At 52.8% G+C, this 99,946-nt stretch carries 80 protein-coding genes and 2 pseudogenes; 61 read left to right on the top strand and 21 right to left on the bottom strand.

The features are described from left to right. The 4 genes from recQ to BLW59_RS09130 form a co-directional block, all read right to left on the bottom strand. On the bottom strand, nt 1-1,745 hold a 1,745-nt coding region (gene recQ, locus BLW59_RS09145; RefSeq protein ID WP_074697542.1), incomplete at its 3' end, for a DNA helicase RecQ. Nucleotides 1,746-1,936: 191 nt separating this feature from the next. After that, nucleotides 1,937-2,509, bottom strand: coding sequence for a beta-class carbonic anhydrase (locus BLW59_RS09140; RefSeq protein WP_029542791.1), 573 nt, complete (start codon nt 2,507-2,509; stop codon nt 1,937-1,939). 169 nt (nt 2,510-2,678) lie between these two features. After that, nucleotides 2,679-3,227 (bottom strand): hypothetical protein, encoded by a 549-nt coding sequence (locus BLW59_RS09135; RefSeq protein ID WP_029542792.1) that lies wholly within the window; start codon nt 3,225-3,227, stop codon nt 2,679-2,681. A gap of 93 nt (nt 3,228-3,320) precedes the next feature. Beyond that, the gene (locus tag BLW59_RS09130) at nt 3,321-4,358 is read right to left on the bottom strand and encodes an AraC family transcriptional regulator (protein WP_074697541.1); all 1,038 of its coding nucleotides are present in this window, start codon (nt 4,356-4,358) and stop codon (nt 3,321-3,323) included. Between the two features lie 163 nt (nt 4,359-4,521). On the opposite strand from BLW59_RS09130, the gene BLW59_RS09125 reads away from it, so the two are divergent. The 7 genes from BLW59_RS09125 to BLW59_RS09095 all read left to right on the top strand — a co-directional run bounded on the left by BLW59_RS09125 (nt 4,522) and on the right by BLW59_RS09095 (nt 13,393). Further along, on the top strand, nt 4,522-5,916 hold the full coding sequence (locus BLW59_RS09125; protein WP_074697540.1) for an MFS transporter: 1,395 nt from the start codon (nt 4,522-4,524) through the stop codon (nt 5,914-5,916). A gap of 3 nt (nt 5,917-5,919) precedes the next feature. Further along, nucleotides 5,920-7,446 carry a family 78 glycoside hydrolase catalytic domain gene (locus BLW59_RS09120; protein ID WP_074697539.1) on the top strand — a complete coding sequence of 509 codons (1,527 nt, stop codon included), beginning with the start codon at nt 5,920-5,922 and terminating at the stop codon, nt 7,444-7,446. Nucleotides 7,447-7,666: 220 nt separating this feature from the next. Then, nucleotides 7,667-9,088, top strand: a complete 1,422-nt coding sequence (gene rhaB, locus BLW59_RS09115; protein ID WP_074697538.1) for a rhamnulokinase — start codon at nt 7,667-7,669, stop codon at nt 9,086-9,088. Nucleotides 9,089-9,528: 440 nt separating this feature from the next. After that, nucleotides 9,529-10,788 carry an L-rhamnose isomerase gene (locus tag BLW59_RS09110; protein ID WP_074697550.1) on the top strand — a complete coding sequence of 420 codons (1,260 nt, stop codon included), beginning with the start codon at nt 9,529-9,531 and terminating at the stop codon, nt 10,786-10,788. A 19-nt stretch (nt 10,789-10,807) separates the two neighbouring features. Further along, a complete protein-coding gene (gene rhaD, locus BLW59_RS09105; RefSeq protein WP_074697537.1) occupies nt 10,808-11,626 on the top strand; it encodes a rhamnulose-1-phosphate aldolase in 819 nt (272 codons plus the stop codon). Nucleotides 11,627-11,720: 94 nt separating this feature from the next. Beyond that, on the top strand, nt 11,721-13,070 hold the full coding sequence (locus BLW59_RS09100; RefSeq protein ID WP_139283619.1) for an MFS transporter: 1,350 nt from the start codon (nt 11,721-11,723) through the stop codon (nt 13,068-13,070). A 5-nt stretch (nt 13,071-13,075) separates the two neighbouring features. Next, nucleotides 13,076-13,393 (top strand): L-rhamnose mutarotase, encoded by a 318-nt coding sequence (locus BLW59_RS09095; RefSeq protein ID WP_074697536.1) that lies wholly within the window; start codon nt 13,076-13,078, stop codon nt 13,391-13,393. A 300-nt stretch (nt 13,394-13,693) separates the two neighbouring features. On the opposite strand, the gene BLW59_RS09090 is transcribed toward BLW59_RS09095, so the two are convergent. Then, nucleotides 13,694-14,449 (bottom strand): DeoR/GlpR family DNA-binding transcription regulator, encoded by a 756-nt coding sequence (locus BLW59_RS09090; protein ID WP_074697535.1) that lies wholly within the window; start codon nt 14,447-14,449, stop codon nt 13,694-13,696. A 113-nt stretch (nt 14,450-14,562) separates the two neighbouring features. Beyond that, a complete protein-coding gene (locus tag BLW59_RS09085) occupies nt 14,563-15,138 on the bottom strand; it encodes a uracil-DNA glycosylase family protein (RefSeq protein WP_139283618.1) in 576 nt (191 codons plus the stop codon). Nucleotides 15,139-15,273: 135 nt separating this feature from the next. Between BLW59_RS09085 and BLW59_RS09080 the strand changes: the two genes are divergently transcribed. The 4 genes from BLW59_RS09080 to BLW59_RS09065 all read left to right on the top strand — a co-directional run bounded on the left by BLW59_RS09080 (nt 15,274) and on the right by BLW59_RS09065 (nt 20,799). Further along, on the top strand, nt 15,274-16,197 hold the full coding sequence (locus tag BLW59_RS09080) for an AAA family ATPase (RefSeq protein WP_217634613.1): 924 nt from the start codon (nt 15,274-15,276) through the stop codon (nt 16,195-16,197). Further along, nucleotides 16,191-17,858, top strand: a complete 1,668-nt coding sequence (locus BLW59_RS09075; protein WP_139283617.1) for a hypothetical protein — start codon at nt 16,191-16,193, stop codon at nt 17,856-17,858. The genes BLW59_RS09080 and BLW59_RS09075 overlap by 7 nt, the downstream gene beginning before the upstream one ends. Nucleotides 17,859-17,929: 71 nt before the next feature. Beyond that, nucleotides 17,930-18,871 (top strand): ketopantoate reductase family protein, encoded by a 942-nt coding sequence (locus tag BLW59_RS09070; protein WP_029542798.1) that lies wholly within the window; start codon nt 17,930-17,932, stop codon nt 18,869-18,871. 20 nt (nt 18,872-18,891) lie between these two features. Beyond that, a complete protein-coding gene (locus BLW59_RS09065; RefSeq protein WP_175463399.1) occupies nt 18,892-20,799 on the top strand; it encodes an LTA synthase family protein in 1,908 nt (635 codons plus the stop codon). Here BLW59_RS09065 and BLW59_RS09060 read toward each other — a convergent pair. The 3 genes from BLW59_RS09060 to BLW59_RS09050 all read right to left on the bottom strand — a co-directional run bounded on the left by BLW59_RS09060 (nt 20,748) and on the right by BLW59_RS09050 (nt 25,116). Beyond that, nucleotides 20,748-21,968, bottom strand: a complete 1,221-nt coding sequence (locus BLW59_RS09060) for a hypothetical protein (protein ID WP_074697531.1) — start codon at nt 21,966-21,968, stop codon at nt 20,748-20,750. The two genes, BLW59_RS09065 and BLW59_RS09060, sit on opposite strands and share 52 nt — an antisense overlap. 375 nt (nt 21,969-22,343) lie before the next feature. Then, nucleotides 22,344-23,717 carry a PTS transporter subunit EIIC gene (locus BLW59_RS09055; protein ID WP_074697530.1) on the bottom strand — a complete coding sequence of 458 codons (1,374 nt, stop codon included), beginning with the start codon at nt 23,715-23,717 and terminating at the stop codon, nt 22,344-22,346. A 211-nt stretch (nt 23,718-23,928) separates the two neighbouring features. Then, a complete protein-coding gene (locus BLW59_RS09050) occupies nt 23,929-25,116 on the bottom strand; it encodes an anaerobic nitric oxide reductase flavorubredoxin (RefSeq protein WP_074697529.1) in 1,188 nt (395 codons plus the stop codon). 279 nt (nt 25,117-25,395) lie between these two features. Here BLW59_RS09050 and BLW59_RS09045 point away from each other — a divergent pair, with 279 nt between their 5' ends. The 4 genes from BLW59_RS09045 (at nt 25,396) to BLW59_RS09030 (ending at nt 31,590) form a co-directional block, all read left to right on the top strand. Then, complete coding sequence (locus BLW59_RS09045; RefSeq protein ID WP_074697528.1) at nt 25,396-26,502, top strand: glutamate synthase; 1,107 nt, start codon at nt 25,396-25,398, stop codon at nt 26,500-26,502. Continuing rightward, nucleotides 26,490-28,121, top strand: a complete 1,632-nt coding sequence (locus BLW59_RS09040; RefSeq protein ID WP_074697527.1) for a glutamate synthase-related protein — start codon at nt 26,490-26,492, stop codon at nt 28,119-28,121. Before BLW59_RS09045 ends, BLW59_RS09040 begins: the two co-directional genes overlap by 13 nt. Before the next feature lie 465 nt (nt 28,122-28,586). Further along, the gene (locus BLW59_RS09035; protein WP_029542812.1) at nt 28,587-30,929 is read left to right on the top strand and encodes an FAD-dependent oxidoreductase; all 2,343 of its coding nucleotides are present in this window, start codon (nt 28,587-28,589) and stop codon (nt 30,927-30,929) included. A gap of 130 nt (nt 30,930-31,059) precedes the next feature. Then, a complete protein-coding gene (locus BLW59_RS09030) occupies nt 31,060-31,590 on the top strand; it encodes a hypothetical protein (protein ID WP_074697526.1) in 531 nt (176 codons plus the stop codon). Between the two features lie 186 nt (nt 31,591-31,776). Here BLW59_RS09030 and BLW59_RS09025 read toward each other — a convergent pair whose 3' ends face one another. Next, complete coding sequence (locus tag BLW59_RS09025; RefSeq protein WP_074697525.1) at nt 31,777-32,733, bottom strand: L-lactate dehydrogenase; 957 nt, start codon at nt 32,731-32,733, stop codon at nt 31,777-31,779. 340 nt (nt 32,734-33,073) lie between these two features. On the opposite strand from BLW59_RS09025, the gene BLW59_RS09020 reads away from it, so the two are divergent. From BLW59_RS09020 to BLW59_RS08985, 8 genes are all read left to right on the top strand, one after another. Next, entirely contained in the window at nt 33,074-34,096 is a 1,023-nt protein-coding gene (locus BLW59_RS09020; protein ID WP_074697524.1) for a rod shape-determining protein, read from the top strand. 292 nt (nt 34,097-34,388) lie between these two features. After that, entirely contained in the window at nt 34,389-35,207 is an 819-nt protein-coding gene (locus BLW59_RS09015) for a flagellar hook-basal body protein (protein ID WP_074697523.1), read from the top strand. A gap of 76 nt (nt 35,208-35,283) precedes the next feature. Then, complete coding sequence (gene flgG / locus BLW59_RS09010; protein WP_074697522.1) at nt 35,284-36,078, top strand: flagellar basal-body rod protein FlgG; 795 nt, start codon at nt 35,284-35,286, stop codon at nt 36,076-36,078. Nucleotides 36,079-36,104: 26 nt separating this feature from the next. After that, nucleotides 36,105-36,857: a flagellar basal body P-ring formation chaperone FlgA gene (gene flgA, locus BLW59_RS09005; protein ID WP_139283616.1), complete on the top strand. Its 753-nt coding sequence runs from the start codon at nt 36,105-36,107 to the stop codon at nt 36,855-36,857. A 16-nt stretch (nt 36,858-36,873) separates the two neighbouring features. Then, nucleotides 36,874-37,488, top strand: a complete 615-nt coding sequence (locus tag BLW59_RS09000; RefSeq protein ID WP_081348467.1) for a flagellar basal body L-ring protein FlgH — start codon at nt 36,874-36,876, stop codon at nt 37,486-37,488. 13 nt (nt 37,489-37,501) lie between these two features. Next, entirely contained in the window at nt 37,502-38,608 is a 1,107-nt protein-coding gene (locus tag BLW59_RS08995; RefSeq protein ID WP_074697521.1) for a flagellar basal body P-ring protein FlgI, read from the top strand. A gap of 24 nt (nt 38,609-38,632) precedes the next feature. Further along, entirely contained in the window at nt 38,633-39,094 is a 462-nt protein-coding gene (locus BLW59_RS08990) for a rod-binding protein (RefSeq protein ID WP_081348466.1), read from the top strand. 79 nt (nt 39,095-39,173) lie between these two features. Then, nucleotides 39,174-40,643: a phosphodiester glycosidase family protein gene (locus BLW59_RS08985; protein WP_074697520.1), complete on the top strand. Its 1,470-nt coding sequence runs from the start codon at nt 39,174-39,176 to the stop codon at nt 40,641-40,643. A gap of 127 nt (nt 40,644-40,770) precedes the next feature. Here BLW59_RS08985 and BLW59_RS08980 read toward each other — a convergent pair whose 3' ends face one another. Next, the gene (locus tag BLW59_RS08980) at nt 40,771-42,177 is read right to left on the bottom strand and encodes a sugar porter family MFS transporter (RefSeq protein WP_074697519.1); all 1,407 of its coding nucleotides are present in this window, start codon (nt 42,175-42,177) and stop codon (nt 40,771-40,773) included. Between the two features lie 495 nt (nt 42,178-42,672). Here BLW59_RS08980 and BLW59_RS08975 point away from each other — a divergent pair, with 495 nt between their 5' ends. The 11 genes from BLW59_RS08975 to BLW59_RS08930 all read left to right on the top strand — a co-directional run bounded on the left by BLW59_RS08975 (nt 42,673) and on the right by BLW59_RS08930 (nt 50,625). Next, a complete protein-coding gene (locus tag BLW59_RS08975) occupies nt 42,673-43,533 on the top strand; it encodes an AraC family transcriptional regulator (protein ID WP_074697518.1) in 861 nt (286 codons plus the stop codon). A gap of 229 nt (nt 43,534-43,762) precedes the next feature. Continuing rightward, on the top strand, nt 43,763-44,599 hold the full coding sequence (locus BLW59_RS08970) for a sugar phosphate isomerase/epimerase family protein (protein WP_074697517.1): 837 nt from the start codon (nt 43,763-43,765) through the stop codon (nt 44,597-44,599). A gap of 141 nt (nt 44,600-44,740) precedes the next feature. Beyond that, nucleotides 44,741-45,754: a Gfo/Idh/MocA family protein gene (locus tag BLW59_RS08965; protein ID WP_074697516.1), complete on the top strand. Its 1,014-nt coding sequence runs from the start codon at nt 44,741-44,743 to the stop codon at nt 45,752-45,754. 135 nt (nt 45,755-45,889) lie between these two features. Continuing rightward, nucleotides 45,890-46,810: a sugar phosphate isomerase/epimerase family protein gene (locus tag BLW59_RS08960; protein WP_074697515.1), complete on the top strand. Its 921-nt coding sequence runs from the start codon at nt 45,890-45,892 to the stop codon at nt 46,808-46,810. A 23-nt stretch (nt 46,811-46,833) separates the two neighbouring features. Then, a complete protein-coding gene (locus BLW59_RS08955) occupies nt 46,834-47,151 on the top strand; it encodes a PTS lactose/cellobiose transporter subunit IIA (RefSeq protein ID WP_074697514.1) in 318 nt (105 codons plus the stop codon). 124 nt (nt 47,152-47,275) lie between these two features. After that, on the top strand, nt 47,276-48,163 hold the full coding sequence (locus BLW59_RS08950; protein WP_074697513.1) for a DMT family transporter: 888 nt from the start codon (nt 47,276-47,278) through the stop codon (nt 48,161-48,163). Between the two features lie 122 nt (nt 48,164-48,285). Next, nucleotides 48,286-48,600, top strand: a complete 315-nt coding sequence (locus tag BLW59_RS08945) for a hypothetical protein (RefSeq protein WP_074697512.1) — start codon at nt 48,286-48,288, stop codon at nt 48,598-48,600. An 89-nt stretch (nt 48,601-48,689) separates the two neighbouring features. Beyond that, nucleotides 48,690-49,343 (top strand): DUF4417 domain-containing protein, encoded by a 654-nt coding sequence (locus BLW59_RS08940; RefSeq protein WP_074697511.1) that lies wholly within the window; start codon nt 48,690-48,692, stop codon nt 49,341-49,343. Further along, nucleotides 49,344-49,715, top strand: coding sequence for a hypothetical protein (locus BLW59_RS17365; RefSeq protein ID WP_139283615.1), 372 nt, complete (start codon nt 49,344-49,346; stop codon nt 49,713-49,715). Between the two features lie 6 nt (nt 49,716-49,721). Beyond that, nucleotides 49,722-50,312: a hypothetical protein gene (locus BLW59_RS08935; protein WP_074697510.1), complete on the top strand. Its 591-nt coding sequence runs from the start codon at nt 49,722-49,724 to the stop codon at nt 50,310-50,312. Nucleotides 50,313-50,349: 37 nt separating this feature from the next. Then, complete coding sequence (locus tag BLW59_RS08930) at nt 50,350-50,625, top strand: hypothetical protein (protein WP_074697509.1); 276 nt, start codon at nt 50,350-50,352, stop codon at nt 50,623-50,625. Nucleotides 50,626-50,736: 111 nt separating this feature from the next. Here BLW59_RS08930 and tnpA (BLW59_RS17360) read toward each other — a convergent pair whose 3' ends face one another. Further along, nucleotides 50,737-50,955: an IS66 family insertion sequence element accessory protein TnpA gene (gene tnpA / locus BLW59_RS17360; RefSeq protein WP_139283613.1), complete on the bottom strand. Its 219-nt coding sequence runs from the start codon at nt 50,953-50,955 to the stop codon at nt 50,737-50,739. A 259-nt stretch (nt 50,956-51,214) separates the two neighbouring features. On the opposite strand from tnpA (BLW59_RS17360), the gene BLW59_RS08925 reads away from it, so the two are divergent. Next, entirely contained in the window at nt 51,215-51,910 is a 696-nt protein-coding gene (locus BLW59_RS08925) for a 4Fe-4S double cluster binding domain-containing protein (protein WP_074697508.1), read from the top strand. 138 nt (nt 51,911-52,048) lie between these two features. On the opposite strand, the gene BLW59_RS08920 is transcribed toward BLW59_RS08925, so the two are convergent. Next, nucleotides 52,049-53,383: an ATP-binding protein gene (locus BLW59_RS08920; protein WP_074697507.1), complete on the bottom strand. Its 1,335-nt coding sequence runs from the start codon at nt 53,381-53,383 to the stop codon at nt 52,049-52,051. Between the two features lie 274 nt (nt 53,384-53,657). On the opposite strand from BLW59_RS08920, the gene BLW59_RS08915 reads away from it, so the two are divergent. Further along, the gene (locus tag BLW59_RS08915) at nt 53,658-54,218 is read left to right on the top strand and encodes a DUF234 domain-containing protein (RefSeq protein ID WP_413778185.1); all 561 of its coding nucleotides are present in this window, start codon (nt 53,658-53,660) and stop codon (nt 54,216-54,218) included. A 132-nt stretch (nt 54,219-54,350) separates the two neighbouring features. Here the strand turns inward: BLW59_RS08915 and BLW59_RS08910 are convergent, their stop codons facing one another. Continuing rightward, a complete protein-coding gene (locus tag BLW59_RS08910; RefSeq protein WP_074697505.1) occupies nt 54,351-55,112 on the bottom strand; it encodes a DeoR/GlpR family DNA-binding transcription regulator in 762 nt (253 codons plus the stop codon). Nucleotides 55,113-55,410: 298 nt separating this feature from the next. Between BLW59_RS08910 and BLW59_RS08905 the strand changes: the two genes are divergently transcribed. The 8 genes from BLW59_RS08905 (at nt 55,411) to BLW59_RS08870 (ending at nt 64,633) form a co-directional block, all read left to right on the top strand. Then, the gene (locus tag BLW59_RS08905; protein WP_074697504.1) at nt 55,411-56,562 is read left to right on the top strand and encodes an iron-containing alcohol dehydrogenase; all 1,152 of its coding nucleotides are present in this window, start codon (nt 55,411-55,413) and stop codon (nt 56,560-56,562) included. 21 nt (nt 56,563-56,583) lie between these two features. Then, nucleotides 56,584-57,438 (top strand): class II fructose-bisphosphate aldolase, encoded by an 855-nt coding sequence (locus tag BLW59_RS08900; RefSeq protein WP_074697503.1) that lies wholly within the window; start codon nt 56,584-56,586, stop codon nt 57,436-57,438. Between the two features lie 78 nt (nt 57,439-57,516). Continuing rightward, complete coding sequence (gene iolC / locus BLW59_RS08895; RefSeq protein ID WP_074697502.1) at nt 57,517-58,551, top strand: 5-dehydro-2-deoxygluconokinase; 1,035 nt, start codon at nt 57,517-57,519, stop codon at nt 58,549-58,551. Beyond that, nucleotides 58,548-59,339 (top strand): 5-deoxy-glucuronate isomerase, encoded by a 792-nt coding sequence (locus tag BLW59_RS08890; RefSeq protein ID WP_074697501.1) that lies wholly within the window; start codon nt 58,548-58,550, stop codon nt 59,337-59,339. Before iolC ends, BLW59_RS08890 begins: the two co-directional genes overlap by 4 nt. A 25-nt stretch (nt 59,340-59,364) precedes the next feature. Then, nucleotides 59,365-61,317, top strand: a complete 1,953-nt coding sequence (gene iolD / locus BLW59_RS08885; protein WP_074697500.1) for a 3D-(3,5/4)-trihydroxycyclohexane-1,2-dione acylhydrolase (decyclizing) — start codon at nt 59,365-59,367, stop codon at nt 61,315-61,317. A gap of 42 nt (nt 61,318-61,359) precedes the next feature. Beyond that, nucleotides 61,360-62,247: a myo-inosose-2 dehydratase gene (gene iolE, locus BLW59_RS08880; protein WP_074697499.1), complete on the top strand. Its 888-nt coding sequence runs from the start codon at nt 61,360-61,362 to the stop codon at nt 62,245-62,247. Between the two features lie 378 nt (nt 62,248-62,625). Continuing rightward, the gene (locus tag BLW59_RS08875; RefSeq protein ID WP_074697498.1) at nt 62,626-64,005 is read left to right on the top strand and encodes an MFS transporter; all 1,380 of its coding nucleotides are present in this window, start codon (nt 62,626-62,628) and stop codon (nt 64,003-64,005) included. Nucleotides 64,006-64,036: 31 nt separating this feature from the next. Then, nucleotides 64,037-64,633 carry a cytidylate kinase-like family protein gene (locus tag BLW59_RS08870; RefSeq protein ID WP_175463400.1) on the top strand — a complete coding sequence of 199 codons (597 nt, stop codon included), beginning with the start codon at nt 64,037-64,039 and terminating at the stop codon, nt 64,631-64,633. 65 nt (nt 64,634-64,698) lie between these two features. Here BLW59_RS08870 and BLW59_RS08865 read toward each other — a convergent pair whose 3' ends face one another. Continuing rightward, on the bottom strand, nt 64,699-65,544 hold the full coding sequence (locus BLW59_RS08865; RefSeq protein WP_074697496.1) for a helix-turn-helix domain-containing protein: 846 nt from the start codon (nt 65,542-65,544) through the stop codon (nt 64,699-64,701). A 240-nt stretch (nt 65,545-65,784) separates the two neighbouring features. Here BLW59_RS08865 and BLW59_RS08860 point away from each other — a divergent pair, with 240 nt between their 5' ends. Next, nucleotides 65,785-66,729, top strand: a complete 945-nt coding sequence (locus tag BLW59_RS08860) for a sugar phosphate isomerase/epimerase family protein (protein WP_318258454.1) — start codon at nt 65,785-65,787, stop codon at nt 66,727-66,729. A gap of 86 nt (nt 66,730-66,815) precedes the next feature. Here BLW59_RS08860 and BLW59_RS08850 read toward each other — a convergent pair whose 3' ends face one another. Together BLW59_RS08850 and iolG are read right to left on the bottom strand one after the other, a co-directional pair. Then, nucleotides 66,816-67,883 carry a tartrate dehydrogenase gene (locus tag BLW59_RS08850; RefSeq protein ID WP_074697545.1) on the bottom strand — a complete coding sequence of 356 codons (1,068 nt, stop codon included), beginning with the start codon at nt 67,881-67,883 and terminating at the stop codon, nt 66,816-66,818. Between the two features lie 333 nt (nt 67,884-68,216). Further along, nucleotides 68,217-69,242, bottom strand: coding sequence for an inositol 2-dehydrogenase (gene iolG, locus BLW59_RS08845; RefSeq protein ID WP_074697495.1), 1,026 nt, complete (start codon nt 69,240-69,242; stop codon nt 68,217-68,219). 296 nt (nt 69,243-69,538) lie between these two features. On the opposite strand from iolG, the gene rbr reads away from it, so the two are divergent. The 6 genes and pseudogenes from rbr to BLW59_RS18325 form a co-directional block, all read left to right on the top strand. After that, on the top strand, nt 69,539-70,075 hold the full coding sequence (gene rbr, locus BLW59_RS08840; RefSeq protein WP_029542833.1) for a rubrerythrin: 537 nt from the start codon (nt 69,539-69,541) through the stop codon (nt 70,073-70,075). 137 nt (nt 70,076-70,212) lie between these two features. After that, nucleotides 70,213-71,325: an SLC13 family permease gene (locus BLW59_RS08835; RefSeq protein WP_074697494.1), complete on the top strand. Its 1,113-nt coding sequence runs from the start codon at nt 70,213-70,215 to the stop codon at nt 71,323-71,325. A 159-nt stretch (nt 71,326-71,484) separates the two neighbouring features. After that, the gene (locus tag BLW59_RS08830) at nt 71,485-73,161 is read left to right on the top strand and encodes an AAA family ATPase (protein WP_081348464.1); all 1,677 of its coding nucleotides are present in this window, start codon (nt 71,485-71,487) and stop codon (nt 73,159-73,161) included. Nucleotides 73,162-73,402: 241 nt separating this feature from the next. After that, nucleotides 73,403-73,696: a hypothetical protein gene (locus BLW59_RS08825; protein ID WP_074697493.1), complete on the top strand. Its 294-nt coding sequence runs from the start codon at nt 73,403-73,405 to the stop codon at nt 73,694-73,696. A gap of 93 nt (nt 73,697-73,789) precedes the next feature. Beyond that, nucleotides 73,790-74,146: pseudogene (locus BLW59_RS18330) on the top strand (flagellin); the annotation flags it as partial. Between the two features lie 1,602 nt (nt 74,147-75,748). Then, nucleotides 75,749-75,994, top strand: a pseudogene (locus tag BLW59_RS18325) (flagellin); the annotation flags it as partial. 174 nt (nt 75,995-76,168) lie between these two features. On the opposite strand, the gene BLW59_RS08815 reads toward BLW59_RS18325, so the two are convergent. Together BLW59_RS08815 and BLW59_RS08810 are read right to left on the bottom strand one after the other, a co-directional pair. Then, complete coding sequence (locus BLW59_RS08815; RefSeq protein ID WP_074697491.1) at nt 76,169-78,817, bottom strand: EAL domain-containing protein; 2,649 nt, start codon at nt 78,815-78,817, stop codon at nt 76,169-76,171. Nucleotides 78,818-78,821: 4 nt separating this feature from the next. Further along, nucleotides 78,822-79,871, bottom strand: a complete 1,050-nt coding sequence (locus BLW59_RS08810; RefSeq protein ID WP_074697490.1) for an extracellular solute-binding protein — start codon at nt 79,869-79,871, stop codon at nt 78,822-78,824. A gap of 387 nt (nt 79,872-80,258) precedes the next feature. Between BLW59_RS08810 and tnpA (BLW59_RS08805) the strand changes: the two genes are divergently transcribed. Next, a complete protein-coding gene (tnpA, locus tag BLW59_RS08805) occupies nt 80,259-80,654 on the top strand; it encodes an IS200/IS605 family transposase (RefSeq protein WP_074697489.1) in 396 nt (131 codons plus the stop codon). 2 nt (nt 80,655-80,656) lie between these two features. Continuing rightward, nucleotides 80,657-81,769 carry an IS200/IS605 family element RNA-guided endonuclease TnpB gene (gene tnpB / locus BLW59_RS08800; RefSeq protein WP_080706011.1) on the top strand — a complete coding sequence of 371 codons (1,113 nt, stop codon included), beginning with the start codon at nt 80,657-80,659 and terminating at the stop codon, nt 81,767-81,769. Between the two features lie 182 nt (nt 81,770-81,951). Here the strand turns inward: tnpB and BLW59_RS08795 are convergent, their stop codons facing one another. Next, the gene (locus BLW59_RS08795; protein ID WP_074697488.1) at nt 81,952-82,896 is read right to left on the bottom strand and encodes an AEC family transporter; all 945 of its coding nucleotides are present in this window, start codon (nt 82,894-82,896) and stop codon (nt 81,952-81,954) included. Between the two features lie 312 nt (nt 82,897-83,208). Here BLW59_RS08795 and BLW59_RS08790 point away from each other — a divergent pair, with 312 nt between their 5' ends. From BLW59_RS08790 to BLW59_RS08750, 8 genes are all read left to right on the top strand, one after another. Then, complete coding sequence (locus BLW59_RS08790) at nt 83,209-85,998, top strand: DUF4357 domain-containing protein (protein WP_074697487.1); 2,790 nt, start codon at nt 83,209-83,211, stop codon at nt 85,996-85,998. 211 nt (nt 85,999-86,209) lie between these two features. Next, entirely contained in the window at nt 86,210-88,540 is a 2,331-nt protein-coding gene (locus BLW59_RS08785; protein ID WP_074697486.1) for a phosphoadenosine phosphosulfate reductase family protein, read from the top strand. A gap of 16 nt (nt 88,541-88,556) precedes the next feature. Continuing rightward, nucleotides 88,557-92,768, top strand: coding sequence for a hypothetical protein (locus BLW59_RS08780; RefSeq protein ID WP_074697485.1), 4,212 nt, complete (start codon nt 88,557-88,559; stop codon nt 92,766-92,768). 1 nt (nt 92,769) lies between these two features. Beyond that, on the top strand, nt 92,770-95,091 hold the full coding sequence (gene pglZ, locus BLW59_RS08775) for a BREX-4 system phosphatase PglZ (protein ID WP_074697484.1): 2,322 nt from the start codon (nt 92,770-92,772) through the stop codon (nt 95,089-95,091). A 19-nt stretch (nt 95,092-95,110) separates the two neighbouring features. Then, complete coding sequence (gene brxL, locus BLW59_RS08770) at nt 95,111-96,577, top strand: BREX system Lon protease-like protein BrxL (RefSeq protein WP_074697543.1); 1,467 nt, start codon at nt 95,111-95,113, stop codon at nt 96,575-96,577. Next, the gene (locus BLW59_RS08765) at nt 96,574-96,777 is read left to right on the top strand and encodes a hypothetical protein (RefSeq protein WP_074697483.1); all 204 of its coding nucleotides are present in this window, start codon (nt 96,574-96,576) and stop codon (nt 96,775-96,777) included. Before brxL ends, BLW59_RS08765 begins: the two co-directional genes overlap by 4 nt. 12 nt (nt 96,778-96,789) lie before the next feature. Then, nucleotides 96,790-97,923, top strand: a complete 1,134-nt coding sequence (locus BLW59_RS08760; RefSeq protein WP_074697482.1) for a cysteine desulfurase family protein — start codon at nt 96,790-96,792, stop codon at nt 97,921-97,923. Between the two features lie 747 nt (nt 97,924-98,670). Beyond that, nucleotides 98,671-99,474: a Cof-type HAD-IIB family hydrolase gene (locus tag BLW59_RS08750; protein WP_074697480.1), complete on the top strand. Its 804-nt coding sequence runs from the start codon at nt 98,671-98,673 to the stop codon at nt 99,472-99,474. A gap of 247 nt (nt 99,475-99,721) precedes the next feature. On the opposite strand, the gene BLW59_RS08745 is transcribed toward BLW59_RS08750, so the two are convergent. Next, nucleotides 99,722-99,946: transposase (locus tag BLW59_RS08745; protein ID WP_139283611.1), on the bottom strand; the 225-nt coding region annotated here is incomplete at its 5' end.

The raw sequence follows: 99,946 nt of genomic DNA, 5'->3' as shown, positions 1-99,946 counted from the left end.
CCGTACCTTTCCAGCTTCATCTCGCCGATGCCCTTGACCTCCAGCATTTCGTCAAGTGTCTTGGGCTGCACTGCGCACATATCTTTGAGGGTGGCATCGGAAAAGACCACGTAGGGAGGAACGTGCTCCCGGGTGGCGATTTCTTTGCGCAGGCGGCGCAGCTTGTCGAAGAGGCCGGAGTCGGCGGGAGTTTTTTCAGGCTCTGGCTTGGGCACGGCCTGAAAGACTTTTTCCTGTCCCTTGAGCACGGGATAGGCGGCGGGCTTCAGGGTCAGCACAGGGAATTTGCTCTCGGTGATGGCCAGATAGTCGGTGGCTACGAATCTTTGGATGAGCAGCTTGATATCTGCCAGCTTCCGTTCTTTCATCAGGCCGAAGGTGGAGAGCTGGTCAAAGCGCAGCTCGTGAACTTTCTTGTCCTGGGAACCTTTCAGTACCTGGGCCACCAGATTGAGGCCGAAGCGCTCCTTCATGCGGTAGACGCAGGAGAAGACTTTCTGGGCGTCGAGGGTCACATCGATTTTCTCCAGCCCTGCCTTGCAATTCCCGCAGTTGTCGCAGGTCACCTCGCCGCTTCTGTCCCCGAAGTAGCTGATGATGAAATGGCGCAGGCATTCGGGGGTATGGCAGTAGTCCACCATCTTTTGCAGGCACCCCAGGTTGTGGGCTTTGCGCTCCTCGTTTTCCGTGGAGATGTCGATGAGGTATTTCTGGGTCATGACATCCTGGGGGGAATAGAGCAGGATGCAGCTGCCCGGCTCTCCGTCCCGGCCGGCGCGGCCTGCCTCCTGATAGTAGGCCTCGATGTTCTTGGGCATATTGTAGTGGATGACAAAGCGCACATTGGACTTGTCGATGCCCATGCCAAAGGCATTGGTAGCCACGATGACCTGTACGTTGTCATAGAGGAAATCCTCCTGGGCCTCTGTGCGCTCCTTGTCGGAAAGGCCCGCGTGGTAGCGTCCCACGGCGAATTTCTTCTTGGCCAGATGCTCATAGAGCTTGTCCACTTCTTTGCGGGTGGCGGCGTAGATGACACCTGCTTCATCGCTGTGGGCCTTGAGGTATTTTTCGATGAATTTCTTCTTGTCTTCCCCCCGGCGCACCTCGAAGTACAGGTTGGGGCGGTCAAAGCCTGTTACGTGCACCTGGGGTGAGCGCAGGTGCAGGAGGTTTACGATGTCTTCCTTGACCTCCGGCGTAGCCGTGGCAGTAAAGGCGCTTACCAGGGGACGGCGGGGGAGGCTGGCGATGAAGGGGGCAATCTGCCGGTAACTGGGACGGAAGTCGTGGCCCCACTGGGAAAGGCAGTGGGCCTCGTCCACCGCCACCATGGAGATTTCCTGCTGCTCGATGATATATTGGAAGTAATCAGTATCCAGCCGTTCCGGGGCAACATACACCAGCTTGTACTGCCCCGCCGCAATGGCCTGCAGCCGCTGGGAGGATTCCCTGGCGGTGAGCTGGCTGTTGATGAAAGTAGCAGGCACCCCTTGCTCCTGGAGGGCGTCCACCTGATCCTTCATCAGGGAAATCAGGGGGGAGATGACCAAAGTCACCCCGGGGAAAACCAGAGCCGGCACCTGAAAGCAGATGGACTTGCCAGCTCCCGTGGGCATGATGGCCAGGGTATCTGCTCCCGACAGCAGGCTCTCCACCACCGGCCGCTGGGCCGGCCGGAAGTCCGGGTAGCCATAGTACTTGCGCAGCAGGGACTGGGCTTCGGCTATATATGGATTGTCCATGAAAACACCTATTTCTGTAAATTTGATTCGTAAATTATCAGTATTACCATTTTACCATAGATTGGAGGTGGTGGGGCTGATGACTGCAATGTGGTTAGATTCTGAACAAGTGGCCAAAGAATAGGGCCCTGAGCATGGGGGATGCTCAGGGCCTTGTTTTATCAGTTGCTGCCAGATGATGCTGCCAGGATTCAGGCTGTAGTGCCGTAACCGTTCATTACAACATCAACCTTGCCGGTGCGGGGGTGGAAGATTAGCCCGTGGATTGCCACGTCTGCAGGTATCAGGGGATTGAGGCGGATGAGCTCCACTGTGTCGATGACGTTCTGTTCCGGGTGGTGGAACTCGTCGGCCCATTCTGTAAGCTCCTTTTTTATCATGTGGATGGCTTCTTTGGATATGCCCCTCTCCAGCATGGTTTTGATAAGCCCCTCGGAGGTGGTGTTGGCCATGCCGCATTCGTGATGGCCGATGACGAAGATTTCCTTCACTCCCAGTTCGTAGATGCAGACCAGCAGGCTCCTGATGGTGCCGTCAAAGACGCCGGTGATGCCGTTGCCTGCGGTCTTGATGACCTTGGCTTCGCCCCGGCCGATGCCCAGGGCTGGTTCCAAAAAATTAACCAGCCTGGTGTCCATACAGGTGATGAGTGCCACCTGCTTCTGGGGCAGCTTGCTCTTCTTCAAATCCTCCAGCGTGTAGTCTGCCGGGGGATGGGCACAGAATTCGGCATTGGCATCAAGCATATCCTGAAGTTTGGACACAATGCATTCCTCCTTATTCGCTCCCATGTTTGGGCAATTTTGATATCGTGTTTTGGGTGGCATAACGCTGATTATATGTTGAACCTATTCTGCATGAATGCAGAGGTTTCCTTTCATTAAGTGAAAAGTTGTGAAAAAACATAGCCTCCCCGGATAGGGGAGGCTGCTATCAGTGGCCCAGGGTCATCTCAACTTTCTGAACTGCCGCTGCCCTTTCCCGCATGGCGGCGGAGGTGAGGCGTTGCCAGATGTGGTGGACTTTTTCTGTGTATTCTTTTGGAGAAATGTGGTTTTCTTTCTGTTTTTCTATGTAAGTCTTGATGGTGCTGCGGAACTGCTCATTCAGCTGCACCTGCCTGAGGGACAGCAGCACTTGCAGGTTGCTGTCCACCAGATAGAGATGCAGGGTCTTGTCCTGCAGGATCTCTTCTGTGGGCCATTCCTCCGGCTTCAACAGCGGGAGCCCCAAGGGGGCGTCTCCCCAGCCTTCCTTGAAGATGCCGTCTATCTGGTACAGGAAGAACAGCACACCGTCCTCTTCATAAAGGGCCAGCTCCATCTTCCCTGTGCGGAAAGCCTCCCAGGCAATGACGTCCGTGCGGGAGAGCTTCAGGATAAACATGAGCCCGTTCACATCGGCCTGGAAAAGCCCCCCGTCCCCCTGCTCTCTGATGGGCAGGGGAAATTTTTGTCCCACTTCAAAGTTGGTATAGTCCATAGCGTTTTGCTCCTTTGCTTCCTTATGTATATATCTGTATATATCATACCATGTTCTGCATGATTTGCCATGGGGAGAAAGGAAAGGTGGGGCCTATTGAGCTTTTCTGTAGCTGCTGGGGGAAAGGCCGTATCTTTTCTTGAACATGCGCATGAAGTTTTCAGGATTTTCGTAGCCCACGGCTTCGCTGATTTGTCGGACGCTCATGCGGGTGTCCTTGAGCAGGCGGGCGGCTCGCTCGAAGCGTATCCGCAGCACCAGGTCTTTGAAGTTCGAGCCTGTCCATTTCTTGATGAGGCGGCAGGTGTAGGGCAGGGAGTAGCCCAGATGGGTTGCCACCTTTTCCAGAGTCACGTCCGTGAGATTGTTCATGATATAGTGCAGGAATTCTGCCGCTTCCTCACTGCCCTCCAGGGTGGCGGGGCTTTTGGCGTCATGGGCAAAGTCCCTCATCAGGCGGGTCAGCAGGATGGTCACCAGGCCGCTTATTATGCGGTCGCTGTAGCGGTCATTGCGTTCCTGCTCGGCGTACATTTCCAGCACAGCGCGGGGAAAGCCGCTTTCTCCTGTGCGGAAGAGCAGGTAGCCGGGGTGCTCCTTCTGATAGAGGCTGCCCCGCAGGAAGTCTGCCACCGCGCCATCGTCGCGCAGAAGGGGGAAGAAGCTGTCAGCGATGGTCTTGCGCCGCAGCAGGAGGTTCAGCACCAGACTGTCCTCGTCCATGACGGAGAGGCTGTGCACTAGGGCGGGGGAGACCAGGCAGAAGTCGCCAGCCTGAAGAGGCATGGTCTCCTGCCCTATCAGCTGTTGGGCCCGCCCCTCCACCACACAGATGATTTCAAAGAAGACGTGGTTGTGCCAGAAGGGAGGCGTGAAGCGGTTGTGCTTGGAGAGGAAGACGGCACGGCTTTCGGATTCGGCAAAGTATTCCGCGTCCACCAGCACCGTGCGGGCGGATTCGGGCAGGAGTTCCTGCAGTATCAGTTTCCTTTTGGCCAGTTCCGCAGGGTTCTGGGTTGTGAGGAAGTTCTCCAGCTGCCCGGAATGTTTGGCTTCCTGATACGATTTATAGAAGCATTCGTCCTCGTTCATCGCCATCAGCTGGCTGCGTACAATTTTGATGTTTTCCATCGCGTGTAGTCACCTCCCAGTGTTTATCCTTATTTTATCAGCATTGTCAAAAAAAGTCAGCGGTATTGATGAAGTTTAACCATTCTCGTATGTTCAGAAAACAGTTAATATAATCTATAGTTAAAGAAAAGTTAAGACTTCTGAAATTCTGGGAGGTAATATGATGGACGGTCTCAAGAAATCTGCCGCTTATCTCTGGCGGCAGCGCATTGGCTACGGCAGCGCCGATTTTGCATGCAATCTTATCTGGCAGATGATTTCCCTGTATCTCTTGTTCTTCTATACGGATATCATGCAGCTGAGCGCGACGGCCATTTCCCTGATGTTCGTGGTGACCCGTGTCATTGACGGGGTGACAGACCTGTTGGTGGGTTACGCTATAGACCACACCCACACCCGCTGGGGGCAGTCCCGGCCCTATTTTCTCTTCGGGGCCATTCCCTTTGCCCTCTTTGCCGTGCTGGCCTTCACTGTGCCGGAGATTTCCGAGGAAGGCAGACTCATCTACGCCTTTGTTACCTATGTTGGCCTGTCCTTTATGTATACTATCGTCAATATCCCCCTGGCTTCGGTGCTGCCCAGCCTCACCGGCGATGCCCATGAGCGTACCAACCTTTCTACCAGTCGCAAGTTCTTCGGCTTTCTGGGAGCCAGCATTGTCAGCGCCTGCTCTTTGTGGCTTGTGGCTTACTTCGGCCAGGGTAATGAGGCCGCAGGCTACCACGATGTGATGCTGCTCTTCGGCGTCATTGGCTGCCTGATTTTCTTCTTCACCTTCGCTTCTATCCGCGAGGATGTGCCTGTGGCGGCACCTCAGAAGGTTTCCCTGAAGGAAACCCTGCGCTCTTTGGGACAGAATCGTCCCTGGAAGATTTTCGCCGTGAACATTCTCTTCATGTGGACTGGTTTCTTTATCCAGGCCAGCGCCTTGATTTATTACTTCAAATACTATGTGGGCAGCACGGCTATGGCCGGAGTGGTGGCCAGCATCATGTCTATCGTGCCTATGCTGGTGAATTTCCTGGTGCCCTATCTTTCCAAGAAGCTGGGCAAGTGCCGTCTTTTCCTCGCTTCAGCTGCTGTGCAGTTGCTGGGGCTGGCTGTCCTCTGGGCAGGAGGCGTGCAGGAAACTGTCATCATAATCGGTGCCGTGATTATGGCGGCTGGCTATGGGGCCAAGGAAAGCATCTATTTCTCCATTCAGGCTGACCCTGTGGATTACGGTGAGTGGAAGACCGGCATCAACACCGCCGGCACACTGTCTTCGGTCAATGGCTTTTTGGGCAAATGTGCCCAGGCTGCCGCTGGCGGCCTGGCTGGTCTGCTTTTCGCCGTCAGTGGTTACGATGGCGGGGCCGCTATGCAGAGCAGTGCGGCTATCACGGCCATCGAGGCCATGTATGTCTACATTCCCGCTCTGCTGCTGGTAGCTTCCATGCTGACCATGCGGCTCTACAAGCTTGATGAGGACTACCCGCGCATCAAGGCGGAGCTGGACGAGAGAAGGGCGCAGGCTGCTGCCGAAGCCAAGCTGGACGTGGTTATGGAGAAGGGCTGAAATATGGCACAGACAAATTCCCTCAGGGACTTTCAGATGACAGTCCATTCTGAATTTATCAAGATTGCGGAGGAACTGAAGCCGGTTCTCTATAGCCGGGAACTTAGCCCGGAAGCTGCCCGTTTGAACGGGGAAAGCCTCGCAGATTTCCGAGGGCAGTCTTTGGGGCAGGGTGACGCTCTCCTGCTGGACTTTGGCTGCCATGTCACGGGCTATGTGTCCTTTGACTTCGCCAGCCAGGGCAGTCCTCCGGACGCGCCGGCCCTGTTGGAAATCAAGCTGGGGGAGAGCCAGGCTGAGCTCTTGCAGAGCGTAGACAGCTATCGTGGTAATCTCACCGCCAGCTGGCTGCAGGAGGAGCGCACGCATATTGATGATTTCCCCTCCCGCTTAGGCCTGCCCCGGCGCTATGCCTTCCGCTATGTGCAGATAAGGGTGCTGGCCATTTCGCCAAAATACCGGCTGACGGTGGAGGGCTCTTCCGTCCGGGCAGTCAGCGCGGCGGATTTTGCCACGGTTCTGCCTTTGCAGGTGCAGGATGAAGAGCTGAAACGCCTTGATGAAGCGGGGCTTCTGACCCTGCATGAGTGCATGCAGGAGGTTTTCGAGGACGGCCCCAAGCGGGATAGGCGCATGTGGCTGGGAGACCTCTACCTTCAGGCCAAGACAAACTACGCTGCCTTCCGCCAGACGGAGCTGGTGAAGCGCTGCCTGTACCTCTTCGCAGGCCTGCGGCAGAATGAGGGCCGCATTGGCGCCACCCTTTTTATAAAGCCAAAATTGCAGGTTGATGATATCTTCCTCTTTGACTATGCCCTGCATTTCGTCAACACCCTGCACGAATACTATGAAGAGACAGGTGATAGGGCGACCCTTGCAGAGCTCTATCCCGTAGCCCTGCGGCAGATAGAAATTGCTGTCCGGAGGATGGACGATGGGGGGCTGGTGCAGGACGAGGACAGCTGGTGGTGCTTCGTGGATTGGGGCGAGGGTCTGAACAAGCAGGCCAGTGCCCAGGGCATCTTTATCGTGGCCTTGAGGAAAATGCTGAATCTGGCGGAAGTTTTGGACGAAACTTCTGATGAAGGAAAACTCAAAGCACTGCTGGAGCAAGCTGCCAATGGTATGGCCAGACTATACGATAAGGAGCAGGGCCTCTTTGTAAGCGGCGCAGAAAGGCAGGTCTCCTGGCACTCCCAGATTTGGGCGGTCCTGGCAGGCCTCCTGCCGGAGGATCTGGCAAGAAAACTTCTGGAGCGTCTACCGGAGCTTCCCCATGCTCCCCAGACTCCCTTCATGCACCACTTCTATGTGGAGGCCCTGCTGAAGGCGGGGTTGCGGCAGGAGGCCCTTTCCCATCTGAAGCATTACTGGGGGGCCATGCTGGCAGATGGCAGTGATACCTATGGCGAGGTTTTCAATCCCCAAAATCCCCATTATTCCCCTTATGATGACAAGGCTATAGAAAGCCGCTGCCATGCCTGGAGTTGCACGCCTTCCTACTTTATCCGCCGTTACTTTGCGGATTGACCTGTTTTCCCTCTGCTCTTGTCAGGCAGGGGGATTTTTCTTTTGGGGCAGGGAAGAATGTGGTAGTTTCACAGATAAAACCACAAAAACATAAAAAATAAAAGAAAAAATAACAGTTTTGCTATTGCTTTTTCTGTTATTGTGTTGTATTATAATCCTGTAAGGCAAAACAAACCAAAACAAAACCAAACAAAGTAACAATTTTAAGGGAGTTGGTTCCATGGCTGAGAGGAAGTATTATCTGGCCATAGATATAGGAGCCTCCTCCGGGCGGCATATCCTGGGCTGGCTGGAGAATGGCAAGATACGCATCGAGGAACTTTACCGCTTTGAGAACAAGCTGGTGAAGCAGAACGGGCACCTTTGCTGGGATCTTGAGCACCTGTTCCACGAGGTGGTAGAGGGGCTCAAGAAGTGCAAAGAGCTGGAGAGGATTCCAGCCAGCATCGGCATAGATACCTGGGGCGTGGATTTCGTTCTGCTGGATAAAGCGGGGCAGGTGCTGGGGGACACGGTGGCTTACCGTGACAGCAGGACCCAGGGCATGGATGAGGTGCTGGGCAAGGTTCTTTCGGAAGAAGAACTCTACAGCCGCAACGGCATCCAGAAGCAGCTGTTCAATTCCATCTATCAACTGCTGGCCATCAGGCGGGAACACCCCGAGCATTTAAGTTCTGCAGAGAATTTTCTGATGATTCCAGAGTTCCTGAACTATCTGCTGACTGGGGTCATGAAGAACGAATACACCAACGCCACCACGGGGCAGCTGGTGAATGCGAAAACCCAGGACTGGGATTTCGAGCTGATGGAGAAATTGGGTATTCCCACGAAAATCTTCGGGCCGCTGCATATGCCCAAGACGGTGGTGGGCAATTTCAAGGAAGAAATCGTGAAGGAAGTAGGCTTCACGGCGGAGGTGGTGCTGCCTGCCACCCATGATACGGGGTCGGCGGTGATGGCGGTGCCCACTTCTTCGGAAAGCGCCATTTATCTTAGCTCAGGTACGTGGTCATTGATGGGCATCGAACGGATGATTCCCGACTGCACGGAAAAGGCCAGAGCCTATAACTTCACCAATGAGGGGGGCTATCATCACCGCTACCGCTTCCTGAAGAATATCATGGGCATGTGGATGATGCAGTCTTTGCGGAAGGAGTTCCGGCATAAGTACAGTTTCGAGGAGCTTTATCAGCTGGCCTATATAGCCAGGTATTTCACCTCGGTGGTGAATGTGAATGACCCCATGTTCCTGGCCCCGGACAGCATGGTGGAGGCTATTAAAGAATATTGCCGCCAGCATGGGCAGGAAGTGCCGGAGACAGAGGGAGAGCTACTCTACTGCGTGTATATGAGTTTGGCCAGGTGTTATGCTCAGACTGTGGCGGAGATTGAGGAGGTCACGGGGAAGAGGTATGACACCATCCACGTTGTGGGGGGAGGATGTCAGGATCGGTTCCTGAATGCGCTGTTGGTTACGGAGACTGGCAAACGGGTGTTTGCCGGGCCGGTTGAGGGGACGGCGCTGGGGAATTTGATGGCGCAGATGCTGAAGGATGAGGTGTTCGCTGATTTGAGCGAGGCACGCAAAGTTGTTGCGAGGTCTTTCGACGTTAGCGAAGTTGAGGGAAAGTTGGTTTTCTAAATTTACTGCCGTCTGTTCATTTTCTTTGGCGCAAAGAAAACGAACCAAAAGAAAACGCGGACTGAAATCACATCGTGTGATTTCCGCGTCCGCGGGGCCCATCCATGGGCCCTGGGGTTCGGGAGTTCGGCCTCGTTGCCTTGTGGCAACATCGGGGTGACGGAGTGAAGGTTGAGTAGCTTTGGGTTGGTACTGATTTTATTGGTAGCTAATGATAGGAGAGGTCTTACCTGCCCCGTGAAACGGGGAAGGGGGACCACCGAAGGTGGTGGAAGGGGCGAAGGCAACGTAGCGGCTTCGATTCCCCCTTCCACCGGCTTCGCCGGTCCCCCTCCAGGGAGCCCACCGGGCTCCCGCGCTTAAGCGCCCCCCGCAAGCGGTGGAGGTAAGGTTTGCTAGAAACGTAGCTCTCCTAAATGAAATATACGGAGGTTTTGAATATGTCTCGATTTGAAGAAGCTGTGAAGAAATATGCCGTGCTTGGCATCAGCGTGGAGAAGGCTCTTGAGAAGCTGAAGAACGTCAGCATTTCCCTGCATTGCTGGCAGGGGGATGATGTGCGGGGGTTCGATACTGATCCCAATAAGCCACTGACCGGGGGGATCCAGACTACCGGCAACTATCCAGGTCGTGCCCGGAATCCTGAGGAGTTGATGGCGGATATTGACAAGGTCATCTCCCTTGTGCCTGGCAAGCCTAAGATGAATCTTCATGCCAGCTATGCCATCTTTGAGAAGGGCGAGTGGGTGGACAGGGACAAGCTGGAGCCGAGGCATTTTGCCAAGTGGGTTCAGTTCTGCAAGGAGCGGGGGCTGGGATGCGATTTCAATCCTACTTTCTTCTCCCATCCCAAGTGCGATCCCCTGACTCTTTCTTCTCCTAACGAGGAAACCCGGAAGTTTTGGATTGACCATGGCAAGGCTTCTATTCGTATCAGTTCTTATCTGGCGGAGGAATTGGGGCAGCCTTGTGTCATGAATATCTGGACGGGGGACGGCTTCAAGGATATTCCCGGCGACCGTCTGGGGCCTCGCAAGCGTTATCGGGAGAGCATTGATGCCATTCTGGCTGAGCCTTTTGATTTCGCCCAGGTGAAGCCCTGTGTGGAGAGCAAGGTCTTTGGCATCGGGGTGGAATCCTACACCGCTGGCAGCGCTGAGTTCTCATTGGCTTATGCGGCTATGAACAAGGATAAGTGCATTCCCCTCATGGATAACGGCCACTATCATCCCACGGAAGTGGTCAGCGACAAGATTCCCGCCATGCTGGCCTTCTTTGATGAAATCGCCCTGCATGTGACCCGTCCGGTGCGCTGGGACAGCGACCATGTGGTGCTCTTTGATGATGAGACCAAAGAGATTGCCAAGGAAATCGTCCGTTGTGGCGGCCTTGAGGGCAGCGTGAAGATGGCCCTTGATTACTTTGACGCTTCCATCAACCGCATTTCCGCCTGGACGGTGGGCTACCGCAACTTCCAGAAGGCCCTGCTCTTTGCCCTGCTGCAGCCGGTGGAGGAACTGAAAGCCCTGCAGGACAAGGGGAATCTCACCAAGCTTATGGTGGTGCAGGAAGAATTGAAGACCATGCCCTTTGCAGATGTATGGGATGAGTTCTGCCGTGTGAATGGCGCACCCTTGGACGGTGAATGGTTCAGGGAAGTTGAGAAGTATGAAGAGGAAGTTCTTTTGAAGAGAAACTAAGGATAGAGGAGTCTTACCAATGGAAATCAAGAAGGCAAAATTCATGGAGGGCTTTATCCGTCTGACGGCGGATGCCTTCAAAAAAGGCTGGCATGAGCGCAACGGCGGCAATCTCACTTACCGGGTGAAGGCCGAGGAGGTGGAAGCTGTGAAGGACAGCCTCCACGAGGTGCAGGAATGGCTACCCATCGGCAATACGGTGCCGGGCCTGGCCGGGGAGTATTTCCTGGTGACGGGCAGCGGCAAGTATATGAGAAATGTGGAACTGGCCCCGGAGGAAAATGTTGCTCTCATTAAGATTGATGAAAAGGGCGAGAACTACGGCATTGTCTGGGGGCTGGTGAATGGGGGGCGTCCCACCAGTGAGCTGCCTACCCATCTTGCCAACCACGAACTGAAGAAGAAAATGACTGATGGGAAGAACCGTATCATCTACCATGCCCACCCCACCAACCTTATTGCCTTGACTTTCGTTCTGCCCCTGAATGACAAGGAATTCACCCGGGAACTTTGGGAAATGGCCACGGAAGACCCCGTGATTTTCCCCGAGGGGCTGGGAGTGGTGCCCTGGATGGTGCCCGGTGGCAAGGCTATTGCTGATGCCTCCACCAAGCTTATGGAGAAATATCGGGTGGTAGTTTGGGCACATCACGGGCTCTTTGTCTGCGGCGATGATTTCGATGAGGCCTTTGGGCTTATGGATACGGTGGAAAAGGCTGCGGAAATCTGTGTGAAGGTACGCTCCATGGGGGGCAAGAAGCAGACCATCACTAAGGAAAATTTCCTTGATTTGGCCAAGGATTTCAACATAAATCTCAATACTTCCCTGTTGGATTAAAGTGGTGGAGTTATGGCCTCAGGCCATAGCTTGCTGCTGAAATTATCTTAATATTTATTTCCTTAATATTTTTTAAGCGAAAGGAAGGGTATGTGTGTTTAACGTGGAGCTTGACTACAACATGTCTGCCTGGAAGAAAACCCTCATCGCCGGACTTATCAGTTATATCGATGCTGGTTCCATTGTGGCAGGAGCTTCGGGACTTTCCATGTGGGAGGAGTATCTGGGCATGAGTAGTGTGCAGATGGGGCTTTTGGCAGCCCTTTCCTCCAATACTGGTGGTGCTGCTCTTGGTGCCCTGATTGGCGGCAAGATTTGCGACAAGTATGGCCGTAAGTTCGTTTATAACTGGGCCCTGCTCATTTACATGATTGGTGTAGCTATCATCTGTCTGGCTACCAACTATCCCATGTTCCTGTTGGGGTATGTGATTGTGGGCCTCATGGTAGGTGCTGATGTGGTGGCCTCCTGGACTTTCATTGCAGAAGAGGCACCATCGCGGAATAGAGCGAAACACTGCGGCTCGGCCCAGATTGCGTGGATGCTTGGCCCTGTTGTAGTGTTTGCCGCATCTATCCCCATGAATGAGATGTTTGGGCTGCTTGGCAACCGCATCATCTTTGCCCACCTGATTGTGGTGGCTGCCTGGATTTGGTATCAGCGTCTCAAGATGCCTGAGTCCACTGAGTGGGCAGCAGCCAAGAAGCAGGAAGAAGAAATGGCTGCCAAGGGCATCCAGCAGAAGAAGGTTCGCTATGCTGACCTCCTTCGTGGCACCAGCCTTAAGACCGTAGCTATGTGCGTATGCGTCTATGCTTTCTGGAATCTGGCTGCCAGCACCAACGGTTTCTTTATGCCCTACGTCTACGAGCATGTAGGTAATCTCAGCAACTCCATGGCTTTGGGCATGACGGCCTTGAATTTCATCGTCTGCATTCTTACCACCCTGATTTTCATGTATACTGCTGACCGTTTCAACCGCCGGAAGGTTTACGCCGTATTCTCCGGCCTGGGTGTTATTAGCTGGTTTGTCTGGGGACTTCCTGCAGAAATGCTTCAGACCTGGATGCTCTTCTTCTTCACCATTGTTTGGGGCTTCTCCATGCAGCAGCAGTTCTATCAGCTCTGGAGTTCCGAGCTCTTCCCTGTGCGTTATCGTGCCACAGCTCAGGGCTTTACCTTCTTCGTCACCCGTTTTGCCGCAGCTATTTGGGGCTTTGCAGTACCCCTTATTATGGAGGCTCTTGGCTTCCAGGTGGCAGCCTTCCTGATGATTGGTTTCTGCGTCGTGAGTTGGCTGGCAGGCACCTTCTGGGGCGGCGATGACCGGGGCAAGACTCTGGATGAAATCACTCGTGACCGCTATGGTGACGAGATTGACGAAAATGGCTGGCTGGTGGCAGATGCAAGTCAGGCCCAGGCCGTGGCCCAGAAGCAGGGGTGAAGGATATGGAACGCTTTGCCTGGAAGGCAACCGTTAAGGAGGGCATGCTCTCCGAATATAAGAAACGCCACGACAACATTTGGCCGGAATTGAAGCAGGTGCTGAAGGAAGCTGGCATCAGCAACTACACCATCTGGAATACAGGACATGACCTCTTCGGCTACTTCGAGTGCGAAAAGGGCGTGAAATATGCTGAGGATTACCAGGCGGCCAGTGCCGTGGTGGACAAATGGAACGAATACATGAAGGATGTCATGGTGATGGAAATGGACCCGGAAACCGGTGCCCAGCCTAAGCTGCAGCAGGTATTCTTCCTTGAATAGTACTTGAACAACAAACTCCCGAGCCGTTGACAGGCCCGGGAGTTTGTTGTACCTTATTACAAGGTGCTGTGTAGCGGTTAATAAATGCCCTCAGAAATGGGGTGCAAGCCTATGAATGAGTTAGTCATAGTATTACTTCTCATTTTGCTCATTCTCATACAGGCAAAGAAATAAACCGCTCCCTAGTTTGGCGACTGAAGCGGTTTAATCCGAAGTATTAAGCTGTGAGGGCAACCGCTGGGCGGCACCTCTTTCGTATATTATAACGCTGATGATTTGTATTTGTCAAAGACAAAATATTTAGTAAACAAGCTTAACTTGCTGCTGGGCGAGATTATCTCCCCAATTATCTGCAGGTTCTTTGTCTGTCACGATGGTGTCGATATCCCTGAGCTCGCAGGTTTTGACGAAGGCTGTCTTGTCGAACTTGGAGCTGTCGGCCAGCAGCAGGGCTTTGCGGCTTTGCTGAAGCATGACCTGCTTTACAGCGGACTCTTCCTCGTTGGACTCTGTGACGCCGTGGGCTCTGTCCAGGCCCTTGCAGCTGATGAGAACCACGTCGGCGTAGTAGCCCATAAGGGCCTTGATGGCACCGGCGCCGGTGAGGGCCATGGAGTTTGACCTGAGAGTACCGCCTGTGGAGATGATGCGGAAGTTTGAGGCGGAGAAGTCGTAGGCCAGGCGTATGGAGTTGGTGATGATGGTGATGTTCTGCCGCCCCTTGAGACGGTGCAGCAGGCTCAGGCAGGTGGTGGAGGAGTCCACCATGATGGTGTCGCCGTCGTTGATGAGGCTCTGGGCCTTGTCTGCGATGTATTCTTTTCCTGCGCTGTTGATGGTGCTGCGCTTGAGGAAGGAAAGGTCCTCCCCTGTCTGCTCGGAGAGGATGGCCCCGCCGTAGCTGCGGCGCAGGATATTTTCTCCCTCCAACTTCTCCAGATCCCGGCGCACCGTTTCCTCTGTCACCTTGAATAGCTGGCTCAGCTCGGAGACATAGACCTTCTTGTCCTGCTTGATCTTATCCACAATACGCTGCCGTCTTTCGATTCCCAGCATAGTATCACTCCCTCTTTGTTTATACCTATATTTTATCAAAACAAAGAGGGGCGGGCAAGAAAACAAAAGAAAAACGACATAAAACGGCTTTTATGGCAATGCTAGTGGCTTCATTATTCTTCGCTGCACCGTCTTACGGCGCTGGCGATACCTTCCATGTAGAGGGGGATGTTGTCCCTCAGCTTGTCCAGGGTTCCCGGATGGGGAGCGGCTATGTACTTGAAGCCGTTGTGCTCGTAGATGTTGAAGTAGTAGCCGTAGGACTTGCGGTGGGAGAGCCCCAGCAGCGGCAGCACATTCATGTAGACCCCCTGTCCCAGCATCAGTACTCCTACAGGTTTGAAGGTTTCTATTTCTGCCAGCAGGTGCTGGAAGCAGTTTTCAAGCTCATAGCGGCTGGGTTTTCGGGGCCTGCCGCTGGAGAGGGGCGGGCACTTCAGAAGGTAGGCGCCGTAAAAGCTATAGCCAAAGCGGGCCAGGTCTTTCAGGGCTGGCTCCAGCATGGGGCCGGCGGGAAAGCAGCGGTCAAATTCCGGCGGGGCATTGCGCTCCTCCGGCGGCAGTAGCGGTGCGGTGTAGTCCACGCAGATGATGACTTTATCCCCTTCGGCGGCCTCATCTATCACCGGAAGCTGGTGCCTTCTTATTTCACAGTTATGGCATGCTCTTATCTTATCCCCTAAGGTCACGAAGAATCCCTCCCCTGATGTACTGACTTTAGTATAGCATTTTCAGCGCCACAAGGCTAATAAGAAGGAACTTTGGCAGAGGCAAAGAATTAAGAATATGGTAAAGACGGATTCACAGAAAGGCAGATGGGGTGCGTGACAGCAGAGGAAGCAAAGATCTTACTGACGGGGCAGGGGCTGAGGCCGGGACTTTTGCGTGAGGCGGAATCTTTCAGGGAGAAATACCCCTGGCAGGGCACGCGGAAGGTGGCTGTGCCCCGCTATCCTTATTTTGGCAAAGAGATTTTGGAGCAGGCTCTGGCAGCGCTGCTGGCTGGGGCGAACCTGCTGCTGGTGGGGCCAAAGGCGGCAGGGAAGAATATATTGGCAGAGAGTCTGGCCCTGCTTCTGGGGCGGCCTGCCTGGAATGTTTCCTTCCACATTGATGTTGACGCTTCCTATCTTATTGGCATGGATACCTTCAAGGGAGGAGAGGTGCAGTTCCGCCCCGGGCCGGTGCATGAGTGTGCTTCTTTAGGAGGCGTGTGCATCCTGGATGAAATCAATATGGCCCGCAATGAGGCACTGGCGGTGCTCCACTCTCTGCTGGACCATCGGCGGCTGCTGGAAGTGCCGGGGTATGAGCAGCTGCGCCTGCATCCGGCGGCCTGCTTCATTGCCACTATGAACTACGGGTACGCGGGGACGCGGGAACTCAATGAGGCGCTTTTGTCCCGCTTTGTGGTGCTACATTTGCCGGTGCCGGGGGAGGAAGAACTCATGGCGCTGCTTTCCTATGAGTTCCCTGACCTGCGTCAGGAGGCAGGGCATATGCTGGCGGCGCTTTTCATGGATATCCGCAAGAAGTACGAGGAAAAGGAAATCTCAGGCCGGGCGCTGGATTTGCGAGGGCTGCTGGAATCTGTGCGGCTTATCCGCTTGGGCTTAACCGTTAAGGAAGCGCTGGCCATGGGGCTGATGAATAAGTGCTTCGATGTGCAGGAGAGGACATTGGTGGAGGACCTTTTGGCTTTGCGGGTGCCAGAGGCTTGGGGGCAAAAGGAGTTTTTTCCATGCTAAGGCGTTCGATTCGTCATAAACGGGCCCTCAATATGGTCTGGTCGGCGGCGGGCAGTTATGGCTTTCGGCCGGAGTTCCTGGCCTTTCAGCAGAGCGGGGAGCCTGACCTTTATCTCAACTCTATTGTGGGCTTTGTGCACAGGCATTATGAGGTGGAAAGGCTCTCTGGTTATTTTCGTGAATTGAATCATTCCCTGCTGGGTGAACTTTTCACAGAGCTTTTCTGGCTGGGGCTGGAGGAGGCGGCCTTTCAAAGGGAACAGCCTCACCGCCCTGTGCTGAAAGATTTGCGCCGCCGTCATGCGGAGACTTTTCTGGCAGAGGACACTGACCTTGCCATGCAGCAGCTGATGATGCGGCAGGAGCTGGCCCATACCCTGAAGTGCATCCGCTGCCGGGAAATCCTGGGGGAGAAGGTGCGGATACTGAATCCCTGGGACAAGCGGCTTTACGAGGCCTTGCGGTTTACGGGAGAAATGGATACCGGGGCAGTCATCTCCGCCATGGAGGGCATCATTGAAAGGTTCTTCCGCTTCCATTGGGAAAGCCCGGGCAGGAGGGTGCTGCATTTCGGACTGAATCCCAGGCTGCGGGCCTTGCTGGGGAAAGTCCTGCCCCATGCCCACCAGTGGGGCCAGGGGAACGGTTCCTTCATGGAGCTGGCGGGAGCAGAAGCAGGACCAAGGAAAATCCCCCTGCCTGGGCTGCAGGGCCATAGGCTGGGGGATGAGGAACTGGCGGAGCGTTTTGGTGCGCCCCTCTGGGGCAGGGAGAGACAGAGGGAGCTGGAGGCTTTTTACTGCCGCGGCCCCCATGCCAGAGTCAGGCTTTGGCTCACGGCAGAGCGTGGGCAGCTGCGGCAGGAGAATCTGGACTTCTTGGCAAAGCAGCAGGCAAGATATCGCACGGAACTGAGGGACCTTGCTCATCGTCTGAAAAACAGCCTGCTGGTACACCGCCAGCCTATGGAGCTGCCGTCAAGAAGAGGCAGGCTTTCTCCGGGCCGTATCTGGCGGGGGCTTTACCTGCGGGATGAGCGGGTGTTCTCTGCCATGGAGCCTGCCCATTATGGAGAATTTTCCCTGCTACTCCTGCTGGATGCCTCAGCCTCCAGAGAAAGCCGTCAGGCCGTCATTGCCAGCCAGGCCTGCCTCATTGCCGAAGCCATGGGACAGGCGGGGATTCCCCTTGGGGCGGCTTCTTTTTTCAGCGAAGGAGGCTGCACGGTGCTCAGGCAGTTGAAGACTTTTACGGAGACTTCAGCGGAAGGGATATTTTCCTACGAGGCAAGGGGCTGGAACCGGGACGGGCTGGCCCTGAGGGCCGTACCGGAACTGTTTCACGGGGCCAGGGGGCGGAAAATCCTCCTGATTCTCACCGACGCCAATCCAAGCGACGAGGCAGGGCTTCCTGCCCATGGTCTTGGTCCTGCTCATATTTATGGCGGGCAGGAGGCCATGGAGGATACCGCGAATTCAGTCAAGGAACTGAGGAAGCAGGGCATCAAGGTGCTGGCCTTGGTCAACAGCGTCTTTGCAGAGGAAATTGCCGAGGACTTTGCCAGGAAGATTTATGGGGAGAACTATATAAGGCTGCAGGATTTGTCCCAACTGGCGCAGAAGGTCGGGGATCTGCTGGCGGCTGAGATTGAAGAATATTGACACGGCACATAAGTTTGGTATATTGATATGAGAGTTGTTCAGCGGTTCATAGTTTGTAAGGGGGAGCGAAAATGAGATATTTGATCATCGGCGCAGGCGGTACTGGCGGTGCTCTGGCAGGATTTTTGGCGCGGGCAGGGCAGGAGGTCGCTCTGATTGCCCGGGGCAGCCATTTGGCAGCTATACAGAAGGAGGGCCTCACTGTAGATTTGCCTGAGGAGAGCTTCACGGTGAAAGTCCCCGCCTATGATATGCCTGGCTACCTGCAGGCAGGCGCTGAGACCCCGGATATTGTCTTTGTCTGCCTCAAGGGCTATTCCATGTCAGAGGCTGCGCCCTTCCTGCAGCAGGCGGCAGGAAGCCATACCCTCATCATCCCCATCCTGAATATCTACGGCACCGGCGGCAGGCTGCAGGAGGAGCTGCCGGAGAAAATCGTCACTGACGGCTGCATCTACATCTTCAGCCAGAAGGGGGAGCCGGGCCATATCAAGATGGGGGGCAATCTCTTCCGGGTGGTCTACGGCCTGCGCCGGGGCACATCTGAGTCGGTTTCACAGCTGGCAGAACCTGTTCTGGACAAGCTCACTGCAGAGCTGACGGAGGCGGGGGCTAAGGCTGCCCACTCCCACCAGATAGAGGCTGACTGCTTCCGCAAATTCACCCTCATTTCCCCTATGGCTTCTTTGGGAGCCGCCTACGGCACAAGAGGCGCCGACCTGCATGAGGGCGGTGCCTATCGGGAGAAATTCATCGCCTTGGTGAAAGAGCTCATGGCCATTGCCAAGGCGCAGGATATCAAACTGCCTGAGGATATGCTGGAAATAAACCTGAAGCTGGTGGATGATATGGTTGACGAAGCCACTTCCTCCATGCAGAGGGACGTAGAAGCAGGCAGGCCATCGGAAGTGGAGGGGCTTGCCTATGAGGTGGTCAGAATGGCCGCCAGAGCCGGTGTGAAAGTGCCGGTTTATGAAGAGATTGAGAAAGTGCTCCGGGACAAGGGGCTTTGATTTTCCGAAGGATGTGTGGCATGAATTTTCACCGTATGCGCTATCTGGGGGCCTTGTTTGTCACTTTCGTGGTCAGCCAGTCTGTTTTGCGCCTGGTCTTGTTTTTGAGCAGTTTTGACAGTGTTTCCCTAAGGGTGGGGGAGGTGGCAAAGACCTTCGCCCTGGGGCTGGGCTATGATGCCTGCTCAGCGCTCTTTTTTGTGCTGCCGCCAGCACTATTGCTGCTCATCCTGCCCACTTCCTGGCTGAACAGGAAATGGGGGCGGGGGCTGGTGCTGGGGGCGGGATTCCTGATGAATTTCCTGCTGGCCTTTTCCTCTGCTTCCCTGTTTTTCTTTTGGCAGGAATTTCACACGAATTTCAACTTCATTGCGGTGGATTACCTCATCTACACCACGGAAATGCTGGGCAACATAGTTGAAGCCTATCCCGTGGGGGTGATTATCCCGGTTCTCCTGCTGGCAGCGGGAGGGCTGGCCTGGTGGCAGGCCAAATACCTGCAGCCGCCCTTTCGGCAGAAGGAGCCCCGGCGGCTGGCGCTGGAAGGGCTGCTCATCCTGCTCATTCTGACTCTGGTCACTACGAACACCAGGGATGACTGGCGGGAAAAGGTCAGCCCAAATCAGTACAATATCGAATTATCCGGCAATGGGCCTTATGGTTTTGTGCACGCCTTTTTTGCCAATGAGCTGGACTATCATCAGTTCTATCCCGAAGAAGACCGCAGCCTGACACTGTTTCGCCTGCGGCAGCTGCTGGCGGCCCCCAATGCCGCTTATGTAGAGGAGGATGGCATAAGGCGCCGGGTGGAAAATGACAACGGATTGAGTATGAAAAAGCCCCATATCGTCTTCATCACCGTGGAGAGCCTGAGCTCTGACTACTGCGGGGTCTTTGGCGGCGCAACGTCCTATACCCCTCATCTTGATGAGCTGGCGGGGGAGTCCTTTATCTTTACCCGCATGTATGCCACGGGAACCCGTACCGTGCGGGGGCTGGAGGCTCTCAGCCTTGCGGTGCCCCCCACGCCGGGACAATCCATCCTGCGGCGGCCGGGGACGGAAAACCTCTCCACCCTGGGAGAGGCCCTGCGCCAGAACGGCTATGCCAGGGACTTTGTCTACGGCGGCTATGGCTATTTTGACAATATGAATGGCTTTTTCTCCGGCAATGGCTACACCATCCGGGACAGGGTGGATATACCACAGGAAGAGGTCATACAGGAAACCGCCTGGGGCGTGGCAGATGAAGTGCTTTTCACTCAGGTGATGAAGGCGCTGGACGAGCACGAGGCCAAGGGGGAACGGGCGCTGGAAATGGTCATGACCACCACCAATCACAGCCCTTACACCTTCCCCGAGGGGCGTGTGGATGCCCCGCAGGGGGTGCGGGAATCTGCCGTCCTCTATACGGACTGGGCCATCTGGGATTTCCTCCAGCGGGCCAGGGAGATGACCTGGTTTGACCATACGGTTTTCGTGATCGTGGCCGACCATCAGTCTCGGGCCGCCGGCAAGGCAGAGCTTCCCATCAGCCGCTACCACATTCCCTGCCTTATCTACGCCCCCGGTCTGATAGAGCCGGGGCAGACAGACCGACTTATCAGCCAGATGGACCTGGCGCCTACCCTGCTGGGGATGCTGGGGCTTTCCTATGAAGCCTCCTTTATGGGCCGTGATATCTTCCACAGCCCGGAGTCAGGGGACAGGGCCTTCATCAGCACCTATCAGAGCATGGGCTATGTGAAGGGGGACAAGCTGATTATCCTGAAGCCGGGGAAGCATTCGGAAACTTACGGGATAGAGGATTTTGAGCAAAGCCGCTACCGCACCCTGCCCCGGGATGAGGCGCTGGAACAGGAAGCCATCACCTGGTATCAGGGTGCCAGCGATTTATTTGCAGGGGGCAAGCTGAAAGGCGGAAAGTGAAGGAAGCCGGAATCTGGAGCGAAGCAGGAGGTTTCTGCCGTGACCTGCCGTGTTATGGCTTCGTCATTGAAGGAAAATACCCGCAGCTCATGATGTGATGCCGTTCCGCTTTCCATCAGGGCATCTACATAGAGAAAGCTGCGCCCGTCCGACAGACTTGCCAGGACAGGGCGAATATCCTTGGCAGGTTCGTCCTGATAGTGCAGGGGACCAAAGTTCAGATAGGGGCCGGAATCCGTTTGGTAAATGCCGACGGCGGCCCCTTTTCCATTGGTCAGGATAGTGCGCACCGGCAGGCCGGGCATCAGCTCAATAGCGTAGGAGGCAGGACCGCGGCGGTATTTTTCCTTGAAAAGCTCCGGGTATTCATCAAAGAGGATGGTAGCGCAGTAAATGCCAGCCCGCACAGGCCCCAGGCCCGGCGGATTGAAGTAGAAAGTGGCGCCCCGGGGCTCCAGGGTCCAGGTGCCCACTCCCTCATTGCCTTCGGCTGTGTAGGTGCCGCCGTGATGGGAGGTTATGAGCTTGTCACCCTCCTGCAGGCAGTGGAAGACAGCAGCCTCCAGATTATCCCCGAAGGGGGCGGCTGTGTAGTCCCGGCGCAATTGTGTTGCGATGGCAGAAGCCAGCCCTTCAGCATCGGTGAACACATCAGGCAGGGTGATATATTTGCCGCTCTCCGTATCGATATTTCGCCCGTAGACACTGTGCAGATCTCCAGCCAGTGAGGGCCCGCCTTCATGGATGAGATTGCGCTCCAAGAAACTCACCGCCACTGTATCCGCCCGGCGGATAAAGAGCTCCCGCTCCCGGAAGAATACCCCATCTACCGGCACTCCGTCGGCCAGCCGCTGCTCATGTATCTGGGCAGCTTTTTTTATGTAGTTAGTCATGCCGTAGTGGTGAGAGAGGGTCTGTTCAGAACTATGAGCATCCAGGCGCCCATAGAGCTTGCTGTAAGTACGTATATAGCTTCGCAGATTGAGAGAGGCATGGCTCAGGCAAATATCCAGTCCCCCCGTATCAATCCGGGGACCAACGCGCTCCACATGGCGCTCAAGCACCAAAGGCAGCACGCTCTCATCCGCATAAGCATCCGCCGCCTCAGCGCAGGGCAGGAGCAAGAGGAAAAGGAGAGCGAAGGATAGAATTGTATTGACAGGAAACATATCGTCACCTCCGTAGATGAAGAATGGGCTTTGCCCATATATTCGTGTCATTGCAACTTGTTTCCTGCCAGCAGTTCTGCTCAGTTTGCCTTCACTAAAGTTTGGTTGAGTAAAAACGCAGTGAGATAATACAAATATCTTTTTATTATGACCCTGTTTACTAATAAATTATTTAGATCATGCAGATTTTATGTTTTACGTTTTGTTTGCATATTTTACGTTTTGGGGGCCAATTTTACGTTTTGGGATAGAAATTTGCTGTTTGTGACGATAATTTTACGTTTTTGCTTTACGTTTTGTGTTTACACTTTTGCATGATAGTTAGTAGTTGTGCAGAAATAGCAAAGGCGGCCCGCCGTGGCCGCCTTTTTGTGGTTACATGGATTTGGGGAGTTCCGTCTCCTCCGGGTCGTCGAACCCCAGCAGCCAGGTAGCTGCGAAGCCGGCGGCGTAGCTGGCCACCAGGCCTAAGAGGTACACGGGGATGTTGTTCACCGTGGGGGCCAGGGGCAGGCCGGAGATGCCTATGGCGCCTGCGCCAACTGCGGCTCCGGCTTCGATGGCGCCTCCTACGGTGGCTCCCAGGCAGGCACCTAGGAAGGGCTTGCCCAAGGGGAGGGTCACGCCGTAGATGAGGGGTTCGCCTACGCCCATCATGCCTACTGGCAGGGCTGAGAGAATGGTTTTCTTGAGGAATTTGTTCTTGGTCTTGAAATAGATGGCGATGGCTGCCCCTACCTGGCCAGCCCCGGCCATGGCCAGTACGGGCAGGAGGATGGTGACACCGTATTGTTCCAGCAGGGCCACATGGATGGGGGTGAAGACCTGATGGACACCCATCATCACCATGGGCAGCCAGATGCCGGCCAGGATGGCTCCTACGGGGGCGCCTCCGTCTGTGATGGAGGCGGTGGCGGCCTGGCCGATGGCGGAGGCGATGGCGCCGCCGATGGGCTGGAATACAAGCACGGCGGCCAGCCCCGAAAGCAGCAGGGTCAGGCAGGGGGTGACGAAGAGGTCAAGCATTTCCGGCACCAGCTTGTGAAGCCGCTTCTCAATGAATACTGCTAAAGCTGCTATCAGTATCACGGAAATAATGCCGCCCCTGCCCGGCAGCAGTTCGTTGCCGAAAAGCTCGATGCCCTTGAGCCCCGGGTGGCTGACAAAGGCGGCCAGGGCACCGCCCAAAATGGGGGTGCCGCCGAAGACTTTGGCGGCCTGCCAGCCTACGAAGAGGTTCATGCCCCAGAAGATGGCGCCGCCCAGGGTTGCCAGGGTCTGCCAGAGGGGGGAGGCGGTGAGGCTGGGGTCAATCTTGGCGGCGATGGCCAGGATGCCTGTCAGGAGGCCGCAGCCGATGAAGGCGGGGATCAGGGGCAGGAAGATGCTGGCGATTTTCTTGAAGAAAGCCTTGACTGGGGTGTTGTTCTTCTGGCGTATTTCTTCATGGAGGGCTTTGCCGTCCCCGATGGCGGGACGGGAGGGCTCTTGTTTGATTTGCTCCAGCAGGGCATTGGTTACGGCCAGTGCTTTGCCCGGGCCAAGGATGACCTGGAGTTCCTGCTCCATGAGATTGGTGCCCAGGACGCCAGGGACACGTTTCATGGCCTCTTGGTCGGCGGCCTTTGTGTCTTTCAGCAGAAAGCGCAGGCGGGTCATGCAGTTGTAGGCGGATTCCACATTGGCGGGGCCGCCGGCCAGGTCGTAGAGGATTTTTGCTAGTTCTGAGTTGGATAGGTTTTTGTTCATAGGTATAGGTGAGTCCTTTCTGTAGCAAGCGATGCTAAGGCGTTCTAAGGCGTTCGGGGCAGGGGCATGGCAACGCTTCACTTGGAATTTTTCCATAGAATCTAAGCTCCCGCTGCACCGCCTGCGGCGGTTTGCGCTCGCTAAGATTTATGGAAAAATTCCACACGTTCCGCTTTTGCCATGCCCCTGTCCCTCACTTACGTTAGTTTGGTTAGAGGCTCTTGGCAAATTCTCTGCCGTATGCCCTGCACTCCTCAAGTTTCGTTTCGTCCGGCTGCCATGGGCAGCGCAGGCCCTCATTGACTAAGGCGAACCCGCTCTTTTCAAGATATTCGCTCAGCTGTTTCACAGCTTCGCCGCTCCAGCCGTAGCTGCCGAAGGCGGCGGCTTTTTTCTGCTTGAATTTCAGGCCCTTGATCATTTCCAGGATACCGGCGATGGAGTAGAGATAGCCGTTGTTCACGGTGGATGAGCCTATGAGGATGGCTTTTGACTTGAAAACCTCCGTGCAGATTTCTGTCTTGTCGTCTACGGCGGCGTTGTAGAGCTTCACGGTTGTTTCCGGGGCGGCTTCTTTGATGCCTTCGGCGATGCACTCGGCCATGCGGCGGGTGGCGTTCCACATGCTGTCGTAGATGAGGGTCACCTGGTTCTCCTGATAGGCGGCTGCCCATTTGGCATAGGCTTCCACAATCTGTGCGGGATTGTCCTTCCAGATTACCCCGTGGCTGGGGCAGATGAGCTGCAGGGGCAGGTCCAGTTTCTGGATTTCTGCCAGCTTGCGGGCCACCATGGGGCTGAAGGGGTTGAGGATATTGGCGTAGTATTTTACAGCTTCTGCCCAAAGCTCTCCCTGGTCGGCCGCATCGTTATACAGGCTCTCAGTGGCATAGTGCTGGCCGAAGCCGTCGTTGCTGAAGAGGATGTTTTCACCGGTGAGATAGGTGAACATGGTGTCGGGCCAGTGGAGCATGGGTGCCTCTATAAAGATAAGCTCGGCAGCCCCCAGGCTCAGCCTGTCACCGGTCTTGACGTTGACGAAGTTCCAGTCTGCGTGGTAATGGCCCCGGATGATTTCCTCACCCTTCCTGGTGCAGTAGATGGGGGTATCGGGGATCTCCCGCATGAGAGCGGGCAGGGCGCCGCTGTGGTCTATCTCGTTATGGTTCATTATTATATAGTCGATAGAGGAAAGGTCAACCTCACGCTTGAGGTTTGCCACGAATTCCTCGTCAAAGGGTTTCCAGACGGTATCTATGAGGGCGGTCTTTTCGTCCCTTATTAAATAGGAATTGTAAGAGGAACCTTTGCGGGTGGTGAATTCGTGTCCGTGGAACTCTTCCAGTTCCCAGTCAATCTTGCCAACCCAGGTGACTTTATCGGTAATCTTGCGTGCCATATCTATTCCTCCTGACTGTAAATTATTGTGTTTATTTTTCTCAATTCGACATAAAAATAGAAATACCTTTAGACTGAAAAATCCAAACTATGCAAATATGAAATAATAATTATACAAGGTATTATGTATACTTATAGAAAAATGCTTCCCCCTAATTGACAAGAGTTTACATAGTTCCTATAATAATACTTACGTTGTAACGAAAAATCCGCGTGTAAAGGACTTAGATTCCTTTGGTACGGATTCTATGTAAATTTTGTATTGGAAAGGGAGTCCATTATGTGCAGAATAGGGTCAATCAAAAGCAAGGTACCCATCCAGCCTTCCAAGGCACTTCATCTGATGCTGCCTCAGCAGGAGGGGCATGACAATTCCGGCTTTGCCATGGTGATGCAGGATCTTTACGGAATCTTCTCCGGCTACAAAGACAAGCCTTTGCTTTCCCTGGCCTGCACCCAGAAGGGCGCTCAGCTGGTGGAGGACTACATGGATGCCCATAACTTTGTCCAGCTGGCAGAGTGGATTCCCATCCCTGACAAGCGTCCGGGCCTGGATATCAAGGCTATGCCTTATTACATCTTCCGCAACTACGATTACCCCGAGGATGCAGAGCGCATGAGCGACAGGGAGAAGGCAGACCTGCTGCTGGACACCCGCCTGGCTCTGAGGAAAATCCTTGAGGAGAACAATGCTGGTTTTGTCTATTCCTTCTGGCCGGATGTGCTGACCCTGAAGGAAATCGGCGACCCCAGGGATATCGCCACCTACTTCCACCTTTGGGAGGACAATGGCTGCCTGGCTGCCAAGAGCATCGTGGCCCAGTGCCGCCAGAATACCAACTACGACATCGTGCGCTATGCGGCTCACCCCTTCTTCCTGCAGGGCTACACCCTCTGCGCCAATGGCGAGAATACCTTCTATACCAAGAACAAGGAGTTCCAGGCCAGCCTGCACCGGGGCTACATTGGCTTCGAGTCCGATTCCCAGTGCTTCCTGAACACTCTCCACTATGTGCATCACGAGCTCCAGTGGCCTCTTGACTATTACAAGCATGTGATTACGCCGCTGCCCTTTGAGGAAATTCAGCAGCGTGAGGACAAAGAGGTATTGCTGGATATCCGCCAGTCCCTGGCCAATCTGGAAATCAACGGGCCCAATACGGTCATCGGCGTACTGCCGGACGGCCGCATGATGACCTGCTGTGATTCCAAGAAGCTGCGCCCGGTAGTGGTGGGGCGCACGGATACCATGGTGGCTATTTCCTCTGAGGTCTGCGGCATCAACGAGATCATGCCGGAGAGGGATGAGTCCCTGGACATCTATCCCCACGAGAGGGAAATCGTGCTCATTGACGACAATCTGGAGGTAACGAGATGCAGGCAGTAAGAACCCAGGACGTGAGCGTCAATGACCTCACTTGGAAGATAGAATACGACCCCAGCCGCTGCACCATGTGCGGCAGCTGCGTGGCAGGATGCTCCTTCAAGGCCATCAAGGTGGCGGTGGAGGGACACTCCCTGACGGTAAGCGAAGAGGGCCAGCCCACACCGAAGCACAAGTTCGAGGCCCGTCCCGTCATCAAGCAGGTGGCCAGCCTCACGGACTTCTGCCGTGGCTGCGGCATGTGCGAGAAAATCTGCCCCAACGGCGCCATCCGCCCGGTGCGGAATCCTGATACCCGCAAGACCCTGCTGTCCAAGGACAGCGGTCCTGTGAAGCGTGGCGGCCGTACGAACCTGAATGCCCAGCGCACTCTGGATTCCATCGTGGTAGGCCGTATCTCCCAGATGACTGACCCGTCTCTGGATGCTGCCCGCCATACTTTCGATATCCGCGCTCCCTTCGGCCGGGTGCTGTCCGCCAAGGACCTGCCCCTGAAGGTGGAGAACGGCAAGCTGGTGCCCTCCGGGCAGACCCCGCCGGTAAACTGGATTTATCCCTTGATTTTCTCGGATATGTCCATCGGCGCCCTGTCCACCCGCGCCTGGGAGGCTGTGGCTTTGGCCGTTGGCTATCTCAACGAGAAATGCGGCCTGCCGGTGCGCATGAGCTCCGGTGAGGGCGGCATGCCGGGGAACCTCCTGAAAAGCGATTACCTCAAATACTTCATTATACAGATTGCTTCCGGCCACTTCGGCTGGAACCGCATCATCAAGGCCATGCCCCACATGGTGACTGACCCTGCGGGCATCCTCATCAAAATTGGTCAGGGCGCCAAGCCCGGCGACGGCGGCCTCCTGCCCAGCGCCAAGGTGGCAGAGCATGTCCAGGCCATCCGCGGCGTGCCCAAGGCTACGCTGGCCTCCCCGCCGAACCATCAGGGCCTCTACTCCATCGAGGAATCCGTGCAGAAGATGCACCTTTCCATGAGCGCGGCCTTTGGTTTCCGGGTGCCGGTAGGCATCAAGTGCGCGGCTTCCGCCACTTCCGTGTCCGTTTACAACAACCTGCTTCGTGACCCCTACCGGGTCTGCGGCGGCTTCTTCCTGGACGGCATCCAGGGCGGTACTGGCGCAGCTAATGAGATTTCCCTGGACCACACGGGCCATCCTGTGGTGTCCAAGATCCGCGACTGCTATCTGGCAGCCGTGAAGCAGGGTCTCCAGGGGCAGATTCCCCTCTACGGCGGCGGCGGTATCGGCATGACCGGCGATGCGGCAGCAGATGCCTTCAAGATGATGTGCCTGGGCGCCAACGGCGTGTTCGTTGGTAAGGTCCTTATTCAGCTGCTGGGCTGCGTGGGCAACGAGCAGGGCCGCTGCAACTCCTGCAACACGGGCAAGTGCCCCACGGGTATCTGCACCCAGGATCCGCGCCTGGTGAAGCGGCTGGATGTGGACAAGGGAGCCCAGAAGATCGTGGATTATGTGCTGGCTTTCGATACGGAGCTGAAGAAGCTCATGGCGCCCATCGGCAACAGCTCCCTGCCTATCGGCCGCAGCGACGCGCTGGTGTCTACGGACAAGGCCGTGGCAGAGAAGCTGGGGCTGCAGTACGTTTGCTGAAGTTAGCATTATGAGGCGTGTGGGACGGGGGTATGACAACGCTTCACTTGGACTTTTACCATAGAATCTAAGCTCCCACTGCGCTTTGCTCTGCGAAGCAGAGCAAGGCTTGTGCTCACTAAGATTTATGGTAAAATTCCACACGTTCCGCTTATGCCACACCCCCGTCCCACACTCACGTTAGCATTGCTGATGGGGGAGCCGGGGGTTGGCAAAAGCGGAGCGTAAGGGTTGTTGGCGTCAAGAAAATATTTTTTGCATTCGTCCAACCCTGTGCACGCAGAATACGTTCCCCTAAAGGGACTAGCTTTGCGTCGCAACCGCAGGGCGTTGTTCTGCGGGCGCAGGATTAATTAAAGGCAAAAAATATTTTTAGCCAACTATCCGTGCGTAGCGTTGCCAGCCCCCTGCTCCCCGGAGGGCAACTTATCAAAGAGCCGTTCTTCGTATTTGGAGGTTAGCGAAATGTTTAAGATAGATACAATGCAGGGACATGAGCGCATGTCCACCCAGGACCTGCTGCTGAAGATAGAAGCGGCGGTCAGGGCTGGGGAAACTGATTTTGACATCAAGGCTTCCGGCCAGCATGATATCGGCGGCCCCCTCTGGCATCCCCAGGGGAAGAAGCTGAAATTCCATGTGACTAATGCCGGTCAGCGCGTGGGCTCCATGGCCCTGCCGGGGACGGAAATCCTGGTGGAAGAATCCGCCTCTGCTGATGTGGGCTGGCTGAACGCCGGCGGCATCATCACCGTCCGGGGCGATGCAGGCGATACGGCAGGCCATTGCTCCTCCGGCGGCAAGATCTTCATCGGCGGCCGGGGCGGCACCCGTACCGGTTCCCTGATGAAGCATGACCCGGTGTATGAGGAGCCTGAGCTTTGGATTTTGAAGAACGTGGGTTCCTTCTCCTTCGAGTTCATGGGCGGCGGCAAGGCTGTGGTCTGCGGCTATGACTGCGCTGACTTCCCCTCCGTGCTGGGAGAGCGTCCCTGCGTGGGCATGGTGGGCGGCACTGTCTATGTGCGCGGCCCGGTGCCGGCTCTGCCGAAAGACATGGTCTCCACGGAGCTTGCTCAGGAGGATATCGATTTCCTCTCCGGCGGCATGCAGGACTTCCTGTTGCGGGTAGGCCATGAGGACCTGCTGGCTGAGCTGTCCGAATGGAGCGAGTGGAAGAAACTCCGTCCCCTCACCTTTGAGGAAAAGACTACCAATGCTCCCAAGAAGCAGTCCATGCAGGACTTCCGCCTGCACGATTGGGTGAAGGGCGGCATCTTCGCCGATGTGTGCCACGATGATTTCGAGGTGCACAATACCCTGTCCACGGGCCTTTACCGCCTGCGGATTCCCTCCTGGGACAATGCGAAATTTGCAGCTCCCTGCGAATTCTCCTGCCCCACGGGCATTCCCACCCAGCAGCGCTACAATCTCATTCGTCAGGGTAAGCTGGACGAGGCTTTCCAGCTGGAACTGAAGTACACGCCGTTCCCGGGTTCTGTCTGCGGCTCTGTCTGCCCCAACCCTTGTATGGAAGGCTGTACCCGTGGTACCATTGATACGCCTATCCAGATTGGCGATTTGGGCTACAAGAGCGCTTTCCTGCCTGCTCCCAAGGCTGCAGAGGCCACGGGCAAGAAGGTGGCCGTGGTGGGCGGCGGCGTGGCCGGTCTCTCCGCTGCCTGGCAGCTGGCCTTGAAGGGTCACAGCGTCACGGTGTACGATGAAGCTGAGCGCATGGGCGGCAAGCTGGAGCAGGTCATCCCCCGTGGACGCCTGTCCCATGAGCTGCTGGAAGCAGAGCTGAAGCGCATCCAGTCCCTGGGCGTTGAGTTCGTCACTTCCTGCAAGGTTGATAAAGAGAAGTTCGCCCAGCTGCGCAATGAGAATGACGCAGTAGTGGTGGCTGCCGGCGGCACCAAGTCCCGCTTCTTCCCCTGGGAGGGCAAGGAGCTTCTGACCATGGGCCTTGAGTATTTGAAGGCCATCAACCGCGGCGAGAAGCCCCTCACGGGCAAGCGCGTGGTTGTCATCGGTGCCGGCAACTCCGGCATGGATACCTGCCGCGGCGCCTATGAGATGGGAGCCGAGTCCGTGGTGGCAGTGGATGTGCAGAAGCCCGCTGCCTTCAAGGAGGAAATCGACTACATCGAAGGTCTGGGCGGCAAGCTGGTCTGGCCCTTCTTCACTGAGAAAATCACCAAAGAGGGCGTTTATGGCAAGGGCGGCCAGTTCATTCCTGCTGACCAGGTCATCGTCTCCATCGGTGAGGAGCCGGAACTGGACTTCCTGCCTGAGAATGAGGGCATCGAGTTCTTCCGGGGCAGCTGGGTGGTGCCTAAGGCTGATATGAGCCTTGCCAAAGGAGTGTTTACGGCTGGTGATACCATCAAGCCGGGCCGCCTCACTGATGCCATCGGCAGCGGCAGGAAGGCCGCCTGGTATGTTGACCAGTATTTGGCTGGCAGCGAAACCGTGCCCTTCCCGGAGAAGGCCAAGATTCCCGCTGAGCGCCTTTCCAAGGCTTACTTCGACAAGTGCCATCACTGCGCTCTGGGCGATGCGGCCGAAGACCACGCCCGCTGCGTCAGCTGCGGCACCTGCCGTGACTGCAAGATGTGCCTGGAATCCTGCCCGGAGAAGGCCATCACCCGCGTGGAGAAAGAAGACGGCAGCTGGGAATACGTCTCCGATCCGGAGAAGTGCATCGGCTGCGGCGTCTGCGCCGGTGTCTGCCCCTGCGGCGTCTGGAGCATAGAGGACAATCCGGAGGAAATCAAGATGTACTCCACCGGGGCCGGGGCGTAAAACTGAAATATTGAAGATGAGGGAAACTGTGCCAGTCTGGTGCGGTTTCCTTTTCTGATGGAAGGATTATTGCTGCCTTATGTCGAAGTACCACCTTTGAAGAATTCCAAACAGGAAAGGGTGTGGCAGCATGGAAGGTAAACTGAAGAATTGTCCCTATTGCCATAAGGTCTTTGTGGACTATGGAGAGGGCTGCTGCCCCGCCTGCAGGGAAAAGCAGGATGCTGAGCGGCAGGTAGTGCGTGACTATCTCAAGGCCAATCCCGGGGCAGATATGATGACCCTGGCCAGGGAAACCGGCCTTTCCGGCAAAGTTCTCAAACGCATGAGCAAGGAAGGATTTTTGGGAGAACGCAGGGCAATCTTTGCTCATCCTTGTCGGGGCTGTGGAAAGACCATCGACGAGGGCCTTTACTGCAAGGCCTGCATTGCCACCTTTGCCAAAAAGCGGGCGGATCTGGCTTCCCGGCGTCTCACCGATAACCTGCGGGGGAGCAGGAAAGATGGCAATGGCAGGAGGGAGGCTGATGGCAAGTTCCTGGCCAAAACCTACAACAAATACAAGGACACCAGCGGCAAGCCCCTCCTCAAGAGTGACCGCCTGAAGCAGAAACGCCGCGAGAGTGGCGGAGGCTTCTACAGCAGAGGCGACATATTTTGAGATTTTAGTTGGCATAACAGATAAAGTCGTTCAGGACAGGAGCATGGCAACGCTTCATTTGAAATTTTTCCTGTGGAAAAATTTCACACGTTCCGCTTATGTCATGCCCCTGTCCTGAACTTGTCTAAATACAAAGAGGCCCCCGGCAATGTGCCGGGGGCCTTGAAGTTCGTATGGGGGTGATTCTTACTTGATGCCTGCACCATCGAGAGCGCCGCGGACGCTCTTGGCTGCTGCATGGAGCTTCTCCAGCTCTGCATCGGTGAGGTGTACCTCGAAGGAGCGCATGATACCAGTGGAGCAGATCATGCGGGGAATGGAGAGGGCCACATCGTGGAGGCCATACTCGCCTTCCATGACTGCGGAGCAGGGCAGGATGGTGTGCTCATCGTACAGCACAGCCTTGATGAAGCGGCAAGCTGCCATGGCGATACCAGTGTTGGTGAAGCCCTTCTTGTTGATGACGTCGTAAGCGACCTGCACCAGCTCGTTCTCCACAGCTGCCTTGTCCAGCTTGTCGGTGTGGTGGAAGTACTCATCCAGGTGCTCCAGCTCGAAGCCTGCACAGCCGGTGGTGGACCATGCTACGAAAGCGCTGTTGCCGTGCTCACCGAGAACATAGCCGTTGATGTTCTTCGGATCCACCTGGTACTTGTCAGCCAGGATGCGGCGGAAACGATAGGTCTCCAGCATGGTGCCGGTGCCCAGGATGAGGTTGCGGGGATAATCGAACTGAGTGGAAACAACATAAGTTGCCACATCAAGCGGGTTGGTGATCATGATGATCATGGCTTCCTTCGTGTACTTCACGATCTCGCCCATTACGGAGCTCATGATCTTGGCGTTGGTGCCAGCCAGCTTCAGGCGGTCCGGAGTCTCGCCCGGGCGGATGGAGGGACCAGCGGTGATGACGATGATGTTTGCATCACGGCAGTCCTCATAGGTGCCGAGGTGGAACTTGATGTTGGTGCTGTAGACGCAGGAAGTGGCATGGCTGGAGTCCTTAGCCTCGCCCCAAGCCTTGTCCTCGTTGAGGTCGATGAGAGCTACCTCAGTAGCCAGCTGGAAATCAGCGATCTTGTTGGCTACGGCGGAACCTACATTGCTGGCACCGATGACAACGATTTTTCTTCTGTTGTTCATTTTTCAAAAACCCCCTGTAACATAGAAGTGCAACCCGGAAGTCCCGAGCCGCACAGTAAAACCGACCAGGTTATTTTTGTGGTGGACCGGGCCGGTTTGTGAAAAATATCATTAGAATCTAGTTCAATCCTACCATCGTAAAGAATAGTTGTCAATGCGGTGAAAAATAGAAATTAAAGCGGTTTTTTTTAGACAATTTAGAGTAGTGCGTGTAAAGCTGTTTTTCCGTGAAGTTTTGCTGAAAAGTGTTGTATAGAAAGGTGTTTTAGGTTATTATATAGCATGGTTTAATACCTAGTGATAAATACGTAAGTTTCATATATAGTAAGGGGTAGTTTTTATGTTTGGCATGAATATGGATATCGGCATCGATCTGGGCACGGCAAACGTGCTGGTTTATGTGAAGGGCAAGGGCATCGTGCTCCGCGAGCCTTCTGTGGTGGCAGTGGACAGGGACAGCAACAAGGTGCTGGCCATCGGCGAGGAGGCACGCCGCATGATTGGGCGCACGCCGGGCAACATCGTGGCTATCCGCCCCTTGCGGGAAGGTGTCATCGCTGACTATGACATCACCGAGACCATGCTCAGGCACTTCATTGAGAAGGTTGTGGGCAGGAGCTTCGTCTTCCGTCCCCGCATCATGATCTGCATTCCCTCCGGCGTCACCATGGTGGAGCAGAGGGCCGTGCAGGAGGCAGCTGAGCAGGCAGGGGCCCGCCACACCCAGCTGATCGAGGAGCCTCTGGCAGCAGCTCTCGGTGCCGGTCTGGATATTTCCGAGCCTTACGGCTCCATGGTGGTGGATATCGGCGGCGGCACCACAGATATCGCTGTGATTTCCCTGGGGGGCATCGTCCAGAGTGCCAGCCTGCGCATTGCTGGTGACAGGTTCGACACTGACATCATCGCCTATGTGAAGAAAGAGTTCAACCTCATGATTGGCGAGCGCACTGCCGAGAACATCAAGATGGAGGTGGGAGCGGCTTTTGCCGATGCCCGCAATGAGGTCATGGACATCCGCGGCCGCGATCTGCTTTCCGGCCTGCCCAAGACCGTGCAGATCAATACGGCTCAGGCCCATGAGGCTGTCTGCCAGTCCGTTACCTCCATTGTGGACTGTGTGAAAAAGGTGCTGGAGGATACGCCGCCTGAACTGGCTGCAGATATCATGGACCGGGGCATCGTGCTCACCGGCGGCGGTGCCATGCTCTACGGTCTCGATGAGCTCATACGTCGCGAGACTCAGATTCCCGCGGCCCTGGCTACGGATGCTCTGAGCTGTGTGGCTCTGGGCTGCGGCAAGGCCCTTGATGCCTTCTCCCGCTTTGACGGCAAAGCCATGAATACCCGTTTTTCCAAATAAATAAGTTTAACCCTCTCGTAAGGAACTGTTCATAAATAAATTTTAGATTTGACTTGTCTAAATCTCCATAGGCATCGTTGTCGTCAGTCGACATAGCACCACTATGTCTCCTTCCTCCGCCTTGCCTATGAAGATTTATCCTGCGTCCTATCTTAAATTTTATTTATTGCCAGTTCCTAAGAGAGGGTTTTTTGTTTTGATGGCGAAGTATAGAATTAACTTGAGGTATCGCCTTCAATAATTAACATAATTTTAAAAAAAAGATGATAAATCCTGTATGGAGGTAAGGCTTATGTGGCGTGGACTTTATACGGCTGCCTCGGGCATGATCACCGAGATGAAGCGCACGGATACCCTGGCCAATAATCTGGCCAATGCCAATACTGCAGGCTACAAGCGTGACGAAGCAATCAACAGGGAATTTGAGCCCATGCTGATCCGTCGCATCAATGATGGTACAGACAGGGGAAATGTCACCACTTTCAAGCAGTTCCACGTGGGTGACAACCTGCCCCGAGTGGGCACCCTGGGGCTGGGCTCTTATATTGACGAGATTGCCACAGACCACAGCCAGGGGGGCTTCCAGACCACGGGCAATCCCCTTGATTTGGGCATTTCTGGGGATGGCTATTTTGCCATCGACACCCCTCAGGGAGTGCGCTATACCAGGAATGGCAGCTTCTTCCGCAGCAGCAGGGGCGAGGTGCAGACTATAAACGGCCAGCGGGTGCGTTCCGTGGGGGGCGGGCCTATCAATATCCCGGGCAATGCCATCATGCTGAATGTTACCCCGGAGGGGGAGATTTCCGGCATCATCGACGGGGAGCGGCAGGTTTTCGGCAGGTTTGCCCTGGTGAGCTTCGGCCCTGACCCCAGAGCCGTGCTGAAGCAGGGGGACAGCCTCTACTATCCCCAGGAAGGTGCCCAGCCCCAGCCTGCCACTGGCACTATCGAGCAAGGGGTGCTGGAGCAGTCCAATACCCAGGTGGTGTCGGAAATGGTATCCCTGATCAACAATTATCGGGTCTACGAGGCAGGGTCGAAGGCCGTGACTACCCAGGATAGTCTGCTGGACAAGGCAGTCAACGAAGTGGCGCAGGTGTCGGGATAATTTGACTTAAGGAAACACACCTTTCCTCCGATATATATATATAGAATGTACTACTATAGATGGGGGGCATTTAGTTATGATGAGATCGCTTTGGTCGGCTGCCTCCGGCATGATTGCCCAGCAGACCCAGATGGATGTTATATCCAACAATATAGCCAACGTCAATGATTACGGCGGCAAGAAAGTCCGGGCTGAGTTCCAGGACCTGCTCTACCAGACAGTGCGCGAGGCCGGTGCTACCTCTGGTGCTGACTCTCAGTACCCTACGGGCAAGCAGATTGGTCTGGGCACCCGGGTGGCTACCACCCAGAGAATCTTTGTCCAGGGGGCTCTGCAGACCACGGATGTGCCTACGGATGTGGGCATCCAGGGGGAGGGGTTCTTCCGCATCACCCTGCCGAATGGCACCACGGCTTATACCCGTGACGGCTCTTTCAAGATTGATTCCAATGGACGCATGGTGACTACGGATGGCTACTTGCTGGCCGATAATATCACCTTCCCCAATAATGCGCCTTCGGACAGTATCGTCATCGCAGGGGACGGCACAGTAAGCTGCACTCCGGCTGGTCAGACCCAGCCCCAGAATGTGGGGCAGATTACCCTGGCCCGGTTCATAAATCCTGCAGGCCTGACGGCAGTAGGCAAGAATCTCTTTGTTGAATCTGCAGCTTCCGGCAATGCCATCCAGAGCAATCCCCAGGCAGAAGGAGCAGGGACGCTTACCCAGGGTACTCTGGAAATGAGTAATGTGCAGATCGTGGAGGAAATGGTGCAGATGATCATTTCCCAGCGAGCATACGAATCCAATTCCAAGGCGGTCACCACCTCCGACTCCATGCTGGAGATCGCCAACGGGCTGAAGCGTTGATAAGGATAATTAGGAGGAGCGGCCTTTTGGCCCTCCTCTTAGGTGCATTTATGGCCCTGGGCTTTTGCCTTCCCGGGGCAGGCTGGTCGGAGCCTGCCGGGATGATGGCCCATGTCACAGCTGCGCCAATGACTTTTCCCCAGGTGATTCCCTCTGACCAGTTCGTGGCCCTGGCGGCTGAGAAGCTGGAGGAGAGGCTGGCATCCAGCGGTGAGACACGCCGCCATGAGCTGAAGCTTTTGACGGCGCCCCCTTCCATGAAGCTGCCGGAGGGAGAAGTCACCTGCGAGGTGCGGTTCCCTCAGGTGCTGAGCTATGGGGTGAGCATTCCCCTTCGGATGGAAGTGTACCTGGATGGGAAGCTTTACCGCACGGCAGTCTGCCATTACAAAGTCATGGTCTATGAAAAGGTGCTGCTGGTGACCCATGATATTGGGGTGAACCACCCATTTGTTCCTGCTGACCTGAGGCTGGAGGAGCGTGAAGTGGAGGCAGCTGCCATGGATTATTTTCACGACCCCAAGGAAGTCCTCGGCAAAGTGCCCTCAAGGCTGCTGAGAGCCGGGCAGGTACTGCGCACCAACATGGTGAAAATGCCTATGGTGATAGAGCCCTGGAGTCCCGTGGTCATTGTAGTGGAGACAAAGGGCATCCAGGCCAGGGCCGATGGTGTGGCCATGCAGGCAGGCCGGGTAGGTGACTATATCAAAGTGAAGGCCCGGTCGGGCAAGTATCTGCGGGCAAAGGTGATAGATGCCCAGACAGTGAAGGTAGAGTAGCAAAGGGGGAGGGCATATGATAAGCAAGTTCTTGCATAAATGCGGAGTCTGCGCCTTGGCGCTGGCCGTCTTCGGTGCGGGATTCCTTTCCCTGGAGGGAAGGGCCGGGGCACAGTCACTGTGGTCAGATGACGGGGCTTTCAACAGGGGGGTCTTTGCAGACCGCAAGGCTTACAGGGTTGGGGATATTGTGACCATCGTCATCACAGAGACTACAACCCTCAGTACTGCCAAAAATACCTCCAACTCCAAGAGTGGATCAACCTCTCTGGAGGCGGGCATCGGAATCTTTCGCTTTCTGAAGGCGGCTTCTGCCTCCGGTTCGGACGCTTTTTCGGCCAAGGGCAGCGCCACGGCTACCAATACGGCCTTGGGCAATGTGACGGTTACGGTGACAGAAGTCTTGCCGAATGGCAATATGGTGCTGGAAGGCACCCAGTCCATCTGGCAGAACAAGGACGAGCACAAGATAACTTTCCGTGGCATCTGCCGCCAGGATGATATCCTGGGCAACAATACCATTCCCTCCACCAAGGTGGCCGACGCTACGGTGCGCTTTGACGGCAAGGGCCCCCTGAACGCCAAGCAGCGCCAGGGGATCCTGACACAGATTTTCAATATCCTCTTCTGATGGAGGTCATTTCATGAAAAAAATCTTAGCTTTAGCTTTAGCTGCATTCATGCTGATTCTGTCCCTGCCACAGCAGGCGGGGGCGGAGTCTGCTCCCACCCGCATCAAGGATATCGCCAAGGTCCAGGGGGTCCGCTCCAACCAGCTTATCGGCTACGGCATAGTCGTAGGTCTGGCGGGCACCGGGGACAGCAAGGAAGATACCAAGCAGTCCATACGCAATATGCTGCTGACTTTTGGCATTACTGTACCGGAAAATGACCTGAAGCTGGACAACAGCGCAGCCGTCATGGTGACGGCCACCTTGCCGCCTTTCGTACGGGAGGGAGACACCATCGATGTGACCACCTCTTCCATCGGTGATGCAGACAGCCTCCAGGGGGGGACGCTCTTGCAGACACCCCTCAGGGCGGCCAACGGCGTGGTTTATGCTGTGGCTCAGGGACCTGTGTCCACTGGCGGCTTTGTGGCTGGCAATGGGGGCGGCAGTGCCCAGAAGAATTTCCCCACCGTGGGCTTGACACCCAATGGGGCCATCGTGGAAAAGACCATGGAGGAGGATTTGGGCAGAGGAGGCAAGATCTCCCTGTCCCTGTATAATCCTGACTTTACCACCGCTGCCCGCATGGCAGCTTCCATCAATGCCCAGTACGGGGGCATCGCCACTGCAGCGAACCCGGGGCGCATCGATATCAACATACCCGCCTATTTCCGTGGCAATGTGGTGGGCTTCGTGGCCACCATCGAGGAACTTCCCATCGTGCCGGACAACAGGGCACGGGTGGTGGTGAACGAGCGCACGGGCACCATCGTCATGGGCGGCGAGGTGGCGGTCAATGAGTGTGCCATCACCCAGGGCGGCATTTCCATCCGGGTTGCCAGGGACGAGCAGGCTGTCCAGCCGGATCCCCTGTCCTACGGCACTACCATCGTCACCAACAATACCACCACGGAAGCCGAGGAGGATGTGGCCAGCACCGTAGTGGTGCCCGCCACCGCCAGCATCAGCGATATCGTAGGTGCGCTGAATGCAGTAGGAGCCACGGCGAGGGACACCATTTCCATCTTGCAGGCAATGAAAGCCGCAGGGGCTATCCATGCGGATCTGGAGATAATCTGATCATTCCCCGAGGGAGGGATGCATATGGACATCAACTCAACCGGAATCCTGACGTCCGGGACAACGCTTAACCAATATCCTGCCACCGGCTCCCAACGCAACAGCAATTTTGACTCTGCCACCACAGCTGCTGAGAGCGCTGCCTTTGATGATATCCTGCGTGATCTGAAGAACAAGGCCAGGGTCACCGAAGGCCATGTGGTGAATGAGGCCGCTACCAGCAAGGAGGATCAGGAGCTGAAGTCGGCCTGCAAGGGCTTTGAGGCCATGTTCCTCAACATGATGTACAAGCAGATGAGGGCTACGGTGCCTGCGGATACTCTTTTTGGCGAATCCAATGCCAAGAAGATCTATCAGGAAATGCACGATGAGAAGCTGATGGACAGCATCGCCGATGGCGGCGGTGTAGGCCTGGCGGATATGCTTTACAAGCAGCTGTCAAGAAGTGCCAGAACCACCAGCAGCACGATTGACAAAGCTACCTGATTGTGACATTATAGGGTAGCATGGACAAGTAATGAACGCCCCTGCAAAGGGGCGTTTTTCTATTACGGGAGGTATGTAGATGATAGTAAGGGCACGACGTATTTCTGTGCTGTTGATAGTTTTGCTAATTGCGTTGGAGTCTTTGGCCTTGGCGGCTGGTGCCAATCTGGCCAGCATTCGCTTCCATAGCGGGCGTCAGCATGACCGGGTGGTTTTTGACCTGTCGCGGATTCCCAAATATGAGGCGCATTTAAGTGATAACGGCCGGGAACTGACCCTGGACCTTGCTGATGTGTCTGCCAGCGGCGTGAGCCGGGCGAACTTTCATGGGCAGCGCATCCAGTCTGTGAAGTATAGGCTGGAGAATGGCCATGTGCTGGTGACTTTCTCCTTGAAGGAGGGTATGACCTACAAGCTGGAAACTCTCTCCAGCCCCAGCCGCCTGCTGGTGGATGTGCTGCCGGGAAAGTCAAGTCCTGCGGCCAGTTCTGAGAAGGCCAAGACTAGCCCCATCAGGGTAAAGCCTGCCAATCCTTACGGCGTTCCGGGCCTGGAAAAGGACGAAGTTGCTCCCGGCCTTACCCGCATCAAGTACAGTTACAACGATGAGGACGGCAAGGTCACGGCTTATTTCGTGGAGGCTGATAACAACAGGTACAAGGTGAAGCCCGCCCTGGCACGGGGCAGGGTGCCGGGGCGGGAGACCGTCAGCGGCATCTCTGACCGCTATCAGGCACTGGCCGCAGTGAACGCCTCTTACTTTGCCCTGTCAGGTGATATTCTGGGGGTCACGAGGATTGACGGCCTGATGGCTGGCACCACCTACATCACCCGCAGCGCTTTCGGCCTGACCTCTCAGGGCAAGCCTGTCTTTGGCAAGATCGACTACAATGGCCAGGTGAAGCTGGGCAGCATTTCCCAGGGGGTTTCCGGGGTGGACTGCGAGCGTGGGGAAAACAACCTCATCATCTACAACCGGGCTTATGGCAGCCGCACCGGCACTAATGAGTATGGTGTAGAGTACGTGGTGCGCGGCGGCAAGGTCACCGCTATCAACGAAAAGGGCAACAGCGCCATTCCCGCTGATGGCTGTGTCATTTCCGTACACGGCACGGCAGCCAGCTACTTCGCCCCCGTGAAGGTAGGGGACCCCGCTGTGATTACGGAAAATCTTGGCACCCAGTGGAATAACTGCCCGGATATCCTGGGGGTGGGACCCCGCCTGCTGACTTCCGGCAAGGTCACCGTCACTGCCGCCGAGGAGGAGTTCCCTGGTGACATCCGCTACGGCAGGGCCCCCAGAAGTGCCGTGGGCGTCACCAAGGATGGCCATTTCCTGCTGGGCGTGGTGGACGGCCGTCAGGCCGTGAGCCATGGCCTGACCCTCACGGAGTGGGCCTATCTCATGAAAAAGATGGGCGCTGTGGACGCCATCAACTTCGACGGCGGCGGCTCCAGCGAATTGGTGGTAGGAGGAGAAATCCAGAACTCCCCATCCGATGGTCAGGAAAGGCCAGTGGGCACTGCGCTGATGGTGGTAAACAAGTAAGACATACATAAATGAATAAAGAAAAACTCGCTTCTGCCAGCTGTGGCTGGCAGAAGCGAGTTTTTGTGTTATCAAAAGATTTTTATCTGGCAGGGAGTCATCTGTACTCCAGATGAAGGCCGCTTGCTCATAAAGCGGCGGCGTGCACTTCCTCACCCTGGCTGCCATCTCTGAAATCTTTCTCTATCTGCTCCAAAGAACGGCCTTTGGTTTCGGGGACGTATCTGTAGGCAAAGAGCAATCCCAGAAGACCCAGGCCTGCGAAGATGAAGAAGGTGGAGGACAGGCCGAAGGAGGAGAGGAGCACCGGGAAGGAAAGGCCTACGCAGAAGTTGGTAAGCCAGAGGCAGAGCACCGTGACACCCATGCCCATGCCGCGCAGCTTGGCAGGGAAGAGCTCAGAGAGCAGAAGCCAGGTGACGGGGGACAGGAAGCCCTGCTGGAAGAAAAGGAAGGTGACGGTGAGGGAAAGGACGATGTAGGGCAGGACTTCTGCTCCGGCCAGCAGGCTGGAAAGGAGGCCGATGGCGCAGAGGCAGCACATGGTGCCAATCTGTCCAGTCATCATCAGGGGCCTGCGGCCGTGACGGCCCAGCATCCAGATGCCGAAGAAGGTGGCGGTGACGGAAATCACGCCGTTGGCTACATTGCCGATCAGGGCAGCCTGGGTGGAGAAGCCGGCTTCTGTGAGAATCTGGGTGCCGTAGTACATGATGGAATTGACGCCGGAAATCTGCTGGCAGATGGCAATGCCCATGGCGATGAAGACAATCTTGCGGATCCAGGGAGTGGTAAGGTCAGAGTAGGTGGCCTTTTCCAGGTTCTTTTCCGTGGCCAGGTTGTCCTGGATTTCATTGAACTCAGCCACAGCCTGTTTTTCGTTACGGATTTTCTTCAGCACATCCATAGCATCGCCAATGCGTCCCTGGAGCACCAGCCAGCGGGGGCTTTCAGGCATCACCAGCATGCCGAACCAGAGGACGATGGCGGGCAGGGAGGCGATAGCCAGCATATAGCGCCAGATGTGGGCGGTGGAGCCAAAGACCACGCCCATGATGGCGTTCAGCACAAAGGCGCAGAGCTGGCCGGTGACGATCATCAGCTCGTTTTGAGTCACCATGCGGCCCCTTCGGTCAGAGGGGGACATTTCTGCCAGATAGGCAGGCACCGTGACGGAGGCGCCGCCCACTGCCAGGCCTAGCACGAAACGGCAGCCTACCAGCACTTCTGCCGTGGGAGAGAGGGAGCAGCCGAGAGCCGCGCAGAAGAAGATAAGGGCAAGATACAAAAGCATCTGGCGGCGTCCGTGATTATCTGCGATGCGCCCGCCCACGAAGGAACCGATGGCGGCGCCGAAGAGAAGGCCGCTGGCTACCAGGCCCTCCATGAAGGGGGTGAGGTTCAGCTGATCCGGGCGGGACATGAAGGCCAGGGCGCCGTTCACTACGCCGGTGTCATAGCCGAAGAGCAGTCCGCCGAAGGTGGAGATGACAGTAACTCTCTTCAGGTACTTGTTTGGTGATTGTTCTGACATAGATATTTCCTCCTCGAAAGTATCTCTTTACATAACAACCACGCCGAAAATATTTCCTATCCCCGTGCCATGAGGCTCATAGACCAGTCTTTTCGGCACGGTATGATGAGGCGCCTCCTCTGGGAGGTCTTCCTCTTGCGGCTGAGCCGCTTTTTGCAGGGGTCCCGGGATAAACTTTGATTACATGATGATAATGTTTTGGAATTGTTCGAACAGCTGTTGATTACAATTTAACATTGATTGAAATTGTTGTCAAGAAGGTTGTGACTAATCAGAGTACGGCTTTATGTTTCGTTTATGGCGTTTTTTGCAGGATAGCGCAAGTGGCAGAGGGCAAGTGAAAGTGGGTGCGGGAACGGGGTGCAGGATAGTGCAATTGCCGCGCGTAAAAAATTTTTTACTTTTATTTTCAGCGCCTTTTCCTGAAAAACTTTCAGAAAAGAGGACACCTGTCGTGTTAAAATGAGGTAGGTAATTTAGAGGGAGGGGAAGAATATGTCCGTCATCTTCTATAACAAGAATGATACCACTCGTCCGCTGGAAGGGCTGGAGAAAATACAGCTTCTCTACGCTTGCCAGGCCTCTATGGAGCAGGGGGGGATGCCGTCGGCCTTTCATGTCCATGAGCATCATCTTGAGCTGCAGTATATAGAGGAGGGGGAAGCGGTTATCCGCATTGGCGAGCGCATCTATCAGGTGCAGGCGGGAGATGTAGTGGTCTATAATGCCGGCAGCCGTCATGACGAAAGCGCCGAGGGAGGCATGCGCTTCTATAATTGCGCCATCAAGGGGGTGGCTCTGCCGGGGAAGGCAGAGGGGGCTCTGCTGGCGCCGGAGGAATCGCCTATTCTTCATACAGGGGAACTGCGGCCTTTGGTGCAGGAACTCTTCAAGGAAATTCACAGGCATGTGGTGACAGGGCGCAGCCGCAGCGGCAGCATATGCCACTACCTTCTGGGGTCGCTCCTGACCTTGCTTATCTATGAAGTGCCCCACGAGGAGGAGAATTGCCGGGAGCGGATGGATGAGTATTTCCGCCAGAGCAAGCGCTATATGGAAGAGCATTTTGCCGAGGAGCTGTCCATTGAGGAGCTGAGCTCCCTGGCTCGCATGAGTCCTTCGGGGTTTGCCCATCAATTCAAGAAAAAGGTGGGCATCTCTCCTCTGCAATACCTGATCCGCTGCCGTATCGGCAGGGCACAGAATCTCCTTATCAGCACCGGCAAGTCCATCACGGATATCAGCATTGAGGTGGGCTATGACAACCTGAGCCACTTCAACAACCAGTTCAAAAGATTTGTGGGCCTTTCCCCTCAGCAGTATAGAAGGGAAAGAGTGGGCAATCTTATCAATTGAATTAATGAAACCTTCTCTGCCAAGGGAAGGTTTTTTTATTCGGAGTTTATGGACTTTATGCTCATTTGGCGATGTTTAGCAAAATTGGACAAATTCACTATTATTTTGGGCATATTAACTGTCTTATTTGAGCAGATTTCCTCAAGAATAGAAGCGCTTTAAGCGCTATACTTTAACCATACCAAGCAAACAACAAACCGCTGCGGCGGAAAAGAAAGGAAGCATCATTATGAAACTGTCCATCAATCAGGCTACGGCTCTGGAGTGCAAGGGCTTCAGCCTGGAAAGGGATCTGGAGCTTTGCGAGAAATACGGCTACGATTATATCGAGCCCCGCACCATGGATGGCATGGCGCAGTATTTGGAGAAGCACACTATCGAGGAACTGGCTGAGTATTTCAAGAGCCACAAGGTCAAGCCCCTGGCATTCAATACCCTCTGCTTTTTCAACAACCGCAGCAGCGATGAGTTCCAGGGCGTGCTGAAGGAACTGACGGAAATGTGCGAGTGGGGCAAGGCCATCGGCTGCAAGACCGTCATCACCGTCCCCACCGTGGACAAGAAGCTCCACAAGGACGAGATCCATAAGTCGGCTGTGGAGTGCCTGCGGGAAATGGGCAAGATTGCCGCAGGATACGGCATGAGGATTTCCGTGGAGTTCCTGGGGGCTCCTACCGCTTCCATCAACACCTTCGCCGATGCCTGGAAAATCATCGAAGAGGTGGATATGGACAATGTGGGCATCACCATCGACTGCTTCCACTTCCATGGCATGGGCTCCTGTATTGAGGATTTGAAGAAGGCTGACGGCAGGAAGATTTTCGTGGTTCATCTCAATGACACGGAGGATTATCCCATCGGCCTCCTGACAGATGCCGACAGGCTCTGGCCCGGGGAAGGGTGCATTGAGCTTGAGGATATCTTCAAGACCTTGAAGGAAATCGGCTGGCAGGAAGATGTGGTGTCGTTGGAACTCTTCCGCCCGGAGTATTGGCAGATGGATGCTGATACGGTCTATAAGATGGGCAAAGAGAAGTCAGAGGCATTTTTGAAGAAAGTCGTTTAATTTAACATAGTAGGCATACTTAAACTGTAGATCTTGCCTCCACCGCTTGCGGGGGAGGGGGACCGCCGAAGGCGGTGGAAGGGGGGCTTCGAAGCCGTACCTTTCATTTGATAAGTTTAATCATACAGGGAGGAATATAAAATGCTTAATGTTGGTGTAATTGGCTGTGGCGGTATGGGCCGGGATCATATCAAGAGACTGACGGAGCGTACTCAGGGAGCCAGGGTAGTGGCTGTGGCAGATATGGTTGACGAACTGGTGCAGAAGGGGGCTGCTCTGGCTGGGGAAGGCTGCAAGATTTACAAGGACGCCAAGGAGCTTATCCATGACCCCAAGGTAGATGCAGTGTTCATCGTGACTCCGGGTTTTGCCCACAAGGAGGCCCTGCTGGAGGCCATTGCTGCCAAGAAGCGCATTTTCTGCGAGAAGCCCCTTTGCACCACGGCTGCGGACTGCCTGGAGGTTATCGAGGCTGAGGTGAAATCCGGCCTGCACCTTATCCAGCTGGGCTTCATGCGCCGCTATGACAAGGGTTACCGCGAAGTGAAGGCTGCCATCGAGTCCCACAACTACGGCGAGCCCCTCATGGTGCACTGCACTCATCGCAATCCCGAGGTGGGCACCAACTATGACACTCCCATGGCTGTCCATGATACGGCTATACATGAGATTGATGTCATTCACTGGCTGGTGGGCGATGATTTCGTTTCCGCCCAGGTGCTCTTCCCCCGCAAGACCAAGTATTCCCATGACAAGCTCTATGATCCCCAGATCATGCTGCTGCGCACCAAGAGCGGCATCTGCGTAGATGACGAGGTTTTCGTGAACTGCAAGTTCGGCTACGATATCAACTGCGAAGTGGTCTGCGAGGACGGCTCCATCAAGATGCCCCAGCCCCTCTATCCCACCTATCGCAAGAATGCCCAGGTTTCCACCACCATCGATACGGACTGCTTCGTGCGCTTCCATGACGCTTACGATGAGGAAGTCCAGGCCTGGGTCAATGAGGCCAAGGACGGCGTGATTGGCGGCCCCACCGCCTGGGACGGCTACCTGGCCGCTATCACTGCTGATGCCCTGGTGAAAGCCCAGGAAACCCGTGGCATTGAGGAAATCAAGCCTGCCATGGAAAAGCCTGCTTTCTACAATGCTTGACCTTTAATTCTGTTTTTCCTATCCCCTTTATCATAGACTGGGGCTGCTGCACAAGTGCATAGCTTTGCGGCAGCCCAATTTTTTTGACAACTGGCGGAGGCAGATCGTTTCCGCATACATAAGGAGGCAATGATTATGAAAATAGCCTTTGACGTTGACGTGCTGGCAAAGCAGATGAGCATCACCGATATGGTGCACAAGGTGGCAGACTGGGGCTACAAGTATATCGAGCAGTCCCCGCACCCCCGCATCAATCCTTTCTACAAGCACCCTTTGTTTTCCAAAGAGTGCGAGGAGGAATATCGCAAGGCGTTGAAAGAAACAGGCGTGGAGATTTCTTCCTTCATCTGTGTCTACCGCTGGTCCGGCCCCACTGAGGAGCAGCGGAAGATGGCAGTGGAGAACTGGAAGAAGCTCATTGAGATTGCCGTCAATATGAACGTGCCTGTCATCAATACGGAGCTGTCCGGTGACCCCAATCAGCCGGAAATCTGCAACGGCATGTGGTTCCGTTCCATGGAGGAACTGCTGCCTATCATTGAAAGGGAAGGACTGCGTGTGGAAATCCAGTCCCACCCCTATGACTTCTGCGAGCTGAACAATGAGACCTGCGATATGGTGAAGTCCTTCCGCTCCAGGAACCTGGGCTATGTCTATTCTTCTCCCCACGGCTTCTTCTATGACCAGGGCAAGGGTGATGTGCGCTCCATGCTCCGCTATGCCGGGGATGAGCTCACCCATGTGCTCTTTGCCGATACCTTCAACCAGACGCTTGACTGCCGTTATATTGCCAATCCCCCCACCCTGAATCAGCGGGGCAGGGCTGACATCACCATTCACCAGCATCTGGCTATGGGCGAAGGCGATGTGGACTTCGATGGCATTTTCGAGACTTTGAGGGAAATGGATTTCGTGAACAAGCAGTCCGGCGCCAATGCCCCCAAGGTTGGCGGCGAAAGCATTGCCTGTGTTTCCATGTTCGGTTTCCCGGAGAAAATGGACAAGCAGGCTCCCGAGGCCCGCGAGCGCATTGAGCGCGAGCTTTTAGGCAAGTGATGTGATTTTGAGGAGGAAAACAAATGAAACTTGAGGATGCAGCTTTCAAGATCATCTCTGCCGCAGGTGACGGCAGGGCGCAGGTAGCAGAGGCTTTGAAGGAGGCCCGCAGCGGCAACTTCGGCAAGGCAGAGGAATGCCTGAAAAAGGCTGATGCCAAAATCATGGAAGCCCATGCCATGCAGACTGAGGAGTTCCTGAAGAAGGAAGCCGCAGGAGAGATCAAGGAACAGCTGAATGTCATCGTATCCCATGCCCAGGATTATGTGATGACGGCTCTCGTCATGAAGGAAATGGCAGAGGAAATGGTGCACATCTACGAGCAGCTGAGAGCTAAGTGAGTTGAAAGATTAGGGAAGAGGCCATCTGCGGGAAGTGAAAACACTTTCGCAAATGGCCTCTTTGGTGTATACTATGAGTAATTTTTGATAATAATATGGTTAAATCTGAAAGGAGTGTGGGGCGGTGAGCAAAAGCCAGGCCAGACTTACATATGCTCTCTTGGCGGTGACGGTGATCATCTGGGGCATCCAGCCCCTGTGCATCAAGTGGCTGGTGGCAGTGTGGACACCTGTGACCATCACAGCCATGCGCTATTATCTCATCGGCACGGCTCTGATACTTATTGCCTGCAGCCGGGGAGAGGGACTGTTGCCGCCTAAAAGCTGCTGGCTGCCTCTGCTCTTGATGGCATTGACAGGCATTGGCCTCAATAATGTCATGCAGTTTACGGGCCTGCAATACTCCACTGTCACGAATTGCACGCTGATAGCCGCTGCTTCTCCTGCCATTACCGCCTTTATGGCGGCCATCTTCATCAGGGAAAGGCTGGGGGGGCTATCCTGGCTGGGCATTGCCTTGTCCTTTGCCGGGGCTTTGGCAGTGGTCAGCGGAGGTGAGCTGGCGGTTATCCTGGGCTTTGGCTTCAATTATGGGGATATGCTCTTCTTCGCCGCCCAAGTGGCCTGGACGACCTATTCCTTGATAGCTTTAAGGGTGATGAAGAAGATTTCCGCCGCCCTTGCCACCGGCTGGGCAGGCCTGCTGGGAGCAATGGTGGTGAGCCTTTACGGAGGCGTGACGGGAGAGCTGGCGCCTGTGAATCTCACGCCTTCCCTGTGGGCAGCCTTTGCCTATACCGTTATCTGCGGCGGCATCATGGCCATGCTTTTCTGGAACATCGGTGTCAAGAATGCAGGCCCCAGCACCACCGCTATCTTTCAGAACATCACCCCCATCGTGGGCATGATGGGAGGCAGCCTGCTCTTTGGGGAGCAGGTGGGTATGACGGAAATCCTGGGAGCGGCCGCCATCTTCCTGGGCGTTTATATCACGGCGGGGAAAAGGAACTGAAAAAGCAGACTGGCTGTCACTGGTGGCGTTTGTGGTGATCCCATAAAGCCCTTGACCCTACGGCTACCAAGAACTTCACAGGAGAATACAAAGGTTGCAAGCTAGGAACGGCCTTTGACTGGATGAACAACTACCCCTATATTCAGGCCGTGAACGCCACCGATTTCCGTATTGACATCTACGGCGGTAAGAGGCGCATACTGACGGCTATCAAGGATATTGGCAAGCAGATTGACACGAAGGTCACAGAGGAAAAAGAAAATCTGGAAACCTTGAAGCATAACCTCGAAGTGGCCAAGAAGTCTATGGAAGCCCCATACCCAAGGGAGGACGAATTCCAACGGCTCAAGGCACGGTCAGAAGAAATCGACTGTTTGGCAAAGAAGCGAGATATAGAAATTCAAATAGCAGGAACAAATAAATATACTTGCAAATAAGCCACAAATTGATGTGCTAGATTGCAGATGAGTATTACTAAAAATACTCTCTGTAATCTAGCATTTTTTGTTAAGAGGTGACAATTAAAATGAAAAAATCAAAATTCGATGATGGTTTTCAGGCATACTTAACAAAGGATGCTCTTTTGGTAGGGGAGCCGGGGATTCCTATGATGATGAATTTACATAATACGGAGTTACCTTTAGATATAATTCCTTTTGATAAAGCAAAAAAATGCAAAGATAAGAGGAAGTATGTTCATTTCTATATGCACGACAAAGAATTTTCCCGTGTATTAACAGCAACAAATAAATATTTGGCTCTATTAAAAGAATTTGATGGAGTTATTTCTCCAGATTGTAGTATGGCTGTTGGACAAGCTAGGTGCTTACAACAGGCGAATACTTATATGAATCGTGCCGTTGGATTTTATTTACAACAGCATGGTATACCTGTAATTCCTAACATAAGATGGAGTGATGAGGAAAGTTTTGAATATTGTTTTTTAGGAGTACCGCAGAACATAATTGTAGCAATAAGTACACATGGATGTTTGAAAACAAAAGAAGATTATGAGATTATGCGTATTGGCATCGGGGTTATGTTGGATAAGTTGCATCCGACTGCAGTTGTAGTGCATGGATATATGCCTGATAGTATCTTTGGTGAGTATCTTTCAAAGGTTGAGTTTCGTCGCTATGCAAGTCAGTTTGAACGTACTCATGTAAAGAGGGTGGGTTAAATGGGACGTTTTAAGGGTGGTGCAACACATTTTCATAGTATCGGCCAAAATATCATGATAGCATCACAGTCGTATAAATATCAAAATGGTAGATTTGGTGTAAGTAGCCCGAGTACAGGAAATTATACTAGGAATATTGCTTCATCAAATCCATTGTATACGGCAAAAGATTTTTATGATAAAATAGCAAAAGGAGGCATAGAGAAAAAAGTTAATGAAAATCAAAGAATAACAAGGATGTCAGATGGTACATCAGTAGCATATAGAGTTAAATCAGTATCTGATGGAACGCCAGTGGTAGAGATAAGTATAAGGAGAAGTAAAAATAGTTCTGGTGTTAAGGGACAAAAAATACATTTCATAAAGGAGTGAAATTAAATGAAGTCGATTAACATAGCGTTCCCAAATGAAACGTATAAAATCTTTGATAAAATGATAGGGAAAAATTTCGTTAAATTTTCATGTAACAAGTTTATATACTCAAATTCAGCATATGGCATAGTAGGTATTTATATAGACGATGATGTTTATAAAATAACAAATTTTATAGATGTTGTAGACTACTATGGTAAATTAGAGGACGTGGCAGTATTCAAAATTGAAAAAGCAGATAAAAAGGAAATAGTATCTGCTATACAAGATGAAGAAATGAACGATAATCCCATAAGACGAATAATCAAGAAAATAGAAGTTGTAAATGAAAATCAGATACAATATAAGAATGGTGAAATTCTTTATAATAATTGGGTTACAAGGGGGCTGATATTTTATTTCGATGATGGAACAGAATTGTCATTTGAGAAAGATATATGGTTTTCAGAGGATATATGTATTGAAAGAGGGAAAAATCTTATTGACAAATTTTCTTCGACAGATGAATTTAGTGAGGCGTGGGAGCCTGAGATTGCTGGTGAACCAAGCGAGTATAGCGGGAGGGCCACTCGTGAAGCTATAATCTTTACAAATTAGCTTCTGTACATTGAAGAGGCGGCAAGACAAAATAGTCATGTTCCTGGCCACCAAGAAAAAAGGGTTCACCGAGACCAAGGAAATAGAGGGTGATGTACGCCGGAGCCGTATCTTGAAGCTGGTGGATAAGGATGGCCATATGGACTTCACCAAACTGGAGGGCAAGAGCGACATCGAAAGGACATTCCTCTTCCGGGCAGCCGAAGCCCTGACCAGAAACGACAACGCCTATTCCCCGGACAATGCCATGAGTACAGACAAGGGAATAGCCGATGTCATGATAGCTAAGGGCTACGACCTCGAAGACATCTAAAAGACCATCGAGGAACTTTCCCCCAGCATGATAAAAGGAGCCGATGTGAAGCGGCTGGTAGGGGAGAAGACGGAAGTGGCCTCGCTGGCTGTAGCTAGGTAGAAGCCCAATTTACAAAAAGAAGAAAGAGGCTGCTGCACGATGTGTCCGGAGGCTGCCTTCTACGATTTCTTCACGGATTTTGCGGAGCCAGTAGTAGAAGGCGTTGTATTTGATGTCCTGCTGGCGGCAATATTCCCTGGCCTTGAGTCCGCTTTGCTGTTGAGCTAGGATGACCTGTTTCCAGTAATCCATGGACTGCCGATGTTTAATTTGTTGAATTTGAGTCAAAACAAAGACCTCCCAATGAGATAAACGGCTAAAATGGCTTTTTCAGCTTTTTCGTGTTAGTGATTTTAGTCAATTATCTCATATGGGAGGCACAGTTTAAATACACCTCATTATTTACCACTTACAATATAATTGATAAAATTGCTTGTAGATAATAAACATTTACAAGCAATTTTTATGCAGGAAATAATATAGAGTGTATCGAAATTTGTAGTGAGGGTTTTTTAATATGTCCTAAGCAGGTAGGGGGATAAACACTATGTTGCAGGATAATCTCATGACCTTGTTGAAAGATAAAGGTGCAAAACTGATTGGTGTAGCCGATATGGATGAGTTTGCAGTGGACGGGATGAATCGCGGGGTGGCTGTAGCTATTCCTGTTCCTGCATACATAGTTGAAAACATAAGGACAGCGCCAACCATGGAGTACTATCAAATGTACCATACACTGAATGAGCAACTGGATAATATGGTTGAAGCAGGTGAGGAGTATCTACGTGGTCAAGGCTTCAATGCATGTGCTTATACAAAGAAAAGTCTTAGTGTAAATGATGATTTACGCACTGTGTTTCCATACAAGACAGTGGCAACTAAGGCAGGATTAGGATGGATTGGAAAGAGCTGCCTACTGGTCACGGAAAAGTATGGCAGTGCAGTACGGTTATCGGGATTGCTGACGGATGCGCCTCTTGTACCATCAAAGCCTGTTACCAAAAGTCGATGTGGTAACTGTCAGCTTTGTGTAAAGGCGTGCCCAGGAAATGCGATTATTGGTACGATTTGGACAGCTGGAATGCCGCGCGAGGAAATACTTCACGCACATGTATGTAAGGAAACACAGATTGCCAGAATGAAGCAAATACTAGGTTTTTATGAGGGTGAACGGGTATGCGGTCGCTGTTTTGCCGTTTGTGCCTATACTCAAAAATATCTACGACGAAGTTCTAGGTTATGATGGAGGAAACATGGTGTAGATTCTCAGACGAGTAAGCCGATGAACAAAGATGGGCTGGCCATGGCACGGTAAGAATTGCAAAACGAAAACGACATGCAAAGCGGGGGATTGCATGTCGTTTTTCAATACTATGGCTTATCAAAAGTTTTTCGTAGCTAATCTAATGAGTTTATCAGCCTCGTCAACCATAAACAGGGGAATGTTAAGTACTCCATCATCAATGCGCAAATTATTCATGGAGAAGCGTACCCTAAGTTTGGTCTGAGAAGGAAATGTTTCTGCATATTTTTTGAGACTGCGGCTCTTGATGTTGGTATCTGACTTTACCTCAATGGGGATAATGTCATTTTCGTGTTGCACGACAAAATCTACCTCATAAGAAGGGTTAATCCGTGACCAATAGTGTGGGGCTGCATCGAATTGTGGAACAAGGGATTGCAACACAAAATTCTCAGTCAATGCGCCTTTGAACTCTGTAAAAAGTCGGTTTCCTTCGCGGAATGCCACTGGGTCTAGTTTTGCCAAACGGCGTAGGACACCTACATCCGCCAGGTAAATTTTGAAAGCACTTAAATCCTCATAGCCAGATATAGGAATGCCCGGAGTGGTTATGCGGAATGTTTTATAGACCAATGCAGCACTTACCAACCATTCCAAAGCATCTTCATATTCTCTGGCTCTGGCTCCTTCTTTTACGACATTGTATAAGAATTTCTTATTTTCACGAGCCAGCTGTGAAGGCAGCGAGTTCCAGATACGGGCAATTTTAGGGTATTCCTTGGTTTCAGGATGCTTCATGAAATCGCGCTCATAAGCGTTGATAATATTCATTAGAACAGACTGAATTTGCCCTACAGACTGCGTTTCAACCCAGCGGCTAACAACTTCTGGCATTCCGCCGGTCACAAAGTACATTTTCAATTTTTCGGCCAAAGGATTAAAGAATGCCTCAGGCAACGGTGCGATTTCATCTATCTGGTTCAGGTATGTGGCAAGGTTGGCACTGCCCGTGGCCATTAGGAACTCCTGAAAGTTCATAGGATATATGGTCATGAAGTCAACTTTTCCCACAGGAAATGAGGATGGCTTTGCCAACGCAATGCCCAATAAGGAGCCTGCACTGGCTACATGGTATTCTGGAGCATTTTCACAAAAATATTTCAGGGAGTTCAATACCTCGGGGCAATCCTGAATCTCATCAAAGACGACCAAGGTCTTACCCGCGACAATATCCTGCCCCCCAGCCATAGCCAAGTTGGGGATAATACGTCGTACATCCTTTGTAGTGGTAAAAAAATCCCGATATTCTGGATTTTCATCAAAGTTGAAATAAGCAACATTATCATAGTAACGTCGACCAAATTCTTTAAGTAGCCAAGTCTTACCTACCTGACGAACGCCCTTGACAATCAAAGGCTTGCGGTATGGGGATTCCTTCCATTTTGTCAGTTGTTGCATAGCTATTCGTTTCATCTTATCACCTAGTTATATATAAAAATGTGATTTTCTACACATAATTATATATAATAGAGTGTAGAATAGCAACAATCAAAGTAAATATTGATGTACTTGCATGAGATTTTGCGCTAAAATCTCCCTGTGGCAATATCTTCTCCCCGGCAGCCGAAGTTCTGCCCCAAAATGACAGCGCCTATTCTCCTGACAATGCCATGAGCACGGACAAGGGAATAGCTGATGCCATGATAGCCAAAGGCTATGATCTTGAAAACATATATAATATCGGTATATTTTCCGTTATGCCTCCCAAAGGCGCATTATGAATCCGGAAATCTTCTATCAGCGTTACATCGAGAATGATTTTGAACAATTTTATGTACAAAAGCGGTTTGAGGATATTTGCAAACAATTCCTTATTATGAAGAATCAGCAGGGGGAAATGGAGGAACCGTTCGAGGCCATAGGTAAATACTACTATGATTTGCCCAAGGAGCATAAAAATGGTGAATTTGATGTTGTGACGAAGGATGACCGTGGGTATGCCTTCTACGAAGCAAAGTTTCGCGAAGCACCTGTTTCCAACGCCATGGTTGAGAAGGAAATCCAGCAGGTAAATATGACTGGGTTGTACTGCTATCGGTATGGGTTCTTTTCTAAATCAGGGTATGATGAAGATATTTCGCGTTCGGATGTGGTCAAATATACATTGGATGACCTTTATAATGAAAAAAAGTTAACATTGAAAATTATCGACCGCGCCATTCTCGCTTTTGTGTGGTTCCGATTGGCGAACCAAACATCGTTGACCGCTACACAGAAAATGGGCAGGGGATGGAGTAGACCTTCTTGATCTTGCCGTAATCAAATTGGACGAACACCGTACTATTTACTGCTTACCATAAAGCCCCCCATAAGTTAGATTTCTTGGTCTAACTTATGGGGGGCTCTGCATTTGCTGTCTGAGGTGGTCTTTTTGATATCTTTACGGCAGGATCAGCCGCACATTGTGCTTTTCAAAGTAGTCCACATATTCCTTGGCAGGTTCCCTTTCCGTGATCAGGGCGTCCAGGTCCGAAAGCTGGCAGTAGGTCATGAGAGAGGCCTTGTCGAATTTGGTGCTGTCTACCAGCAGGAAGCTCTCGGCGTTCTTCTGGGCCAGACTGCGCTTGATTTCGCACTCCAGGGGGGAGGCGTTGGTGGCGCCGTGGGCGATGGAGATGCCCGTGCTGGCAAGGAAGACCTTGGAAAGGTTGTAGTTCTGCAGGGCAGACAGGACGCTGGGGCCTACAAAGGCGTTGGAGGGCATGTAGAGGGTGCCACCGGTGGAGATGATGTTGAGCCCCGGGTAATTGCCGGCTGCGTTGATGACATGGACGCTGGCGGTGACGATGGTGAGGTATCGTTTCTTTATTAGGTAGGGAATCATGTGCATGGTGGTGGTGCCGGAGTCGATGTAGATGACATCTCCGTCCTGGACCTGTTCGGCAGCCAGCTGGGCTACCAGCTTTTTGGCGTCCACATTGCGGCCTTCCCGGTAGGCAAAGGGCTCCGGGGCGCCGCTTTCGTCTTCGTTCAGCACAATGCCGCCGTAGACCTTGCGGATGATGCCGTTCTTCTCCAGCTCTGCCACATCTCGGCGGATGGTGTTCTTGGACACGCCGAAGGTGTCGCAGAGGTCGTTAAGAGAAATGCTGCGGTTTTTCTTCAATAGATCATGGATTTGTTCGATACGGTCGATTTTCATGTTCTTCACCTCATGTGATTCAATTTTTTTGGGTAAAGGTGTTTATTTAGTTGTGATATTTTGAGTATGTTGTATGGGTATATTATAAGACTAAACTGAGAAAAAGGCAAGTTTTATAGGAAATACTCTTAGTTTGTGCAGTTTGCATCATATTTCGAGCCATAAAGTGATAAATAATAATATTTTTTTGCAGGAATGATATTGACAAATGAGTCATAAAGGGGTAAATTATAACCATAAAGTTACCAACAAGTAATCAAACACATACACGAGAGTTAATAAGGGAGAGTGCATTGACATGGGTTACACATTTATGGTTCCAGCCAAGATCATCTCTGGTGAGAATGTCATCGCCGAGTTGGGCAGCCACATCGAGGGCAAGGGCACCAAGGCTCTCATCGTGACAGATGAATTTATGGTGAAGTTTGGCAATGTGGCCAAGGTGGAAGCAGCCCTGAAGGCTGCAGACATTCCTTATGCGGTCTACGCCGGAGCCAACACGGAGCCTACAGACAAGATCGTGGAAGGCGGTCTGGAGGTTTACCGCAGCGAGAAATGCGATTTCATCATCGCTCTGGGCGGCGGCAGCCCCATCGACACCGCCAAGGCCATCGGCTTCATGAGCGTGGCAGAGGGCAAGATCAGCGACTACATGCACGTTTCCATTGATATGCCGGTGCCTTATCTGGTGGCGATCCCCACCACCGCCGGCACGGGCAGCGAGGTCACCAAGAACACCATTATCTCCGATACGGAGAACAATGTGAAGATGCTGCTGGGCGGTCCTTCCATTATCCCGGCCCTGGCTGTGGTTGACCCCACCTTCACCATGACGGCGCCTCCTTCCGTCACTGCCAACACCGGCCTGGATGCCCTGTGCCATGCCATTGAGGCTTACACCTCCCGCAAGGCGCAGCCCCTGACGGACACCTTCGCCCTGTCCGCCATCAAGAAGATTCACAAGTACCTGCCCATCTGCTACAAAGATGGCAAAAATGTGGAAGCCCGCCTGGCCATGAGCCTGGCAGCCACTGAGGCTGGCATTGCTTTCAATAACTCCTCCGTCACCATCGTCCACGGCATGAGCCGCCCCATCGGCGCCCTGTTCCATATTCCCCACGGCCTGTCCAACGCCATGCTGCTGCCGGCCTGCCTGGAGTTTGCCATTGAGGAGAACACGGCCCGCTTCGCTGAGATTGGCCGCCTGATGGGCGTAGCCGATGAGAAGACCGATGACCATGAGGCTGCTGTGGCCATGGCCAAAGAGGTGGCCCGCTTCTGCAAGGCCCTGGATGTGCCGACCCTGGCAGAGAAGGGCGTGGACAAGGATGAGTTCTTTGCACAGCTGGATAAGATGGCCAGCGATGCCCTGGAGAGCGGCAGCCCCCAGAACACCATGCGGGTGCCCAGCAAGGAAGACATCATCGGCATTTACAAGAAACTTTTCTAAAAATAAAGGGAGGCAGTCATTATGTCCCTTGTGAATATGAAGGAACTGCTGGCCGAGTCCGACTCCACTTTTGCGGTGGGTGCCTTCAATGTGTCGGATATGGAAATGGCCATGGGGGCCATCAAGGCCGCCGAGGAAATGGAAGCACCGCTGATCCTGCAGATTGCAGAAGGGCGTCTCAGGTATTCTCCCCTGGAGCTTTTGGGACCCATCATGATTGCTGCTGCCAGGCAGTGCAAGATGCCTACGGCTGTGCATCTTGACCATGGGCGCACCCTGGAAACGGTGCGGCTGGCCCTGACCCTGGGCTTTACCTCCGTCATGTTTGACGGCTCACATTTCCCGCTGGAAGAAAATATCGAGAAGACGAAAGAAATCGTGGCCCTGGCAGAAAAGTTCGGTGCCTCCGTGGAAGGAGAAATCGGCAGCATCGGCGGCGCGGAGGGGGATATGGCCTCCGCAGATATCAAGGTTACCTCTGTGGCAGAGGCTGAGCGCTTTGCAGAGGAAACGAAGGTAGATGCTCTGGCAGTGGCTATCGGCACAGCCCACGGCAACTACAAGGAAACGCCGCACCTCAGGATAGACAGGCTCAAGGAGATTCACGAAGCTCTGGATACGCCGCTGGTGCTCCACGGGGGCACGGGCCTCACGGCTGAGGATTTCCACAACTGCCTGGAGAACGGCATCACCAAGATAAACATCGCCACCGCGTCTTATGACAGCTCGGCGGCGAAGATCAAGGAAGTTCACAAGGCAAAGCCGGATGCTAATTACTTTGACTTCAGCGATGCGATTTCGGTGGGGACTTATGAGAACGTCAAGAAGCACATGGAAATTTTCGGACTCAAAGGCAAGAGTAAGTTATATAATTAAGGTTGCAACTTGTATTTTGGTTGGTATTTGCTGGGTAATTTTGGCAGGGCCTGCGGCTTGTTTAGGGAGGATTTATAGATGGCACTGATAGATTTTGATGCAAAGAAGGAGCGGGACATTGTCCTGATTGGGCGGGTTACTTTGGATTTTAACCCCAATGAGATTAACCGCACTTTGGACAAGGTGGAAACCTTCTCCATGTATCTGGGAGGTTCGCCCGGCAATATTGCCGTAGGTGTGAACCGCCTGGGAAAGAAAGTAGGCTTTATTGGGTGCGTTTCCGATGACCAGTTCGGTGATTTCGTGCTGAACTACTTTGAGAGCCGGGGCATTGATACTTCCCAGATGGTAAGGGCAAAGAACGGTGAGCGCATGGGCCTCACCTTCACGGAAATCAAGAGCCCCACGGAGAGCAGCATCCTCATGTACCGCGACAGGGTGGCTGACCTGGAAATCGCTCCGGAGGATATCAGCGAGGAGTATATCGCAGGTTCCAAGATTCTCCTGATTTCCGGCGTGGCTCTTTCCAAGAGTCCCTCCCGGGAGGCCTGCCTGCTGGCTCTCCAGTATGCCAAGAAGCATGGCACCAAGGTCATCTTCGATGCCGACTACCGCCCCTACAGCTGGCGTTCTGACAAGGACATCTGCGTGTACTATTCACTGGTGGCCCGCTTTGCCGATGTGATCATCGGCTCCCGTGACGAGATTGACCTTATCGAAGGGCTGCCGGTGCTGGCCAATGATGTGCCTGACCATGAGATTGCAGACAAGTACATCGCAAATGGCGCCAAGATTGTCATCATCAAGCATGGCAAGAAGGGGTCCATCGGCTATACTGCCGACAAGCACGCCTACAAGGTGGAATCCTACCATGTGAAGCTCCTGAAGTCCTTCGGCGGCGGGGATGCCTACGCCAGCGCCTTCATCTACGGCCTGCTGGAGGGACACTCTGTGGCAGATTCCCTGCAGCACGCTACGGCCCATGCCGCCATGGTGGTGGCCAGCCACAGCTGCTCCAACGCCATGCAGACTGCAGAGCAGATCGAGGCTTTCATGCAGGAGCATAAGGACGAGAAGGTTATCACGGAAATGGACTGGGAGGCCAGGTTATGAGATTCGGAAGATTAGGCGGGCTGAAGCATGGCTACAACGCCATGACTACCAGGGAAAGCGATATGCTCATGGATATCGGCTATCAGCTCTTTGATGAGAATGAAGTGGTGGAGTTCCAGGACGACCTGCAGGAAACCGCCTTTGTGATCCTCACCGGCAAGGTGGAGATCGCCTGGGAGGGCAAGAAGGAAATCATGGAGAGGCAGTCTCTCTTTGAGGAAAATCCCTACTGCCTGCTGGTGCCGAAAGCTGTCAAGGTCACCATCAAGGCCCTGCAGCAGGATACGGAAGTCCTGGTGCAGCAGACCATCAATGAAAAGACCTTCCAGCCGGTGTTCTTCCGTCCCGAGGATGTGCAGGCGGATGTGTTCGGCGCCGGCATGTGGAAGGGCACTGCAGAGCGCACGGTGCGCACCATCTTTGACTACGACAACGCTCCCTTCTCCAACATGGTCAACGGCGAGGTCATCAACAGCCCGGGCCGCTGGTCGGGCTACATTCCCCACAATCACCCCCAGCCGGAGGTCTACACTTACAAGTTTGACAAGCCCCAGGGCTTCGGCGCCTGCTTCATCGGGGACAATGCCTTCAAGATCAGCCACAACAGCTGGTCGGAGCTGTCCGGGGGCTATATGCACCCCCAGGTCACTGCACCGGGCTATGCCATGTGGTACAGCTGGATGATACGTCATCTGCCGGGCGATCCCTGGGTCAAGACCCGCAATGACTTGCCGGAGCATACCTGGCTGCTGGATCCTGCGGCAGAGATTTGGGAACCGAAACGTTGAGATTTCCTTTTAGGAGGGTTTAGATATGGCTAAGACTATCAGGCTCACCGTGGCACAGGCACTGGTGAAGTTCCTCAATAATCAGTATATCGAATTCGATGGGAAAGAGATTCCCATGTTTGCCGGTATCTTCGGCATCTTCGGCCACGGCAATGTGGTGGGCATCGGGCAGGCTTTGGAGCAGGACCCGGGGCACCTCATCATGCACATGGGACGCAATGAGCAGGGCATGGCTCATGCAGCTATGGGCTACGCCAAGCAGATGCGCCGCAAGCAGATCTACGCCTGCACTTCCTCTGTGGGCCCTGGCGCTGCCAATATGGTGACGGCAGCTGCCACCGCTACGGCCAACTGCATTCCCGTGCTGTTCCTGCCTGGCGACACCTACGCTGACCGTCAGCCGGACCCGGTGCTGCAGCAGATGGAGCAGCCCCACAGCCTTACAGTCACCACCAATGACGCCTTCCGGGCTGTGTGCAAATACTGGGATCGTGTTACCCGTCCGGAAATCCTCATGACGGCCTGCATCAATGCCATGAGAGTTTTGGCAGATCCTGCCGATACCGGTGCTGTCTGCATTGCCCTGCCTCAGGACGTTGAGGGTGAGGCCTGGGATTATCCTGAATACTTCTTCCAGAAGAGAGTGCATCACATTGACCGGGTGAAGCCCTCCGAGAGAGCTATCCGCGAGGCTGTGGAGCTCATCCGCCGCAAGAAGAAGCCCATCATGATTTTCGGCGGCGGCGTGAAGTATTCCGAGGCTGAGGATACCTTCCGCAAGTTCGCTGAGAAATACGGCATCGCCTTTGGCGAGACCCAGGCGGGCAAGGGCACCATCACCTGGGAGCACCCCCTGAATCTGGGCGGCCTGGGCGAGACCGGCGGCCTGGGGGCCAACACCATTGCCGCTGATGCAGATCTGGTCATCGGCATCGGCACCCGCTATACTGACTTCACCACTTCCTCCAAGTGGATCTATCAGAACCCCGAGGTGGAGTATCTGAACATCAATGTGAGCAAGTTCCATGCCTACAAGATGGACGGCCTCCAGGTGGTGGGCGATGCAGGTGCAGCCCTTGAGATGCTGGATGAGGCACTGGGCAAGACCGGCTATCATGTCTCTGCCGAGTATGAGGCAGAGGTCAAGGCTGCCAAGGAAGCTTACAACAAGGAGGTTGACCGCCTCTATCATATCGAGTATACCGGTGAGGACTTCGTGCCTGAGGTCAACGATGACTTCGACTTCAAGAAGGCTGCCAAGGAGTTCATCGAGCTCACGGGCTGCAGCCTGCCCCAGACCACGGTGCTGGGCACGGTGAATGAGTGCATAGACAAAGATGCCATCATCGTGGGCGCTTCCGGCAGCCTGCCCGGCGACCTGCAGCGTGTCTGGCGTGCCAAGTCCGTAGGCAGCTACCATGTGGAGTATGGCTTCTCCTGCATGGGCTACGAGGTGAACGCTGCCCTGGGCGTCAAGATGGCAGAGCCCGAGCGCGAGGTTTATGCCCTGGTAGGCGACTACGCTTACATGATGCTCCATTCCGAGCTTCCTGCTTCCATCGCCGAGCACAAGAAGATCAATGTCATTCTCTTTGATAACATGAGCGGCGGCTGCATCAACAATCTGGAAGTTGGCCATGGCCAGGGCAGCTACGGCACGGAGTTCCGGGCCCGCAACGAAAAGACCGGCCAGCTGGACGGCGCTTTCCTGCCCATTGACTTCGCCATGAACGCCCGCTCCTATGGCTGCGTGGCCTACACTGTCCACACCATCGAGGAGCTGAAGGCCGCCATTGAGGATGCCAAGAAGCAGACTGTTTCCACCCTCATTGATGTGAAGGTCCTGCCCAAGACCATGGTGCATGGCTACGGCGACTGGTGGCGCGTAGGCGTGGCCCAGGTTTCCGAGAACAAGAAGGTCAATGAGATTTATGAAAAGGTAATGAAGCCCCATTACGATGCGGCTCGCAAGTATTGATTTTGTCCATCAAACCCATCTATATATCTGGAGGTAATCACTATGGCAAAGATACAGCTTGGCATTGCACCTATCGCATGGACTAACGATGATATGCCGGATCTCGGCAAGGAGAACACCTTTGAGCAGTGCGTCAGCGAGATGGCACTGGCTGGCTTCACCGGCTGCGAGGTGGGTGGCAAGTATCCCAAGGATACTGCCGTGCTGAAGAAAGCCCTTGACCTGCGCGGCATGAGGATTGCCAGCGCCTGGTTCAGCTCCTTCCTGCTGACCCAGCCCTATGAGCAGGTGGAGAAGGATTTCATCGCTCATTGCTCCTTCCTGAAGGAAATGGGGGCAAAATACTGCAACGTAGCCGAGCAGGGCAACAGCGTCCAGGGCAAGCTGGATGTGCCTGTCTTTGACGGCAAGCCCGAGAACACTGCCGAGCAGTGGAAGCTCCTCTGCGAGGGCTTGGACAAGCTGGGCAAGGTGGCCAAGGATATGGGCATGACCATGACCTATCATCACCACATGGGCACTGGCGTGCAGACTGAGGCTGAGATTGACCGCCTCATGGAGAACACCAACCCTGACTATGTGTGGCTCCTCTACGATACCGGCCATCTGGTCTGCTCCGGCGAGGACTACATGGGCATCTTGAAGAAGTATCTGCCCCGCATACGCCACATCCACCTGAAGGATGTGCGTCTGCCCATCCGCCAGCGGGTCATTGACGAGAAGATGAGCTTCCTGGACGGCGTCCGCGCCGGCATGTTCACCGTGCCCGGGGATGGGGATGTGGACTTCGAGCCCATCTTCGACTATGTGAACAAGAGCGACTTTGACGGCTGGTACATCGTGGAAGCCGAGCAGGATCCTGCCAAGGCCAACCCCCTGGAGTACGCCCTCAAGGCCCGCAAGTACATCCGCGAGAAAGCACACCTCTGAGATTTCCCTTTATCCCCTTCTAAAAATAAAGATAGATAGAAGCGGCCCGCCTGGAAATGATTTCCGGGCGGGCTGCTTCTGTCTGGAAAAACGCGTGTTTGCGTGCTGTATGTGCCTTGGTGCACAATCCTGCCAGTGGGACAGCAAGATTTTATAGTATCGCCGCAAAATATTATTATTTTATCTCAAATATGCCGGTTTGGCTAGTGTTTACGGCGGTTTGCGCTGGTATGCTGCTGCGAAACTAACAATTTTTTATAGACCCAATAGTGAGAAAATAGATATAATATAACCAACAGATGTACAAAAGGCGCCAAAACATCACAAGCTTACAGTTATGATCATTCATTTATGGTTAAGTGAACAGGGGGACTGGCAATGAGTAACACTGAAACTGCCGGACAGCTTTCCTGGAAGACCAGGATTGCCTACGGCTTAGGCGACACTGCCCAGAACGTAGTCTGGGGCGCTATGGGTATCCTGACCTTCTTCTACACGGACTACGCAGGCATCGATCCTGCTATCGTGGGTCTCGTGATGCTGCTGTCACGTTGCTTTGATGGCTTCTCTGACGTAATCATGGGCTTCCTGGTGGAAAAGACCCATTCCAAATGGGGCAAATCCCGGCCCTGGATTCTCTGGATGAGCATTCCCTTCGCCGTGTCCATCATCCTCATCTACACGGTGCCGCAAACCACTTCGGCCTTGCAGTTCGCGTACATCTTTGTGACGTATAATTTCTGCACTACTTTCTGCTACACGGCCCTGAATCTTCCCTACGGCAGCCTGTCTGCCATGATGACCCGCCTCTCCAAGGAGCGCGACATGCTTTCCATCACCCGCATGTGCCTGTCTCCCTGGGGCCGCATCCTCTCCGTTTCCGCTACCCTGCCCCTGGTGAAGGTCTTTGGTGACAGCCAGATGGCCTGGGTGGAGGTCATGAGCCTCTGGGCTTTGGTAGGTCTGGGTCTCCTTATTTTCTGCTTCCGCAACTGTGAGGAAACGGTTGTGATTGAAGCCCGTGAAAAGGCTGACGACAAGGTGCCCGTAAAGCGCGCCCTCAAAGGCCTGGCTGTGAACAAGTATTTCTGGGCCGGCATGACCATCTGGATGATGCAGAACGTCATCTTCACTGTCACCGGTACTATCCTGCCCTATTATTGCAAGTATATCTTCAACAATGATTCCCTCTACAGCGGCCTGTACCTCCTGGAGACTCTGGTCACCATCGGCGTCATGGCCCTCTTCAGCCCGAAACTCCTCCAGCGCTTTGGCAAGAGGAACATGAGCCTGGGCGGCGTGGTCATCTGCCTGGTGGGCCACCTGATTTTCCTCATCAATCCTGAGGACTTCAATATGCTGGTCTTCAGCTGCATCATCCGCGGCATCGGCTTTGCCCCCATCCAGTCCGTCATCTTCGGCTTCCTGGGTGACGCTGTGGAGTACGGCCAGTGGAAGAGCCATCTGCGCCAGGAAGGACTGGTGTTCTCCGGCGGCTCCGTGGGCACCAAGGTGGGCACCGGCCTCACCAGCGCTATCCTGACGGGCCTGCTCTCCTATGCCGGCTACGTGGCTACTGCTACCGGCTCCGTGTCTCAGACTCCTGCCGTCATTAGCATGATCATGAGCATCTACATGTATGCACCCCTCATCGTCTGGGGCGTGCTGATTGGTGTGCTGGTGAACTACAAGCTGGACAAGGAATATCCCGCCATCATGCAGGAGCTTGTACAGCGTGAAGCTCTGGGTGAGATGTAATGCAGGGCGCTATTAAGGAGATGTTTTGAACTTGAAAGAAAATACTTTGATTACCATTACCCGTCAGTACGGCAGCGGTGGCCGGGAGGTTTCTGAGATCCTGGCCAAACGCATGGGTGTGAAGCGCTATGACCGCAAGATTGTGAACATGGCCGCAGAAAAGATGGGCCAGGGGGCTGATATCGAGAGCATCGTGGAGTCTTCCTACGCTTCCCCGGAAACCAGCAAGCCCTACTTCCAGCAGGGGGGCTTCGGTCGGGTGGCAGACTACAACCGCCGCTACATCGAGCAGGCCAAGGCTATCCTGGCCATTGCCAAGCGCGGCGAAGGCGCGGTTTTCCTGGGCCGCTGCGCAGACTTCGTGCTGAAGGACTGCCCCAACCACTATTCCTTCTTCATCTATGCTGACGACGATTTCCGCGAGCAGCGGGCCAAGGAGGAGTACGATGAGAAGACCGTGAAGGAGCTCAATGCCGTGGACGAACAGCGCCGCAGCTATTACGCTTACTACACGGGCCGCAAGTGGGGCGATCCCCAGAACTACGACATGATGATCAACACCAGCAAGATAACGCTGGAAGAAGCTGCTGACCTTATCTGCCAGTATGTGGAGATGAGGCAGAAGTAAAGCAAATAAAAAGGAGTACCTTGAACCTGGTCAGGTTTGAGGTACTCCTTTTTTATTGGGCAGAATCATTTGGTCCACTTTTTCCGATACTCTCCCGGAGAAATGCCCACGGCATTCCTGAAGGCGTTCTGGAAATAGTTGGAGTTATTATAGCCAATCTGTGCCGCGATAGCGGTGATGGTCATATCCGTGTTGATAAGGAGATTCTGGGCTTCGCCAATGCGGCGCAGGGTGGCGTATTTCATGGGGGAGAAGCCGCTTTGCTCTTTGAAGACATGGGACAGGTAGTAAGCGTTGGCGTGCATGGCTGCGGCGATGTCTGAGAGGCGCAGTTCCTCCCGGTAGTGGCTGTCTATGTAGCGGCGCATGCGTGCGGCCAGGCCGTCTTCCTGCTGGTCTTCTTTCACCCCGTAGTTGAGTATCAGCCGTGCCAGCTTGGTGAAAAGAGCCCGGGTCAGGAGGTTGGCTGTGTCGGCTCCTTCTTCAGTCTGGATTTCCTTTTCTATCAGGTGGCAGAGGCTCAGGAAATCCCCGTAGGCCTCCCCGGCGCTGATGACAGGGCATACCCCCGCAGGCACCAGCTGGCCGTCAGGCTGGCCCGGCAGATGGAGATTGCTGATACCGATGCAGTAGGTGTGCAGTTCCTCTCCGTTGCCGCCGAATTCGTCATGGACAGTGCGGCTGTTGTAGATGACAAAATCTCCCTTTTTGGCTGTGTACTGCCGTCCGCCAATCATAAAGATGCCCGCTCCCTCGTACACCAGCACTGCTTCCGTCAGGTGAGCGTGCTCATGCATGCTGCGGGGCATCTTGGAGGCCTCGGCATCCACATTGCAGATATAGTCAAGTCTTGGTTCCAGGCCTCTGGGGAAAAGAGGCACAGCGGAGCCTTTGATGAAGTATTGCAGCATATAGGTTCCTCCTCTACCTATAAGGATAGCAGGAAAAGCGGGAAAAAAGAAGGAGCAAGGGAGGTGAAAATGCACAATCACAATATTGGGCAACTTTTGAGCATATAACGCGATTAAATCGAGGTAAACAGGACAAGATGGTGGAAGTTTTTGGCGTCATTTTCTCTTATACTGTAATTGCAAGCAAAAAGAAAGAAGGGCAGGACAAGAGGCCCTGCCTAAGATAATAGGAGGGATATGATGGCTATTCATATTACAGGCGCTCCCTGCTGCTGGGGAGTGGATGATGTCAGGAATCCTTATCTGCCGCCCTGGCAGAAGGTGCTCTACGAGGCAGGACAGGCCGGGTACAAGGCTATTGAGCTGGGGCCCTACGGCTACCTGCCGCTGGACATTGAGGTGGTCAGCGCAGAGCTCAGGAAGAACGGCATTTCCATTGTGGCAGGCACCATCTTTGATGATCTGCTCTCCGAGGAAAATTATCCCCAGGTTCTGAAGCAGGTGGACGACATCTGCGGCATCATCACCAAACTGCCGGAGCTTCCCCGGGAGCCGGGCCAGCGGTACAAGACGCCGTATCTCACGGTGATGGACTGGGGCCATGACGAGCGGGACTACGCCGCCGGCCATCCGGATAAGGCTCCCCGTCTGAGCGAGGAAGATTGGCAGCGCATGATGGAGCACATCAAGGGGATTGCCAAAGCTGCGGACAAATGGGGCGTCAGGGCAGTAGTCCATCCCCCTGCAGGCGGCTATATAGAGTTCGCCGATGAGATAGACAAACTCATGGAGGATATTCCCGCTGAAGTGGCAGGACTTTGCCTGGATACGGGGCACTTGCGCTATTCCGGCATGGAGCCAGTGGAATGGCTGCGGAAGTACGCTGACCGCCTGGACTACATCCACTTCAAGGATATCAACGAGAAGGTCTATACCAGGCAACCTGCTGGGCTTCCTCCATCAACTGCGGCGCCCTGCACGGCCAGAAAGTCCGCATTGTGGGCTCCAAGGCTTCCATTGAGTGGTTTGATGAGCGTCCTAACCAGCTTTCTTACGAGGTGGAAGGCGAGCCTGTGCGCATTTTGGAGCGCGGCGGCGCCTATCTCTATCCCGAGGCACGGGAGGAAGACCGCATCAGCGGCGGCCACACGGAAGGCCTCTTTGATGCCAGTTCCTCCAGGGTAAGGGGCTCCATATACAAGCTGTATCAAGATGGGTAAGCGAGGCCCCGGGAAAGATATCTTTCCCGGGGCCTCGCTGCCTTTATGGTATTATTTTCTTTGCAGTATTTCCATGATGGCTTCGCCAATCTCATTTGTCTTGGCTGTGCCCCCCAGGTCCGGGGTCAGGCATTTCTTCTCCAGGAGCAGGGTCTCGATGGCGGAGATGACCTTCTCTCCCCACTCAGGCTGGCCCAGGAAGTCCAGCATCTGGCTGACGCTCCAGATGGCTGCCAGGGGATTCGCCAGGCCCTTGCCTGCGATGTCCGGGGCGCTGCCGTGGATGGGCTCGAACATGCTGGGGTATTTGCGCTCGGGGTTGAGGTTGGCACCTGCAGCCAGGCCCATGCCACCGGCGATGGCTGCTCCCAGGTCTGTGAGGATATCGCCAAAGAGATTGCTGGTGACTACAATCTGGAAGCGCTTGGGATTCTTGACAAAGAACATGCTGGCAGCATCCACCATGAGACTGGAGGTGGGCACCTCAGGGTATTCCTTGCCCACCTGGGCGAAGATTTCATTCCAGAACACCATGGAGTAGCCCAGGGCATTGGCCTTGCTGATATTGGTGAGGCTCTTGCCTTCTTTCTTTGCCAGCTCGTAGGCGTAGCGGATTACCCGCTCGCAGCCCTTGCGGGAGAAAACTCCTGTCTGGAGAGCTGTTTCCTGCTCAGTGCCGGGGAAGAGGCGGCAGCCCACGTTGGCATACTCACCCTCGCTGTTCTCCCGCACCACCGTCATGTCGATATCTGACTCGCTGACATCCTTCAGGGGGCAGGGAGCACCCCGAAGGAGCTTCACAGGCCGCAGGTTGATGTACTGGTCAAAGCCCTTGCGAATCTTCAGGAGCAGTCCCTGCAGGGAAACATCGTCCGGCACCCCGGGATAGCCCACGGCGCCCAGGTAGATGGCATCGAAGCTTTTCAGCCGCGAAAGGCCGCTTTCGGGCATCATCCTGCCTTCCCGCAGGTAATATTCGCACCCCCAGGGAAAGTCCGTGAACTCCACTTCAAAGCCGCCGTCGATTTTGGCAATGCCCGAGAGCACTTTCTTGCCTTCCTCAATGACTTCCGGCCCAATGCCATCCCCGGCAATTACGGCAATCTTGTATTTCTGCATGGCAAACATCCTTTCTTGCTGGTGATAATCTTATTATACTACCTTCGCTGTCCGTGGCTAGATTCCTTCAATGAAAAAAAGGAGTGCAGGCAGGCTGCACTCCGAAGGATAAGGGGTTAGGGCGTGTTGATTAATTCACTCAGCCCATCTTCACGGGTCTTGACTGTCCCTGCTGCGTTGACAAATCCTCGACATAGCACCGCTATGCCTCCGGTTTGTCGTCTGGCAATGGACAGCCAATCCCCGCAAATCTGGACCAAGCTCATTTAATCAACGAGCCCTGATTGAAAAATCAATCAGAAAATCGGGGTAATTGAAAATGGGGAAGGGAAATCAAAGGCCGTAGACCTTGCGGATCTCGTCAATCTTCACCGGGCGGTGCTCCTCCACGGACTTCTTGGCTGCCAGGCCAATCAGCACGGGCTCAAGGCCGTCTTTGGCGGTGACAGGAGTCTCGGTGTCGTTGACGATAGCTTCGATGAACTCGTCCACTTCCTTGGCATAAGCCATCATGTAACGCTCCAGGAAGAAGAACATGGGCTTCTCGGCTACTACGCCGTCCTTGCCGCTGAAGACGGCATTGGAGTCAGAGTCGTTGGTGATGGCTACGCAGCCCTGAGAGCCGAAGACCTCAGCGCGCTGGTCGTAACCGTAGCAGGCAGCGCGGCAGTTGTCGATGACAGCGGTAGCGCCATTGTCCAGCTTCAAGGTGATGACGGCAGTATCGATGTCGCCAGCCTTGCCGATTTCGGGGTCAACGGTGACGCTGCCCTCAGCGTAAACCTCCTCGACTTCCGCACCGGAGAGGTAACGCACCATGTCGAAATCATGGATGGTCATATCCAGGAAAATGCCGCCGGAAACCTTCACATAATCAATGGAAGGCGGCTCCGGGTCACGGGAGGTGATCTTGATGATCTGCTGCCTGCCCACCTTGCCGGAAGCTACAGCCTCGCGCACAGCGCGGAAGTTGTGGTCGAAGCGGCGGTTGAAGCCTACCTGGTATTTCTTGCCGCTTTCCTTCACGGCTGCCAGCACTTCCTTGATCTTCTCCACATCATGGTCGATGGGTTTCTCGCAGAAGACATGCTTGCCAGCCTTCAGGGCCTCGATGGAAAGGGGAGAGTGCTGGTCGGTGGAAGCGCAGATGAGCACTGCCTCGATTTCGGGATCATTCAGGATTTCATGGTAATCTTTGGTGGTCTTCTGGATGCCCAGGGATTTTGCCCAGGCTTCCGTCTTTTCATTCATGAAGGGGTCAGCCACGGTCTTGACCTCAGCGTGCTTCACGAACTTGCTGATGCTCTCCCCGTGTACATGGCCAATGCGTCCTGCTCCGATAATACCTACCTTAATCATGTTAACTCCGCCTTTCTATGAAATACTGCACAAGATGGGTTTGTTATTTGTGCTTATTGATTATCTTCGTTTATTATTATATCAATGTTTGGGTAAGTGTTACTGCATAATATTGTTTATTTTAGGTAAAATTACCCTTGCGGAGCTTGATGTTTGGTATTTTATGGGCACGTTCCTATAAAATCTTGCGGTGAGGATTTTTTTGAGCAAAAAGCTATCAGGGGGCAGGAATAAAGGCAGAGGATGGCGAAAGTGGGAGACAGGTAGTGTATGGTATATTAGAGGAGGCAAAGCTTATGAGCAAATATGCAGGCACCCAGACCGAGAAGAATTTGGAAGCGGCCTTTGCAGGCGAATCCCAGGCCAGGAACAAGTATACCTATTTTGCGTCCAAGGCCAAGAAGGAAGGCTTCGAGCAGATTGCGGCCCTCTTTTTGAAGACGGCTGACAATGAGAAGGAACACGCCAAGATGTGGTTCAAGGAGTTGGAAGGCATTGGCGATACCAAGGCCAACCTGCTCGCTGCCGCTGAGGGCGAGAACTACGAGTGGACGGATATGTATGACGGCTTCGCCAAGACCGCCGAGGAAGAGGGCTTCAAGGAGCTGGCTGCCAAGTTCCGCCTGGTAGCTGCCATCGAGAAGCACCATGAGGAGCGCTACAGGAAGCTCCTGCAGAACGTGGAAATGCAGGAAGTCTTCCAGAAGAGCGAGGTCAAGATGTGGGAGTGCCGCAACTGCGGCCATATCGTGGTGGGCACCAAGGCTCCCGAAATCTGCCCCACCTGCGCTCATCCCAAGAGTTACTTTGAAATCAGCGAAGTAAATTATTGAAGCTGACTGGACAGGCAGGCACCGCAAGGCTGGCAAAGCGCCCCTTGCGGTGCTTTTTTTGTAGACAAAAGACGGTGGCGGCGTTATAATCTAGTGTCAAAACATCAACAATAATGAAGTAAAGGAGTATCTTTTCCGTGCCTGTCTATCATGCTTTCCGCCGTTATCCCGATCTGTTTCTGGCGGGGCTCTTTGCCCTGGGGGCGGGGTGCCTTGCACCCCCTGCTCCCGCGGAAGTCCTGGCCTGCCTCAATCTTCCCCTGCTGGGTTTGCTGCTGTTCCTCATGAGCATTGTGGCGGGGCTTAGGCAGAGCGGTTTCTTTGCAGCACTCTTTCAGCGGCTGTTCAAAGGGCGCACTTCCGGGCGCAGTCTCTCACGGTTCTTCATCTTCAGCTGCTATTTTTCCTCCATGCTCATCACCAATGATGTGGCACTGATCGTCTTTGTGCCTCTGGCCATCATGACCTTCACGGAGGCCCGGCGCATCAGGCTTATCGTGCCCACGGTTTGCTGGCAGACCATAGCAGCGAACCTGGGCAGTATGCTGACTCCGGTGGGCAACCCCCAGAATCTCTTCATCTATTCCCATTATGGGCTTTCCCCCTGGGACTTTTTCGCCGTCACTGCCCCGGTGGTGCTCATCAGCGGCGTGGTGATATATCTGGCCACTTTCACCCTGCCTGAGGTGGAAGTGGAATTGAGCAGCCAGGCGGAAGAGGGGCTGCCCTGGAAAAAGATTGCACCCCTGCTGGTGCTGTTCCTGCTCTGCCTCCTCCATGTGCTGCACCTGCTGGACTTCACTCTGCTGGCTGTGCTGGTCCTGCCGGGGCTGCTCCTGCTTGACAGGCGCTTGCTCCTGGAGGCTGATTTCAAGCTTTTGTTGCTCTTCGCCCTGCTCTTCATCGGGGTGGGCAGCCTGAGCCATCTGGAGGCGCTGACCTCAAAGGCGGCCAGCCTCCTCACGGGACATGAGTTCTGGGTGTCCCTGATCCTGAGCCAGGTTCTCAGCAATGTACCCGCCACCGTCCTGCTGTCCGGCTGTACGGAGGCCTATGTGCCCCTGCTCCTGGGTGTGAATATCGGTGGCCTGGGCACCATCATTGCCTCTATGGCCAGCGTTATTTCCTTCAAGGCCTATCTGGGCACCCGTTTCAGCAGGCCCGGCTATTACCTGCTGACCTTCACTGGCAGCAACCTGCTGGTGCTGGCGCTGCTGCTGGGGTATTGCAAGTTTCAGGCAAGTGTCTGATTGTAGGAAAACAAGAGCCACGGTGCAGGGACTCGTTCCCTGCTGCCGTGGCTTTTTCGTATGGTGAAGGCTGTATACTGGGGGAAAGCAGCATTGACATACTGCAGTCATTTGCTACAATAAACAAAAGAGAGAAAATTCACATGAGGGGGTGAGACCATGAAGCAGCATTATGTGATGCCGGTGGGGGTAGATGATTTCCGACGGGTGCGAGAACGGTATTATTATGTGGACAAGACGGATTTTATCAGGAAGCTGATAGACGGTCATGCCCAGGTCACACTCATTACCAGACCCCGGCGCTTTGGGAAGACCCTGGCCATGAGCATGCTGTACTACTTCTTTTCCAGTAAAGACGCAGAGACCAACCGTGTCCTGTTCGAGGGCACGGGCATCGAACAAGCCGGGGAGCGGTATATGGAGGAGCAGGGGACGCGGCCTGTGATATTTTTGAGTCTTAAAGACATCAAGCAGTCCCGCTATACGGGCATGGTGCAAATGATTGGCTCTGCGATGCAGGATCTTTATTATGAGTTTTCTTATCTGATGGAAGGAGATGCCCTTCCGCCCCATGAAAAGAAATACTTCCAAAGCGTGCTGGACAGAACAGCTTCCGAAGTGGATCTGCAGCTTTCGCTGAAGAAGCTGACGATATTTCTGTCCAGATATCATAAAAAGCCTGTACTGGTACTCATTGATGAGTATGATGCTCCTATACAGTCAGCCTGGGATCACGGCTACTATGGGGAGGCCATTGATTTTGTCCGCAATTACCTTAGCGCTGTGCTGAAGTCTAACCCAAACCTGGATTTTGCCGTACTGACGGGAGTCCTCCGGATTGCCAAGGAGAGTATTTTCAGTTCCCTGAACAACCTCAAGGTGGCCAGCGTGGCAGGGGGCGGCTTTGAGGAGGTTATGGGCTTTAACCAGGCAGAAATAGAGCAAATGGCGGCAGATTTTAATGTGCCGGAAAAGTATAAGGAAATCAAAGCCTGGTATGATGGGTACAATTTTTCCGGGAAGGCTATCTTCAACCCGTGGTCGGTGGTAAGTTATTTTGACCATGACTGCCTCCCTGAGCCTTATTGGGTCAATACTTCGGGAAACACCATCCTGGGACAGCTGCTTAGAAAGGCAGAGCCAGAGCAGGTGCGGGATTTGTACGCTCTGCTTAATGGTGGCTCAGTGAGGGCTCAGTTGGTAGAAGGAGCAATCTACACAGATATTGGCAAGAGCAGCCGCGCCCTATACTCGATGATGCTGAATACGGGTTATCTCACCGTGGCTGAAACGCCCAGGTCTTATGCAGGTGCCCGCACTGCTATGCGTATACCAAATATGGAGATTCGTCTGCTTTTCCAAGAGGAGATAATAAGCCGCCTGGCAGAAGCCGGTTCGGATGAAAATATGCTGGTGACCATCACGGAAGCTTTGCTGGAGGGAAGGGCAGAGGACTTTGCGGCGTCTCTGGAAAAATTCCTGCGCTTTGCTGTGAGTTTCTACGATACAGCTAACAAGGAAAGCTTTTACCATGGCTTGATGCTGGGGATGTTGGCTGCTCTGGTGCCTGCCTTTGAGGTGTTGTCCAATCGTGAAAGCGGCTACGGCAGGTTTGATATTGCTATATTACCGAAGGAAAAAGAAACCGCCGGCGCCCTGCTGGAGTTCAAGGTGGCTGAGAAGGAAGAGGTCTTGCCCGAACGGGCCCAAGAGGCTCTGGCGCAGATTGAGGAAAATGCCTATCTGACGGAGTTCGAGAACCGGGGCGTGTCTGAGGTTTGGCAGTATGGCATCGCCTTCTGCGGGAAGAAGTGCCATATTGAGGCGAAAAGTTAATATGAAGCAGGGCAGGAGCGCTTTGGTGGCTCCTGCTCTGCTTTTTGGGGAGGGATTATTATAGTTGATTTATTATGACATGATTAAGGTGTGATGGTTTTCTTTCAAACAAAAAATACTTGACTCTCTCTCTCTATATATATAATAAATACGGACGATTCTGATGAATAGCAAAGATTTTGCTACAAAATTATCTGTTTTTTTGCTTAATTGCGATAAAGGCTCTTGAGGAGTGATTAGCTTGGCAAAAATAGATACGATAACATACTACTTTGCCATAAGTGATGGCACGATTAAAAAAGCATTTGAAGATGATGACTATGCTTGCAGAAATTATGTTGATTCTATGAAGATAAAGTATGGCTGGAATGATGATCCTTATCATTTCGGCTATGCAGAATTGCCGGCAAACTGGAAGGATGACGAAAAATATGCAGAAGAATTCGGAGAGGATATAACTGTGCATATAGAGGGCGAGGACGATGATGTATACTCATTAGAGGACTTAAGACACATTGTAGATTCGCTAAAATAATTTTCAAATAACGGTTATAAACAGCAGACAGCACGATGGCTACCCATCGTGCCTTTTCGCATATATGAAAAAGGGGGAGGAAGACCAGTGGCAATGACAGTGATGAATAACCCCTCGGCCATGATGACTCTGGGGGAACTAAACAAGAATGTCTCAGCTTTGGGAGAGCAGCTGAAGAAAGTCGCCACCGGTACGAAAATTACTGGTGCCGGGGATGGTGCTTCGGAATACAATATTGCAGAAAAAATGCAGGTGCAGATACGGGGGCTGGCGCAGGATATAGAGAATACTCGCACGGGAAGGTCGATACTGAAAGTAGCGGAGGGCGGCATACAGGGGATTGTTGATGAGCTGCGGGAGATGAAGCAACTGGCCATCAATGCAGCCAATGACACTAATACGGATGCGGACAGGGCCACCATACAAAAAGAGTTCGACCAGAAGCTGAAGCAGATAGATGATATAGTGGCGACTACCAACTACAATGGGAAATTGCTGCTGAATGGTGAATATGGGCGCGGACGGGAATATGCAGCTACTGAAGAAATGGGTGGCAGTAGTGGAGGCGGCAGTGGTGGCAGCAGTGCTGTCGAGGAACCCGGCAGTAGTGGTGGCACTGGCGGTGTAGGCCCAGGGATAGAACCCAGCGACAGCGCTACCCTTATTTCCAGCGGCCCATATACCATCACTGCCGCTGGAGCATACGTGCTGGGGGTGGGTTTTACTGGTGATATCAATATTCTTGATGGACTGGTAGGGGTAAAAATAAAGCAAGCAACCCCCGACACATTAACAGATGTGCATATCAACGGCCCTGCCTCGGGAAATGCCAATCTGTGGATTGAAGGGCTGAATATACAAAATACTACTGACGAATCGTGGATAAGATTTTCCGGCAGTGATAATGTGTTGACCATCAAGGGGAGCAATAGCTTTAATACGACTTATTATTACACAACCAAAGCTTTTATCAATATTGGCGGTGGCCTTACCCTTGAAGGGGATGGCTCTTTGGAGATGTATGCTTGTTTGACAAGTGGCTCTGGTCACAGTGGTGCTATGATTGGGACAGATGGTCCTGTGATTGGAACACCTACTGGTGAGATTAGCACTGCGGATTTAATTATTAACAGTGGTACATATATTTTGAGAGAAAATCAGTATGCAGGAGGTGAGGGAGCCCAGATTGGCTCCGGGGGATGGGGCAGTATTGGTGATATCATTGTAAACGGCGGAACTTTTGATATTGTAAATGGTGGTGGCGCTTGCATTGGTAGCGGTTTTTTTGCTACAGCTGGTAATGTGACGATAAGAAATGCCAATTTTACTGGTGCTAACGATGACGGAGCCTGCATTGGCAGTGGTGCTCGCCGAGCCAGTGTAGGAAATATTACTATTGAAGATTCTGTCATAAACGTTGAGTCAAAACCACTGAATGGAGTTTCTGATGAAAACGATATAACTAACAGCGGTGTCGGTGCAGGCATAGGCAGTGGCGCTGGTTTGTTGGGTTCAGGAATGGAAGACAATTTTGCATCCTATGCCGGAGACATAACCATCATAAATTCCACTGTGAATTCTTCCAGCAATAGAGGTGCAGGCATAGGCAGCGGCTACTTTAGTCATGCAGGCAATATCTATATCAAAGACATGCTTGGGGAAGTGACAAGCAGGACAGGAGAAGCGATTGGTAAGGGGGAGAACGGTACCATCGGCACAGTGACTATAGAAACTACTCCCGGTTTTCCTGGCCCCACGGAAGAGCCTGGTCCTACAGAAGAACCTGAACCCGTAGATGAGCCTGCGACAACAGAGGAATCTAAAAAAAATGGCAACGCAAAACGCCGACTCAGCAGGCCACTCAAGATACATACCGGCACCAAGGCCAACCAGCGTATCAACTGCTATATTGAAGACCTGGGCACCAAGGCGTTATTCAACGTCAAGACCGATGCAGAGCTGGAAGACCTGGCCAACGTCAGAACCCGTGCCTCGGCCCAAAGGCTGCTGGGAAGTCTCACTGACCCCAGCGTTGAAGGCCCATTGGATAAGGCTATCAACTATGCCCTCAATGAAATAACCCAGATGGGCGCATATATCAATCGCCTGGAGGCAACGGAGGACACCCTGACCATCAACCATGAAAATACTACCAGTTCCGAGAGTGTAATCCGTGACGCTGATATGGCCAAGGAAATGACGGCATATACCAAGAGCAACGTCCTCGCTCAGGCCGCCCAGTCCATGCTGGCTCAGGCTAATCAAAATTCGTCCAGTGTGCTGAGCCTGTTACAATGATTGCTTGAAAAGGCATTTTGTAGCTGAAACTCAATATATGGACGTGAGGAATGTCTTATTTTTGAAAATCTGATATAGCAAGGGCAGGAACGCTTTTATGGCTCCTGCCCTGTTTTTGCTTATGGAAATTGCACTGCGGGACCTGCTTGCTGTAGGGGGGCTTTTGACTGGGGGTCATCCATGTTCGTCTAAAAACTTTTCAAATTCTGCCATGGGCATGGGCTTGGAATAGAGGTAGCCCTGGCCGTATTGGCAGCCGCATTCCTTGAGGATTTCTTCCTGGGTTTCGTTTTCGATGCCTTCGCAGAGGACGGTCATGCCCAGGCGCTGGCCCAGTTCCACGGAGGCAGTGAGGATCTGCCTCATGCGCTCGTTGCTCTCGGGGCCGGTGATCAGGGTGCGGTCTATCTTCATCACATCCAGAGGGAGGATGTTCAGGAGTTCCAGCGAAGAATAGCCGGAGCCGAAGTCATCCATGGACAGCTGGAAGCCCAGCCGGTGGAGGGTGCTGATGATGCGGATGGCCCTGTCCCGCCTGTCGGGATGGTCGATGAAGGAGAATGCTGTTTCTGTGAGCTCCAGCTCCACCAGTCCCGGACGTAGGTTGTAGGTGTCCCTGACTTTCTTCATGTAGAGCATATAGCCGTCCTGCAGGAAGTGCATGCGGGACTGGTTCACGGAGATGGGCACGGTCTTTTTGCCTTCATTCCGCCTGCGTTCCTGCATGGCGCAGGTTTCCTCCAGCACGAAGTTGTCCAGGGGGATGATGAAGCCGTTTTCTTCAAATATATTGATGAACTCTCCCGGGGGCATGAAGCCCATCTTGGAGCTTTTCCATCGCACCAGGGCTTCGGCTCCAGTGGTCCGATGGGTATTGAGGTCGTATTTGGGCTGGAACCAGACTTCGAATTCCCGCTGCTGCAGGGCCTGTTCCATTTCTGCTTCGATGAGCTGGCGACGGGCCAGCTGCTTTTCCAGTTTTTCATCGTAGACGCAGACCAGCCTGCCTGCTTCGTAGGCTTCGGAGATGGCAAGCTCTGCCCTGTGCACTGCCGTTTCCAGTTCCTCGGCCTTTTCCAGGCGGCAGATGCCGCCCTTGAGGTTCACGGCTTGCAGTTCGATGGCGGTTTCCTGCCGGATGATGCCCCGGAGAGTGATGGAAACCTGTTCTACCAGGCTGTCCATGGGAGGTTGTTCGTTGCCGGAGACGGGCATCTCTCCCAGGGCCATGATCATCTTGGCCATGCCGCTGACGGCGGTGGCCCTGAGTTTCAGCCTGGTCTGCAGCACCTTCAGGATGCGGGGCAGCTGCTCATCGATGATGGCCTTGCGGGTGCTGGTGCTCAGCTGGTTGATGGACTCGATGTCCACCCTCAGCACATAGCAGCGGCCTGCAGCGGCAGATTTGGCCAGCTGGCCCTTCAGGAGTTCGGGAATTTCATCCACGAACCAGCGCCAGTTGGGCAGCTCTGACCAGTAGTCGGTATAGGCTGCTTTCTGGATTTCTGCCACATGGCGGCGGCGGATGTGCAGGATGTAGAAGAAAAACAGGCACAGAGCCAGGAGCAGGGCCATAAGCCCGGTAAAGACCTGCATGGGATAGTTGTAGACAAAGGCGGAGAAGGTCTGCATCTTCCCCTGGAAGATGCCGCGGGTGTCCATGGTTCCCCGGAAATTGGAGGGCAGGGAGTTGAGGTCATGGTTCAGCACGGAGAGGAGCTGCCGCCCTTCGGGGGTGCCCTGTACGGCCAGGCCGATATCCAGGCTGCACACGATGTCGCCTGTAGCGCTCAGGTCGTAGTAGCCGTTGTGCAGGATATGGTACTGGGAGCTGTAGGCTTCCATGAAAGTCCTGTCAGCCCGCCCGTCCCGCACGGCGTCAAGGCAGTCCTCGGGAGACTGGCACCAGAGGATATCCTTTTCGTCCATATGCTTGATGAGAGTATCTACGGAGAGAAGTCCCTGGGGCAGGGCCACAGTGCCAGTGCGCCCTGTTTCGCCCCGCCGGGTGATCTCCAGGTAATTGGCCCTGGTATAGGAGGTGGTGAGGTAGAAATTTTCCTTTTGGGCCCAGGCAAAGTCCAGAGGTGTGCCGACCACGAGATCCACCTTGTCTTCTTTCAGTGCCTCGTAGGCTGCCGCCCTGTCTTTTACCCGCACCAATTCAAAGCTGACGCCCAGATCCGAGCTGATGCGTTCCAGGAGTTCCGCGTCAAGGCCCGCCAGCTTCCCGTCCCTTTCCTCCAGTACGGGAAAGCTGCCATCTGGCAAAGCCAGCCTAAGCACCGGGTGCTCTTTCAGGAATTTCGCCTCTTTGAGGGTCAGTATCAGCGGTGCCTGGGTATCTTCATGGTGGAAGTACTTTTCGCTGAGGTAGTCCAGTATATGGGGATAGTCCAGCCGCATTTCCTGTTCTGCCGAGAGGACTTCTTCGGCGAAGGCGGGACGACTGCTGCTGACAGTGAGGTGCAGGGGCTGCAGGAAATTCCTTTGCATGAGGCACATGGAGAGGGGGGAGAGGGTGAAGTCCTTTCCCTGCCCCGGCGGCAGGCCGGCAATCATGTCAATGGAGCCGCTGAGGAGACGGCTGCGGCACTCGTCCACGGTGCCTGGCAGGAAGATGAGCTGCCAGTCCTTGTACTGGGCGATCAGCTCCATATATTCATAGGCATAGCCATAAGGCTCCCCGTCCTCCTTCATGGAGAAGAACTGCGGGTCGCTCACCATGACTCCCACCCGCATTCCCCGGGCGGCATCTGCTGAGAGCGGCGCAAAAAGGAGGAAAAGGCCCACTACGGCGGCGAGCCAGTTTTTTATCTTCATGGCGCTACTCCTCCGTGTAGTATTTCTGGCAAAGGGCATGGAAGCGGTTGACCCAGTCCTGGCGGGAGGAGCTGACCAGAGCCCTGTCCTGCCGTATCAGGTGAAGTTTTTCCTTGGGGGGGAGGGGAGAGAGGGGGGAGACAGGCAGATCCATGCGCACAGGGCGGCGGTAGAGCTGCTCAGAGAGCTGCCGCTGGGCAGCAGGCCCCGTGAGGAAATCCAGGAGCTTCCTGGCCTGTTCCTGCTTCTGGGTGCCCTTGACGATGTATATGCCGTCCTGGTCTGAAAGCAGTCCTTCCCGGGGGTAGACCAGGTCAACGGGGGGGCCTTCGGAAGCGCACTTGGCGGCAGCTTCTTCAAAGGTCAGGGAAACAGACATGGGCCCCGTGTTGATGACGCACTTGTAGACCTCTGTGGAACTGCTGATGGTATTGCCGCCGATCTGGGCACAGAAGGCGTCCACATAGTCCCAGCCTGCCTCAGGGTTCCCGTCCCCCATGGCGTAAAGCATGCCCACCAGATGGGCATAGGCAGCTGAGGACTTGGCAGGGTCTCCCATGGCAATATGCCCCTTCAGCTCCGGAGCCAGGAGGTCCCCATAGCCTTTGATGGGAGGCCCTGGGTATTTGTCGTGGTTCACCATCAGCACGGCAGGCAGGTCAGAGAAAATCGTGGCACCTGCAGCCTGCTGGCGGAACTCCGGCATCATGGCCTGGTCATTGGTACAGGTATATTCCTCGAAAAGATCCATGCGGCCGGCTACGGTGCTGAGCATACCCCCCCAGAGCACATCGCAGACAGGGGCATCCTTCTCTGCCTCCAGTTTGTCCATGAGCTCGCCGGAACCTCCCCGGATGACTGCCACGGGAATGTTCGTCTCGGCCTCGAACTGGGTCAGCAGAGGCTTGATGATGGCAATGGGGTGGGGGCTGTAGACCACCAGCTTATCAGCCTTGTCGGCAGGCGGCGGCAGACTCTCATTTTGGCTGCAGCCCACGAACAGGGCAAGGGCAAAGGCTATGCAAAGGGCAATAGAACCCACTCTGGCAACCATAGTGCATCCTCCCTTGGAAATGTTCAGATACAACACTTAGGAACTATCACGAAATAACTTATACATCTTGCTTGCCCAAATTCCCATAGGCTGCGTTGTCGTCAGTCGACGTAGCACCGCTACGCCTCCTTTCTTCGCCTTGCCTATGAAAATTTGTTCTACGCCATCTGTACAACTTATTTCGTTCCAGTTCATTACAACTGGAGTGATTCTAGATATAGGTTGAATTTTCCTTCTTTTAACGTAGTCCGCCAGAAGTCCTCCACCTCTTAGGTGGGGGATGAAGGCGGGTCTGGCGAATTTGCGTAAGCAATTGAAGCCAGACAATTGTAGCGTAGATAGTTTTGTGGTATAATCAGTCGTAGAAGAGAAGAGGCTTGATATACCATGAAATTAGATAATAATAACCATTCAGTGTTCTTGCTCTATTACCATCTTGTGCTTGTGGTAAAGTATCGCCGTAAAGTATTCTCTGACCAGATGAGCGAATATGCTAAAGACTTATTTGTTCGGCTCTGCTCTCCCTATAATATAACTCTTGAAGAGTGGAACCATGATGTAGACCATGTGCATATAATGTTCCGTGCTCACCCTAACACGGAGTTGTCCAAGTTCATCAATGCTTACAAGAGTGCCAGTTCCAGGCTAATCAAAAGGGATTTTCCGGAAGTCAGGCGCAAGCTATGGAAGGAAATGTTCTGGTCGAGAAGCTATTGCCTGCTGACAACAGGCGGTGCTCCTATAGGTACAATCAGAAAATACATAGAAAATCAAGGCAGGTGAATATGATGAATAAGGCGTACCGATACAGACTCTACCCAACCAATGAACAAAAGATTATGTTTGCCAAGACTTTCGGTTGTGCCAGATTCATCTATAACAAGATGCTTGGCGATCGCCTTGACCATTACAAGAAAACCGGCGAGAAGCTAAACAACACACCTGCACAATACAAGGAAGAATTTCCCTGGCTGAAAGAAGTAGACAGTTTGGCTCTTGCTAATGCTCAGCTGAATCTGAACAAAGCATACAACAATTTCTGGAAGAATCGCAAGCATTTTGGCAAGCCCCGCTTCAAGTCGAAGAAAACAGGGCACTTCTCATATTCTACGAACAATCAGAAAGGCTCTGTCAGACTTGAAGGAAACAAAATCAAGCTGCCCAAGGTTGGCTGGGTAAAGCTGCGTCTGCACCGTCCCTTGATGGAAAATAGCACCATAAAGACCGTCACCATAAGTAAAACGCCCTCAGGCAAGTTCTATATCAGTATTCTGATGGAGTACGAAAACCAAATACTTCCCATAATACCAAAGAAGTTCCTGGGGCTTGATTTTGCCATGCACGGCCTGTACGTTGCTTCTGATGAGGATGATGCAGAATATCCGAACTTCCTACGGAAAGCCGAGAAACAGCTGGCTAAAGCCCAGAGAAAGTTGTCCAAACGACAAAAAGGCAGCCACAACCGAGACAAGCAACGACTTCGTGTGGCCAGGCTTCATGAGAGGATTGCAAATCAACGCCGTGACTTCCTGCATAAGAAGGCTCGCTATCTTGTAGACCGCTATGATGCAATTGGCATTGAAGATATCAGCGTCAAGGCGATGGCTAAGCACAAGAAGGGCGGTAAGTTCAGTTTTGGTAAATCCGTGGCTGACAATGGCTGGAATAAGTTTGTAAACATATTGGAATATAAACTTGCTTGGCAGGGCAAATCACTTGTCAAGATAGACAAGTGGTATCCCAGCAGTCAGTTATGTCACGTATGTGGCTACCAGAACAGCAAAACCAAAGACTTGTCTGTACGTGAATGGGATTGTCCTAATTGTGGCAGTCACCATAATCGAGACAAGAACGCTGCAATAAACATCCGAGAGGAAGCTAGGCGTATATCCGCCTAACCAAACTCGGCAGAATACCGTGGGTCGCACGGAAATCTACGCCTGTGGAGAGAGTGTAAGTCGTCGTAACTCTTCGGAGAAACGGTGCTATCCTCGTTGAAGCAGGAAGCCCCCGCCTCTTAGCGAAGCGTAGGCGGGGGTACGTTCACTATCTGTGAATACATGGGCTGTGCCATGACTATTCAAAAGAGCCCCAAGGTCTTGGTCACCAGTATCCACCCGAAAATGGTGAAGCAGGACAGCCCGGTGGTGAAGATGACGCAGTTGCCTGCCAGTTCCGCGTCGCTGCCCATCTGCTGGGCCATGGCAAAGCCCGCCACGGCGCAGGGGGTGGCGAAGATGGCCACCAGGGTCACAAAATCCACTCCCCTGAAGCCCAGGAAGGCGGCCAGGGTCAGCAGGATGGCGGGAGCTATGAGCAGGCGGGTGGCAGTGCAGAAGATGAGTTCCCAGCGGTGGTGGGCGGTAGTGCCCAGGCGGAAGCTGGCGCCCAGGATGATGAGGGCCACGGGAGTGGTGGCGGCGGCTACTTCTCCCAGAGGCTTCAGCACGGGAGCGGGCAGGTGCAGGTCTATGAGCCGCGCCAGCCCTGCGGCAATGGCGCCCAGAATCATGGGATTTTTCAGGATGCCCTTGCAGGTGGGCCAGAGGTCCAGCTTGCCGCCCCGGCAGGTTTCCAGTGCCACCACTGCCAGCACATTGTACATGGGCACGATGAAGGCAATCATCATGGTGGGCACTGCCAGTCCCTCGCTGCCGAAGATATTGCCTATCAGGGGAATGCCGTAGAGGACGAAGTTGCTGCGGAAAATGGCCTGGACTATGGCTCCCCGGCGGATAGGCACTTTCTTCTCAAAGGCATAGGCGGCGCCCATGCCCAGCAGGAAGAGAAAGAGCACACCCAGACAGCCGAAGACTATGAGCTTCGGTCTGAAAGCAGAGGCATAGTCAGCCATATAGAGGTTGTAGAACATCATGATGCAGAAGAAGACTTTGAAAACCATGCGGTTCACATGATTCAGCTCTTCTTCGGTGAGGAGTTTCAACTGCTTCACCATGGCCCCGATGCCAATGAGAATGAACATGGGCACCACGGCGCTTACGGCAATGAAAAAATTACTGGTCATTGTGTTACTTCCTTTGTTTTAGTCTGCCAACATTATGACACAGATGGGGGGAGAAGGGAAGGATTTGATTGACAGGGCATTTTGTGTAAGACATTATAAAGGTTCAGAAAATTCTTGATAATTTAAAATGGGAGGGAAAACTTTCTATGTAATGTGACATTTATTTTTATTCCTGAGGTAAAATGTGTCATAAAAGGTAAATTGCATCATCGAATGTCTTTTCGGGGGAGGGCAGATGTAGTATAATATTGGTGGTGCTTTATGTTTTTGTAATATAAAGTGAAAATTCGGTAAAATGGGCAGGGGTGTAGGATGAATCTGCCATTTAATGGGTACGAGCAGGCAAAATTTACAGAGGTTTACATGGGGCTTAGGGATAAGCCCTATGTGGCGTGGTACAAGGATATCGGCGAGTTGTCCGGTATCCTTCGAAAGTATGCCCTCATGCGGGGGCTGGAGATTGACGACACGTTTCGCAATAGTGCCGGCCTGATGATGCAGGCCAGGTGCATGCAATACATTGATACAGATGGCCTCAGAGGGATGTCCAATGGCGCGCAGTGGATGAAGGAAATGCTGGGGTGGTACAAAAGCGACATAGCAGGCTTCAAGAATTTTTTGGCAGAGGCCAACATACGCATGGGAATAACCAAGGCTGAGCCAAAGGAACTGCCGGAGGAAGAAATGCCGGAGTTACAAAATAGCGTCAAGAGCACCAAGCGTACAGATGTGCCGGAGAACTTGCATGAAGCTGCCCCCGAGGAAGACTATGCCCTGGATAAATACGAGACAGCCCTGCTGGTGGAGCTTTGCAGTCGCAGCTACAAGAATCAAGAGATGAAAGAGCTTTCTCAGCATATGCAGAAATATGTGGCAAGTCGTCACATCATGGATCGTGAAGGGTTACGGACAGTATATGCCCTGAACAAGCGCACCAGTTTCATCTACCGCTTGCTGTCTGAGAATGGCGAGAAGTCAGGTACACTGCCTTTGGAGCGGAAAATGACACTCATGTACCTGAAGTCCCCTTGGGGATTTGAGAAGCTGCTGGAGGAAGCCCGTGAGCGGCTGAAGCTGGAGAAAAAGCCTGTGGCTGAGTCTAATCCGGCACCTCAGGTGATGGCACCCAGCGTGGAGTCTGCAAAAGAGCCGGAGTATGAATATACGCCAGAACAGCATGTTGAAAAAGTCGGTGAGACAAAGCAGGGATCACTTACAGAACCACAGCTGCGTTGTCAGAAAATGCTGGAGGATTTTCCAAATGGTGTGAGCCTGAGCTCTCCCTTGGAGATGGATCGCTTTGTCCTCCGTTATGAGCAATTATATGGAACTGCTCCCACTAATCTCCTGGAGATATTGTCCACAGTTGGCAGGAAACGCGGCGACCGTGTCTTTCCTGCCGTTAGCGGAGAAGCCAGGGAGCTTTTACAAGAGATACGGGCAGAGATAAAGAAAGTGTTTGAGCAGGGTTATTCCTGTGTTTATTTAGAATCGGTCCTGGATAAGTACAGGGTGGAGCTAAACAGGGAAAAAGTGTACACAGTGGAGGAACTGTGCGAACTGTTGGAGATAAGCGCAAGCCAGGAGTGGGAGATAAGCGGTCAGCGTTTGGTACGGCGGGGCAGGAGGGCTAATCTAAAGGAAGATGTCCTTCGTTATCTGAAGGAGCGGGGCGGCCCCACCAGTCTGGACACCATGGAGCACGATATGTGGCAGGTGCCCATCACCACACTGAGACAACAAGGTATCAATACTAATGATGCCATCATCAACACCGATACCAGGATTTTTATGGCAGCGGAATCTTTCCCTCTCGGCCAAGGTGAGATTGAGAAGATAGCTGCTATCTTGAAAGAAGAACTGCCTGCCAGCCCTGCGGGAAAGCTGAAGGATGAGGAATGCCGCAAGATCATTTGGGAAAAACTCCCCGGAGTGAAAGCCGATACGAGGAATTTTACCATCAAAGCTTTTCATGGTGCTTTGAGATATTGGCTGAGTGGCCCAGGGCGAGATTTTGTCATCGAGGGCCGCTATATTGCTTTTTCGAATCAACGCATCCAGACAGGGACGGAAACTTTGAAACAGTTCTGCCTGAATAGAGATAGATTCACTGTGGAGGAATTGCAATCCTTTGCCAAGGAGAACAATATCACGCTGGCGAGTTATCAGGATGTGGTGAGGGAAAATTCTTTGCGCCTCAACAAGGAGGAATTCTGCGGGCTGGGGCAGGTGAAATTTGATGTCGCGGCAGTAGACAGTGTGCTGGAACTGTACTGCCCCGAAGATTATGCTCCTCTTAGCACCGTGAAGAATTTCATGCACCTGCCCATGCCGGAGGGCATATATTGGAGCGATTTCCTGCTGGAAAGCTATGTGAATTGCATCAGCCGAAAATTCATGTTGCTGCACGCCAGGTTCAGTGAATCGGAGATTGCGGGTGCCATGGTGCGGCGAGAGTCAGGGCTGACTGATTATGATGAAGTGCTGGCAGATGTGCTGGCAAAGAGCGAAGTCTGGTCAACCCCTGAGGAAGCTTTGGAATATCTGGTGGCAGAAGGCTATCTTGTTAGGAACAGATATGGGAAGATAAATGAGGCTATCAGGCAGGCAAAAAAAATAAGAGAAAATCCAGAGGCTGTCGCAAAAGCCAAGGAAAGATCTCCTGAAAACAAACAACATCCACAGGCGAGGGCTGAAATGCACAGGCATGAGCTGCCACTAATTACAGCGCTTGAGGGCGATGAAGAAAAAATGCAATTCTATTGCAACAGGGGCGGCGCGAATGCCATCGGATGTGTGACTGAGCATGGTTTTACGGTAAAAAAAGGCTCGAGTGTGTCTGCGGAGTCTATGCCATCAAACAAAACATATAATCACCTGCGGGAAGCTTTGATGCGAAAAGGGATAATAGATGGTGGCATTTTTCAAGAAGACTATGAATTCGCTTCACCGTCAGCAGCTGGCGCAGTAGCCTCAGGATATTCGTCTGATGGTAATGTTGATTGGAAATCGGCTGATGGAAGACCTTTCAAGGATTTTGGCATCAGGGTGCAAAGAGGCGAAGTCTTCTATGAGCATCAGCCTAAAAAAAAACACAACTAAATGATCGTAGACATCGGATTAAGATATGGTGGGAATTGACCCAGGAGGAGCGAAAGCTTGAGGCTTTACTGATGAGCAAACTGGCAGCAGAGTATTATGCTTATAAAGAAGTAAAAAGTTCGATTGCAAGAGAGATAGAAAAGCATGGCTGGATTTCAGGTCATGTGAGTTGATGCTAGCAGATATAGATTAGAGAGGGCAATGGTTTTTCATGTACAAGTACGAATGGGACGAGGAGACAGGCGGGCTGATACTTCTACCAGAGTTGGAGAAGATGAGTTTGGAGCCAAGGCCTGTATATTACAGGGAACTGGATATCTTGGGGTTTGACAAATATTGGAACTATCCCAAGGACGATTCGGCTCCTTTGCTTTGGGCAACGGCAAATAATTACATCTACAGGGGCCGTCTGGTAGCCAAGACCAAGGGCGGGGCACTGTATACTCCTCCTGAGTTGGAACTGATAGAAGAACCAGAGCCGGATGGTCAGCCTTTGCGCCCAGTGGATATAAAAGGCATGGTGGAGAAGAATGCCGCTTTGCTGGAAACACTGGAGCAGGAGACTATCCAAGGGATTTACAATACTTTTGTGAAGTATAAAAACAAGGTAGATGTGTTTTACGTTGCCTTCAGTGGCGGCAAGGATAGTATTGTGACGCTGGATCTTGTACAGAAGGCTTTGCCCCATAATGAATTTATGGTGCTGTTTGGGGATACGGGGATGGAGTTCCCGGATACGTATGAAACTATAAAACAAGTTCAGGCAATATGCGAAACAGCAGAAATTGACTTTCATATTTCTAAGTCTGAGCTTGATACATTGGATTCATGGAAATGGTTTGGTCCTCCTGCAACTGTGAGCAGATGGTGTTGCAGTGTACATAAAACGGCTCCACAGATTTTGCTGTTGCGAAAACTTTTGAACAAAATAAAATTCAAAGGTATGGCTTATGTTGGAGTGCGTGGGAGTGAGAGCTTGGCACGCAGTAAGTATGACTACATTTCGTATGGAGGAAAACATCAAGGGCAATATAGTTGCAATGCTATTTTGGAGTGGAATTCGGCAGAAATTTTTCTTCATATATTCAAATATAATTTAGTCCTAAATGAAGCATATAAAAAGGGAAATCGTCGTGCTGGCTGCTTGATATGTCCTAGGGCTGCTGAAAGAAATGATTTTATGAATCATTTTTGCTATAAAGACCATGCGGAAAAGTTCGTACAAATAATACGTGATTCCTATAGTGAGAGTTTTGCCAACAATGACTTGTTGGAGGATTTTATCAGGAAAGGTGGCTGGAAGGCTAGAAAAAACGGAAGGGATGTATCTAATCCTATAAATTATAAAGAGAAAATAGAATTCAAGGGGACTTGGTTGTTAATAGATAACCCCCATGACGATTGGAAAGAATGGATTAAAACTGTAGGTATCTTGACACACGAGGAAGATTCAGGTTTTTATACTGTCAACTATAATAATCAATTATACAATATATCGATAGAAGAAAGGAACGACGGTTATGCTTTATATATTGACAAGGAGACGGCAATAAAGCGTCCTGAATTTGTTAAAATACTTAAACAAGTATTCCGCAGGGCAGCTTGTTGTGTGCAATGCCATGAATGTGAGGCTAACTGTCCAAATGGTTGCATTTCTTTTGATAAAGGAAAGGTACAGATAAGTGATAATTGCACACATTGCCTTCAATGCTACAGTATAGAGAAAGGCTGCTTGAGATACAAATCACTAGAATTACCTAAAGGAGGACTAATCATGGCTGGGAAAAGCGTAAGCTTGAATACATATTCACATCACGCACCCAAATTGGAGTGGATAAAACAATATTTTTCTTATAAGAATGATTTTGATGAAAATCATTCATTAGGTTCACAGATGTATAATTTTTTCAAGCGATTTTTAAGGGATGCTAAGTTACTCGACAAGGATGGCTTTTCTCAAACAGCAGAAATTATAGATAAGATAGGCTTAGAAAAACCACAAGCTTGGGGAATTATGCTGGTTAATATATGCTATGCACCTCAGGTTAATTGGTTTGTGAAGAATTTTGATTTTGGGCAGACTTATACAAAACAGTATATATCATCCAGTTTGATAAATGTTGGAGCAAAAGAAACTTGGACTGGTGACATAATAAGTTCTTTAGGACGCTTAATGGAACTTCCTTTTGGTGAAATAGGTTTAGGAGAAATACAAAAATCTGGGCGAACTATTTCAGGGGTGACACGGCATAGATGGAATATGCCAGATGCAACAGTCATACTTTATTCTCTCTACAAATTCGCCGAAGCCTGTGGTGGCATATATCAGTTCTCATTGGCAACTCTGCTGGATGATGAGATAGAGCGTGAAGGTGTGAGCCCTACTCGTATCTTTGGGCTGGACAAGGAAACCATGATGCCTCTTTTGAATGGTCTTAGCGCCAACTACCCTGAATTCATTTCCGTATCCTTTACCTTGGGCATGGATTCCATCACTCTGCGCAGTGAGAAAAAGGCTGAGGATGTACTGACATTATTCTGAAGAAGGAGCTTTTGTCATGGCTGAGAGCAAGAAATACCGCGAATACTTCGATATCAACCCTAAATATTACGCCGCCGTTACTCCAGAATTGGTGGATGCGGGAGAGGTGTCCTGGAAATCTTTCTATCCACATGAAACTTTCTTGAAGCTTCTGAAAGAGGTGAAAACTGTCCTGTCAGGACAGGATACGCGTTCTATGTGGGTGGAGGGTGCTTATGGCACTGGCAAATCCCATGCTGTCTTTACCATCAAGAAAATGCTGGAGGCAAGGGACGAGGAGATCAGGGAATACTTTGAAGACTACGGTCTCAGCCGTGACCTTTGCCAGCAGATCATTACCGGCAAAAATAAGGGCAAGCTCTTGGTGGTTCAGCGCACAGGCTCCAGTGATATCAAATCCGACCAGGAGCTTATCCTCAAGGTGCAAGAAACTATCATGGCTGCTCTTGCCCAAGAGGGGATTGAGAATCAAGGGGAAGGTGCTCTTTCGGGAGCTGCTCTGAACTGGCTGCGGGAAAAAGAGTCCAACCGAAAGTATTTTTCTGCTTTGATGTCCGAGGAAAGATATTCATGGGATTTCAGCAGCAAGCCGCTTGAGCAGGTTATGGAGATTTTGGAGAAGGGGAGCGATGCAGAAAAGGCCGTTATGATGCGGGGGATTATGAAAGTAGCTAGGGACAATAACATCCTGGCTATGCAGATGGATGCTCCTGCTATGGCAAAGTGGTTGACGGATCTTATTGCCAAGAATCACTTGGGTGGCATTATCTTTATTTGGGATGAGTTCACTGATTACCTACGCGATAACAGTAATTCCCTGTCAGGTTTCCAGACATTAGCCGCTCTCAGTCAGGACCAGCCATTCTACTTCCTTATTGTCACTCACGGTAGTGAGCAGTTGATTGCCAACTACGATGAGGTGAAGAAAATACAGGGGCGTTTTTTGCAGACGGTGAAAATCGAGCTGCCGGACAACATTGCTTTCCGCTTGATGAAGCAAGCCATGAAGACCACCGGTGACGTAGTGCTCAAGGAGAAGTGGAAGCAGTATGCTGCCAGCCTCAATGTAGAGCTGGGCAGCGTGCGAAAGGTAATACTGGATAGTCTGGGCAGGGATGGCATCAAAGACGAAGATTTGCGAGGCATTGTGCCCATGCACCCGTTGTCTGCCCTCCTTTTGAAACATATCTCCACCGTGGTGGGCTCCAATCAGCGCAGTATGTTCGAATACATCATCAATAACAATCCTGATGCCCACGATTTCAAGTGGTACATAAACACTTATGGGCCTATGGATATGGATGCCAGAAGCTTGCTGACCATAGATATGCTGTGGAACTTCTTTAATCTTGCGGGGCAGAATGGCCAAGTTGTGGTGAACAGTACGGTGCGTGTTATCTTGGGGAATTATAATCTCCACTCGATGGAGAAATACAGTTCGCAGGAACAGCGTGTCTTCAAGACCTTGCTGCTTTTGCAAGCTATCTCCAGTCAGCTTGGTGGCTCGGTGGAACTTCTGCGGCCTACAGACAGAAATCTTGAGCTGGCCTATGATGGTACAGATTGGCAGCGGGGGAAGGCCACAGCCATAGCAGAGCAACTTTGCAAGGATAATCTGCTTTTCAAGCAGACTGTGGGCAAGGACACTGAGTATACTGTAGCCAGCAGTCATGGTGATGCCGGTGCTGTGGAGAAGAACAAGAAGAATATCCTGGATAATATGAAGACCGGGGAAATGGTGATGAGAGCCAGACTGCTGGAGGCCATCAGCCTCCCTCAGAAGGTGAAGAATCGCTTCCGCCTGACAGCGGTTTCCCTGGCAGAGTCCTTGTCCCGGAAGGGGGCTGCCTTGGCGGCTGATCCGGTGCCATACGGCTTCCATGTGGCGGCAGTCTTTGCTCTGGAGGAGCAAGAAAGCCAAAAGGCCAGACAGGAAATAGAAAAATTGGTGCGGGAGGAGCGTTACAAGGGGATTTACTTCCTGGATGCTACTTCCATGTATATGGGGTTAGACCAAAAGGAACAGTATGCCAGTGACATGGCCTACAGTGAATACTATCTGAAGCAGGACAAGAAAACCTCTGAGAACTACAGTGGACGGGCCGAAGAATGTCTTGGCAGTTGGCGCAGCCGGGTGGAGAATGGTTCTTTCATCCTTTATAGCTATGATAATCCTAGCGGAGTGCGCCTGCCCAATCTTCAGTCTCTGGTGGAAGAATTCCTGCATATCGAAGAGCAGGTCTATCCCTACAGCCTGGCTTCCTTCAATGTCATTGACAATATGTTTAAGAGCAGTGCCTTGGGCCAGGGGGCTGGTTGCGGCATTAAGGAAAGTCTGGAGGGCACTTACAAGTCTCCGAACAAGCAGACCAGCCTTGACACTGCCCTTTCCGGGGTATGGAAAGTGGAGAACTACTGGCAGGATAGCGCCAAGCAGAGCCTGCCTCTTGTTCGGGCCAAGCTGAAGGTGGAGGAGATGATTGCAGAAGCTTTCAAAGAGGCCGGACGCATCAGCATCAGAGCTATCTTTGAGGAGCTGCGGGGAGGCAAGTTTGGCTATATGCCTTGCAACTTCACTTCTTTTGTCTTGGGCTTTTTGCTGAAGGAATATGCCCTGCCCAAATTCTTCTGGAGCAATAGCTCCACCAGCAAGCCCATGAGCCAGGACGTGCTGAAGAAGATGATTGCAGATGTGCTGAATCCTCCCAGAAATTACAAAGAAGAATTCATCGTGGCCATGAGCCCCCAGCTGAGTGCCTTTTTGACAGAAACTGCCGGTATCTTCCACCTGCCCCAGGAAAACTGCGGCTCCGTGGAGCAGGCCAGGGACTATATCCGCATTAATATGAGAAAGATGGATTTTCCCATCTGGTGCTTGAAGTCCATCCTGGGCAAGAAATCTTTGCGCTGTCCTGCAGATACGGTGGAAACTGCCATAGACGACTATGTGGGGATAGCCAATACTGCTAATGGTAGCGGCGGCACTGAGAGCGACCTGGCAGGACAGCTGGGACAGCTTTTCCTGGACAATAAGGAACTGGCGGCAGACCTGGCCGATCTGATAAAAAATGATGCTATTAGGGAGGGCATGAAGGAATATGTGAGCACCTACAAGGGCGGAGAAATTCTTTCCCTGACAGGGGAAATAGGCCCAGGTATCAGCTACCTGGATGATATCCGCGCCAAATTCAACGCCGATGCCGCCAACTGGGTTTGGAATCAGCAGACTGCTGATGAAAAGGTAGACGATGTAATCCTGGAGTACCGCATCATCAAGGAGAGCAACAAAAGCCTGCCCAAGACCTATGCTCTCCCGGAGACGGTGCGGGCCTGGAATCAGAAGACGGATAAGATTCATATTGCATGCGAAGCCATGTCTATGGAAGACTGCGGTTTGAAAGATCTCTTGCATCTTTTGCATAAAATGAAGCAGCAGGATACCTTGCCGGAAACTGACAAACAGGCTTTCTGTGATAGGTTGGTCAGTGACAGAGAGAATTTCGAGGACTTCTATAATGGGCAGTTTGCTCATTTCTACAAAGCCTCCAAGTCCATCCTCAGAAATATGTCCGAAGATGAGGCCAGGGAACTGTTCGAGAACTTTGCCGACAGGCAGTTCACAAAATCCAGGACTGATTATTTCCGTTATGTAGAAGCTGCCGCCAAGGAATTTGTGGAGAACCAGGCCAAGACCAAGCTTAGAAACCTCTGGAAGGAAAAGACGGGCACCAAGGATCCCTTTGAGTGGTCCAGGAAGAACCGCACACCTATTCTCTGTATGTTTGATGAAGATGAGCGCCACAGAGTCAAGAAGGTTTTTGGGGCCATGAGGGCGCAGAATCCCCATAGAGAAGATGTGGAGGCTGCCTTTGCTTTCTTGTCTGCTGCAGATTTCTATGGCAGGTTATCAGACCCGGCAGAGATAAATGCCTGCTTCAAGAAACGGGTTGTGGGTGACTATGATGTGATACTCGAAGATATAGAGGCAACAAGAGATTATCTTCAGGAGCATGCCGCGGATGAGGCTTATTACTGGATGGACAGCGATTCGGTGCGCAGCAAGCTCAAGGATTTGGCTGAAAAAGAATACATGACCAGCGGCTGCGAAAAGGCACTGGAGATTGTGGAGGAGCTGGATGAGCGTGAAATGCTCCAGTACCTGAGAACTCTCATAGGTGAGAGTTTGAACGTAGGCATCGAGATTTTGAAACACGGCAGGAGGGAATGATATGCGCTGCCAAGACGTGGACAGCTGCCTGACAGAGGTCAGAGCCTATCTGGATAATGAAGCGGCAGGATACTCACTGCTGGTCAATGTGCAAGACTACGGCTGCTATCATGACCTGCTGCAAAGGCTGGAACAGGACATAACGCTGGAGAAGGTCTTTGTCTCTGACTTTTGCCAGGAGCATGGCTTGCCCTTTTTGGAAGAAGCCTACGGCAAAGCTTTTGCGACAGGAAATCATGTCCTCATAGGCATTTCCCAGGTGGCCGCTTTACGGGGGCAGGAGACGTTACGGCAAGAGGTGCAGAGAGCGGCCAACCACAGAACCAAAGGGCACACGGTGGTGCTATTGGAGCATGCAGAGTCTGTTCTGGAAAGCCTTGTCCAGCTTGATCTGCGCATGGAAAGACGCATTGTCCTTTGGCAAGGCAGTGCTTCACCGTTGCCGCATATAATCCTGGCTCAGGAAGATAAAAAGGGAACAAAATCCCTGACAGATATCAAAGGACTTTTGCAAGCACTGGAAAGATTTCGGGGAGACGGGGCGGAACTTTTGGTGGCTACCGATTTTTCTCCGAATATCTTTGCAGGCAGTCTTTACCTTGTCAGGCGGGAGGACAGTTCATACAAGAAGCTTAGAAAAAATTATCCGCTGCTGGCAGACAAGGCCGTGGAGGAGAGCTTTGGCAAAGAGGCAGATTGGCGGCAACTTTGGGATATGGTGGATTCTGAGGGCAGCCTGGAGGCGGCGCTGGAGAAAGAAGTTGGCCCCCTGAATCAGCTGGAATGGCAGCTGCCCAAGGTAGCTGCATCCGCCGATGAATATCAGCGATGGCTTTATTGGCTCGCGCTCAAATGCTTTCCGTCATGCAATGAGTATTTGCATCTTGCTTTGCAAAGCAGTGACAGTTTTTCTGGGCTGGTGTGCGAAATCTACATGCACCTGCTTGAAATTTCCTGGCAGGATGAGTCCTTTGGCACTCTTTACAGGGAAAGGAAAGAGCTGCTGGATAGGATGCCTGAAAATCACAAACTGGTACTGGAATACTGCAATAAGACAGGCAGGTGGGACAGGGCTGGCCTGCGCTATCTGACGGATAGTACAGAGGAGGAAAGGTTCAAGGTACTGCAGAATCTGGAAAACTATGATTACGACAGGCAGGAACTGGAGGAAATCCTGAGGACAGTTGCGCCAGAACTGGCTCTGTATGTGAAGCCTTATGTCTTTACGCCTTACCAAACCAAGATTTCTGCGGAGTCGGCGGATATGCTGGATGTACTGTCTGATTACTTTACGGCTTACAAAATGCAAAAGCTGACTAATCGTCTGCAACCGGAATTCTTGCAGCAGGTGGAAGGATTTGCCCAGGAAAGGCCCTATAATTGTTTTCTGCCTCGCTGTGCGGTATTGCGTGAACTGGATTGCAAGGAGGCGGAAGCCTATTTCTTCGATGGTCTGGGGATTGAGTTCCTTTCCTACATTGAATCTAAGTGCGAGAAGCTGGGGCTTCAGGCTGAGGTGAGGCTGGCAAGATGCGAGTTGCCCTCCATAACTTCCCAGAACAAGGATTTCTATCAATTTTTTCCTGAGGGCAAGGAAATAAGAAAGATTGATGCCTTGGATGAGTGCAAGCATCATTCCAAGAAATACGATTACCAAAAGTGCAGGGAGCCTTTGCATCTTTTTGAGGAACTGTCCATCATAGACAAGGAAATGGAGAGTATCCATAGTCGCCTTGCTTTGGGGCAGGCGGAATCTGCCGTGATAGTATCTGATCACGGTGCCAGCCGTCTGGCGGTGCTCAAAGGCTCTGAGAGTTCTATCATTACCCTGGAGGAAAAGGGACAGCACAGCGGTCGCTGTGCTCCGGCGGATAAGGATCCTGTGCTGCCTTATGTGGCCTATGAGAATGGCTATGCGGTACTGGCCAATTATGACCGGTTCAAGGGCGGTCGCAAGGCTGATGTGGAGGTACATGGCGGCGCAACGCTGGAAGAAGTGCTGGTGCCTGTCATTTTGCTGTCCTTGCCAGGGGAGCGGGCGGAATACAGCTTCGTTGAGGACAGGCTCCCCTTTGCTCCAGGCAAGGTGCCGCATTTGCGCCTGTTTTCCACACAGATTATGCGTACGCCGGTTTTGAAGGTCAAGGAAAAGCTCTTTGCAGGCACACTTTCTGCAGATGGGCAGCATGCGGATTTTCAGCTGGAAGGCATTCGCCGCAAGGGCAAGTATGTGGCGGAGGTATATGAGGACGGCAGAGCCCAAGGGGTGAAGCTGAACTTTGAAATATACAAGGAAACCCAGGAGGATGACCTGGGGATTTGATGAGGCGGAGGCAAAGCATATGAATAAGTTTACCTCTCCTGAATATGGGGAGCGGCTAAAGGATATGTTTGATGAGATGGTTGTATATAAAGACTTGCAGGAAAGCAGTTTCATCAATGCGTTCAAATTGCCTTCCTTCATGCGGGATTGGGTTATGAAAAAATTCCAGGAGGAAGACGGAAGCATTGACCACGAGGCAACTGCAGACTATATAAAAAGATATATTCCCAAACAGGAGGATTGGAAATCTATAAAGAATCGGGTTGTCAATGAAAATGAGCGAGTGAGCTTTTTGGCTAAAGTCTCGGTGGACATTGATATTAAAACCCAGCAGGTTTCTTTTGATTTGCCTGATTTCAATCTATCCCACAAAGATACTGCTATTCCGGAGGGGACCTGGCAGCAGTGCAGCGAGGCTTTGCTGAAGGCTGATGAAAATTGGGGGGTGGTGGAGCTGGGCTACCAGCCACCCTTGGGCAAGAGCCAGCCGGGTAAGATTATCTTGACGGGGTTCAAGGACTTCCGCCCTTACAGAATTGATCTTGATGAGTTCAGGGAAGCTGCGCATCAGTTTAAGATGGAAGAATGGATAGATATTGTACTGGGGGCAATAGACTATAATCCTGCGGGGTATATGGACATTGGACAAAAGCTGGCCATGCTTACCAGACTCCTGCCCTTTGTGGAAAAGCGGCTGAATCTCATTGAACTGGCTCCCAAGGGCACAGGCAAGTCATATCTCTTTGGTTCCGTGAGCCGCTATGGCTGGCTCTCCTCTGGCGGGGTTATGTCCAGAGCCAGGATGTTTTACAATTTGGGAAAGCGCACAGATGGCCTGGTGGTGGGCCATGATTTCGTGGCGTTGGATGAGGTGCAGACCATCAGCTTCACAGATGTAGATGAGATGCGGGGAGCCCTGAAGGGCTATATGGAAAAGGGTAAATGCACCGTAGGTGAAAAGGAAGTAGTGTCCGATGCCGGCATAGTGCTTTTGGGCAATATCAGCTCAGATTTGATGACGGCAGATATGAGGGAAAATGTCTTCCAGGAACTGCCGGAGGTGTTCAAGGAAAGCGCTCTCATAGACCGTTTCCACGGTTTTCTGCGGGGGTGGGACTTGCCGCGCATGACCGAGGATTTGAAAGTTAAGGGCTGGGCGCTGAACTCTGAGTTCTTTTCCACTGTCATGCATGAAATGAGGGAGGATCCTGTCTATCGCACTGTGGTGGACCAATGGGTCATTGTGCCTGAGGGGGCGGATACGAGAGATACGGAAGCCATAAAAAGGATTGCTACTGGGTTTTTGAAGCTGATTTTTCCCTATGTGAGGAAGCCGGGTGATATAACGGATATGGAGTTCAAGACATATTGCCTGTCCCCGGCCTGCCGCATGAGGGATACCATCCGCTATCAGCTGGGCTTGCTGGACAGCGAGTACAGGGGGAAATCTATCCCCGCTTTGGAAGTGAGGAATATAGGAAATTGAAACGTAAAGAAGAACATATCTGCGCAGCTTGTGGCAAAGGACCTCTTAGCAAGGATGAAACAGGCATCAGTAAAAAGCTCTTGGATGATGATGTTTTTTACTGTCTGGACTGTTTGTCTGCCTATTTTGAAGTGGATGTGCAGGATCTCCTGGATAAGATAGAGGAATTCAAGGAGCAGGGCTGCACACTGTTTGCTTAGGAAGTTGAGGCCATGAAAAAGATGATTTATGCAGACCACGCTGCTACCACCAGGCTGAGTGAAGCGGCGTATCAGGCCATGATGAAGTACCTGGAGCGGGACTACGCCAATCCATCTTCTTTGTATAGCCAGTCAATATATGCGCGTCGGTCTTTGGGAGAAGCTAGGGAGAAGATAGCAAGTCTTATTGGGGCAAAGCCACAGGAGATATATTTCACCTCAGGTGGTACGGAATCGGATAACTGGGCTCTGAAAGGAGTAGTGGGAGCGCAGCCTGGAAAACTTCGGCGCATTGTCACCTCCAGCATCGAACATCATGCTATACTTCGCCCTTGTGCCTTTCTTGAGGAGTGGGGGCATGAGATTGTCCACATTGGGGTGAGCCGGGAAGGTGAAATAGATTTGCCAGCCTTTGAGAAGGCTATGGAGGAGAAGCCAGCCCTGGCTTCGGTGATGCTGGCAAATAATGAAATAGGCACGATACAGCCTATAGCAAAATTGGCAGATTTGGCCCACGCAAGCCAATGTCTTTTCCATACGGATGCAGTGCAGGCTGTAGGGCATATACCCGTGGATGTAGAAGGGGTTGGCGTGGATATGCTTTCTGCCTCAGCCCACAAATTTGGCGGTCCCAAGGGCATAGGCTTCCTGTATGTGAGGGAAGGGGTTGTGCTGTCGCCCCTGCATCATGGCGGTGCACAGGAAAGGAGCTTTAGAGCAGGGACGGAGGATGTGGCATCTATTGTAGCCATGGCGGCAGCTTTGGAGGAAAGCTGTTGCCATATGGAACATACTACGGCTCATTTGCATGAACTGGAAAGAATTGTTCTGGGAGAAATGGATAAGAGCGGCATTGCATACCTTAGGAACGGCGGCAGCAAAAAACTGCCTGGGCTTTTGAGCCTTTCCTTCCCAGGACAGGAGGGGGAAAAGCTCCTGCATCGCTTGGATCTTTTGGGGGTTAGCATTTCCACAGGTTCTGCCTGCAATTCCCGCGAGACGGAAATTTCTCATGTGCTCCGCGCCATAGGGCTGGAGGAAGAATATGCCAAGGGGACTATACGGATTTCCCTGGGGGCAGAGAATACTTGTGAAGAAGTTTGGGCACTTGCTAAAATATTGAAAAAGGTTTTGGGATATTTATGAAAAGAGAGCCTCACCTTGCGGGAGCTCTTGTGTCATAGCGTTTTTACGAATTGACGTTTCTGGTTGCACGGTGGTAAAATATGCCTACTTGGAGGCTGTTTCCTCCAGAGCGAACGCGGCATATGGATAATGCCGTTATCGATGATGCATAATGATGGTCATGCTGGTCGAGGCTGTGCCTTGGCGTAAATAGCAGAAAAGGGAGTGGTGCTTCTGCACCACAAGAAAAATGGGGAAGGCACTTGTGGCCTTACTAAAACAGCCGAATATAGCCAGGCTGCTGGAAAGGTTTTCCTTTCCGGTTGCAGTTGCGCTATGGTCAATGGCAGCTTTCATAGTTGTTGTTGTTGCGTATATCTGCTTGGTTTTGCTAGGCTATGCTGACATCCGGCCTTTGTTGCTGGTGATAACAGCGTTCCATTAATCCCCCGACGGCATTCCGGGCATGAAAAAACCGCCCTGCGAGGCGGTTTTCCGGATGTCGGTGGCCATCAGCGCTAGCACCGCTGTTTGTATGGCCGAAAATCATATTCGAAAGTGCAAATACGTCAAGGCGACCATCGTTGTGGTTCGCTCTTTTTTTATGCTCTAAATATAACAAATTCTCATATTGAAGTCAAGTTGATACCAGACATTCATGTATGGGGCTTTTTTGCAGAAAAGAGCAGGGATGATTGACAGTTGTCAGCAATAATTGCTAGAATAAAGTGGGAATTATTTGAAAATCATAGCTGGGGGGCGTGTGCGTTGGGAGATATTAAAATCGTCTTTTCGGACATAGATGGTACTTTTTTGAATGGTGACAGCCAGGTGAATCCCAGGACGGGGCAGGCGGCCAGGGCTTTGGCAGCGAAAATGCCCTTTGTGCTGGTGTCGGCCCGCATGCCTGAGGCCATTTATCCAATAACCAATGAAATCGGCATCAAGATTCCCGTCATCAGCTACAGCGGCGCCCTGGTGCTGACGGAGAAGGAGGAAGTCCTCTACGACAAGCGCATGACGGGCACGGATACGGGCATGGTGCTGGGGGTCATCCAGCGGGACTTCCCCCAGGTGACCCTGAATTATTACGCTGGCCGTCACTGGTATGTGGAGGGCATTGACGAGCGGGTGCAGACGGAAATGGATATCACCAGTGCCACCGCCGAAGTGCGGGATTTCGAGGAAATACTGCTGGCAGAGGAGATGCCCAACAAGATCCTGGTGATGGCTGACCCGGAGGACTGCGAGAGAATGGAAGCGGAGCTGTCGGAGAAATTCCCCTCCCTGCATATCGTGCGTTCCTCCGCCTTCCTGCTGGAAATCATGGACAAGAGCGTCAGCAAGGCCACGGGCATCAAGGTCATGCTGGAGCATTATGGAATTGCGGCAGAAGAATCCCTGGCCTTTGGGGACAATTACAACGATGTGGAAATGCTGGAGTTCTGTGGCAGGAGCGTAGCCATGGGCAATGCCCCGGAGGACATCAAGAAGCTGGCAGATGAAGTGACCCTCAGCAATGATGAAGACGGGCTGGCAGAGTATCTGGTGAAGAATGGGATTATCTGCTAAGGAACTGTTGCTAAGGAATTGTTGCTAAGGCGCTCGGGGCACAGGCATAGCAACGCTTCACTTGGAATTTTACCATAGAATCTAAGCTCCCACTGCGCGTTGCTCTGCTTCGAGGCTGTCCCAAATTCTGTGTAAACTCCATATCGTGATGTAAAATTGTTATTAAAACAAGAGGTTTAAGCCCTTGTCACTAATACCAACCATATTTCTCTCTGCACGTCAAGAAATCCTTGAACGTGCAGATTTTTTATTCCGGAAGCCTGTCTTCATAATAGACGGCCAGCTGGGCATGGATAATGCTCCAATCCTGGCGGCGGCCTGTCCATTTCTTCGTTATGTCCATCATGGCAAGGTAGAGCATTTTCAGCAAGCTGTCATCTGTCGGAAATACGGACTTGGATTTCGTCACCTTGCGGAGCTGGCGGTTGAAGCCTTCTATGGTATTGGTGGTATAGATAAGTCGCCTGAGTTC

The organism is Selenomonas sp. KH1T6, from assembly GCF_900108415.1.
In the GTDB taxonomy this organism is placed as follows: domain Bacteria; phylum Bacillota; class Negativicutes; order Selenomonadales; family Selenomonadaceae; genus Selenomonas_B; species Selenomonas_B ruminantium_A.
This window is presented reverse-complemented; position numbering and strand designations above follow the sequence as displayed.

Coding starts and splice junctions, on each gene's coding strand:
- BLW59_RS09075 (WP_139283617.1), top strand. CDS start 16,191: ATGCTAAGGCGTTCGATTCGTCATAAACGGGCCCTCAATATGGTCTGG.
- BLW59_RS08955 (WP_074697514.1), top strand. CDS start 46,834: ATGAAACTTGAGGATGCAGCTTTCAAGATCATCTCTGCCGCAGGTGAC.
- BLW59_RS09040 (WP_074697527.1), top strand. CDS start 26,490: ATGCAGGCAGTAAGAACCCAGGACGTGAGCGTCAATGACCTCACTTGG.
- BLW59_RS09000 (WP_081348467.1), top strand. CDS start 36,874: ATGATAAGCAAGTTCTTGCATAAATGCGGAGTCTGCGCCTTGGCGCTG.
- BLW59_RS09055 (WP_074697530.1), bottom strand. CDS start 23,717: ATGAACAAAAACCTATCCAACTCAGAACTAGCAAAAATCCTCTACGAC.
- BLW59_RS08865 (WP_074697496.1), bottom strand. CDS start 65,544: ATGCTGCAATACTTCATCAAAGGCTCCGCTGTGCCTCTTTTCCCCAGA.
- BLW59_RS08810 (WP_074697490.1), bottom strand. CDS start 79,871: ATGGTTGCCAGAGTGGGTTCTATTGCCCTTTGCATAGCCTTTGCCCTT.
- BLW59_RS08790 (WP_074697487.1), top strand. CDS start 83,209: ATGAATCTGCCATTTAATGGGTACGAGCAGGCAAAATTTACAGAGGTT.
- BLW59_RS08830 (WP_081348464.1), top strand. CDS start 71,485: ATGAAGCAGCATTATGTGATGCCGGTGGGGGTAGATGATTTCCGACGG.
- BLW59_RS08780 (WP_074697485.1), top strand. CDS start 88,557: ATGGCTGAGAGCAAGAAATACCGCGAATACTTCGATATCAACCCTAAA.
- iolG (WP_074697495.1), bottom strand. CDS start 69,242: ATGATTAAGGTAGGTATTATCGGAGCAGGACGCATTGGCCATGTACAC.
- BLW59_RS09035 (WP_029542812.1), top strand. CDS start 28,587: ATGTTTAAGATAGATACAATGCAGGGACATGAGCGCATGTCCACCCAG.
- BLW59_RS08985 (WP_074697520.1), top strand. CDS start 39,174: ATGATAGTAAGGGCACGACGTATTTCTGTGCTGTTGATAGTTTTGCTA.
- BLW59_RS09050 (WP_074697529.1), bottom strand. CDS start 25,116: ATGGCACGCAAGATTACCGATAAAGTCACCTGGGTTGGCAAGATTGAC.
- rhaD (WP_074697537.1), top strand. CDS start 10,808: ATGGAAATCAAGAAGGCAAAATTCATGGAGGGCTTTATCCGTCTGACG.
- BLW59_RS09095 (WP_074697536.1), top strand. CDS start 13,076: ATGGAACGCTTTGCCTGGAAGGCAACCGTTAAGGAGGGCATGCTCTCC.
- BLW59_RS09030 (WP_074697526.1), top strand. CDS start 31,060: ATGGAAGGTAAACTGAAGAATTGTCCCTATTGCCATAAGGTCTTTGTG.
- iolE (WP_074697499.1), top strand. CDS start 61,360: ATGGCAAAGATACAGCTTGGCATTGCACCTATCGCATGGACTAACGAT.
- BLW59_RS08795 (WP_074697488.1), bottom strand. CDS start 82,896: ATGACCAGTAATTTTTTCATTGCCGTAAGCGCCGTGGTGCCCATGTTC.
- BLW59_RS17365 (WP_139283615.1), top strand. CDS start 49,344: ATGGGACGTTTTAAGGGTGGTGCAACACATTTTCATAGTATCGGCCAA.
- BLW59_RS09120 (WP_074697539.1), top strand. CDS start 5,920: ATGGCACAGACAAATTCCCTCAGGGACTTTCAGATGACAGTCCATTCT.
- BLW59_RS08930 (WP_074697509.1), top strand. CDS start 50,350: ATGTTCCTGGCCACCAAGAAAAAAGGGTTCACCGAGACCAAGGAAATA.
- BLW59_RS08910 (WP_074697505.1), bottom strand. CDS start 55,112: ATGAAAATCGACCGTATCGAACAAATCCATGATCTATTGAAGAAAAAC.
- tnpB (WP_080706011.1), top strand. CDS start 80,657: ATGATGAATAAGGCGTACCGATACAGACTCTACCCAACCAATGAACAA.
- BLW59_RS09015 (WP_074697523.1), top strand. CDS start 34,389: ATGTGGCGTGGACTTTATACGGCTGCCTCGGGCATGATCACCGAGATG.
- BLW59_RS08935 (WP_074697510.1), top strand. CDS start 49,722: ATGAAGTCGATTAACATAGCGTTCCCAAATGAAACGTATAAAATCTTT.
- iolC (WP_074697502.1), top strand. CDS start 57,517: ATGGCACTGATAGATTTTGATGCAAAGAAGGAGCGGGACATTGTCCTG.
- BLW59_RS09110 (WP_074697550.1), top strand. CDS start 9,529: ATGTCTCGATTTGAAGAAGCTGTGAAGAAATATGCCGTGCTTGGCATC.
- BLW59_RS09125 (WP_074697540.1), top strand. CDS start 4,522: ATGGACGGTCTCAAGAAATCTGCCGCTTATCTCTGGCGGCAGCGCATT.
- BLW59_RS08925 (WP_074697508.1), top strand. CDS start 51,215: ATGTTGCAGGATAATCTCATGACCTTGTTGAAAGATAAAGGTGCAAAA.
- BLW59_RS08980 (WP_074697519.1), bottom strand. CDS start 42,177: ATGTCAGAACAATCACCAAACAAGTACCTGAAGAGAGTTACTGTCATC.
- BLW59_RS08815 (WP_074697491.1), bottom strand. CDS start 78,817: ATGAAGATAAAAAACTGGCTCGCCGCCGTAGTGGGCCTTTTCCTCCTT.
- BLW59_RS08920 (WP_074697507.1), bottom strand. CDS start 53,383: ATGAAACGAATAGCTATGCAACAACTGACAAAATGGAAGGAATCCCCA.
- BLW59_RS09060 (WP_074697531.1), bottom strand. CDS start 21,968: ATGTTTCCTGTCAATACAATTCTATCCTTCGCTCTCCTTTTCCTCTTG.
- BLW59_RS09070 (WP_029542798.1), top strand. CDS start 17,930: ATGAGATATTTGATCATCGGCGCAGGCGGTACTGGCGGTGCTCTGGCA.
- BLW59_RS09135 (WP_029542792.1), bottom strand. CDS start 3,227: ATGGACTATACCAACTTTGAAGTGGGACAAAAATTTCCCCTGCCCATC.
- BLW59_RS08850 (WP_074697545.1), bottom strand. CDS start 67,883: ATGCAGAAATACAAGATTGCCGTAATTGCCGGGGATGGCATTGGGCCG.
- BLW59_RS08940 (WP_074697511.1), top strand. CDS start 48,690: ATGAAAAAATCAAAATTCGATGATGGTTTTCAGGCATACTTAACAAAG.
- BLW59_RS09090 (WP_074697535.1), bottom strand. CDS start 14,449: ATGCTGGGAATCGAAAGACGGCAGCGTATTGTGGATAAGATCAAGCAG.
- BLW59_RS09025 (WP_074697525.1), bottom strand. CDS start 32,733: ATGAACAACAGAAGAAAAATCGTTGTCATCGGTGCCAGCAATGTAGGT.
- BLW59_RS09130 (WP_074697541.1), bottom strand. CDS start 4,358: ATGGAAAACATCAAAATTGTACGCAGCCAGCTGATGGCGATGAACGAG.
- BLW59_RS08945 (WP_074697512.1), top strand. CDS start 48,286: ATGAACAACTACCCCTATATTCAGGCCGTGAACGCCACCGATTTCCGT.
- BLW59_RS09045 (WP_074697528.1), top strand. CDS start 25,396: ATGTGCAGAATAGGGTCAATCAAAAGCAAGGTACCCATCCAGCCTTCC.
- rbr (WP_029542833.1), top strand. CDS start 69,539: ATGAGCAAATATGCAGGCACCCAGACCGAGAAGAATTTGGAAGCGGCC.
- pglZ (WP_074697484.1), top strand. CDS start 92,770: ATGCGCTGCCAAGACGTGGACAGCTGCCTGACAGAGGTCAGAGCCTAT.
- BLW59_RS08960 (WP_074697515.1), top strand. CDS start 45,890: ATGAAAATAGCCTTTGACGTTGACGTGCTGGCAAAGCAGATGAGCATC.
- rhaB (WP_074697538.1), top strand. CDS start 7,667: ATGGCTGAGAGGAAGTATTATCTGGCCATAGATATAGGAGCCTCCTCC.
- BLW59_RS08890 (WP_074697501.1), top strand. CDS start 58,548: ATGAGATTCGGAAGATTAGGCGGGCTGAAGCATGGCTACAACGCCATG.
- BLW59_RS08970 (WP_074697517.1), top strand. CDS start 43,763: ATGAAACTGTCCATCAATCAGGCTACGGCTCTGGAGTGCAAGGGCTTC.
- BLW59_RS09065 (WP_175463399.1), top strand. CDS start 18,892: ATGAATTTTCACCGTATGCGCTATCTGGGGGCCTTGTTTGTCACTTTC.
- BLW59_RS08760 (WP_074697482.1), top strand. CDS start 96,790: ATGAAAAAGATGATTTATGCAGACCACGCTGCTACCACCAGGCTGAGT.
- BLW59_RS08875 (WP_074697498.1), top strand. CDS start 62,626: ATGAGTAACACTGAAACTGCCGGACAGCTTTCCTGGAAGACCAGGATT.
- flgG (WP_074697522.1), top strand. CDS start 35,284: ATGATGAGATCGCTTTGGTCGGCTGCCTCCGGCATGATTGCCCAGCAG.
- tnpA (WP_074697489.1), top strand. CDS start 80,259: ATGAAATTAGATAATAATAACCATTCAGTGTTCTTGCTCTATTACCAT.
- BLW59_RS08990 (WP_081348466.1), top strand. CDS start 38,633: ATGGACATCAACTCAACCGGAATCCTGACGTCCGGGACAACGCTTAAC.
- BLW59_RS08995 (WP_074697521.1), top strand. CDS start 37,502: ATGAAAAAAATCTTAGCTTTAGCTTTAGCTGCATTCATGCTGATTCTG.
- BLW59_RS08965 (WP_074697516.1), top strand. CDS start 44,741: ATGCTTAATGTTGGTGTAATTGGCTGTGGCGGTATGGGCCGGGATCAT.
- BLW59_RS08975 (WP_074697518.1), top strand. CDS start 42,673: ATGTCCGTCATCTTCTATAACAAGAATGATACCACTCGTCCGCTGGAA.
- BLW59_RS08785 (WP_074697486.1), top strand. CDS start 86,210: ATGTACAAGTACGAATGGGACGAGGAGACAGGCGGGCTGATACTTCTA.
- BLW59_RS08900 (WP_074697503.1), top strand. CDS start 56,584: ATGTCCCTTGTGAATATGAAGGAACTGCTGGCCGAGTCCGACTCCACT.
- iolD (WP_074697500.1), top strand. CDS start 59,365: ATGGCTAAGACTATCAGGCTCACCGTGGCACAGGCACTGGTGAAGTTC.
- BLW59_RS09020 (WP_074697524.1), top strand. CDS start 33,074: ATGTTTGGCATGAATATGGATATCGGCATCGATCTGGGCACGGCAAAC.
- BLW59_RS08860 (WP_318258454.1), top strand. CDS start 65,785: ATGGCTATTCATATTACAGGCGCTCCCTGCTGCTGGGGAGTGGATGAT.
- BLW59_RS08905 (WP_074697504.1), top strand. CDS start 55,411: ATGGGTTACACATTTATGGTTCCAGCCAAGATCATCTCTGGTGAGAAT.
- brxL (WP_074697543.1), top strand. CDS start 95,111: ATGAATAAGTTTACCTCTCCTGAATATGGGGAGCGGCTAAAGGATATG.